This is a genomic window from Collimonas sp. OK607, from assembly GCF_900111995.1.
Taxonomy (GTDB): Bacteria; Pseudomonadota; Gammaproteobacteria; order Burkholderiales; family Burkholderiaceae_D; genus Collimonas.
This window is the reverse complement of sequence record NZ_FOKF01000020.1, coordinates 1-98,418: the sequence shown is the minus strand read 5'-3', so window position 1 is coordinate 98,418 and position 98,418 is coordinate 1. Positions and strand designations below refer to the sequence as shown.

Sequence of the window (98,418 nt, the reverse complement as noted above, 5' to 3'; positions counted from 1 at the left end):
ATTCGGCATGACTTGCTCGATGAGCCGGAAAGGTAACTGCTGGGACAATGCCCCTACGGAGAGCTGGTTTAACAGTTTCAAGAATGAACGCTACCATGGCCTGCGTTACGCTACGCATGCCGACATGAAGGCTGCCAGCTTCGAATACATCGAAGTCTTTTATAATCGCAAACGGCAGCATTCGACGCTTGGATATCGCTCACCAATCCAGCACCTCGAACAATGGGCCAGTGAGCAAAATCAGGAAAAGCGGGCTGCATAAAATCCACCTGATGGAAGACGAAATATCGAGGGAACCTCATAATCGCCATTCCCGTGGATCGGATTTGGATTTATCTGTTGCGGTTATTTGATGCGCTGCTTCTCCAATTTGCGCGCCAGCGTACGCCTGTGCATTCCCAGGCGCCGCGCGGTTTCAGAAATATTGAAACCGGTTTCCACCAGCACCTCGTGAATGCGCTCCCATTCGAGGGTCTTGATCGAGGTCGAACGATTGCTCAACTCAATCTCGCCAACCCCGGCTACATGGCCGAAAGCAGCCTCGATATCGTCGGTATTGGACGGTTTGGCCAGATATTGGCAAGCGCCAAGCTTGATGGCTTCTACCGCCGTGTTGATGCTGGCGAAGCCGGTCAGCACCACGATCAACATGGCGGGATCATGCTTATGCAGCATCTGGACGCAAGCTAATCCCGAAGTGCTGTCGTTCAATTTGAGATCGACTACTGCATAGCCCGGCGAATGCTGGCGCAGCAGCGCGGCGGCCTCGCCCAGATTCGTCGCCAGCAACACGGTGTAGTCGCGACGTTCGAATGAGCGGCCGAGCGTACGGGCGAAGGTAGCGTCGTCTTCGATGATCAACAATAGACGATCAGTCGCCATGCGGTGTTTCCTCTTCAAGGCTTATCGCTGCCAGAGGCAGGGTAAGCCGGACCAGCGCCCCGCCCTGCTGCCGATTGCGGGCCGTCACGGTGCCGCCCAGTTTGCGGGCGACATTGACGACGAAAAACAGGCCCAGGCCACTGCCGGGACGCCCTTTGCTCGACTGATAGGGTTTGCCTATCTGGGCCAGCATCGCGGGCGCAAAACCGGGGCCGGTGTCGGTCACCACCAGGGTCAGCGCATCGGCTTCCCGGGTCGCTTCCAGGCTTACCCATTGCGGCGATGCTTCGAGCGCATTGTCGAGTACGTTGCAGATCATCTGCTTGAGGGCGGAATCGAACGCCACGGGCATATCTTGCTCTATCCGGTTTTCATAGGCGAACGAAACAATCGGCCGGGTGGCGCACCACTCTTTGGCCAGATCGTTCAAAAAAGTGCTGATAGTGGTTTTCACGGACGATTCGCCACGCGCCTCGCCGGCCGACAGCAGGATGCCGCTGACGATACTCTTGCAGCGCTGCAGCTGGGCCTGCATTTCACCGATCTCTTCCAGCAATTCGCTATTCTTGCTGAATTCCGGCATGCGCCGCCAGTCGCCCAGGATTACGGACAAGGTGGCCAGCGGGGTGCCGAGTTCATGTGCCGCGCCCGAAGCCAGCAGACCCATGCGCACTATGTGGTCTTCCTCCGCCGCACGCTGGCGCAAATCGGCCAGTTGGGCATCCCCGGCCCGCAGGTTGCGGCCGATGCGGGTAATGAAGAACACCAGCAAAGACGCGTTCAGCACAAAGCAAATCAGCAAGCCCTCGACGTACAGGCTGGACAAGGCATTGCCGTGTTCGGGCGGCAGCGCCAAAGGGTCGGAAAACAGCGACAAACCGGCCAGGCAGGCGCTGGTGATGGCAACGATGATCCAGGTCGACCAGGTTTCCAGCAATACGGCGCTGAGAATCACTTGCAGCAGATAGAGGAAGGCGAAAGGATTGCTGGTTCCTCCGCTCAAAGACAGCTGTGCGGTCAGGATGCCGACGTCGACCAGCAGCGCCAGGAACAATTCGCCATTGCTAGCCACCCGCCGTTCATGCCAGCGCAGATGGCTGGCGATATTGAACGCTACCAGGCAGGCCAGCACCTTCAGCATATCCGGCAGCGGCAGCTGAATGCCGAAACCGAGAATGACGATAGCAATGGTCGTAATCTGTCCGACCACGGCGATCCAGCGCAGCTGGATCAATTGCAGCATATTCTTGTGACCGGCACTATTCTCAACACCGGCTGCCTCTGTCCAGCGATGTTTCAGGTCTTCTGTATTCGCAAGAATATCAATTTTACTTGCCATCTTCACTTTCACGGTCGTTACCATCGGCATTGGCGGCGCTGCGCCGCGAACGCCGCTCTTCGCGACCAACCCAAAAACAGGCGGCCGCCACCATCAAGGCAAGAGCATACCAAGTGAGAGCATAAACCAGATGATTATTGTGAAAGGCAATTACCGTTAAACCGCCGACTGGATACGCTTGTTCCTTAGAGCCGGCGGCGGCTTTAGTTGCGCCGGTTGCATCCGCATCAACGAAATAAGGTGCAGTCTCAGTCGGTTTCAGGCCGCGCGCCGCTGCGATGGCTTGCACATCGCGCGAAAACCAGCGGTCAGCGGCAGGATCATTGTGGCGCAGGAAGCCGCCGCCCGGCTCGCTCATGCGTAGGAGACCGGTCACTACCGCGACGTTGTTGTCCGTAGTGTCATGGGAATCGTTTTCCTTGGCGGGAATGAAACCGCGATTGACCAGCACCACGCTGCCGTCTGCGCTGCGGAGCGGTGTCAGCAGCCAGAAGCCGCTGCCAAGTTCGGTAACAGCCTGGACCCGCGCTGTGAGTGGATAGAGGAATGTGCCGGTGAGCCGGACGCGTCGATATTCATCGGCGTCGGCATTGATTTGCGGCCAGCGTTCGGGGCCGGGAGCGGCAACGGCTGGCGCGTGTACTCTTTGTTCGACCCGCTCGATGAGGTCGAGCTTCCATTGCAGGCGTTTGATCTGCCAGGTGCCTAGTGCGACAAAACCGGCAAACATCAGACCGCCACAGATGGCCAGCAACAGCAGCACGGTTCTGGAGCGGGAGAGAGGCCGGGGCGCAGCAGTTGCGGCGCCCTTGCCGTCCGTCACAGTGCCGTGCTGCGGCTGTTTCATTGCATTTTCATGTTTGGCATGTTGTGCATGTCTTCCATGCTGTGGGTGCCATGCGTGCTCGGCATGTTGGACATGTTCTGCATCGACTCCGGAACCACTTCCGTCGAGTCAGGCATCATGCCCGGCATCATGTTGTGGTTCAGGTGATACATCACCCACAACGAGCCGCTCAGCATGATGAACAGCAGCATGATCGTGAAGATCAGCGCCAGCATCGACCAGCCACCTTCGGATTTGGTGTTCATGTGCAGGAAGTACACCATATGCACAACGATCTGCACCGCAGCGAAGCCAAGCAGAACCAGTCCCATGGTGCTGGACTTGTCGATGACTTTACCCATCACCAGCCAGAAAGGAATGGCCGTCAGGATCAATGCCAGTATGAAACCGGTGGTGTAGCTTTTCAGGCTGCCGTGATCGGCGTGCGTGTGACCGTGATGGCCGTCGTGACCATGGCCGACTACGCGGGCCGGGTGTTCTTGATGTCCGCCGCTCATGGCAAAACTCCCATCAGATAGACAAAGGTGAAGACGCCGATCCAGACCACGTCCAGAAAGTGCCAGAACATGGACAGGCACATCAGGCGCCGGCCGTTCTCAGGGGTAAGTCCATGGCGCTTGACCTGGAACATCAGCGTGATCAGCCAGACGATGCCGAAGGTGACGTGCAAGCCGTGGGTTGCCACCAGGGCGAAGAACGATGTCAGGAAGCCGCTGCGTTGCGGTCCTGCGCCTTCATGGATCAGGTGGGCAAACTCATACAGTTCGAGGGCTATAAAGCAGGCGCCGAGGATGCCGGTAACCGCCAGCCAGGCCAAGGTAGCGCCTTGGCGTTTGCGCTGCATCTCCAGCATGGCGAAACCATAGGTAATCGACGACAGCAGCAGGAACGCCGTGTTGACTGCCACCAGCGGCAGGTCGAACAGCTCAGCGCCGGTCGGGCCGCCTGCATAGTTACGGCCGATGACAGCGTAAGTCGCAAACAGACAGGCGAAGACCAGGCAATCGCTCATCAGGTAAAGCCAGAAGCCGAGCAAGGTGCCGTTTTCCGGGTGATGCTCGCGCACGAAGAAGCGCTCGCTCAACGAACGGGAGTTAGCGTTAGCGCCCATGGCGCCGGCGGAAGTTTGTGTTATCTCAGACATGGCTACCCAGCAAGCGTGTGCGTTCACCCTCGGTGCGGACGACGTCGTCCGCCGGGATGTAGTAATCGCGGTTGTAGTTGAAGGTGTGGATGATTACGGCGGCCAGCATTGTCGCAAAGCCGAGGCCAGCCACCAGCCACATTTGCCAGATCAGGGCGAACCCGCAAGCCGCGGCAAGCCCGGCGATGATGATGCCGGCAGCGGTATTCTTCGGCATGTGGATGGGGGTAAAGCCATCTTGCGGCCGGGTGTATCCCTGGCTCTTCATGTCGTGCCAGGCGTCATTGTCGTACACCTTCGGTGTGAACGCGAAGTTGTAGTCTGGCGGCGGCGACGAAGTCGACCATTCCAGTGTGCGCCCACCCCATGGGTCACCGGTGGTATCGCGCAGCGCTTCACGATTACGATAACTGACGACCAGCTGCACCACGAACGAAGCGATGCCGAGGGCAATCAATACCGCGCCAAACGCTGCGATCTGGAACCAGATCTGCAATGACGGATCTTCGAAGTGGCCCAGGCGGCGTGTCACGCCCATCAGACCGAGCACATATAGCGGCATGAAGGCGAAGTAGAAACCGATGGTCCAGAACCAGAAGCTGCACTTGCCCCAGAAATCATCCAGCTTGTAGCCGAACGCTTTCGGGAACCAGAAATTGATACCAGCAAACATGCCGAACAGCACACCGCCGATGATCACATTATGGAAGTGAGCGATCAGGAACAGGCTGTTGTGCAAGACGAAGTCGGCTGGCGGCACCGCCAGCAGCACGCCGGTCATGCCACCGATGACGAAGGTGATCATGAAGCCGATAGTCCACAGCATTGGCACTTCGAAGCGGATGCGGCCGCGATACATGGTGAACAGCCAGTTGAAAATCTTGGCGCCGGTCGGGATCGAAATGATCATCGTCGTGATGCCGAAGAAGGAGTTGACGCTGGCGCCGGACCCCATGGTGAAGAAGTGATGCAGCCACACCAGGTAGGACAGGATGGTGATCACCACGGTGGCGTAGACCATCGAGGTATAACCGAACAGGCGTTTGCTGCTGAACGTCGAAACGATTTCCGAAAAAATACCGAACGCCGGCAGGATCAGGATGTAAACCTCCGGGTGGCCCCAGATCCAGATCAGGTTGACGTACATCATGGCGTTGCCGCCCATGTCATTGGTAAAGAAATTAGTGCCGACGACGCGATCCAGCGCCAACATGCCGAGCACCGCGGTCAATACCGGGAAAGCCGCCACGATCAGCACGTTGGTGCACAAGGCGGTCCAGGTGAATACCGGCATTTTCATCATGTTCATGCCTGGCGCGCGCATCTTGACGATGGTCACGATCAGGTTGACGCCGGATAGCAGCGTCCCTACCCCGGCAATCTGCAGCGCCCATATATAGTAGTCGACCCCCACATCCGGACTGGCAAGAATGCCCGACAGCGGCGGATAAGCCAGCCAGCCGGTACGCGCAAATTCACCAACGAACAAGGAAGCCATGACCAGGCCGCCACCAAAGGCTGTCATCCAGAAACTGAAGTTATTCAGGAATGGGAACGCAACGTCGCGCGCACCGATCTGCAGCGGCACAACGTAGTTCATCAGGCCGGTAACCAATGGCATAGCGACGAAGAAAATCATGATCACGCCGTGCGCGGTGAAAATCTGGTCGTAGTGATGCGGCGGCAGGAAGCCGGCCGAATCGCCGAAGGCGAACGCTTGCTGGGCGCGCATCATCAATGCATCGGCGAAACCGCGCAGCAGCATCACCAGGCCGAGTATGCAATACATGATACCGATCTTCTTGTGGTCGATACTGGTAAACCAGTCGCGCCATAAAGTGCCCCACAGGCGGAAATGGGTCAGCGCCCAAAGCACTGCAATACCGCCGATGGCTACCATGGCAAAGGTCGCCAGCAGGATCGGTTCGTGATAGGGAATCGCTTCCCAGGTGAGACGGCCGAAGATCAGCTTGGTCAGATCAATATTGTCTAGCATCGTTACTTTCCGGTGAAAAAGGGAAACGCGGCGCGCATCGTAAATCCAGTACATTCGGCAGCTGCTGCAGCGCCGCCGCAAGCAGAACCGAGCGCTGCCTGCTCATGTTGCAAGCATTTATTCATTGTGTTTCTTCATGCCATGGCCACCTTCGGTAGCCATCATTTTTTCCATGCACATCTGGCCTGGCTCGATGCAGCGATTGAGAATGGCGTGATACAGGCTCGGATCAACCGCGCCGTAGTAGCGCACGGGTTCCTTCTCGCTTGGCTTCTCGAGTTGCAGGTAATCGGCCCGATCCAGTTTGCGGCTTGCGGCCTTGGTGGTTTGAACCCAGTGCTCGAAATTCTCCGGTGTCATGCCGTGGAATTTGAACTTCATGTCCGAGAACCCGGCGCCGCTGTAGTTGGCAGAAAAACCATCGTACTCGCCCGGCCGGTTGATCACCGCGTTCAGGGAGGTCTGCATACCCGGCATGGCATAGATCTGGCCGGCCAGTGCGGGAATGAAGAAGGAATTCATAATGGCCGATGAGGTGATCTTGAAGCGGATCGGCATGTCGATCGGCGCCGCCAGTTCATTGACGGTGGCGATACCTTGTTCCGGATAGATGAACAGCCACTTCCAATCCAGCGCCACTACTTCTACCGTGAGCGTCTTGGTGTCTGCGGGAATCGGGCGATCCGCATCCAGGCGCGATATCGGCCGGTACGGGTCAAGAGTGTGGGTACTGATCCAGGTCAGCAGGCCGAGAGCGATGATGATGAGCAGCGGTGCGCCCCAGATCACCAGCTCCAGCTGGGTCGAGTGATCCCAGTCCGGTTCGTAACGTGCCGCAGTGTTATTTTTGCGGTAGCGCCAGGCGAACCATATAGTCAGCGCAATCACCGGAACGATGATCAGCAACATCAAAATGGTAGAGACAACGATGAGGCGGCCCTGCTGCGAGGCGATGTCGCCCGATGGATTCATCACCACAGTGTTGCAACCAGTCAACAAAATGAGGGGAAGGAGGAGCAATCCACGCCGAAATATGTGAGAAACCATAGGGGAAAAGTACCGTCAAAGCTATCAGATCGTGCTAATGTATCATTGACTGGTATGCGTTGGCGATTGGACGTTTTGTCCTACCCTTGCCAGTGTAGGGCTTCGTGAGTAATGAAGCTTAAAAGCTTAAAAGTTCCATTATTTGCAAGTGCTGCACTTCATCATCGGGAAGGGTTCGACACGGCCAGTTGGCGTGCCATTAATAGAAACCTAATAAGAGACAATATTATGATGACGAGCACCCATAGCCATAATGGCGAAGTTTCCGCTAATTTCTCGTCGCATTCGACCATCAGTGATGCGCAAAATGCCAAATCGGATCATTCAAAAATCGCCCCGGGCGAGATCGCTATCGGCGTAGTTATTGGCCGCGCATCTGAATATTTCGACTTTTTCGTCTATGCCATGGCCTCGGTGCTGGTGTTTCCCTCTGTTTTCTTCCCGTTCGAACAGCAACTGGAAGGCACGCTTTACTCCTTTGCGATTTTCTCCTTTGCCTTTCTGGCAAGGCCTTTCGGCACCGTGCTGTTCATGGCGATCCAACAACGGCTAGGGCGTGAGGTCAAATTGACTGCGGCGCTATTCATTCTGGGTATTTCCACGGCCGGCATCGCCTTCCTGCCGACTTTCCAACACCTCGGCTTCGCCTCGATCATCCTGCTGTCGCTGTTGCGCATCGGTCAGGGAATTGCATTGGGCGGCTCCTGGGATGGCCTGCCCTCGCTGCTGGCGCTGAATGCACCGCAAAACAAGCGCGGCTGGTACGCCATGCTGGGCCAGCTGGGTGCGCCGGTAGGTTTCATGATCGCCGGCGGCCTGTTCGCCTATCTGATATCGAACCTGACCACGGAAGACTTCCTCGACTGGGGCTGGCGCTATCCGTTTTACGTGGCGTTTGCTATCAACGTCGTAGCGCTGTTCGCCCGCTTGCGCCTGGTGTCGACGCCGGAATACGCCCATCTGCTCGATGAGCGTGAACTGGAACCGACCAATGCGCTTGAAATGACGCGTTCGCAAGGCCGCAATGTCATCATCGGCGCCCTGGCCGCCTTGGCCAGCTACGCACTGTTCCATCTGGTCACAGTGTTTCCGTTGTCATGGATCAGCTTGTATTCGATGCGCTCGGTGAGTGACTTCCTGATCATCCAGGTCATTGGCGCGGGGCTCATGGCGCTCGGCGTGATCGCCTCGGGCTTGATTGCCGACCGTTTCGGACGTCGCACCACCCTTGGCACCTGTGCTTTGCTGATCGCGGTGCTGAGCGCCTTTGTGCCGACCTTGATGAATGGCGGCGAGTTTGGTCAAAACGTATTCATCCTGCTGGGTTTCAGCTTGCTCGGACTTTCCTATGGCCAGGCTGCCGGCGCTGTCACCGCCAACTTCCCCGCGAAGTATCGCTATACCGGCGCCGCCCTCACCTCCGATCTGTCCTGGCTGGTGGGTGCGGGTTTTGCTCCGCTGGTGGCGCTTGGCCTTTCTGCGCATTTCGGCCTGGCTTATGTCAGCTTTTACCTGCTGTCAGGAGCGGCTTGCTCAATGGCTGCGCTCAGCCTTAATCGCGCTTTGGAAATCCGCGACTAGTCGACGATACATACGACATCAATCCAGCATCATGAAGCGGGCCGGTGCCTAGGCACTGGCCCGTCAAGGTTTCGACCGCCAACGGCCGAAATCAATGTCAACGCGTCGGCATTCGCAGTTGTCCAGCGCAATACCCCCCCCTTAGCATCAACGGCGATATTTCACATAGTACAAGTCTGGTGGGATTTGACGGGAACAGGACAGGACAACAACCGAATTATGACAAAGATATGATCAAGCGACCCACTTTGGCAGCACTGTCAAAGCGCCAAGAGCGAATACAACGATGCCGCCTAACTTGACAGTTAAGCGTAATTCGAACTTTTCAAACTTAGCGTCAATGCGCGCCTCCATTGCTTGCATATCTTTACGCACATCATCAATGTCACGCTTTACGTCGTCAACATCATGTTTGGTCGCAACATCAGCCACCTCATGCGATTCACGAACAGCATCAGAAAGTGCTTCGGCCTGCAAAAAAGGGACTCCTGCAGCCTCGAGCGTCTTTACGAATTTCAAGGTATCAAATGTCACGGTTGCCATGCTACCTCCTGTCCTGACGATTTTAACAGGCTACCTGACATGACCTGACGAAGTCTATAAGGCACTAACCTAACTTACACGGGGAATGGACACGCTGTCGTGGCCACCTGGAGTCTACGCACCGACCCGCTTCGGTTTCGACGGCAGGCCACCGAGATCGATGTGGCTCGAAGCAATCATCAGCGAATACCACGCTTTCGGCGCCGGTGAAGCATTTCGCTCGGCATCCCCGAGCAAACGAATATTGCGCTGAAAATCTCGAATCATCTCTTCCAGGCGGATCAGCGAAGCATCCGACAGCCTGACCATCTCAGCCCCCCAAGGCAGACCCGGCCGGACAGGGGTTGACTTGGCATGTTCAGCCATGATCCACTGAGCGACCTGATTGCGCATCGGACCATCCTTGCGCCATTCAACATCGCGCACGGTCAGCAGGCGCACCTCGTTACCTGGCAACAGATCAATCAGACGCAGCTTATCCAGCCGGGCCAGGTAACCGACCAATGCCGACTGTTCCAGGCCCTGTTCCCGCCAAAGCCCGTCACTGGATGGGCAGCATTGTGGCGCAACGTGGCACGGACGGCTTTGTCATCACGCCAGTGCATTTGCCGCACGGATTCGAGGATTTCGTCGACCTGGTGGTGCCGGAACTGCAAAAACGCGGAGAATTCCGGCTGGATTACCAAGGCGACACCCTGCGCAGTTATCTGCAAGGCTGACACGGCTTACAGTACAGTTCTGCTCGCATACTTCACTCAATTCACCTGCCTTGGGCAGGTGAATATCGCAAATTCCCCTCCTTTGGCACGAAATCCACGCGCGCTTCTAATCGCGTCAATTGTTGTCAATTTTTGAATAGTATTAGCAATTTTCATGGCTTTATCCATTAAAAACAAACCGGCATGATGTATCCACTGCCCGGCAAACTGATATCCAGGAGCACAAGGGTGGTTTAGGCAACATTCAACAACACTCAACCAACTTCAAGGAGCAGCAAATGAACAACCAAAAAGTAGCCATCGTTACCGGATCTTCACGTGGCATCGGTGCAGCAGTCGCACAACGCCTGGCCGACGACGGCTTTGCCGTGATCATCAACTATTCCGGTAGCGCAGCCGCCGCCGAAACGCTGGCCCGACAGCTAGTGCAACAAGGCGGCCAGGCATTGGCAGTACAAGCCGATGTCAGCGACCCGGCAGCGGTGCATGCCCTGTTTGATGCCGCAGAACGGGCGTTCGGCGGCATCGACGTGCTGGTCAACAATGCCGGCATCATGGTCAATGCACTCATCGGTGAAACCGATGACGCCAGTTTCGACCGCCAGATCGCCATCAACCTCAAAGGTAGTTTCAACACGCTGCGCGAAGCAGCCAAGCGGCTGCGCCACGGTGGCCGGATCATCAATTTTTCGTCAAGCGTAGTCGGTATGCTGCAACCAACTTATGGCGTGTACGCCGCCACCAAGGCAGCAGTGGAAGCCATGACCAGCGTTCTTGCCAAGGAACTGCGCGGCAAAAACATCACCGTCAACGCCGTAGCGCCAGGCCCGACTGCAACCGATCTGTTCCTCAACGGTAAACCGCAAGAACTGGTCGACCGCCTGTCCAGGCTTGCACCACTTGAGCGCCTGGGCCAGCCGCAGGACATCGCCGCTACTGTCGCCTTCCTGGCTGGCGCCGACGGCAGCTGGATCAACGGCCAGATCCTGCGCGCCAACGGCGGCATTATCTGATCGAGCAGAGCGCAATCAACAATTAGCAAATTCATTTTTCGATATCTACGAAAGGAATACATCATGAAGCAAGTCATCGTCATTACCGGCGCCTCCAGCGGTTTCGGCGCACTCGCCGCCCGTGCCCTTGCCCGCGCCGGCCACACTGTTTATGCCAGCATGCGTGAAACTCAGGGGCGCAACGCGCCGCAAGTCACCGAGGTTGCGCGTTATGCCGCAGAACACGGGGTAGATCTGCGCACCGTCGAGCTTGACGTCGCCGCCAATGATTCGGTCGATGCCGGCGTCGCGAGGATCATCGCCGACTGCGGTCGCCTTGATGTGGTGATCCACAACGCCGGCCACATGTCCTTTGGTCCGGCCGAAGCGTTTACGCCTGAACAATTTGCACAGCTTTACAACATCAACGTACTCAGCACGCAAAGAGTCAATCGCGCCGCCCTGCCGCAATTGCGCAAGCAAGGCAAGGGCTTGGTCATGTGGATATCCTCAAGCAGCGCGCGCGGCGGCACACCACCCTATCTGTCCCCGTACTTCGCGGCCAAGGCAGCCATGGATTCACTTGCGGTTTCCTATGCCGGGGAACTGGCGCGCTGGGGCATAGAAACCTCGATCATCGTGCCAGGTGCGTTCACCAAGGGCACCAACCACTTCGCCCATTCCGGCGCACCGGCCGACCAGGCCCGTGCCGCTGAATATGACGATGGCCCATACGCCGGCGTGCCGCAGCAGGCGCTGCAAGGATTGGCAGCGCTGGAGCCGGCTGATGCTGATGTGGCTACGGTTGCCGATGCCATTGTCGAAGTGATCGGCATGCCCTTTGGCAGCCGCCCGTTCAGGACCCATATCGATCCCTCGCAAGATGGTTGCGAGATCGTCAACGGCGTCGCGGATCGGGTGCGCAGTGAGATGTTCCGTCGTATCGGACTGGACGATTTATTGCATCCGAAAATTAACGTGGGAGTAAACGCGCAGGCAAACGCATAGGTGAACCCACAAGCGGCACATTGCGCTCTACATACGCCACAAGCTTCGTCACGCTCGTGGCGATATCTTCGCCGGCCGCGTCGATAGCGAGTTCAGGAGTATCCCACTTCCGTCAGCACCTGTTCAAGCGCCATGGCTATCGAGGATTTGCCTGACGCAGATAATCCCGTCAGCCACATGACCGCTCCGCGGTGGCCATAATGCGCCGCACGTTGCGATGCATTCAAGGCATGCGGTACCGCAGCCAGAGGGATTTGCAGAAGACCACAAAAAATCTCGTGGGCTTACAGATCTGCAGTCCGCACAGGCAATGTATGCCCGCCTTGAACAACTACGGATAATCAAGATGGAAATGGCTCACGCCATGCCGGCAATTCGTTGAGTCGCTCATGCCAGCGCCGGACTGCGGGGAAATCGGCCAGCGGCAAGTGCGCCTTGTCGGCATAAGGCAAAGTGATAGCCACCGCGAAATCAGCAACAGTCAAGCTGTCGCCTACCAGAAATTTCCGATCGCTCAGATGGGTATTGAGTACACCGGCATAGGTCCTGAAATATTTCGTAGCTTCCTCCAGCTCGGCTGCGTCAGCTGGGGGGATGCCAAAGAGAGGTTTGATGATGTATTCAAAATACAGCACGGAAGCGTGGCGAGTGAAATGCTGGTCATTCCAGCCGAGCCAGCGTATGACATCGATCTGACGTCCATCGTGGGGCCACAAGTCGGCCTTCGCTACATCCGACAAATAACACATAATAGCGTTAGACTCCCACAGCGTCTTATCCCCATCTTGCAGCACAGGGACTTTGCCGTTCGGATTCATGGCCAGGAATTCCGGTGTCTTGTTTTCTCTTTTACCAAGGTCGACGCGGACAAACTCCACCGGCAATTGCAAATAACGGGCGACTGCACAGGCTTTTCTCGGGTTCAGGGTTTCACAATAGAACAGCTTCATATACGTCTCCTTGATAGCGATTAGCTAAGTAGAATGGTGGACGACGGCCCGCGGTACAGTGATCGGCCAGCCTCGCTTTAAATACACTTACATTACGTAGTCGAACCATAGACATCGTAATCGACAGCTATCAAATTTTTATTTCCAGACGCCTGCATCTTAGCGGCCCGAGAAAGCACTCAAATCCCATGTTTGTGGCAAATACAATGTCCCCAGCGATACAGGTGCATATTGTGCAGCAGATCCTTGGTCGCCGTCGGCACGCCGCTAAGCAGTATCTCCTTGGCGGTCAGGCCGAACACCGCCAGGCTGATCGAAGGCGCCAGCGAAACCACTGCATGCCAGGTTCGCTTCGGTATGAATAAAGCATCGCCCTCTTCTACTCGCGCATACAGCCCTTTGGCTTGTTCCAGCGCGCGCAGCTGTTCCGGGTGCTGGTCGAAACGTGCGATGTTGATCGTGCTCAAAGTGGCGCCCCAGTCGTATTTTTTTGACGGCTTCATGAACGCTTCTTCCGACGGCGGGAACATGACAAATTCCTTGACGCCACGCGCCTGGCAAAACCAGTTATTGGGAACGTCGCGGTGCAATCCGGTGTGGGTGTTAGCCGGCCCCATGAATACCGATTCCCAGGTCCAGCGCCATCCGGGCCACAAGCTGCGAATATCGAAATCGCTACGCAGCTGCGGAAAATCTTCCAGGATGCTCCACTGCGCCAGGTAATTACGATGCGGCGTAAACGACTGCATGTGGGCCCAGTTGAGAAGAAACTCCTCGCCTGGCTGCAATTGCCGGCGACGTTGGTTCGGCAGCAAGCCAACCTCTTCGCTGACCGGCTGTGTCGCCAGTGCGGCCAGCTCTAGCAGATACGGCGCAATCGGCAGCAACGGGCGTTCCTGCGTTTCGCCCTGCTCCACCAGGCCGTTCTGGAATTTACGGGTCGGTTCCGAGCCGTCCTTATTGCGCAGCTGAGCCATCTTTTCGAACGTCCAGTTCTGCTGTGCCGGCCAGTTTCGTAATGCACCTTTTACCAGCAAAGGGCTGGTCCGAGGACCGAAGCCGCCAACCTGTTCCAGCTGCAACGCATCAATTTCTTCAACTTGTGTGAATGAGGGACCTGGTATCTGTTTCATATCTTTGTTGTGTACGGCATTCGCCGCTTAAAAACGTTACCATAAAACGTTGCCATACCTCAATTGTAATTGACTACGACAAACTGCCAGCGACAAATCTCATGAGTTGTCAGGCGCATCGCCGAAGCGCAGAAATTCCGGTTCCGGCGATGGCATGATGGATCACTTATCGTGACTGTTTGGCCGCGAGGATATCGATTCGTTCGATAGCCGGTGGCTGCGAGAGTAGTTCCGCTGCCCTTGCCATCAAGGCCGCGGCGACTCGCCCCGTGAGATGCGCTTGCCGCCCGGCGTCATCTGGAAAGGTGTCGAAAATGCCATACGATAGTGGCCCCAGTTTGATGGCATACCAGGTAGTCGTTGCCGGCTCCTGTTGTACAACTGCCAAACCGTCGCGAAGGAAAGCCTCGACATCCATCTCTTTGCCCGGCTTGACTTCCAGTCGAACGAATAAACCTACCTTAACCATGATCGATCTCCTTTTGAGATACAAAAATGTCCGGCAAATTTATGGGTTACAAGATCGATTCGTCGGACATGTCTTCCCTGCGGATGTTCAGTCTAGCCACGCGACGGCACAATGCAATGTCAACGCTGTCAGACCCGCACCAGCAATTTACCTATGTTCTTTCCCTCAAAAAGACTGTTCAGCGCCTCTGGCAGTTGCTCGAAGCCATCCATATACGTCTCCTGGAACACGATCTCGCCGTTTTTCACCCACGGCGCCACGATAGCCAGCATCTCATCCATCCGATTGGTGAAATCACGCGCAAGGATGCCCTGGATGGTTGCCCGTTGAAATAGCATGTGCTGCAAAAAGCGCGGCCCCAGATCAGGCGTATCCAGCCCACCGTCGTACTGGCTGATCGCGCCGCAGATGATGATGCGGGCACGCCGCTTGATCAGTGGAATGACGGCGTCGGTAATCACCCCGCCCACATTATCAAAGTAAATATCGACGCCACCGGTAGCCGCTTGAATTGCCGCGCTCAGCGCTGCCGGCGTGGTATGTGCGCGATAGTCGACCGCGCCATCGAGCTTCAGCGTCTCGGTAAGGAATTTGCATTTTTCAGGGCCGCCGGCGATACCGATAACCCGGCATCCTGCCCGCTTGCCGAACTGCGCAACCAACGAGCCGACCGCACCGGCAGCTCCCGACACCAGCAAGGTATCGCCAGGACGTGGGCGGCCGGCTTCGGTCAGGCCGAACCAGGCTGTCCGCCCCGGCATGCCAAGCACGCCCAGCGCAGTCGATACCGGTGCAGCACCCGGATCAAGTTTGGTCAGCTCGCTGTGATGGCAGCGGGCGTAGAGTTGCCAGCCACTGTAAGCCGAGACCCAATCGCCCGGCTGAAACAGAGGACTGGCGGAAGCTACCACCTCGCCCACCACACCGGCGCGCTGGACGATGCCCAGCGGATGCGGCACGTCGTAGGTATTGCGCTCGTGCTGCTGGATACGGATATACGGATCGACGCTGACGATCCGGGCTCGCAGGATCACTTCGTTAGCGGACAGATTGCCGTCAAGTTCGGTTTCACGCAGTTCGTAGTGTTCGTTGCTGACACGTCCTTCCGGACGTCTGACGTAAAACCATTGCCGATTCTGGTAGATGTTTTGCATGTTAGAAGCTCAGTTGCCTTTTGGACTGCCAGTGTAGCCAAATTGTGATGACTGCGTCGAACTGGCTCATACCCGCGCGTTGCATTTAAGATAATATTCTCACAAAGAACCTGGTAGTTATTGCTCATCAGCATGCTCTGAAATTTTTACAATCCGGACCTGCCGCCGTGGTGTATAACTAATAGATATCATGACGTGCGTGAAGAGTTGGAGCCGGCGAGTGTGGTGCTCGCCCGGAAATCATCATGAGGGGAATGCTATGCCAAAGTACGTAATTGAGCGTGAAATTCCAGGGGCCGGGAAATTATCATCGCAAGAACTCCGAGCCATTTCGCAGAAGTCGTGCAGCGTGCTAAACACGATGGGACCACAGATTCAGTGGCTCCAAAGTTATGTTACCGGCGACAAGGTCTACTGCGTCTACATCGCGCCAAATGAAGAGCTGATTCGGGAACATGCACAGCAAGGGGGCTTCCCTGCAAACCGTGTCTCCGAAGTCACCACGATAATTGACCCGACTACGGCAGAGTAGTACCGCCCAATAAGGCGTTCCACCGATGTCCCTTCTTCGGCTTCGCTCCGGCGGGGCCGGGGCCGAGCCTGCGCGTTAGCGTGCCTGATACCCGGAAACATCACAAACTTCACAAACGCGGCACGACACCGGCGCGGCGTTGTATCCTCTCAGCATGGATTCCCTGATCGCCGCCTCCGCGCGGGCCCTCGCCGCTGGCGATGCGCTCGGCGCCCTCAAACGAGTCGCCCTGCGCGACGATCCGCCTGCGTTGGCCTTGCGCGGCATTGCCATGGCCCAGCTCGGCGAACATCCGCGCGCCCGCGAACTTCTTCGACGCGCCGCCCGTGGCTTCGGCGCCCACGAAGAGCTGGCGCGCGCGCGCTGTGTCGTCGCCGAGGCTGAAGTGGCGCTGGCCGTGCGTGATCTCAACAGTTCACCACGCTCTTTGGCGGCGGCCTTGGCCACGCTGGAGGCGCACGCTGACCATGCCAACGCGCTGCAGGCACGGTTGATCGCGGCGCGCAGGCTTTTGCTGCTTGGCCGACTCGACCAGGCCGAAGCGGTATTGGCACTACTCAATACACATGGCCTGCCGCCTTCGCTGGCGGCGGTGGCCGAACTGGCAGCGGCGGAGCTGGCGTTGCGCTCGCTGCGTATCGAACTTGCACGGACCGCGCTCGCCCGTGCGCAAGAGGCAGCCGGTCGCGCACGTGTACCAGCGCTCCTGGCCGAAGTGGCGGAGGCACAGAGCGCGCTCGATCGCCCTGCCGCCCGGCGCCTCTTTGCCGGCGGTGAACAGGTGCTGCGTCTCGACGAGGTCGCAACGCTCCTGGCCTCCGACACGTTGGTAGTCGACGCTTGCCGTCGCGGCTTGGGCGTCGGCGCCGCGTGGCGGCCGCTGGCGCGCCGGCCGGTACTGTTCGCTTTGGCGCGCGCACTCGCCGAGGCGTGGCCTGGCGATGTCGATCGGGAAGCCTTGATCGCGTGTGCGTTTCACACCCGCCTCCCCAACGAGTCGCATCGGGCGCGGCTACGGGTCGAGATCGGCCGCCTGCGCGCGCTCGTCACGGAGCTGGCGCATATCGACGCCACTGCCCGAGGTTTCGTCCTCAGGCCGCACGGCGAGCGTGCTGTTGCCGTGCTGGCGCCACCCGTCGACGGCGATCAGGCATCGCTGGCGGCGTTGCTTGCCGATGGCGCGGCCTGGTCGACCTCGGCCCTTGCACTGGCCCTGGGGGCAAGTCAGCGCACCGTCCAGCGCGCGCTGGTCGAACTTGAGGCCGCCGGACGGGTACGTTCGATCGGGCAGGCGCGGACGCGTCGCTGGCTGTCGCCGCCGCTGGCAGGATTCACGACAATCTTGTTACTCCCAGCTTCACTCCAGATGGAATAGAGTTCACTTACGGCGCCAATCCGAAGCGCGCCACAAGGAGCCCGCAATGACCAGCAAGACCAGTAACGCTAGCAACCCCGGCAACACTAGCAAAGACAAACCCCAGGCAACAACGCGCACAGCCGAGATCGTGCGCGAATATGGCCCCTTCCCGGGCGTCGACAGTGTGGCCGGCGTGACGCACGACGGCCAACGCGTCTGGGCCGCCACCGGGGCCAGGCTGATCGCCTTCGATCCCGCCAGCGGCGAGCCCACGCGCACACTCGAGTGCCCCTGCGACGCCGGCACCGCCTTCGACGGCACCTACCTTTACCAGATCGCCGAGAAGCGCATCGACAAGATCGATCCCGCCAACGGCAACGTACTGGCATCCATCCCCGCGCCCGGCCACGGCAACGACTCGGGGCTCACCTGGGCCGAGGGCAGTCTCTGGGTGGGCCAGCACCGCGACCGCAAGATCCACCAGATCGATCCGGCGACCGGCACAATCATCCGCACCATCGAGTCCAACCGTTTCGTCACCGGTGTGACCTGGGTCGACGGCGAGCTGTGGCACGGAACATGGGAAGGCGACGAGAGCGAAATACGCCACATCGATCCGGACAGCGGTGCTGTACTCGATCGACTGGAGATGCCGCCGGGCACATTCGTCAGCGGACTCGAGTCCGATGGCGCAGATCTCTTTTACTGTGGCGGCGGCGGGAGTGGAAAAGTTCGCGCCGTAAGACGCCCGAAAACGGTCAGATCCTGATCGCTGATCGTATACCGCCCGGCCACCAGCGCGGCTGGACCGGCGCATTGAAAAATCCAGAACGGCTCTTCGAGCCAAGGAGAACATCATGAATACCTCCGTTGCCAAAACACGTCCCTTGCCCTTGAACCACCCCGTCGTCTCCAGCGATCGCTGGCTGAGCGCGCGCAAGACCTTGCTGGCGCGCGAAAAGGAACTGACGCACCTGCATGACCAGATTGCCCGCGAACGCCGCGAACTACCGTGGGAACGCGTCGAGAAGAACTACGTTTTCGACACACCCGAAGGCCGGCGCACGCTCTCCGAGCTGTTCGAAGGCCGCCGCCAGCTGCTGGTGCAGCACTTCATGTTCGGCCCGGGATGGGAGCAAGGTTGCCCGAGCTGCTCTTTCATGGCGGACCACAGCGACGGCATGAACGTACACCTGGCGCATCGCGACATTACGCTGGTGGCCATTTCGCACGCACCGCTGGTCGATATCGAACGTTTTCGCCAACGCATGGGCTGGCAGTTCGGGTGGGTGTCTTCGCATGACAGCGATTTCAACCAGGATTTCCACGTCAGCTTCACGCCGGAAGAAATGGCCAAGGGCGAGGTCTACTACAACTACGGCATGCAGTCCTTCCCTGCAGAAGAGGCGCCCGGTATCAGCGTGTTCTACAAGGATGACGCGGGCGAGATCTTCCACACTTACTCGACCTACGGCCGTGGCGTGGAGGTCATGATAGGCGCATACAACCTGATAGACCTCACGCCCAAGGGTCGCGACGAGAACGACGTGCCCAACAAAATGGAATGGGTGCGCCACCACGACCGCTACGATACGGACTCGATCGGGAAGCCGGCATCGACAGCTGGTTCATGCTGCGATGCGCACGTCTGAAGCGCGGACTACCTGAGCGCGGAGCACATCATGTTGAGCCTTTGGCCATGGCTGGCGGTGGCAGGGATCGGCGCCCTTCACGGGTTGAATCCTGCAACCGGCTGGATGTTTGCCGCCGCCTGGGGCGTCCGGTCGCGCGATCGGTCGCGGGCGCTGCGAGCCTTGGTGCCGATCGGGATCGGGCACGCTGCGTCGGTCTTGCTAGTGGCCGCCGCAGTAGCGCTTGGCCTGACGATGGATCGCATCGTGTTTCAGGCCTTGGCGGGCGTGTTGCTTATCGTCGTGGTGGTGTATCACCTGTCGGGCCGCAAAGACAAGCGGTCTCGGACGCCGGCAGGCCATGCCGGGCTGGCGCTCTGGTCTTTCATGATGTCCACCGGACACGGCGCCGGATTGATGCTGGTGCCGGCGCTTATCCCGATTTGCATGGGAGACGCGCCAGCCCGCGACATCACGGCATCCGGCTCGCTGACGCTGGCACTCGCAGCCGTGGGCGTTCATACAGCGGCGATGCTCGTAGTTACCGGCGCGATCGCCTCGGGGGTTTGTCGCGGCTTCGACGGCGGTGCCCGCTTGCTTCAAATCCTCAGGCGGAAGCCTCCTGCGGTGCCTCGCTGAACAACACTTTACCCCATGGAAAAGCCGCATGGTACGTCTGTTCGAATGCCTCGATCTGCGGCAGCAGCTGCATCGTCGCGCCCACCATATCGAGCCCTTCAACGATCATCTTTTTATGTCGCGCACCAAGCACAAAGCCGAATACATGCGAGGCGCAGCGGATCTCCATCTTTTCCAGATCGATATCCAGGCGTTTATCGATTGCCAGGTCTTGCAGCAGCAGTGCGATTTTTTCTGGTTCCAGCACGATCAATAGCAAACGATTATTCAGGGCATTGCTGAAGAATATTTCGCCGAAACTGGGTGCAATGACCGCCCCGACGCCCAATTGCTGCAACCCCCATACCGCATGTTCGCGACTGGAGCCACAACCGAAATTAGGGCCGCCGATGAGAATGTTTGCATTCTTGTATTCAGCGCGATTCAGTACAAAATCAGGTTTTGGCCGACCATCAGGATCAAACCGCAAGTCAAACAGGACACCCTTGTCCAGCCCTTCCCTGGTGATGATTCTCAGGAATTGCTTGGGCATGATCTGATCGGTATCCAGGTTGTCGATCAGCAGCGGCGCTGCGATGCCGGTTATGTGTGTCATGCGGGTCTTGTCATCCATGCAGATTCTCCAGTGTGCGGCTATCGCTGATGCATCCGCTTATCGCAGCTGCCGCGGCCATGGCGGGACTCATCAAATGGGTGCGCCCGCCTCTGCCTTGGCGCCCTTCGAAATTGCGGTTGGTGGTTGAAGCACAGCGTTCGCCTGGCGCCAGGACATCGTCATTCATCGCCAGGCACATGGAGCATCCAGGCTGGCGCCATTCAAAACCGGCGTCGGTGAAAATTTTCGCCAAACCTTCCTGTTCGGCCTGCCGCCGCACCTCCCCGGAGCCGGGAACTACCATCGCCCTGACCGTTCGCGCGACATGACGGCCGTTGATCATCGACGCCGCGATACGCAGATCCTCGATGCGGCCATTGGTACACGATCCTATGAAAACCCGGTCGATCGGCAAGCCAAGCAAAGTCTCTCCGGCGGTCAGCCCCATATATTGCAAGGCTTGCGAAATAGTGGTGCTGGCATGCTCATCGGCTGCCGATGCGGGATCTGGGATCATTGCGGTGACTGCCATCGCCTGATCGGGGCTGGTGCCCCAGGTCACGAACGGGGCGACTTCCGAGGCCGAGAACACATGTTCGACATCAAAGACTGCATCGGCGTCGGAATAGAGCTCCCTCCAATCCCCGAGCGCTTGCTTGAATTCTTCCGGATCCAGATTGCCTGCACGCTGCCTGATATAGTCGAAAGTGATTTGATCAGGCTGGATCAACGCCGCCCTGGCTCCCGCCTCCACCGCCATATTGCATAAAGTCATCCGCGCCTCGGCCGACAACGTTGCAATCGTCGAACCCGAAAATTCCACCGCATACCCGCGCGCGCCCTGTGCGCCTATGCGGGCGATGATCAGCAAGATCAGGTCCTTGACCGAGGTACCGGCGGGAAGCACACCGTCGACCTTGATATGCATGTCTTGCGCCAGCCGGTAAACCAGCGTCTGCGTGGCCAAGATGTGTTCCACCTCAGAGGTGCCGACGCCAAATCCCAAGGCGCCCAGCGCGCCATACGTGGTAGTGTGGCTATCCCCGCACAGCACCACCATGCCCGGACGGATCCAGCCATGCTCGGGCGCAATGATGTGTTCGATGCCTTGCTGTTCGTGGTTGGTATCGAACAGTTTGATGCCGAAATCGCTGCAATTGCGCTTCAGGTTGCTCGCCTGTAGCGCCGACGCGGGATCGATAATCACACGGCTGGCGACGCTGACCGGATGGGTCGGGATTATGTGCGAGACTACTGCCAACTGTTGTTGCGGCCGCAAGACTTTACGATTCTTCTCGCGCAGGCCGCTGAATGCTTGCGGGCTCGTGTATTCGTTCATGATATGCAGGTCGACGTACAACAGCACATGCTGTTCATCGAGCCGGGTGACGGTGTGCGAATCCACCAGTTTCCTGTAAAGCGTACGCTGCAAGACATTGCTATCCATGGTGTGCCTCGCCCGCTCAGACTGTGAAAAATGGAACAACTTCAGCCAGCAAGGCATCCGGCGCTTCCTCGGGGATGTAGTGGCCGCAGGCCAGCGCCTTGCCGCTTAGCTTGCCGGCCAGATGCTGCCATTCTTGCAGTGGCTTAAAACACTTTTCGATGACGCCCTGCGCACCCCACAGAACCAGGGTTTCGCACTGTATCTTGCGGCCCGCTGCCAGATCCTGGCGTTCATGTTCCAGATCGATGCCGGCGCTGGCGCGATAGTCCTCGCAGATGCCGTGGACGGTGGCCGGATCGCTGAGGCAACGCAGATACTCGGCGTAGGCTTGCTGCGTGAACGGTGCCAGGCCGGCACTGCGGCCGCCTATCGTATGCTTCAGGTATTCCTCGGGATGCGAGCCGATCAGCAGTTCGGGGAAAGGCGCCGGCCGGATCAGGAAGAACCAATGGAAATAGGCGGTGGCGAATGCCATGTCGGTCTGTTCGTACATGGCCAATGTCGGTGCGATATCCAGCAATACCAGCTTGCTCACCGCATGCGGATGATCAAGCGCCATGCGATAGGCGACCCGGCCTCCGCGGTCATGCCCCATCAACAGGAATTGCGGAAAACCTAATTGCGCCATCAGGTCGATCTGATCCTGGCCCATGCTTCGTTTGGAATAATTGCTATGGTCCGGCAGTCCCGCCGGTTTGCCGCTGTCGCCGTAGCCACGCAGGTCTGCCGCAATAACAGTGAAGCGGCTGGCCAGCTGCAGCGCCACCTTATGCCATATCACATGCGTTTGCGGATGCCCGTGCAGTAACAACAGTGCCGGGCCACTGCCGCCGCGGATGTAATTGATCTGTGTGCCGTTGACGTCCGCCATGCCGTGTTCGAATCCAGAAAACATTTGTCGACCTCTCGCTTTTTTGCTTACAGCGATTGTATAACCGGCTTCAGAATTTATAATTCATTAGAATTAACTCTATTATTTCTTTAAAGTTAAGAATGAATACGATCTCGGATCTCTCTTTTTTTGCCATCCTGGTCAAAGCCGGCAGTCTGGCGGCGTTGGCGCGCGAACTCGGCGTTACGCCGCCGGCGGTTACCAAGAGACTGGCGAATATAGAACAGCGATTGGGCGTGCGTTTGCTGAATCGGACTACCCGAAGCATGAGCGTCACTCATGAGGGAGAGATATACCTGGCCGATGGCACGCGTATCCTGGCCGAAATCGAAGCGCTGGAACGTACCGTCAGTAACAGCAGGGCAATACCGAAAGGACTGCTGCGCATCAACGCCAGTTTCGGCTTCGGACGCAAACATATCGGCCCGGCCGTTTCGGCATTCAGCAAGCGCTATCCGGAAGTAGAAGTTCAATTGCAGCTTTCCGACCGCCCCTTGAACCTGGCCGACCAGGCCTTCGATATCGGCATCAGGATTGGCGAAATGCCGGATGCCCGCATCATTGCGCGCAAGATCGCCTCCAATCGACGCTTGTTATGCGCGGCGCCAGCCTATCTGATTCAACATGCAGCTCCGCCTTCTCCACGTGACCTTCAAAAACACGCTTGCATCGTGTTGCGGGAAAACGATGCCGCTTACGGCAGCTGGCATTTAAGCAAAGGCAAGCGCCACGAGACCGTCAAGGTACGTGGCACGCTTAGCACTAACGATGGCGAGACTGCGCTGGAATGGGCGCTTGCGGGACACGGCATATTGATGCGCTCGGAGTGGGATGTGGCGCCGTATATCCGATCCGGACGGCTGCGCCAGGTGCTGGACGACTGGACGCTGCCGTCGTCCGATATTTTTGCAGTCTATCCCGAGCGCCTGAACCTGTCTGCCAAGGTCACCGCGTTTGTCGATTTCCTTGCGCAACGCTTCAAATCCCATCTGGCTCAATCGAGAGATTCGGAAAACTCCTGGTGATCGTCAGGAAGGCAATTCCAGCCGCCCGAACTCGCCACCCTGATATGCCTGGAGACGATCATTCATTTGCTCCCGCGTATTCATCACAAACGGGCCATGCTTGACCAGCGGTTCGTTGAGAGCCGGGCCGGACAGGATTACAAAATGTGCAGAGCCGGCTGCCGTCAGCCTGAGCGTTGCCGCTCCGCCGACGCCTGCCGCGCTCGCCTCCGCCAACACCTGGCGCGTGGCATCGCTGTCCGCGCTCAGGGTTAACCGGCCTTGCACGGCATAGACCATGGCGTTCCAGCCGGCCGGCACGACATGTTCAAAGACCGCGCCAGTTTCCAGAAAACCATCCAGCAGCGTGAACGGTTCCGGCAGGACCGCCGGCGAAACCACTCCCTGCGATTCTCCCGCCACCACCCTGACCCGCACGCCGGCAGAGTGGATTTCGGGTATGTCGACGCTATCCACATGCACCGCATACGGATCGATAAGCTTCTTGCCGGCAGGTAGATTGACGAAAATCTGCAAGGCATGCACATGCGGATTCTCGCCTTCCGGCTGCTCGGTATGCACCGCCCCACGGCCGGCAACGAACCAGTGCAGGTCACCCGGGTGAATCGGCCCCTGGTTGCCGAGCGAATCGTAATTCACGTGCGGACTGGTGGAGTCCTCAAACATATAGGTCACCGCCGATATGCCCGCGTGCGGATGCGGATCGAAGGTTGGCGCGGTCATGTGGAAGTGGTCCAGCATGACGACCGGATCAACCAAGCCGTGGAACTCGTTTTCTGCAAAATGTTTGACATGGAAACCATGGCCGATTTCCATGCCATGGCCGACGACGATTTCCGAGATACGCAATGTATTGTTCATGCAAAGCCCTTTGAAAGTAGAAAACTGGCTTGACCTGTTTCTTCGTGGGTGACGGGTTCAAATACCAGATTTGGATGAGATGGATTATGTTCTTGCGACGATCATAGATAAAGGTGCAAAATAACAACTTATCGTTTCATCAGCAGAACGATAAATTTGAACGATGGCGCAATCGACAGCTATATCCCAATGAACCCTCTATCTATCGACCTGAACGACCTCTACCTGTTTGTCCAGGTAGTGGAGCGACACGGCTTTACAGCGGCAGGAGATGCTCTCGGCATTCCGAAATCCCGTATCTCGCGCCGCATCGCACAATTGGAGACGCGGCTAGGCTCACGGCTGCTGCAGCGCACTTCCCGCCGCATGAGCCTGACCGACGCCGGCCAGGAGCTCTATCGGCATTGCGTGGCGATGGTTGCGGAAGCGCATGCCGGCGAAGATGCGGTACGCAAGCGGCTCGACCAGCCAACCGGCGTTGTGCGGGTCAGCCTGCCGGTAGCCATCGCCGACATCGTGCTGGCGCAGTTGCTGCCGCGCTTCATGCAGACCTATCCCAAGGTGTAGCTGATGGTCCAGGCAAGCAATCGCAGCGTCGATCTGATAGAGGAAAATATCGATGTGGTGGTACGTGGTCTCGGCATCGGACAGGAATCGTCGAGCCTGATCCAGGCCAACCTCTGTTCGGTACGCTGGGCGCTGGTGGTGAGCCCGTCTTACCTGACGCAGGCCGGCCCGATCGACAACCTGGAGAGCCTCGCCAAGGCAGATGCCCTGTTTTACGGATCGATCAACGAAACCGAAGCCGCATGGCGCCTGCTGGGACAGAATGATGCACGTCACCACATACCGGTCAGCAGACTCAGATTGCAAACCGATAACTTAGCTATGCTTAAGGAAGCAACCCTGGCCGGCATGGGCGTAGCCGGGTTGCCGTTGTATGCCTGCACCGCCGAACTGGCAGCGGGCAGGTTGAAAGTGGTGCTGCCGGAATGGCGGCCGAGGGCCGGCCACCTGGTGGTGCTGTTTCCGTCACGCCGCGGCCTGGCGCTGGCGGTTCGGGCGTTTGTGGATTTTCTGAAATCGGAATTGCCTGGCTTGCTGGAGTTCAAATGATCGCATGCGCCATCATTTGCAGTCTTGAATGCAATCGTCACCCGCATCTGACGCATTCCACCAGCCGCCTCCCAATGCTTGCAACAATGCGGCCGTGTCGGTAAATCGCGCCGCTTGCGCAACCGTCCGGTCCAGGTCGGTTTGCATCCGCTGGCGCTGAGCATCCAGCAAACTGAGATGGCTGACGCCGCCGGCCTGATACTGGCGCTGTGTGAAAGTCAAACTGTCCTCCGCGTTCACGGCTGCCTGTGTCCTTGCCTGCAAGGCCCGGGCGTCGTTCTCCAGGGCCCGCAAGGAATCCGCCACCTGCTGCAACGCCTGCAATACTGTCTGCTGATAACCTGCTGCTGCGGCATCGTAGGCGGCAATCGCCGAGCGCTTTTTAGCGCGCAGTTCGCCGCCATGGAACAACGGCTGCATCAATTTGATGCCGATGCTCCAGACATTCAGGCTATTGGCAATCTCGGAAATACGCGTCTGCTCCGCCCCCACGCTGCCGGATATGGTGAGTCGCGGATAGAGATTGGCCGTGGCCACCCCGACCTGTGCGCTGGCCTGATGCAGCGTCGCTTCCGCCGCCCGGATGTCGGGGCGCTGGCGCGCCAGTGCCGAGGGCAAGCTCAACGGCAAGGTAGCCGGCAGCGTCAGCGTATTCAAATCCAGCGGCTGCAAATCGACCTGGGCCGGTGCTTTACCCAGGTAAACCGCCAGCTGATGGCTGACCTGCGCCAGTTGCTGCCTGAGGGCAGGTAACGCAGCCTCGCTCTGCGCCACCAACGTGCGCTGGTTTTTCAGATCCCGCCGGGCGATACCGCCGGCGGCAAACCGTTGTTCCATGATGTCGAGCTGCTGAAGCTGCAGTCGCAGCATTTGCTCGCTACTGACAATCTGGGTACGCAGCGAGGCTTGCCTGATGGCTGCGGTCACAACATTGGCTGCAAGCGTCAACCGCACCGCTTGCAATTCATCGGCCTGATTCTGCACTTGCGCCTGCAGACCTTCCAGCATGCGGGTATTAGCGCCGAATGCGTCTACGGTATAGGACACATCAACCGCAGCGTTGTACAGCGTAAACGGCCCGGCCTGCGGCACATTCGGAATGCCGAGAGCCGCTGTATCGATCTGCTGGCGCGTACTACCCAGCTGCAGGTCGACTTGCGGATAACGAGTGACGCCAGTCTGCCCGCTCAGGGTTTCGCGGGCCTGGCGCAAGGTGGCTTTGGCCTGCGCCATCAAAGGACTGTTGGCTAGAGCTTCACGTACAAGTGTATCCAGCTGCGGCGAATGAAACAGCGCCCACCATTGCGCCGGGATATCCATGGCTGGATCAAACCGTTGGGCGACGCCACCCGCACCTGCGCTTGCTACGGTCGCCGTGACCGGAGTGCCCGCCGTGTACTGCTGTACAACTGGCGCTGCAGGCGTTTGGAAATCCGGGCCGACAGCACAGCCGCTCAGCAAGCCAGCAATAATCGGCAGGAACCAAAGCGGCGTCATGTGCACGTGAATCAAATGGGCTCTCATCACAATGTCCTCAATCCAGCGTACGGCGATAAAAGCGTAGTGCAATTCCCATGACGATGACCGTGAACAGCATCAGCGGCCAGACATTAGGCCACAAATCTACCCATCCATTTCCTTTAAGTAGAATGCCGCGTATCAGACGATTGAAATAAGTCAGCGGCAGCAGATTGCCTATGAATTGCGCCCACTTCGGCATGCCTTGGAACGGAAACATGAAGCCCGACAACAGGATGTTAGGCAGGAAATAAAACATCGTCAGCTGCATTGCCTGCAGTTGATTCTGCGCGATCGACGACAGCGTAATGCCAACTGTCAGGCTGGCCGCAATGAACAGCAGCGCTGCCAGATAGATGGCAACCACGCTGCCCGCAAACGGCACATGAAACATGAACCGCGCGCCGAGCAGGATGATGCTGGCCTGGATAAGGCCGATGGCGATATACGGCATGATCTTGCCGGTCATGACTTCTATCGGCGATACCGGCGTCGCCAGCAGGTTTTCCATGGTGCCGCGCTCACGTTCGCGGGTCATCGACAAACCGGTCATCATCACCATCGTCATCGACAGGATGACGCCCATCAGGCCCGGTACGACGTTGTATTGTGTGATGCCTTCCGGGTTATACAGGCGCTGGACCTGCACATCGAAAGCCGGCTTGCCGCCATTGAATTTAGCCAGCGCGCCTTGCAGATCCTTATCGGCCACCGATTGCACCAGTTGCGGCAAGGCCGCCAGCGCCATGCCGGTGGCGGTAGGATCCGTGGCGTCGGCCTCCACCAGCAGCGCCGGCCGTTCGCCACGCAGCAGGTTGCGGGTAAAATCGGCAGGAATATTCAATACGAACAGCACTTTCCCCTGCGCCAGCGCGGTGCGGGCGGCGGCCTCATTCGGCAGCTCGGCGACGATATCGAAATAGTCGGACGCTTTCATGGCGGCGATGAAGGTGCGCGTGAACTCGCTGTGATCGGCGCTGATGATGGCGGTCGGCATGTGTTTCGGATCGCTGTTGATGGCAAAGCCGAACAGCAGCATCTGCATGATGGGGATAACCGTAATCATGCGTACCGTGACGCGATCGCGCATCAGTTGCAGGAACTCCTTGAGGACGATGCTCCACCAACGAGAGAAAGATAAACCCGATAGACCCGAAAACCTGCTCATGACTGGTCTCCGAAGTTATCGGTCGAGCGGTTCATCATGTAAATGAAGACATCTTCCAGGCTGGTGTCGATCAACTCCATGCGTAAATCCTGCCCCTGCGTCATCTGGCGCAGGGTTTTCTCCAACAGCGCGGCGTCTTTGCCGCATACATGCAGGGAAGTGCCGAACACCACCAGTTGATCTACCCCGGGCTGATCATGCAGTCGCCGGGACAAACCGACCAGCTTGTTATCGTGAATATCGCCGTTGCGGCTGTTGTAGATGGCCCAGGTGCTCAAGCCCTGCCCGGCCACCACTTCGGCAGCCGTGCCTTGCACCAGCAACTTGCCATAGGCCAGATACGCCAGCTTGTGGCAACGTTCGGCCTCGTCCATGTAATGGGTGCTGACCAGGACACTGATGCCCTCGGCTGCCAGCCGGTGTAGCTCCTCCCAGAAATCACGCCGTGCCGCAGGATCGACCCCGGCGGTTGGTTCGTCCAGCAACAGCAGTTGCGGCTTATGGAGCATGCTGGCGGCCAGCGCCAAACGCTGTTTCCAGCCACCGGAAAGGGAGCCGGCCAGCTGCTTGGCGCGGCTGCTCAGCCCGAGCTTTTCCAGGCTCTGATCGACCACTTCCCTGCGATTTTCCATTTCGTAGATGCGGGCCACAAAATCCAGGTTCTCGCGGATGCTGAGATCATCCCAATAAGAGAATTTCTGCGTCATGTAACCGACCCGCCGCTTGATCTGGTCGCTTTGCTTGATGATATCGAAGCCGAGACAGGTGCCGTGACCGGAATCAGGCGTCAGCAAGCCGCACATCATGCGGATCGAGGTAGTCTTGCCGCTGCCGTTAGGTCCGAGGAAGCCGAATATCTCGCCACGCCGCACCTGTAGCGAAAGATCCCTCACCACATGCTTGTTGCCGAAGTGTTTGTTGATGCGATCGACATCCACCACCAGCTCGCCGTTGGCATTGTCCGCGCCGGTGCTGCCCGCTGTCATGGCAATCTCACTTCGACCGGTTGCCCCGGGTGCAGTTTGAGCGCATCGGCCGGCGCCGGACGAGCCTCGATCATATAAACCAGTTTGGCACGCGACTGATTGCTGTAAATGATGGGCGGGTTATATTCCGATTCGGTCGAGATATAGGAAATATGCGCCGCTACCTTAGCCTGGCAGCCGTCGCAACTAAGCGTCACGGCCTGGTTCAGCTTAAGCCGGCCGAGCGTGGTTTCCGGCACGAAGAAACGGATTTTCACATTTTCCGGCGGTAGCATGCGCAGCACCGGATTGCCTGCCGCCACCCATTCGCCCTCGCGGTACATCGTATCGAATACCAGGCCGCTGCGGGTTGCCGTCACGGTCTTTTGCGCCAGCTTCCAGTCCGCCTGATCCAACACCGCCTGTGCAGCAGCAACCTGCGCCTGTTGCGCACGGACCTGGGCCTCGCGGTTCGGCAAACGGTCCACCGCCAACTGGCTTTGCCACTGCCTGACCTGTGCCGCCGCAGTCTCGGCTGCGGCGCGTGAATCGTCGAGTTGCTGTTTAGCGATGCCGCCGGCCTGAAACTGGAGTTGATCGCGGCTCAGCTGGAGCGCGGCCTTGGTGGCAGTGGCCTGGGCTTGCAGCAGCTGTGCCCGCGTAACCTCTTGCTCCTGCGGACGCTTGCCGCTCTGGATATCGGCCAGCTGCGCCTGGGCGGCGTTCAACTGGCGTTGCGCCTGGCGCCGGGCAGCGATTTCATCGCCCGATTCCAGCATGAACAATGGCCCGCCCGACGCCACCTGCTGTCCGCGCTGGACCGACAGATGATCGAGACGGCCAGGTTGCGATGAGGCGACGTATACATATTCGCCTTCCACATAGCCCTGCCAATCGTTGTCGTTGTTTTGCGTACACCCTGCCAACGCCAGATAACAGAGAGATGCGGTTACAAGGACTGATGATCGCTGCAAACGCTTACCAAGGCTATACGGCATAGACATGGAATTTTTCCTCGGTTATTCGTCGGTACGCGCAATCGCCGGCAGCGCCAGCCCGTGCAGCAGCAGCGCCTTGATGTGTCGTTTCAGAACTTCTTTGTCCAGCAGCGCCGCCTTGTTCAAGGCCGGCAACAAGGGTCTGTTCTTCAAGGTGCGCGCCATCGCCAGCGGCAACATGGTCAATCCGAGCACCGAGATAAAGATCAGGCTGGGCTCTAGTCCCGGATTGATCGTGCCCGCTTGCTGGCTGCGCCCGATGTTCTCCGCGAACAAGGCAAGCTTGGCCAACGGCACCCGCCGTACCATGCGTTCCCGCAATTCACCGCCATCGCTCAGGACTTCCCGCACCCACAAGGCAGGCATCCACGGCATGGTTTCGGTGGTGGCGATCATGCGCTCGACGATGTCCATGATCATCTGTTCAGTAGATTCACCGCCAGTGATCGGGTCCCAGATGCTGTTGACGAACAGGCAAACCCGCTCGTCAACCACAGCCTCGATCAGTTGGTCGCGGTTATTGAAGTAGTAGTGCACCATGGCCGAAGTAACGCCGGCCTGGCGCGCAACCGCTGCCACGGTGGTCGCCGCGATGCCTTGCGACGAGAACAATAGCGTGGCGGTATCGAGCAGTTTTTCGCGGGTGTCCTGATCGGAAGCCACGGGACGTCCGCGGGTTGGCGTTGGTCGGTCCATGTAATTGAGATTAATCAATGCATTAATTAATTACAAGGACGGATATGTAACGCGAAGGCTCAGGAAATATCTGATAAATTACATTAAAAATGTGATTTATCAGTTTGATTTAAAACTATATTTTAAAAAAAATTCAGATGGATTACCGCCATAAATCATGAAAATTCATGATTATGGCGGTAGCATCCTGGCAAGCTCATCCGGCAATCATCATGCGCGCGGCCCCTCATCGCGCTTCAGCGACTGCGCCAGCTCACCGGCTTTCAGCGACCCCATCAGCGACAGCAAGGTATTGAATGCATTGGTATCGCCACCCCCGCCCATCTGGATCTGTGGCACCAACGGCACCTTGGACGTCTCGAACGCTTCGGCCAGGCGCAGCATCACGGTTTGCATCAGCTGTTTATCGGCGCCCTCTCCTTGCAACGCTTCCGACTTGGCCTTGATCGCCGCAGCTTCGGCTTCACCCACCGACTTGATCGCCGATGCTCGGCCGGAGCCTTCCATTTCCTGCTTGAATTTTTCCGCATGCGCCAGCGCCTCGATCTCCTGGCGCTTCTTTTCGGCCGCTTTCACATTCGCGGAACCCTGGTTTTCCTTGATCGAGATATCCACCAGCGATCCGGTCAGCTCCTTCTGTTTGGCGGCGCGCTGCTCTGCCTCGTTCAGCTCGCGTTCCTTGTCGGCGGCAATCTGCTTTTGCGCGAAAGTCTCCACCTGTTCCCGTGCAATCTGGCGGTCACGCAGTTGGGCCATGATGTTTTCAATCTTGGTGTCGCCCGGTTGCGGCTTGGGCGTGCCGATCAGTACTTCCTGGAATTCCAGCGAGTAAGCCTGGAAGCGTTCCTTCATATCGGCCGATGCGTTGGTCTGTAACTCGCTGCGCGACTGGATCAGTTCAATAAAGGTCTTGGTCTGCGAGACATTCTTGAAATACGAGGAAACCATGGGATCCAGCGTTTGCTCCACCAGTTGCGCCACATTGCCGAAACGCTGCACTACCATCGGCGCCTTGCGGTAATCAATATGCACCACCACCGACAGCGGCAATTGCGGCTCGAAGGCATCCTTGGTAATCAGGGTGATTTCGCGCAGGTTGTTATCGAAACTGGAGCCGCTCTCACCGGATTTCCACATCAGGACGAAGTTGGTGGTGGGAACCAGCTCGATTTTGCCGGCATATGTGTTGAACGCATACTTACCCGGCATCAGCGGATCGCGCCATACACCGCGGCAACCGCTCTCGACCAGCTCGCCGTGGCTGTATTCCTTACCCGACAAATCGGAACCTTTGCGGCCGGTATAAGAAACAACTACCCCCACATAACCCACCGGAATGATGGTTTTCTTGATCAGCTCGACTGTCGCGAACAGGCGGTTGATGTAATACGTTCCCTCCACCAGCACGCGTTCCTGGCGGCCGCGCAAGCCGCTGGCGGCCAGGAATTTTTCCGGCTCCTGGAACGAGTTGTGGCTATCGCCGACGTCCGGCGCCAGCAATTCGTCCTTAGGCAAGCCGGGGCCATCCTGGACGGTGACGATGGCAAGCTGGTCTGAATCATGTGTGCCGGCTACTTCTTTAAGCACTACAGGAGTAAAGCCGCTGCGCTCGTCCAGCACACCGCGCATCTGCTCGTAATATGCCTTCTCCTTGGCGTCCAGCGACAATGAATAAGTGGCCTCTTCCGTCATCACGACAAACAGGGCCGGATTGATGATGTGTGTGCCTTCACGCAAAATTTTGCGTTGCGGGCCTTTCTGGCCGCCGCCTTCAAGGAAAGACCGCACGTCGCGGAAATCTTCCACCTTGGCGTTGTCTGCCAACGTCTGCCCGGCAGGCAGATCGATGCCGTCGCGCGCAAAAACATAGCCGATCTTGCCCTGCGTGACAGAAACCATGGGATGGATATGTACGCGAAACTGGAAAGGCGCAAAGAAATGAAAGCCGCCGCGCCGCAAGTCGGGCTGCAGACCCGCTTCGCCATGCAAGGCCAGCAAGCCAGCCTTCACTGATCCGCTGGAGCTCCACAATTTCTCGACGACGCCGATCCTGTCATTTGGAATGTATCGGATGATTCCCGATACGGAGAAAAATACCGCAAGCAAGATCGCAACTGTAACCAGAATAATTAGCGCCATGGGAAACCATCCCAGGCTTGATAATAGATTAGACATATCGTTTCTTTCTTATTTTTGAACGACTATTTTCCCTGCCGGCGAGCATCCGCCAGCCATCGTGGCATAGGGAGAGTGGCAAAAATACGTTGTCAACACTCTCCGGATTTGGACAACTCAGGGATTTCCGTTGCGGTCCAGCGAAAAGCCGAAATCGCCGTCAATCCAGGTGTCCTTGTCGCGAATAATTGCCTGCGCCGGAAGCGCGGCGGTCTTGACCGAAAACCCCTGCATTTTTTTGACCGCAGTACCGATCGCCATGAACTCGACCAGTCCGCTGCCTATTTCAGCGATATAGGTCTTTACGCCGACGACTTCCTCGGCGCCGAGCGCATCGGCTTCGCTTTTCAAGCGCTCGATCGCAATCTCACGCGCATCATGAATCAATGTAGTCAGATCGCTGATCTCGCCTTTGGTGAACGATTTGAACGCGGCCATAAAGCCGCCCACCACGCCCAGCGAGTAGATCGATGTCGACATCAACAGCTTTACCGGCGCGTAGCCGAGGCTGCTCATTGCCCACAACTCCTCACCGGTCAGATCGCTGGTGACGGGACTGCCGTCCGCGCTGGCCGGAAGCGCGCTGTGGCGAGATGCCGTACCGGCCATCAGCATTTCATGCGTCCCCATCCACGGCAGGATGGTAGTGCGGATGCCGACTACAGCGTTGGCGCCATCGGCCTTGGCCTGACTGACCAGCCGTTCCAGCGCTTTGTGACGCGTGGCATTGAAGATATTGCTGTACTCCGCGATTTCACCGCGCACCAAAGTCTTCAGCGATCCCATGATGCCGCCGCCGACGCCCATCGAATAGGCGATGTTGCCGAATGCATGCTGGATCGGTTCATAACCGGCATCCATATGGCAATACAACTCCTGTGCATCGCCGGCTGTGGTGAAGAAGCGGCCTGATAGTCCGTGCGAATGGACGCATGAACCCACAAACAAAAACTCGGTGCTGCCGCTGAATGATCTCAATTCACTGGAAACCCCTGCTACGCCTGAGGCTCCTGCTTGCATTGCTTCCTTGGTCATGCGTTCGAATGCATTGGCGCGGCCTTCGTGAATCGCCGCAGTCACTTGCGAGATCTCGCCGCCAAGCATGTTTTTCAAACCGGCGCCGATCCCACCAAGAAAGCCCATCGAATTGACGCTGTTGCCTACTACGATTTCACCTGCCGAATAATTCTTTAACGCCAGGCAGAAAATCTCATTCCCGGATAAACCAGTTACTTTAGCCATACGCCATCCTTTTTATCGACAATAAATATCCACCAGTTCATCTTGGATACCAGCGAAAATGAACTGAAGACGAATTGATTCTGAACCTTAATCCGGCAGGCTGCTACTGGTTTCGAAGGGTTACGATTCGAGTGTTTCTTCAGTCATGTCGCCATGAATCACTGATATTCAGGCGCGGTATTTCTGGGACTTTTTCTGGAAAAGACGAAAGTAACGATACGCACAAATAAATCTGGGCCGAAGTTATCTTGATATGGCGAATGACGCCACCTGGGCGTCATTCGCCGTATCGTTAAACCATTTTAGAAATTGACTGCTGACTTGACCGACTGCAGCGCCGCATTGTTCAGGAAAATGTAGAAATTCTGAGCCGCCCCTCCGCCGAGCGCGGGTATTTGAAGCGGCGTTCCATCTTTTATCAGTGTTCCGACATCGATAGCGCCGTTGCTCTGATAGAAAACGCGGTATTGCGGTATAGCTGTGTTCTGAACAGGTGCAGTGGCAACCCAGGCACGGACACCGGCAAGTGTCACGATCTGGCCGTCGCCGATCTGATACGTTACGCCATCGGCAGTACTCACGCGCGGGAAGAATCCTTCGAGAGCCGCAACCGTGGTGGAACAATGAGTCATGTTCGGCCCGGTAGTCGTCGGCGCAGCACAATCGCCGGTAAACAACGTATCGCCGACATACTGCCTCACCACCTTCAGATATGCCGCACCGGATTGCCAACTGGCCTGTTGGTTGTATAGCGAGTTACCGTTGATGGTATTGGTGATGAGCCCAAGCATACTGCCGGTGAAGAGTTCCGCGGGCGAACTGCTGATCAGTCCTGACAGTGCCGTCGTGCTATAGCTAGTGCCAAGAAACGTGCGTACAACGGTTTTGCCATCCGTTGCCAGATAACTTTCCTGGACGTTAGCCCCCGAATAAGTGACCTGGGGCTGATTGGGGAAGGCCTGAACATAAACCGTTCCATTGACCACAATTCTGCTGTTTCCGCTCAACGCCGGCAATGCCAGCGTCTTGGCTGCGGTATTGAAAGCGACGGAAACCGTCTGTGCGCCAGTGGCAGCGCTCTGCGGGATGCTCGAATCGTCCGTATAAAAGTAACTGCCGGGACTGATTGAGAGTACGCCTGAAGACGACGTTGTAAATCCCAGTCTACCAGTCAAATAATGTAAGCCGCCATTTGAGGAAAGCGCCACGCTTTCATAGTTTTTTTGGGCCTCACTCACTGCTGGCGTACTTGGTGCAGGCGTACTGGAAGAACCGCCGCCACCGCAACCTGCCAGCGCGAGAGTTAACAGGGTAACGGTACATGGGTATATCTTCATGAATAACCTTTGCAATTTAAATTTCGATAAATTGAACTACATGGGGCATCAAAAAGATCGATACGGACAGCTCGGTAACAAGTTGCTTTTTTGTCGGCGCCAGCCGGTAGCGTTATCCGGTGTCTCCATAGCACTCCCCGCTTAAGCATTCGTATTGTTTTCTTGATACAGCTGGGGGTGAATACTACACAGCAACATGTCAGCCTGATAATGCAAAAGTGTTACAAAATGTACGGGCGGCAATTATTGATAGTTGCGTTGCCAAGCCACAACACGCATTGATCAGTGTTAGATTTTTGGCACGAAGTGTCGTAGGAATAGCTCCGCAGAAAACGGATGAGCAGACAGTACTGATCGATATGGTGTCGATCGGCATGATCATTCCGGTATTTTTTCCGCGGCGCTGTGGGTGCTGACCATGGTTTGCCAGGTCGGGGGGACGCACGCGTTAGACCGCTGGTCTAGCTGGTCTATATAGCAGAAGGCAAGTATCGCCATATGGCGGCTGAAAATGCGCTGTAACGAACGAGGTGATTTTTACGTCAAATCCTCTGGACAGGTGCTGTTTCTAGGGAGCGGCAACACTTTTATTGGTACTGGAATCCCATCTTTGGTTACAGTTAATTTAAAACCGCCAAGATTAAAAAATCCTGAGGGAGGTTTGACTTCCACGTTATACGTTGCACCGGCCTCGACAGGCATAACCCAATCTTGTTGACTCTCTACGTTGGCGCTTGCGCCTGGTTGCATCACTCCAAACACTATATGAGATCCAGCTGTCACTCTTGCCTGCTGGATCTCACCACTACGATTGTGGCGCGGAATGGATGCGATGAGTCTGCCACCCCTGTTATTCGAAGGCAGTCCCAAAAAGCTGGCGCAATGAAGCGGGGCTCGCAAAAAGAGCCTCGTATCGGTGTAAGGTGCCTCCAACACGATGGTTGCAAGCGGCACGTTGTCTGGAATCTCCGGTACGCCAGGTCGTGGGCCAGACGCTGGCGTTGCGCAGGCGGAGAGGAGAACTAAAGATGCGACAAGAAGTGCGAAACGGGTCGCACGAAGCATAAGGATCCTGTTTAAAAATACGAAATAACCCCCGTCACATCGGAGTACATGGCGATCGAATTGCGGACACAAATGGCGGAGGAAAACCAAATATCCTGCTACTGTCATCGACGTAAGCCGAGACTTCATATAAAGATCTTCAGGTTCTAAAACTATTGGGCAGATTGACAGGCTGAGAGATTTTGTTGCTTGCGGTCAGTGCAGAAATCAAAATCGCTGTCATAGATGAATCCTCTTTTTTTCATGCACACAAACATCTTTGCGCGATCGTTAAGCGAGACCGTGGTTTTATCAAAAGCGTAGGGATTCGGGTAACCCCACCCTTTGGCAAGGCCTTACTGTCCGATCAAGTCGGAACTACTACAGTTAATAGCAGTAAAAAAATAGCCAATAGTAAAAAAATCTAGATAAATTTCGTACTATTTTTACTTTCATTTTTGTGAGAAAGATGTTTGACGGTTTAAGAGTTTATTAACGGCTTCTGATGCACTAACCTGCATTACCAACGGCTACAATCCCAGCCCTCGTTCAAATCAATCCGAGGACTGGTTTGAAATATTCGTTAATGAATAAAAATGCTTCGAAGCTCAGTTCATGGTCATCGTTAAAAACGATATAGACTCCGTCTGATAGAAACTCGACCTTAGGCACCAAACCATTGAGTCGACGAATGACTTCATCCGGCCCATATCCTAGAGCGCGCTGACAAAGTTCATTATCCCAATACACTGCCGGACTCAACACATAGATGTTATTCCGTCCATCAAGATCAATGGTTTTATCCGCAAGCAAACAGTTATAGGTCAGATTATTCAGAACAGCGTTTCCCTGCGCATCAAACGCAGTTGAACCGTCATCAGACGGTACATAACCGCCACAATATGCGGAGTAGTACTCCCCGTAGGCCAAGAAAGCACGATATCCGCGAAACGCATCTATAACCCTCGGAAAGTGCTCATGCACGATCTCCTTGTAATTTAATGCTCTGTTTGAAACCTTAAAACCAAAACGTAAATAATCGTCAAATCGACCGTTATCCTGATAATTGAAACGCTCGCCACGAAATATGTAATCGCCCGCAAATTTCAATCCTCGGATCGGCAATTTGACCCCATAGGTTGCGGCCAACCCGTCACCACAATCAGGAGCGGAAGGTAACTCCAAGCCAGCAAACCCTAGCGGTGGGCCGATCTGTGACATCCGCTCCAGCACTTGCTCATGGCGTTTCTCAATGCTTACGGCCTGGACTGCTCTTGCCGCGATCCATAACCTAATGTCAGGCGTTTTCATTAATTTCTCACTCGTACGGTACCCGAATTATCGAGCGTAATGCCGCCTCGGACTCGCTCGCCGAAACTGCCGCTTTGCCGCTCAATATAAATCACGCTGGTATCCGCTTCCGCACCCGGTTCGATGCGTGTGGCGGCTGCCTGGCTCGGCAGGCGTTTCATTTGCTCGACGCCCTGCTCCAGATCGCGAATATTCAGGATGTCACCCGGCCCCAATGACGGAATGCCAGGGAACGCATTGCGCCAGGTTCCCCAGCTATCATCCGCCGCCTGCTTGGCATCGCCGGCCTTGACCATGCGTACTTCGTTAATGCGACCGACATGCAAGGCAAGTTCCAAAGTACCGTTGTGCAGATTTTGTTGCGGCAAGCTGACGCGCGTGGTGGCGTAGCCAAGCTCGATCAGTTTGGCATCCAGTGTCGAGGCAATCCGGCGCAACCCCTCAACACCGACGCAGCGATTCAGGAATGGCAAAGCGGCATCCTGCAACTAGCTAAAGCGCCCAATACTCTTCCCGCTCAGGGTCACTTCGCGAATCACGAAACATGGCGACTCAACCGGCAGATCGATAGAAATCTTGGTGGAAGTGGGAGGACTCAGGACGTCGGCCTTGGGCTGCAGCTGCATTTGCTGCTCGCGCGTGCGTTCTTCTTGCCGGCGCAGTCCCTCCGAGGCATCTCGCTCGGTTACGGCTGTTTGTGCTATCCCATTCTGCATGGTCGCAGCTAACAAGATAGTTAAACCGATCCCCTTTGCAAAACACAATAAACGACCATCACCTTTGTCCGCGAAGGTGTTTTTCGACATCTGTTGCTTTCTATATATTTTCCCTTGCGGAAATTATAGATAGAAAACCAAGCTTTATAATTGAAAATGTGTCTGAATTGTATCTTTTTACAATAATTAACATACTCCCTTGCAATTAGTTGCTGAATAACAACGCACTTGTCGGCCAACACTAATGTCTACAAGCAGTAAACATCTGGACTACCTTTTGGATATCATCACAAATGCAATCAGGCCGCCCCGACCTGTCGCACTACACCGAACTACCTATCGGAATAACGACGCGTGACAAATTACAAACCTCCAGCGCAGAGTCGCGGCCGCACCGCCGCCATGCCCTTCATCATGCTGACCGTATTAATCGACATGATTTCAATCGGGCTGATCGTTCCGGTGCTACCGGCGCTGGTCGGGAACTTCACCGGTTCGCAAGCCGACCAGGCATTCTGGTACGGCGCAATCGCCTTTGCGTTCGGCATCGCCAACTTTTTCGGCTCACCGATTCTCGGTGCGCTGTCCGATCAATACGGCCGGCGACCGGTGCTGTTATTGGGGTTCTGCGGCCTGGCGTTGAATTTTTTTGCGACTGCTTTTTCCACTGCACTGTGGATGCTGATTGTGGTGCGCCTGGTCGGCGGTGCGATGCAGTCTAACGCTGCTGTTTGCAATGCTTATGTGGCCGATATCACCGCGCCGGAGCAGCGCGCCAAACGTTTCGGCATGATCGGTGCGATGTTCGGCGTCGGTTTTATCGTCGGGCCGGTGATGGGCGGTTTGCTGGGTGCGATCAATTTGCGATTGCCATTTATCGTTGCCGGCAGTCTGGCGTTGCTTAATCTGATGTACGGCTATTTCGTCCTGCCGGAGTCGCTGCCGCTTGACCGCCGTCGCGCATTTGGCTGGAAGGCCGCCAACCCGCTGACTTCACTGCGTGCACTATCGCGCTTGAAAGCAGTCGGTCCGCTGGTGGCGGTGATTGCCTGTAACGGTCTGGCGCAATTCGTGTTGTATACCACCTGGGTGCTGTACACCACGTTCAAGTTTGGCTGGGGGCCGCAGGAAAACGGCCAGTCGCTGGCGGCGGTAGGTATCATGTCGGTGATTGTGCAAGGCTTGTTGCTGGGGCCGTTGTTGAAGCGTTTCAGTCCGCAACGGCTAGCAGTTATCGGACTGCTTTCCTCTACCGCGGCCTACCTCTTGTGGGGTGCTGCCAGCCAGTCATGGATGATGTATGCGGTTATTTTCGCAAATGTATTCGGCGCTACCGTGAACGCATCGATTCAGAGCATCATGTCGGGCGCTGTGGATTCGCACAGCCAGGGCCAGACACTGGGAGCGGTCAGTTCGCTCAATAGCCTGATGGCAGTGATCGCACCGGTCATTGGCGCGCCGCTGCTGGGAATGGTGTCGCATTTGCCGAAGGGCGACTGGCGGATTGGCGCGCCGTTTTATTTTTGCGCAGCCTTGCAATTGGCAGCACTGGTGCTGGCGTTCCTGCATTTCCGGCGTCAACGGCGCCAGCGTACGGAGCTTGTGCCTGCCAACAGCAAACAGGAGATGGAAGATATGCTGTAAGCGCCCTAGCGGCGCTTACAAGCGTTGTTACCGACTAAACTGAGCCGTGGCCGGAGCCTGCAACGCCAGACTCTGACCGGATGCCCGTGCTGAAAGACGGCTTAGCGGGATTTCAACCCAACGATAGAAAATCGCACCTGCGGCCAGGCTGGCAGCCCAGGCCAGTACCATGCCGCCCGCCTGCAACAGCGGCCGTGCCGGCACGAATTTGACGAAGGCGGCGTTGACGATCAGGCAGACCGGGAAATGCACCAGGAAGATCGAGTAAGAGATCCGTCCGAAAGCACGGACCCAGGCAAAACGCTGGCGCGACAGCAATATACCGCGTCGGCTTACCAGCACCAGTACGCAAGCCACCATCAGTGCGACTGCGATACGGCTGCGGAAATCGATGGCCAATGCGTACAAGGTCGGCAACAGTATTGCCGCCATCAGTAGCGCTACCACTGCCGGCCGACGACCCAGGTCACGGGCCCACCAGGCAATCGCCCCCAAGCCATAACTGCCAAAGAAATATGGCGCCCAGGCGTCCCAGGAGGCATCGCGATTGAAGTACAGCAGCGATACGCTAACGCCGATCACCACCAGCACTGGCGCCAGCCACGGCATGGCGTGACGCTTGGCAACGCCGCCGCTCAGCCACAGCAGCATGGTCAGCAACGCGTATAGCTGGAAGTCGATGGCGACATACCAGGCTCCGGCCGAGATCGATTCATACCCTAATATTGAATGCAGCAACAGCGCGTGGGCGGCCAGTTGCATTGCGGTCGGCATTGCCGAGATGGAGTAATGCGTCATCCACAATCCGGCCCAGGCTGAAGCGCCGACTGCCAGCACGGTCGCCACCAGGAACGGCGGCACCAGCTTCATGTAGCGACGCCACATGACGCGCAGAGGATCGGAAACGGTTGAAGTGCCTTGCGGTGAGAGTGACTTGGCCGCCAGGAAACCACCGACCACCAGGAACACCTGGACCGCGATGCGGGCGTAATCGTCCAGCCAGCCGATCAGCGTCGGTGCGATCGGACGGACGTGATCAGACATCGGGCCGTAGAACGCCAGATGGTGCAAGACAATCAATTGCGCAGCGATGACCTTTAACAGGTCGATAAAACCGAATTGAAAATTGGAACTGCGGTCTGGTGCTTTGAATGAGGCTGAAGGCAGCGATGAAGCGCTCATTGTGACATCCATCTTAAAAAAGATGCCAATGATAAAGATTCATGCGCGCTTGTCCAGTGGAATAATGTTTTGTAACATCTCCCACTTTCAACAACTTGTTGTCGGAAAAATATGATTTATCCGGCCCGGCCTTATGCCTTGCCTGCAGCCAGCTGATATTTCTTGATTTTGTCGTACAGGGTTTTCTTGGGAAGGCCCAGTCGATCCGCTGCGATGGCCACATTGCCGTTACTCGAATTCAACATTTCCGAGATCAACATGCGCTCATAGCTATCCATTTGCTGTGGCAGCGGCACACTGGTAGCGCCATCGCCCTGACCTGCAAGATCGGCTACCCCCTCCGCCACTCCAAGCACCAGCCGGTCGGCGAAATTGCGCAACTCGCGTACATTGCCTGGCCAGTCGCGGGTTTGCCATTGCGCCATTTGCGCCAGCGTCCATTGCGGCAACGGCCGCTGATAACGAATAGCCGCGCCCTGGATGAAATGGGCCAGCAACAACGGAATATCTTCGCGCCGCTCGTTCAGGCGCGGCAGGTCGATGCTGACCACGCCAATGCGGTAGTACAAATCCTCGCGAAAACTGCCCTGCGCACTCATCTGCAGCAGATTGGCCTTGCTGGCGGCGATGATGCGGCAATCGATGGCAATCGCTTCATTGCCGCCGAGCCGCTCCAGCCTGCGTTCTTGCAGCACGCGCAGCAATTTGACCTGCAGCGCCAAAGGCATGCTTTCAATTTCATCGAGAAATACCGTGCCGCCTTTGGCATATTCCAGTTTGCCGATGCGTCTTTTCTGGGCACTGGTGAAGGCCCCGGCCTCATGGCCGAAAATCTCGCTTTCGAATATTGTTTCCGGTAATGCGCCGCAATTGATAGCGACAAACGGGCCTGTGCGGCCGCTGGCGACATGCAGCTGACGCGCCACCACTTCCTTGCCGCTGCCGGTCTGGCCGTTGATCAGGATATCGACCATGCTCGGCCCGACGCTGCGGATCATGGTTCGGACGCGCTCGATTGCGCTCGACTGGCCGATCAGGCTCGGCATATCCGGATGCGCCACCCAGGCGGCTTTCAGACGCCGATTCTCAATAATCAGGCTACGCTTTTCCTGGGCCCGGTGAGCTGCCTCCATCAGGCGTTCAGCGGCAAACGGCTTTTCGATGAAGTCGTAGGCGCCGGCGCGCATCGCATCCACCGCCATGCTGACATCGCCATGGCCGGTGACGACAATCACCGGCAGATCGGGATCCAACGTTGCAACTTGCGTCAACAGCTCCAGGCCGGAGCGGCCGGGCAAGCGCACGTCAGTGACGATCACGCCGCCAAATCCGGAAGTCAGCCACGACTGCGCCTGCTCTACGCTATCGCAGGCGTGGACGATGAAACCACCCAGTTCCAGCGTCTGGGCGATCGCCTCTCGCACCGCTTGTTCGTCCTCGATCAGTATTGCTTCCAGTGTCGCCACCGTTACCTCCATCAAGATTCCACCGATGATTCGACCGATTCGAGCAAAGGAAAATACAACACGAATTCGGCGCCGCCATCTTTATGATTATTCGCCGTCAGACGGCCGTTCATCGCCTGCACGATGGAAGATGAAATAGCCAGGCCCAGCCCCAGGCCCTTGCCGGACGGTTTGGTAGTAAAAAACGGCTCGAACAGATGCAAAGCGACCTGCGCCGGAATGCCGGGCCCGGAGTCGCGGATCCGGATCACCGCCTCGCCTGCTTCACATTCCAGCAGCAGCGAGACGTTTTTTTGTTCGGCATTATCCACCGCGTCCAGCGCGTTGCGCAACAGGTTGATCAGCACCTGCTCGGTCCGCACCGAATCGCCAACCACCTGGGCCGGGTGGCGGATATCGATTTGCAGTTTGGCGTCATGCGTCTGGAATTCATTGTTCAATAACAATGCCGCCGCCTCTATGGATTTCGGCAAATCTATGACAGCCACCGTCTCATGGCTTTTCCTGGAAAAACCGTTGAGTTGCCCGACTATCTTGCCCATACGGGCGCTGGCATTGCTGATGTGACTTAGATTTTCAGTAGCTTTATCAGCTTGCCCGCGGGTCAGGAAAGTCATGGCATTGTCGGCAAAAGCACGGATCGCTGCCAGCGGCTGGTTCAACTCGTGGGCAATGCCAGCCGCCATTTGTCCCAGCATGGCCAGCTTGCCAGCCTGGATCAGCGTGTTCTGGGTTGAACGCAGCAAGTGCTCGGTTTCTTTCAATTTGGCGTACTTGGCTTCCAGCGTTTGATTCGCCACCCGCAGTTCCTGGGTTCGTTGGGCGATGGTCCGATCCAGGTATTCGGCCGATACTAACCGCTCCTCCAGCCGCCGCCGGCGTTGATATAGCGCCCACAAGGAGATTCCGGCAATCGCCAGTAATAACACTGCGGCCAACGTCCACAGCATGGCGATACGGGCAATCCGCGCTTGCGAAGGAAATAACATGAGCTGCCATCCGAGGCGGCCGACGCCACGTGTCACGTGCTGGCCGAATTCCGCCCTTTGCAGCTTCGGCAGCGACGCCACCGGCGTAATCGCCTGATCCGCGTACTGATGGGTGCCGGTCAGGTCTTGCTGTATCGCGCCATTCAGCGGATACAGGCTGTGGTATTTCCAGGCTGGGCGATTACTCAAGAACACCACCCCGCTGCTGTCGACCAGCGTAATCGGCTCTTCGCTGCTGCTCCAGGTATGCTCGAACTCGGTCAGGTCTATCTTGACTACCATCACGCCTACTGCGGCCTTTGCCCCCGTTGCACCCTTTGTGCCGTTCGTACCGTTTTCTGCCGCACTGGCATAGACAGGCTGGGCGATGAAGTAACCGGGCACATTGGTAGCATTGCCGATGCCGTAAAAACGCCCGGCATTACCTTTGATCGCTTCGCGGAAATAAGGGCGGAAACCGAAATCCCGGCCGACAAAGCTGGTCGGCGTATCCCAGTTGCTGGAAGCCAGCGTCAGGCCTTTACGATCCAGCACGTAAATCGCCACCACCTTCGATTGCCGCTGAATCAATTGCAATGTCTGGTTCAGGCGTTGAATATTGCGCTGATCGTCCGGCTGCGCCAGCGCATGCAACACATCCGTTTGGAAACCAAGGGCAAACGGCAGCGTCTCGAATTTCTGCAATACGGATTCGAGGTCGAGCGCAATGATTTGCAACTGCCGTTCGCTGGCTTCACCGATATCGCCGCTGGCCTTTCTGCTGGCCATGACGTAGGTGCTCAACACCACTGCAATGACGCAGGCGATCGCCAGCACAGTCCATAGCAGCGGTTTTCTTGCAGTCATAACGTCGGCCGGCCTCTAACGTGCAGCGGCAACCTGGGCATCCGAGGTGTATTTCGACGCTTCAAGCGGAACGTCTTTGAGAAGACCTTCCTTCTCCGGGTCACGCATCTTGTAGGCCACGACGAATGCCAATGCGCACATCGCCGACACGTACCAGTAGAAAGTGGATTCCGTACCCGCCTTCTTCAGTTCGAGCGCGACATACTCTGCTGTCCCGCCGAACAAAGCATTCCCCACTGCGTATGACAAACCTACACCCAATGCGCGCACTTCCGTCGGAAACATTTCTGCCTTGATCAAACCGCTGATGGACGTATAAAAACTCACGATCGCCAATGCCAGGATGATCAAACCGAACGCGGCATAAGGATCCGTCACATCTTTGAGAGCATGCAAAATCGGTACAGTCGCCACAGCTGCCAGCGCACCGAACCAGAGCATTGACGTACGACGGCCGATCTTGTCGGAGAGCGCGCCGAACAACGGTTGCATCAACATGTAGACAAGGAGAGCCACAGTCATCACGGTACTGGCGGTTTTCGCGCTCATGCCGGCAGTGTTCACCAGGTATTTTTGCATGTAGGTGGTGAAGGTATAGAAAATCAGGGAGCCGCCGGCAGTGAAACCAACCACCGTCAGAAATGCTCTCTTATGCTTCATCAAGCCGGCCAAGGTGCCTGCATCCTTGTTCTTGCGCGTCTCCGCAGTCGAGGTTTCGCTCAGCGATTTACGTAAATAAAGTGCAACCAAGGCTGCTATCGCACCTAAAACGAAAGGAATACGCCAGCCCCAGGCGTGCAATTGTTCGGTCGTCAGGAGTTGCTGCAAGATGACCAGCGCCAGCACTGCCAGCAATTGGCCGCCGATCAGGGTCACGTACTGGAACGAAGCAAAAAAGCCGCGCCGCCCTTCCAGCGCGACTTCACTCATGTAGGTGGCGCTGGTCCCGTATTCGCCGCCCACCGATAAACCCTGGAACAGGCGCGCCAGCAGCAACAGTGCCGGCGCCGCGTAACCGATACTGGCAAATGTCGGCAGGCAGGCGATCATCAACGAGCCGCCGCACATCATCAGCACCGAGATCATCATTGCGGTGCGCCGGCCGCGTTTATCTGCAATCCGTCCAAATAACCAGCCGCCGACCGGCCGCATGAAAAAGCCAACTGCAAATATGGCTGCGGTATTGGCTAATTGCGTGGTTGGACTCCCGCTAGGGAAAAACATCGGCGCAAAATAAATCGAACAAAACGAGTAAATGTAGAAATCGAACCACTCGACCAGATTGCCGGACGAGGCGCCGACGATGGCAAAGATGCGTTTTCGGGTGTCGGCGGCGGCATGAGTAGCCTGGTCGGACGGATGAAGAGCGGACATGGATATCTCCTGATTTTAGTGTTTTTTATACAATCCCGGCAATCACCGTGCATCTGTAGCTTGTATGCAAGTTACATCATGCCATTCAGATGGCATAAGTGGCAAAGGGGATTAGCTGACGATGGTTATAGCCGGACGGAATGCAAGGCGACCGGTTTGAAGCGGGAAAGCACGGCTGTTTTGCGGCGCATTTTTGTCTCCAGTTGGTTATATTTTTATGAGAGACATTGCAGACTTCGTGCCAGCGCAGGAAAGAAATCTAAGTGCTTGATTTACTGGGGATAATCATATGGCAAAGATGATTCCCTGGCGATTTTTGCGCGGAAATCCGGAATCATGCTGCGGGAGATTGCGGATTTCCGCTCAGCGACTTCGCTATGAGATGGCATATGCCGCGGGGCAGACGGCACTATTGCGCTACCATCTGCCCTGCAACAAATAATGAAACACCAAGGAAACCGGAAAATGAATCAAGAAGAACGCATGGTCGATATCGAAATCAAGCTTACCCAGCAAGATGACATGCTGGACGAGTTGAACAAGCTGGTGTATCGGCAACAGTTAAAGATTGAGCAACTTGAAACCTTGTGCGCGGCTTTGGCGCGGCGCATCAAAGATACTGCCGATAACAATAATGCGGGCCAGCCCGTCAATGACCGGCCGCCGCATTACTGATTACGCAATAGTGACGATTGCGGTCAGAGCGCTTCGGTCCGGCTCTCCAGCCACTGCCTGGCTTCGCCTCTGACATGCGGCGACAAGCGTTTCCTGACCTCGGCATGATAAGCATTAAGCCAGTCGATCTCGTCGCTACGCAGCAAACCGAGATCCAGGCAACGGCTATCGATCGGGCATAAGGTCAGCGTCTCGAACCGCAGATACTCGCCGAATTCGCTGATCTCCGCTGGCTGGTTCAGCACCAGGTTTTCAATCCGCACACCCCAGTGGCCGGGACGATAGATACCCGGCTCGATCGAGGTAATCATACCCGGCTCCATCGCTGTATGCGGATCCGGCGCGGCGCTGCCGGAAATGACTTGCGGGCCTTCATGCACATTCAGGAAGTAGCCGACGCCATGACCGGTGCCGTGGCCGTAGTCGATACCGGCAGCCCAGATCGGCGCCCGCGCAATGGCGTCCAGCAAGGGCGATTTGATAGAACGCGGGAACTGCGCCGAAGAGAGTGCAATCACGCCTTTCAACACCAGCGTGCAATCACGTTTTTGCGCTGCCGACGGCTGGCCGATCGCCACCATACGCGTAATGTCGGTGGTGCCGCCCACGTATTGGCCGCCGGAGTCGATCAGCAGCAAACCGTCACCGCTGATGGTGGCGTGGGATTCAGCGCTAGCCTTGTAATGCGGCATGGCGCCGTTGGTATTGAAGCCGGCAATAGTGGCAAAACTCGGGCTGACAAAACCCGGGCGGCGCGCCCGCGCTGCCGTGATATGCGTATCGACCATCACTTCGGTAACGGTTTCCTTATCCACAGCCTGCTCCAGCCAGGCAAAGAATTCGCAAAGCGCGGCGCCGTCCTGCTCCATCGCAGCCCGCACATGCGTTATCTCGTCGACGCTTTTACGCGACTTGGCAAACGTGGTGGGATTGATTGCTTCGACCACTTTGACGGCTCCCGGAACGGTGCCTGGCACGGCTTGCCGCAAGCCCAGCGTGACGCGGCGCGGATCGAGCAGCAAGGTGGCGCCGGCAGGCAAGGCCGCCAACGATTGGGATGCCTGCTCATAGGGCGCCAGCGTGACGTTGTCCTGGCTGAGAAGATCGCGCAAGGCCGGTGGCACTTTGCCGTCGGCGACGAACAACGTGCTTTGTTTCGGTCCGATCAGTGCGTGGGCCACGAACACCGGATTGTAATTGACGTCGGCGCCACGCAAATTGAACAGGTAGGCAATATCGTCCAGCGTGGAAATGAAGTGCCATTGTGCGCCGTGCTGTTGCATCGCCTGGCGTAACTGTTCCAGCTTGGCGGCACGCGACAGCGGCGCATGCGATGCTTCGTGCTGATACACCTCAGCCATCGGCAAGCCCGGCCGTTCGCTCCAGATTTCACCCAGCACGTCGAGATCGGTGCGCAATTTACTGCCGCCTTTGGTCAACGCCTGTTCCAGTGCACGGGCCGTGGCCAGTCCCAACACGGCGCCGTCGACAGCCAATGTCTGGCCAGCGGACAGATTGGCACCCAGCCAGTCCAGATGCAACAAACTGCTGCCAGTCGGTGTTTTCATCAGCACGATTTCAGTGCCCGCAAGTTCCGCCTCCGCCTGCGACCAATAACGGCTGTCAGCCCACAGGCCGGCGAAGTCGGCGGTAATGATCAGATTGGCGACGGAACCGGTGAATCCCGACATCCATTCGCGGCCCTTCCAGCGCCCCGGCAAATATTCGGATAAATGCGGATCGGCCGAAGGAATCAGGCAGGCGTCAACGTTGTGATTTTGCATTGCGGTGCGCAATTGTTGAATGCGCTGAGCGGCGGTATTCTGGGAAAAAGTTCTGGCGTTCATAGAGGTCGGTGTAGGATAAACAATACGAGACGATTTGGATGGACTAATTCGGGTAGATTTAGTCGCTTACCGTTAAGCCCACAAGCATACCACCGCGAGGCAAAAAGCGGTGCTTTGCATCGGCCGCCACTGACAATCAAAAAAACGAGTAAGCTCACACGTCACAGCAGCTGCAAAAATCTGATCATCATAATTTCTCTTAGAGGAAATCGTCATGACCCGCAAAACACCCATTGAGCGCTACCGCAATATCGGCATCAGCGCCCATATCGACGCCGGCAAGACCACCACCACCGAGCGTATCCTGTTTTATTCCGGCGTCAGCCACAAGATCGGCGAAGTGCACGACGGCACCGCCACCATGGACTGGATGGAACAGGAGCAGGAACGCGGCATCACAATCACCTCGGCCGCCACGACCTGCTTCTGGCAAGGCATGGCCGGCAATTATCCGATCCATCGGATCAATATCATCGACACCCCGGGTCACGTCGACTTTACGATTGAAGTCGAACGGTCGATGCGGGTGCTGGACGGTGCCTGCATGGTCTACGATGCCGTCGGCGGAGTCCAGCCGCAATCCGAAACCGTCTGGCGCCAGGCCAACAAATATACCGTGCCGCGGCTGGCGTTCGTCAACAAGATGGATCGGGTCGGTGCCGATTTCTTCCGCGTGCACCAGCAAATCCGCGACCGGCTCAAGGGTAATCCGGTGCTGGTGCAGATTCCGGTCGGCGCCGAAGATAATTTCCACGGCGTGGTCGACCTGATCAAGATGAAGGCCATCATGTGGGACGACGCCAGCCAGGGCGTCAAGTTCGAATACATCGAGATTCCAGCGGCGTTGCAAGCCAGCGCCCAGGAGTGGCGCGGCCGCATGATAGAAGCGGCCGCCGACGCCAGCGACGCCATGATGAAAAAATACCTGGATGGCGCCGATATCAGCGAAGATGAAATCAAGGCGGCCCTGCGCCAACGCACCATCGCCGGCGAGATCGTGCCGATGCTGTGCGGCAGCGCCTTCAAGAATCGCGGCGTGCAGGCATTGCTGGACGCCGTGATCGATTTCTTGCCGGCGCCGACCGATATTGCGCCGGTCAAAGGCCATGATCAGGACGACCTGATTGTCGAAAGGCGCGCCAGCGACGATGAAAAATTCTCCGCCCTCACCTTCAAGATCATGACCGATCCGTTTGTCGGCCACCTGAGCTACTTCCGGGTTTATTCGGGCGTACTGATTTCCGGCGATACGGTGTTCAATCCGAATAAAGGCAAAAAAGAAAGAATCGGCCGCGTATTGCAAATGCATGCCAACCACCGCACCGAAATCAGCGAAGTATACGCTGGCGACATCGCCGCCGCGGTCGGCCTCAAGGAAGCCAGCACCGGCGATACCCTGTGCGATCCTGGCAGCATCATTACGCTGGAAAAAATGGTATTCCCGGATACCGTGATCTCGCAGGCGGTGGAGCCCAAGACCAAGGTCGACCAGGAAAAAATGGGCGTTGCGCTTAGCCGCCTGGCCGAGGAAGATCCGTCGTTCCGGGTAAAAACCGATGACGAGTCGGGCCAGACCATCATTTCCGGCATGGGCGAGTTGCATCTGGAAGTATTGGTGGAACGCATGCGGCGCGAGTTCGGCGTCGATGCCACGGTCGGCAAACCGCAGGTGGCCTTCCGTGAAACCATACGCAAAATCTGCGAATCCAGCGAAGGTAAATTCATCAAGCAATCGGGAGGCCGCGGGCAATACGGCCACGTAGTGTTGAAACTGGAACCGCAGGCGCCCGGCAAAGGTTTCGAATTCGTCGATGCCATCAAGGGCGGCACCGTGCCGCGCGAATATATTCCAGCGGTCGAAAAAGGCGTGCGCGAAACCCTGGCTACCGGCGTCCTGGCGGGTTATCCGGTGGTCGACGTCAAGGTCACCCTGTTTTTCGGTTCATCACACGACGTCGATTCCAACGAAAATGCGTATCGGATGGCGGCTTCGATGGCCTTCAAGGACGGCTGCCGCAAAGCCAGCCCGGCTCTGCTGGAGCCGATGATGGCGGTGGAAGTCGAGATGCCGGAAGAAAAAATGGGCGATGTCATCGGCGACCTGTCGTCGCGGCGCGGCATGATCCAGAGCATGGACGACATCCCGGGCGGGGTCGGCAAGATTGTCCGGGCGGAGGTACCGCTGGCCGAAATGTTCGGCTACTCCACCACGCTACGTTCGCTGACCCAGGGACGGGCGACCTATACGATGGAATTCAAACACTATGCGGAAGCCCCCGCCAATGTGACCGATGCGGTGGTGAACTCCAAGCATGTAGCGTCGAAACATTGATGTCAAGGCAACCGTAGGGTGGGCACGAATGCCCACGCGTGACCGCGATAACCGGAGTGCGGAACCTCGTGGTACGGAAATAGGTATGTACGTGAAGTGAGTTCACGCGTGGGCACAAAGGCGTGCCCACCCTACGATGCCAGTATTTAATTTACGGCCGGGCCCTACAACTCGTTTTCGTCCAGATCGTGTTCCAGACCGTCAACCGGCAACAGGTGGCCCAGTTTCGCGGCCTTGGTATCGAGGTAACGGGTATTGAATGGATTGCGATTCAGAATCAACGGGATCCTCTCGACCACGGTGACGCCGATTTTCTGCAAAGCCGCCACCTTGCGCGGATTATTGGTCATCAGGCGCAAGGCCGTGATATCCAGATGTTCAAGCATGGTTTCGCAAATGCTGTAGTCACGCAAATCGGCGGCAAAGCCCAATTGCTGGTTGGCTTCCACCGTGTCGGCGCCACCGTCTTGAATATGATACGCACGAATCTTGTTGATCAAGCCGATGCCGCGACCCTCTTGGCGCAAATACAGAATGGCGCCACGCCCTTCCGTAGCGATTCTTTGCAGGGCGCCTTCCAGCTGCGCGCCGCAATCGCAACGCTGGCTGAACAAGGCATCGCCGGTCAGGCATTCGGAATGGACGCGCGCCAGCACTGGCTCGCCGTCGTTGACTTCGCCCAAAGTCAGGGCAAGATGTTCTTTGCCGGTGGCGTGTTCGATAAAAGCATGCAACTGGAAGGTAGCCCACGGCGTCGGCAGCGCGCAGGAAGTCACGTACTCCAGTTTTTGATCAGTCAAGGCGGCAGGTAAACTGCTTTTATTGTTAGTGGTGCTCATTTGATAAATTTTCGGTGAATAAAAGGCATGTAATTACATAAATGACATGCCTGTAACGTGCGTTTCAGCGCGTTTTAGTTTTAGCATCGTTTAATTCAACCGTCATTTTACGAGCATTCGAAAAAATACGTGTGACGCGTCTGAACTCTGACCTAAAATCTGGTGAAGATGATGCACCATGCAAACTATCTGCCGGTTATTACTAGCCGTGATGCAGATTATTGTTAGAATCTCATCTACTCAATTTTTAAGTGTTTATGCGCGAAGTCCCCGACCTGATTGCCTGCGAAGGATGCGATGCGCTGTATCGCAAGGTGCAGCTACGTCGCGGGGAGATTGCCCACTGCCCGCGTTGCGGCACTGAACTGGAACGTGATCCCGGCCGGCAGCGTGAGCGGATTTTGCCGCTGACCGTGGCCAGCCTGATCATGTTTGTGCTTGCCAACGGCTTCCCGATCGTCGAAATCGAGTTGCAAGGCTTGAGCAGCCGTACCACCTTGTTCGGCGCCGTGATGTCGCTGAGCGCCGAGGGCATGTCGCTGGTGGCTCTGCTGGTGCTTGCCACCACCATCCTGTTTCCGCTGTTACAGCTGCTGTTCCTGTTTTATCTGCTGGTCTCGCTGACAAAGCAGCGCCGCCCGCCCGGCTTTAGCTGGTTGGTACGCGCCATGCAAAGCCTGCGGCCCTGGGGCATGGTTGAAGTGTTCCTGCTGGGTGTGCTGGTGGCGATAGTCAAGCTGTCGAACATGGCGACCGTGATCCCCGGCGTTGCCCTATGGGCGTTCGGGGTGCTGACGGTATTGCTGACCGCAGTGATTTCCTTCAATCCCCGGTATTTCTGGCAAATGGCTTATTCGGAGCACAACCAGGAAGGCTCCGCATGAGCGCCGACACCGCCACCGTCACAGCTTCCGTGCCCGCCGCCGACGAAGACCTGGCGGTACAGACAGCTGCGGGGCTCGGCATGATGTCCTGCCATCATTGCGGTACGGTCTGGCAAGAAGTCCGCGAACATGAACACTGCGAACGCTGCAGCACCGCACTGCATCAGCGCAAGCCGGATAGCATCGGGCGCAGCTGGGCTTTCCTGATTGCTGCGTGCATCATGTACATCCCCGCCAACCTGATGCCGGTGATGATTACCAAGACCTTGCTTGGCGTGCAGGAAGACACGATCATGAGCGGCGTCATCTATTTCTGGGTGTCCGGCGCCTGGGAACTGGCTGCGATCATTTTCATTGCCAGCTTCCTGGTGCCGCTGTTCAAACTGGCGTCATTGATTTTACTGACGTGGACGGCGCAAAAACGCAGCCGCTGGCGCCGCCTGGAGCGCGCCAAATTGTATCGGCTGGTGGAGATCATCGGCCGCTGGTCGATGCTGGACGTATTCGTGGTATCGCTGCTGGCCGGCCTGGTGCAGATTGAGGGATTCGCCAGGATTACCGCTGGCTTTGGCGTGCTGGCGTTTGCTTCCGTGGTGGTATTGACGATGCTGGCCGCGCTCAGCTTCGATCCGCGCCTGAGCTGGGACAGCAGCGATCATGATATTGATAAGACTAAAAGCAAAAGTAACGAAAGTACAAGATGAGTGATGAAAACGGACTGCCTCCCACGTTGCCGCCTTTGCCGGAACCCAAGTTGAGCCGCAAACGCGATTGGCTACCTTCCCTGATCTGGTTGATCCCGATTGTCGCCGCGGTGGTCGGTTTGACGCTGGTGGTCAAGATCCTGGTCGAACGCGGGCCATCCATCACCATCACTTTCCACACGGCGGAAGGCTTGGAGGCTGGAAAAACCAAGGTCAAATACAAGGATGTCGATATCGGGCTGGTGCAGACCATCACCCTGAGCAAAGATCGTTCGCACGTCCTGGCTAATGTACAGCTATCGAAAGAAGCTGAAAGCTTCACTTCCGCCGATACGCGCTTTTGGGTAGTCCGGCCACGGGTAGCAGCTTCCGGCGTTTCGGGTCTGGGAACCTTGCTGTCGGGCGCGTATATCGGCGCCGACGCCGGCACCTCCGAGGAAACAAAACACGCGTTTACCGGGCTGGAAGTACAGCCGATTGTCACACACGACGCCTCGGGCAAGCAATACATGCTGCATGCCGCCGACATCGGCTCGCTGGATATCGGCTCGCCGATCTATTTCCGCCGGATCAAAGTCGGCCAGCTGGCCGCTTACGATCTGGATGCCGACGGCAAAGGCGTCACCTTGCGCATTTTCATCGATGCGCCTTACGACAAATTCATCGGCGTCAACACCCGCTTCTGGCACGCCAGCGGTTTCGACATGCAGATCAATGCCAGCGGCTTCAAGCTGCGTACGCAATCGCTGGCAACCGTGGTGCTGGGCGGCATAGCGTTCCAGTCGCCGGATGACGACCTGGGCATGAAGGCCAAGGAAAACACTACCTTCGACCTGGCGACAGACCAGGAAACCGCCATGAAACAACCCGACGGCCCCTCTGAAACCGTGGTGCTGTATTTCAACCAGTCTCTGCGCGGCTTGACGCCTGGCACCACCGTCGATTTCCGCGGCGTAGTCCTGGGTGAAGTGAAATCGATCGGCCTGGAATACGATACCAAACGCCGCGAATTCAGTATGCCGGTGGCCGTGCAGATTTATCCGCAACGGCTGGGACGCAAGTACGCGGAAGACGACACGCATACAAGCTATACCCCCAAACAGCGTCTGCAATACATGGTCAGCCGTGGTTTGCGGGCGCAACTGCGGACCGGCAACCTGTTGACCGGCCAGCTGTATATCGCGCTTGATTTTTTCCCGAAAGCGCCGCCGGTCACCCTTGATACCTCAACCTCTGTGATTGAGTTGCCCACCATCCCGAACAGCCTGGATGAAATCCAGTCGCAGCTCGCTGAAATCGCCAAAAACCTGAGCAAAGTGCCGTTCGACAAGATAGCTGCCGATTTGCAGACAACGCTGGGCACTTTGAACCGTACCTTGCTCAATGCAGAGCAACTGACCAAAAGCTTGAATAACGATGTCGCACCGGAAATCAAGGCTGCAATGAAAGATGTCCGCACCACGCTGGACAACGCTAACCGCACCCTGTCCGACAATGCGCCGTTGCAACAAGACATCCGCCAGACCTTGCAGGAACTGACACGCTCGGCTGCATCGGTACGGGTCTTGACCGATTACCTGGAACGCCATCCGGAAGCACTGATCCGGGGCAAGCAAGAGGAAAATAAATAATGACATCGATCTTATCGGCGCGTTTCAGCGCTATCGCCGTTGCACTGCTGCTGGCCGGCTGCGCTTCTCCCCCGACGCGCTTTTATACGCTCTCGGCGCCGGCCCTAACCGTACCTGCGCCGGCAATCCAGAATACGCGAACATTCATCGACGTCGCGCCGGTCACCTTGCCGGAACGCCTGGCGCGGCCGCAGCTGGTAGTCAGAAGCGCCGGCAGCGCTTCCAGCGCGCGGATCGACATCCTGGAACAGGAGCGCTGGTCGGCGCCGTTCAACAATGAATTGCGGGATGCATTGGCTAGCGCCATCGCCAATCGGCTGGGCGCGATCGACGTCAGCCGCAGCGGCCGGCCGACAGATCAACCTGTCTATCGGATTGCTGTTGAGTTGCGTGAATTTGACGCCGTACCTGGGGAAAAGGTACAAGCCACCTACGGCTGGACCATCACCCGCTCCGACAGTAACCGTAGCAGCGCTTGCCAGTTAAGCGTAACCGAAGCGGTGATGCCGGGTATCGATGCCTTGGTGCTCGGCGTGCAGCGCACGGTTGCCGATGCGGCCGATGGTATCGCTGCAAATGTCACGGCATTCAAGGCCAATATGACATCGAGCTGCAAAACCTGACGAATTTTAGGTCTGACGTAACCAGTAATACGAGAAAATCGATCTTGATTGCGACCAGCAATCTCGAATGCTAGCGTCCGCGCCTGGCCTGTTCAAAGAGCGCGAAATCATTCTCGCGAAACTGAACAACCTCGATATTTCCTACAGGTTGGCGATCTATAAATTAAGATCCGCAAGCGGTGCCACGCGTAAAGTGGCTCCGTCAAAAAAAATCAGATTGGCACTATATGATAGTGCCGCAATACCCGTAATATTGATTTTTAGTTAACATATAAACTTCGTTCATATCAATACTTGCGGGATTGCAATGGAAAACATCAGCTTCAAGAATGTCGGTATGGATCAGCGCAAAAATGCCGTGATTTGCCGTGACGCGGGCATTGCTTGTGATTTCTATGCATCACAAACGCAAAACTCAGAAATCTGAGCTGCGATGCAAATCGAATTAGCTCAAGTAGCGATTGTAGATGGCGCACTCGCCATCAATTTAGCGACGGTTCTGGAAAAAATATCACAACGCTGTATCGGCACGCAGCTCATGGTATTTCCAGAAACTGTTTTCAGTGGGTTCCCGGACGCAGATAATGTGGCCGTATTGGCGCAAGCCGTCAGCGGCGAAATGATCGCTCAAGTTTGCGCAGCAGCACGGCAGTATGAAATCGCGGTTGCACTCGGCTTCGCTGAAGTGAGCGACGATCAATTTTTCAATGCGAGTGTATTGATCGATGCTGCAGGTGAAATTGTCTTGCATCACCGCAAAGTACATTTGTGGTCGGCCGATACCGGCATTTTCAGCCCCGGCGATTGTTTTACAACTGCGCAGTGGAACGGCCGTCAGATTGGATTATTAATCTGTTTCGATATTGAATTTCCGGAGTCGGCACGCGCGCTCGCCAGTTTGGGTGCAGAACTGATTATCGTCAGCGATGGTCTGATGCATCCCCATGGCGTGGTGCACCAACGCGCGCTGACCGCACGCTCCATGGAGAATCAAGTGTTCTCGATTCTTGTAAATCGCTGCGAAACGGATGCCGCCGGCGAATCGTTTGCCGGTGGCAGCATGGTGATCAATCCCTATGGCGATATCGTTTTGCAAGCAAATAACGGTGCTTCCACCCTGACGGCGCAATTGGATTTCTCGGCAGTGCACGAAAGTCGGAAAGAATATTGTTATCTCGATCAACGTCAGGTGAAGCTGGCGATGGAAGAAGTAGACATCGGCAATCAGCACACTCAAGCCCAGCGCATAAAAAAATCATAACGACGCACAGCAAGGCCGGGTGCGATCGAATCAGAATAAACCAGGAGAAGACATGACAGCGAATACCCAGGCCATTGACGCGGGTGCAGCAGCACGCCACAATTCTATTGAAGCGCATTCGATAGATTACATTCCCGACGATGAACGCACATCAAAGGTGCGAGATCAGGGCCCATTCTGGTTCTTGGGTAACTTTCATTTTTTCACGGTATCCATCGGCTTTATCGGCCCGTCAATGGGATTAACGGCTGGGTGGAGTGCACTTGCAGGTGGCTTGGGAATTTTGTTTGGCACCTTGTTCATGGCACTTCACGGTTCACAAGGACCGCAATTGGGCTTGCCGCAAATGATTCAGTCACGCGCACAATTTGGCTATCGCGGTGTGGTGCTGGCTCTGCTCGGAACTTTGCTGGTGTTTGTCGGCTTCAATGTCGTCAATGGCGCGTTGCTGGGTAGTGGTTTGCAGAGTTTGTTTGGCTGGCAAAGCAGCGTGGTCGCCATTGTTGCGACTGTCATTGCAGCGGTGCTGGCGATATATGGACATGACCTGTTGCACAAGGTGTTCAAGTACTCATTCATGATCAGCGTACCGGTGTATGCCGTGCTGACGCTGGCGGCGTTGCTGGGATTTGCAAACAATTCCGATGCCACCACAACGGATATTGTAAGCCACGGTGCCAACACCGCGGCTTTCGGCTGGGTCGCGTTCCTGACGCAATTTGCTGCAGGTGCAAGCTACAATATTTCATACGCCCCGTATGTCTCCGATTACTCGCGCTATTTACCTCGTAAAACACGTTCATCGGCTTTAATTACAGCAATTGCCGGTGGCGCTTCATTTTCCGGCATTTGGATGATTGCTTTGGGTGCATGGTTAGCAACCCGCCTGGGTGGCACGGATGCATTGGTTGCGTTGTATCAGGCGGGCACTAACGTGTTGCCCGGCTTTGGTTATCTGGTGGTAATCACATCGGTAATTTCGCTGGTATCAGTAATGGGGTTAAACGCCTACAGCGGTGTATTAACGGTGTTGACTGGCGTTGATTCGATCCGCAAAATTCACCCGACGCGTGGCACGCGAATCACCACCACGATCGCGATTGCCGCTATCTGGTTGGCATTCACTCTGGCGTTAAGCGGCGAAGCGTTGCACTTGCTTGAAGGATTCCTGGCAATCATGCTGTACTTTTTGGTACCTTGGACTGCAGTCAATCTTGTGGACTATTTCTTTGTGCGCCGTGGTCATTATGCAATTACGCATTTCTTTACGCCCGATGGCATTTATGGTGCATGGGAATGGCGCGGGATAGGGGCGTACCTGATCGGCTTTGTCGCAATGATTCCTTTTATTATTGCAGGAGATTTTTATGAAGGCCCAATTGCCAAAGCCTTAGGTGGAATTGACATAGGCTGGCTGATTGGTTTGATCGTCTCTGGCGGCGCTTATTATTTATTCGCACGCTCACTTGATTTAAAAGCGGAGCAGCCGTTTATTGCGCAAAGTGAAAAGGATTTGAAACTTAAATAGATGCGTTGCACGGTATCGAAGGAAGTGCAAATATCCTTGGACCTCCTTCGCTACACGCCATGAGTTTTTTTGTAAACTCAGGATAATGTGCAATGTTATTGGCGCTAGTGCGGTTGCAGTAGCGCCACAAGAGCGACAATCAAATAATCACTGGCTTCAGATCATCCCACCTGGTAATCGGCCCTTCATTGCCAGCAAAATCTCCTCCGCCAAAGACAACAGCAACTTTATTTACAGCATTTATGCTGGTGGTAAGGGCACCTTCCACCCACCCCGCAACCCAGGATATATCATCACCGGCGAGCACCATGGGATGGGGATTTCCCTCTTTGACGCCTGTCATGAATTGTGAAAAAAGAATACGCTGGTAATCGTATTGACCCGGCAGGTTCATCTTAAATGCCCCCAGGTATAGCGGTTCATTTTCCCAATTAATCTCCACTTCTCCAGTATTTCCTGATATCGCATAGTCTGCGAGATCAACTTTGGGATAAATGTCTTTCAGAACTTGACGACACATGTTTGCATGCACCAGTAATCCATTTTCATTTTCTCGATCGCCCAGGAATTTCAGGGAATCGTCGTTCCAGGTATAGGAGAGGAAAATGCCGGAACCCCTGTCAGCCCCCTGGTTATCAGCATAATCCACCAAATAGGTTCCACGGGTGAGGCGATCGGATAGCGTGATACTCATCTTCTGCTTGCCATCCAGAGGGTCGCGCTCTTTCCAGAACGCTTCTCTGGTAGCCATGAAAATTTTTGCCGATTGCATGTAGTGGGTGTATTCGATCGCTTCCCAAGTGCTGTGCTCGAAAAGAGCGGTGGTCTGCTTATATTGTTCAGGAGTTCCGTAATGACGAAATTTGTCGAGAATCCTGACATGCGGGGTGTAGATGACCGCGTCAAAGATAATATCCTGTTGTCTACCGTTGGTGGTATCGGTAATGGAAACTGTCAGTGTGTTGTCTACTGTGCCCCGTTGGCCATGTTAAATTACCCCGCCCTTGGCCAGGTCAAATTACCCCAGGCAGGACATGACAGATTGTAGATTAATCGTTCTTGGTGCTGTCGGTTTTTATAGTTTCTTGTGCAGTCAAACCAGTCAAACGGCTGGCAGCTTCTTTCAGTCGATAGCTCTTCCCCTCAAATTCAAGCAGATGCGCGCGATGCATGAGACGGTCCAGGATGGTGGTGGCCATGGTGTTATCGTGGAGGTATTTCCCCCAGTCCTGCACGACGCGGTTGGAGGTGACCACGATGCTGCGTCTGAGCTTGTAACGCTGGTGCACCAGCGATTGCAACATCTCGCTGGCGGCGTCGCTGATGCGGCGGGCCAGGAATAGATCGTCAAGAACCAGCAGGTCAGCGTCGAGCAACGTGCGCAGCTGTTTGCGCTGCTCGGCATCGTTGCCCAGCGCATACTTGGCAAACGCGCTGTCGGCCTCCAGGTAGCGGACATTGAGTCCCTGCAGCGTGGCCTGATAGGCAATCGCCTTGGCGACATGACTCTTGCCCGTTCCAGGTTTGCCGATGATGAGTCCGTTCTGCCCTTCGGTGATGAACTTGAGCGTGTGCAGCTCGAAGCAGGCGGCGCGCGGCAGCTTCGGGTTGAAGCGCCAGTCCAGATCGGCCAGAGTGAGGCGTTCGTCCAGGCCACTTTGCTGGTAGCGTCGATCCATCAGACGGGAACGGCGCCGGTCCAGCTCGTCTTGCAGAATCAGCGAGAAGGTGTCGAGGAAGGGTTCCTGGTTGGCTTGCGCCTGCAGGATGCGGGTTTCCAGTGTGGCGCGGATGCCGGACAGGCGCAAAGCGCATAATGCTCGTTCGATTTCGCTCATGGTCATGATGGGGATGGTTCCTTAGTGGGTGGTAAAGCGGCGCTGTTCTGGGCGCCGAGGGTGAACAGGTCGGCGTAGTCGTCGCCGTCCCGGATCAGGGGATGCTGCTGCGTCAAATCCAACTCGCCCTGAACCGGCGCGTCGATTTCCGCCAACGCAGCGACAAGTAAGCGCTCGGTCAGGATCTGGATCGATTTATAGCTACACACGTTCTCGCGCAAGGCTTGGGCGCAGGCCTGATCTATCAGGCGGCGCGGGTAACGTTTGACCAGGTTGACGATGCCCCACAGCTTGCGCTGGCCGACTCGACCTTCTTTGTCGAACCATTGCTGACATAGTCGCAGGGTGTCTGGACCGATATCTTCGGCCTGGGCCAGGATGCGGCGTGTCTCGCGTGAAGGATTAAAGGGCCGTTCATCGTCAGGCAGGAGCACGCTGCCTGGGCGCTGGGCGCGCGGATGGGTACGCAGCACAGCATGGGTGTGGCGGTTGCGAATCTCAATATGATGCTCGAACAGTCGCACCAATACGCGGCTGCCGATCATGGCCGGACGCGCCGCGTAGCTGCTGTGGTCGATCCGTATGCAGGTGTCGTCGGCGACCGTGCGCTCGCACTCCGTGAAATACTGGAAGCCTTGCAGCGGCAACGGTTTCAGGTGGGTACGTTCTTCCTGGAACATGGCCTCGACCTGCCGCCTGACACTGCCGTGGATACGCAGCGCAGCCCACTTGGTTTCCCACCGTTCGAGGAAGGCATTCTGTTCTTCGATCGATTCGAAGCGCCGGCCTTTGAGCGCGGTGCTCTGGGTATGCTGGATAGCATTCTCGACGGTGCCCTTGCGGTTCGGATCTCGCACCCGCGCCGGGTCGGCCACCACGCCATAGTGGGCGAGCATGGCGCTGTAGACCGGGTTCAGTTCCGGCTCGTACAGATCAGGCTTGATGACGCCTTCCCGGAGATTGTCGAGGACCACATAACTAGGGCATCCGCCGAAGTAGCGCCAGGCCTCTTCGTGCAGTCGTGCCCAGGTTTCCTGGCTGGATTTCCACACGACCCGGCGAAAGCAGCGCCGGGAGTACCGCAGGGTCATCACGAATAGTCGAGGGCGTCGATATTGGTCGCTGCCTGGCACGCGCGTCATGGCGCCTTCGCCGTAGTCGACCTGTACCTCTTCGCCGGGCGCGAACTCAAGCCGATCGAACTGTTCCGGTTCGCGCGCCACCAGCGTGCCGGCAAAGCGTTTGACGCTGTTGTAGGCGGCAGTAAAGCCGAACTGGTCAACCAGGTCTTGGTAAATCGCCGTGTAGTTGCGGCGCAGGCGTAGCTGGGCCTCGATGAAGGCTCGGTGTGGCTCGCACGCCGACACCGGTCCACTGGAAATAGTCGGTGGCCGGGGTGGGGTAATTTGCGGGTCTGAGCCGGTGGCCACCCCGGGGTAATTTGAAACGTCAGCGTCAGTACGTTGCGCCAGACTGCGAATGGTCTTGCGATTGACGCCGGTGATGCGCTCAATTTCGCGCTGGCTCTTGCCGGCCGCAAGCAATGTGATGACTGTAGTTTGTAGATGCTGCTTCAAGACGTACACTCCGAACTCCCTCGACTATCGAGGGAAGAAGATAACGTCCTGCCAACAGGATGTTCACGATGAACGCTGACCGGGCCTTACGGCAATGTCAGCTACTCACGGGGTGGGGTAATTTAACCTGGCCAGAAGTGGGGTAATTTGACCGGCCAACGGGGCTGTGTTGCGCTGAAGATGACGTACTTCTTTTTGAGTAACGCTTGGATTATCACTAAAATATATTCCAAGAATTGCCTCACTCAAATCGTTAACAGTGGCATCAATGGTGATCGGATCGGAAGCGTCACCCAGCTCACGCGGCGATTTATTCATTAAACCTTGCGGCAACGTTTCTGCTCCGTCGTACATCAATTGATGATCTACGTCCAGACCGGTGTAAAGTACGCGCAACACCTCCAAAAAAACATTCGGATAGTCGGTATTCCATCCGCCGGTACCGAAGCCAATTTGGCCAAAAAGATTGATTTTTTTGGTATCCCATTTTGCCACTTCAACCAAAGCGGAATGGAAACTGAGGTTATCCCATTTGTGCGCAACCAGTAGCGCATCACAGATTCTTTTGATTTCTTCCCAGTCCGTATTGCCAGCTAGTAGTGCTCTCTGAAATTCGTCGTAATTTATCGGATCTTCATTAAGAAAGCCGTCTGGACCAAACAGGTCATCCTCCAGATCAAGATACTCTTTTGGTGGTGGAAAAGGATTAGATATACCCTCACCACGGTTTTCGTAATAGGTTATTTTGCCTTCATAATCAACCACTGTGCTGACTGCCGATTCGCTACCTGGATTCGGAAACGGCGCAGAGTTTGACAGCATCCCAAGCTTGCTGAAATAGTGCATCCCGGTTTTACCGGACGCGGGGAAGCGCATCGCACCTAGCTCTGCAAGACTTTGGTTACTAACATTGCCCAGACGATGAGAATTTAGACGGCCGCCGATACGATCCGATGCTTCAACCACCACAGGATGTAAACCCATCCGCAACAGTTCATAGGCAGCCGCCATGCCAGAAGCGCCGGCGCCAACGACCAGTACCTTTTTACCTTTGCCTGCGGCTGGTATCTCGAAAAGGGCTGTACCTTTGCTCTTGGCGGTTTCCAGAAAATTGCCATAATCAAAGGGGAAATCTGGTATGAGAGCGGTGATATCAACACCGCGTGTTTTTGGTGTGTAACGATTGCGTGAGGGAATTGCAGACATCGCGAATCTCCTGAATAGGTGACAAATAATTGGCGCCTCATAGAAGCGTAATTTGCCATATTTAATTTGGCGCTGAAGTCTTGCTAAGCGGAGTTAGCTAGTTTGACAGAGAGATTTTTTAACAAGCCATCGCGCCAGAGCTAAGGAATAGCTCCATACGTAGATTGCTGTAAAATGTAATCATTGTGTCAAGTAGGAGCGGATTTTAAGGCTGGACTTAACCCCACGCCGAAACTGAGTTACCTCGAAATTAGCATCCATGAAATAGCAATCAGAGTAGCTAACATCAAACCAACAACAAACGAACAACAAACGCGAACGCTATGTACTCAGTAGTCCAAGAAGAAGTGCGTAAAAAAAGGCCAGGGTGATTTTCGCGGTTTTGCGAAAATCACCCTGCCCCTATTTCATCGCCGAAGCGGACTGTTGCCGCCGAAAAAAACAAATCCGGAAAGAGCGTTAGAACCGTTCGTAACCTAGCAGATAACGCCATTCGCCGACCGCCAGGCTAGCCATCGGCAGGCGGCCGATGCGGATGCGTTTGCTGGCGACCACCTGCAATCCGACCTGTTCGCACATGTGCACGATCAGGCCACGCGGCGGTGCTTTGAGAGCGAAACGCAAGCGTTTTTCATTTTGCCAGCTGACCTTGATCGGCGGCAGCGGCTTGCGGTTGAAGCTCAGGCCGTGATTCAGCAGCTTGAGGCCGTCAGGAATGATATCGCCAGCCACTTCGACAATGAATTCATGCTCGATCTTGGCGGCATCGTCAACCAGTTTGCGGGTAATCCGCCAATCCTGAGTGAAAACCAGCAAACCGCTGGCCAGGGTTTCCAACGGTTCGATCAGGTTCAGATTGGCCAGGTGGTGCTTCAGGAAACGTAATTCGGCGCGGTCGTCGGTGGCGCGCTTCTCTGGCACAATCAACTGTGACGCCAACTCGCTCAGCGCCGGACCGGCATACAGATCGAGGCCAGCCGGTTTATGAAACAGGATGGTCACCGGGTCTTGCGGCTCCAGTGTCGCGCCCGCCATCAGTTCGACCTGTTGCTGCGGCCCGATGCGTACCCCTGGCTCCTCAACCACTTTGCCATCGACCTTGACCCAACCGCCCTCGATATATTGTTCTGCTTCACTGCGGGAGCAGGAAATCAGGTTGGCGAGATGTTTTGCAAGGCGGATGGATTCGGTCATGTATGAGATCTGTAAACTAGAGAACTGCGCAGAGGAACTGCGAGAAAATCGCGGATGGCTATTGTAACCGCCTGCAGCCTGACTTATTGGTCAAACTTATTTACGATACAGTTCAGGCCGCGACTTGTTGCGCTGTTCGTAAATCGTCTTGGCATCTTCGCGCGCGCGCTCCAGCGTACGCATGGCGGGATCGTCGTCATGCAAGGTAAAAAAATCCGCTGCTTGCGCCCGCATCACGTATTTGATCGCGGCTTCATCTTTCAGATCGTATAACTCGACCATCAAGGTGGTGACTTCGTCCAGGTATTCTTCGTAGGTCATGATTTCACTCCGGTGTTTCTTGCCCCGCTCACCTTCATCCACGGTGTTACAGGAAGAGCTTGGCGAGCGTATTTTGCACCAAATAGGGCGAAGGACCAAGCAATCAGGACGAATGGACCTTCACCGGCGGCTTCAGCGCGACAAATCGTTGCCATAATCTGGCAGCTTCAGATTTATTGTGTTTTCGACCATCATCCATCAGCTCGCGAGCCAGATTGCAGGATTCGGCCAGTCCCGGCGCCATTTCGGGATGCGAATCGGCAATCTGTTGCAGCAGTCTGTCGGCCACGCTGCGATCATTAGCGGCACCCAAATCATCTTGCAGGTCGCCTAGAGCGGTGACATAGGCATGGCTACGTTTAGGCGGCAAATATACTTCAAAAAATTCTGTGGCATAGCGTATTTTTTTGGCGGCGATCCTGATCCGATGGCGCCTGGCGGCATCATGCTGTTTGATGCGACGGCCACGCTTCAACAACTTTCTCTGCAAGCCTGCCAGTTTCTTGACTGCGAATTTCTTCAAAGGCGAGGATAGCGCTGCAATCTGTTCCGTGCCCAGTCCCTCACGCCACCGCCGCCCCTCGATCCAACTTCCAAGCATCAATAACAATCGTGTATAAGCACGAGATTCGACCGCAGTTGCGGCGACATTGCGATGCCGGCCTGCCTCGCTGAAGGCAAGCTGCCGCAAATTATCCAGCTGCGCCGGGTTCGGGCAGCGCCTTACCGCATCGGCCAGCGTGGCGACTGCCAGCACTTCCCAGTCACGTGCCGGCCCCAGTGTGCCTCCCAACCAGTCGAGCTGATTCGATATTTCCGGCGGAACCGGAATGATTTTTTTGAACAGGCCGAGCACTGCGCGCAAGCGCCGCAATCCGACCCGCATCTGATGCAGGTTTTCCGGATCGACGCCATGCACTACGCCATCTTCGTTACCTTGCATATGTGCCAGGCAGTTGCCGAGCAAAATCTGGAATCCCTGCTCCACCGTCAACTCGGAAGACAAAGCGACTGGCTGCGCTTTCACGACGGCAGGTGCCTGCGGCGAATGCAGGCCATAGCCGCGCTCGGCCTTGCTAGCATTGGCGGCGCGTAATGGCACCGTATGTTGCAATCCGAGCGCCAATTCAAACAGGCTCGCCGCCGCGCCGGACTTAAGCTCCAGTTCGATTTCACTGATCGGCAAACTGCTGTCGCCATGGAGGATTTCACCCTGATCCAGGGCCAGTTCCACCTCGTCGCCTGCCAGTGACCGCAGCAGCCAGATGGTGCGCTGAAATTGCGTAGTGAATATCGGTTGCAAACGGTCGGCAAGGCCCGGGGCAGACAACAACTGGGCCACCGGAGTGCCAGACGGCAACAGCCCCTGCAAGGCAGGCAAATCGGGCGCCGCTCCGCCGATATCCGACTCCCATTCCGGCCGTTGATGCAAGCCCGCGGTAGCCTGGCCGCCGCTCTTACACGTCTGGACCCAGCGTGCTCCTACTTTGCGCACCCGCAACGCAGTGTGATTTTTCTGCAGATACAGATCGGGCGTATCGAAGTAAATGCTGATTAGCTGCCGCGATTGCGGTTTGCCTATCGCATAGTGCTTTAACAAGGGATGACGTTTGAAGCTGCTGACATCACTTGGATTCAGCAATAGTTTTAGTTCGATTTCCATAGCTCAAGCATACTTCCAAGCGGCATGTTCGATCAATTATTGTTTTATTGCTCTAATGCGAGTGGTATCGGACGCAGTTTTAAAAGTTGCTCGCCCTATCTGATTGAATAGACCCTACAATATTCACTTGCAAAAAAATACAGCAACGATAAGGAAAGCACTATGGAAATTCGACGGGCAACCCCGGAAGACTACGAAAAAATCATCGCGTTGCAACTGGAAAACACGGCAGATAATCTAAGTGAAGAAGAACGACTGCAAGGTTTTATCGTCTCGGCCATGGACACACAAAAGGTGGCCGCTATCAATCAGGCCCTGGGTATCCTGGTCGCCATGGACGGCGAACGGCTTGCCGGTTTCCTGTGCATGGCGCCATCTGATGCGCCACCCCCACGCCACCCGGTAGTTGATGCAATGCTCCAGACATTTCCAGAACAGCAGTTTGGCGGTAAAACTTTGCAGCAGCAACGCGTTTTTGTCTATGGTCCGGTGTGTGTCGGCAAAGCGTGGCGGGGCCAGGGAATTGCGAAAAAGCTGTTCGTCGCAGTAAAGGAATTTACCCGTCCGAGCTACGAAGTCGGTGCAGCGTTTGTCGACGACCGTAATCCCCACTCGCTGGCGGTTCACGTCGAAGGTTTGAAAATGACGGCCTTGACCCCGTTCAAGCATGAGCAAAACAGGTATCAGCTAGTGGTATTTTCTACTGCCGGGTAGTCTCTGGCAAATTTAGTGTGTATTCGAAAAAACCGTATAAATATCGGTATTTATACGGTTCTTGTATGCTTCATTGGTACGCTGATTAAAGTGTTCAGAGCTTCATGAAAAGATTAAACAAAAAATATTTTACGTTCGTATTTGCAGCGCTAATGTCGGTATTGATGTCTGGTGTCCTATCATTTTTCATCGTTTTTTATGAAGATGGATTTTCAAGCGGCTTTTTAATGAAATTCCTGGGTGCCTGGCAATTCTCATTTCCTTTTTCTTTTATTGTGGCGCAATTCGTGACGCCTCTGGTTCGGAAATTCACACAGATAATCGTAGAATCAGACTAGGCAATCCAGGCGTTTTTGTTGCACTGTACTGCTCGTGCTGCCGGCACATCAGCAACGTACGGCAACCAGTATGCTGGCTTTAACCCTCTCAATCAGCAACGCGTCCATCGAACCGCGCCACCAGCGCATGGCAAATGTCTTATGGCGAGGATGGCCGACAATAATCAGGTCGATCCCCAGTACATCAGACAATGCACCGATAACCTCGACCGGCTCGCCCAGCTGAAGATGGGGCACCACGTTCAATCCGGCAGCTGCCATCAACGCGCGCCCGCGCTCCAGCTCCTGTTCCATCATTTCCCGTTCGGTAGTGAATGCGATATCCGGCGCATAGCCGCCAGCCATACCATGCGGAGAAAGCTGAACCACCGCCAGCAAATGGACTTCCGTCGAAGGCGGCGGATTCATATGGATACATTCGTGCAGAGCTGACTGACTTTCCGGCGTGCCGTTATAGGCCACCAAAATTTTCTTGTACATGCCATCCTCCTGACGCTACCTGTGCATCACATACAGGTATTGTGCGCCATTTGCAGACAGATGTATTGCAACGATCAGTTGGCAGCAATCCCCGAATTCAAACGGTCTTGACGAACAAGGCGATCAGCTTGCGTGTAAAACCCGTGTAAGGCGGATAGAACATTTTGGCGAGCATGATGCGATTGCGCACCACCGCCCTCTCGTGCGAAAACGCCAGGAAACCATGATGGCCGTGGGCACTGCCGATGCCGGAATTGTTGACGCCACCGAAAGGCAGGTTGCCGTGCAAGAACTGCACCACACAATGGTTGATACAAGCGCCGCCCGAGGTTGTCTGTTGCATGACCTTGGCGATATTTTCCTGCTTGCGGCTCCAGACGTACAGAGCCAGCGGCTTCGGTTCGGCGTTGATGCGGGCGATCACCGTATCCAGTTGCTCATAGCTGATAATCGGCAACAACGGCCCGAAGATCTCTTCGCTCATGATTTTCGCTTCATCCGGAATGCCGTCCAGCAAGGTTGGCGCGATGTAGCGCTGGACTTCATCCACCACGCCGCCGGTGACTATCCGTGCACCGCGCGCCGTGGCGTCATCCAGCAGGGTTTTGACGCGCGCGGTATGGCGCTGATTGACGATACGCGCCAGGCTGGTACTGTCGATTTGCTGCGCGCCTTTGCCATAGGCACTCTCCAGCGCCGTCACGCAATGGCCCAGAAAAGCCTCCTTGACGCTAGCGTGGACGTAAATGTGATCAGGCGCGATGCAGGTCTGACCATTGTTGGTGAATTTTGCCCACAGAATATTTTGCGCAGCCGCTTGCAGATCGGCGGTCTCATCGACAATCGTAGGCGATTTGCCGCCCAGCTCCAGCGTGACGCTGGTCAGATTTTTGGCCGCCGCCGCCATCACGATCTTGCCGACCGCCGGCGAGCCGGTGAAAAAGATATGATCGAAAGGCAAGTCCAGCAATGCCTGCGCGATCGGCGCGTCGCCTTCGAACAACGCCACTTCATTCTCGTCAAATACCGCACGGATGATCTTGCCGATGACGGCTGAAGCGTGCGGCGTCATTTCCGACGGCTTGATGATCACGGTATTGCCTGCCGCCAGCGCCGAAACCAGCGGCCCCAGGCTCAGGTTCACCGGGTAGTTCCATGGCGCCACGATCAAAACCCTGCCCTTGGGTTCGTATTGGGTATAAGCCGATGTACCGACCATCATGCGCGAAGGCCAGACTTTCTTCGGCTTCATCCAGCCACCCAATTTACGGATGGCGTCGTTGGCCTCGGCGATCACCGGCAGGATTTCGGTCAGTTCAACTTCGGCGGCAGGTTTGCCAAAATCGGCAAAACCGCAGGCAATCACCTCATCCCGATGTGCCAGCAGCGCGCTCTTCAATTTCTTGATTTTCAGCAGGCGCTCAGCCTTGCTCGACTGCCGCAGACGCAAAGCAGTAGCTGCCTGAGCAATGAATACGCGCTGGATCTCCTGGCGGGTCTGATCAAACCCGGTCTCGACTGAGGTCATCAATGTGTTCATGGCTTGCCTTTGACAATGTCATTTATATCCAGCAATTAAAGCACATCGCGTATTGCCACAGACCGGCGTTTACTCGAAGGTTTCCTCAACTTCTGCGGCAGCGCCATAAATTGGCACATTGACAAGGATACGCAGCTATTGGAAAAGTGGCCGGAATCCAGGATTTACGGCAAACGGATTTCGCTCACCTCATGCACATCCGGCACCGCCTTCAACTTGACCAGGATGGCGTCGAATTCGCTGGGCAACATACGCAATAACGCCACCGTAACCTCTTCGATCTCAGCATCACTGGCATTCTGCTCGACGACGAATTGTTCGATTTGCGCAGTGCCCTTGTCCAGCAACTGGCCGAACATCTGGAAAGTCATGGCGCCCCGCCGCACCACCAGACGCACTTCACGGCGCTGCCGGGCGATGAAGAAACGTTTTTCCAAGGGTTTGAGACCGGCCAGGATGATCAAGATGATCAACGTCGCCGCAGCTGCGGCAATATACAAACCGCCACCTACAGCCAACCCGACTGCAGCTACCGACCATAAACTGGCTGCCGTGGTCAGGCCGCGAATCACCTCGCCGCGCAGCAGGATCGAACCGGCTCCGAGAAAACCGATACCGGAGACGACTTGCGCCGCCATTCGCGACGGATCAAGCGCAAATCCCGGCTTGCCCACCACATCCTGGAAACCGTATGCCGATACGATCATCACCAGCGCCGAACCGACGCATACCAGCATGTGTGTACGTAAACCAGCCGCCCACGACAAACGCTCACGGTCGAAGCCGATGACGCTACCTAAGGCGGCGGCGATCAACAGCCGGATAATCATCTCTACCTGATCCAAATTACTGCTCCTTTCAGAAATAATATTTACGACGGATATTGACTGCGGTCTATGCCAGATCCAGGGTATTGCTCAAATCGCCAAGCGGTGCCTGGCCGTTTTCCTTGAACGCTTCATCGCGCGCAACCAATGCATCCAGCTTGCGCAATCCGTGCAGGCGGGTAATGAAACGCATGATGGAAGTCGTGTCGTAGACGGTATGATCGACGAAACCTTTCTTGGCATACGGCGAGATGACAGTGGCAGGTATCCTTGAGCCCGGCCCCCAGCGGTCGCCCTTCGGCGGCGCTACATGGTCCCACCAGCCGCCGTTCTCATCATGCGTGATGATCACCACCATGTCTTGCCATTGCGGCCCGCGTTGCAGATGCGCGATGACATTGGCAATGTGACGGTCGCCGGACTCGACGTCGGCATAACCCGCATGCAGGTTCAGGTTACCCTGCGGCTTATAGAAACTGACCTGCGGCAAGCGCCCTGCATCTACCTCCGCCAGGAATTTATTGGTGTTCGGATCGTCGCCTGTCCCGGCATCTTTCAAATGCGCCTCGCGTAATGCGGTTCCGGGGGCGAAACTCTTGAAATAGTTGAAGGGCTGATGATGATATTGGAAATTGGGCACCGCATCGCTGTTTGCCGTACCGTCCAGCGCCGCTTGCCATGCGCCGGAGTACCAGGCCCAGCTGACACCCTTTTCCGATAGCCGGTCGCCAATGGTCGGATAGGTTTGCGGCGGCAGCACCATCGGATCGCCGGCGTCCGCATAAGCGGCATCGCCACCTTGCGGCGGTTTGACAAAACTTGGCTGATACGGCGGCGCCATCGTATTGACGGCATAACCGTCCGGCGTGATGGCGCGGTCGCGCAGGAATTTTGGCGGCCCATCGATCGCCGAAGCTGGATTCTTGTCATCCAGCTTCAAGCGCGTGCCTTTCGGATCGTCCCCTTCCACGGTCGACACATTGTGCCGGGCCGGACTGTTGTGGACGTCTGGATAGAAAGGCGTCTGCCCGGAAATCAGGAAGATATGGTTGAGATAAGAGCCGCCGAAAGCCGACATGAAAAAATTGTCGCACAAGGTATATTGCTCGGCCAGTTTCCATAGGCGCAGCTTGCTGGCGGTCTCGCCATAGTGTCCCATGGTCAGCGCTCCGGAATCGGCCCAGGCGACAAACTGATCGTTTTTGCCGCCATTGATCTGCATCTGGTTTTGGTAAAACTTGTGCCACAAATCGCGCGTGATCACTCCCTGCGGCAACGGCTTTCCTTGCTGGTCACTCAACTTGAACGGGGCGTTCGGCAGACCCGTAATCTGCCCCTCTGCGATCACGTAGCGCTGGCCGTTGACTTGCTGCGCCTGCGGCACCAGCCCGCCCCAGATCTTGGGCAACTGCGCCAGCGGGGTCTTGCCGTCGCGATCCAGCTGCGTGTAGCGTCCCTGCTGCATCGCCTCCGCCAACGGTCTTTGTACACCCGGGAAATTCCCGTACAAATTGTTGAAGCTACGATTCTCGGCGTAGATCACCACCACATGCTTGATGGCAGACCGTAATTGCTGATCCAGCAGCTTTTCCCGGGTTGCATCCGCTATTTGCTGGTTGCCATCGCTGGCGCAGTCGGATAACGCCAGGCTGGCGCCTACTGCAACTACGCTACCCAGGAAGCGGCGCCGCGTGAAGCCCGCGGTTTCGTCGTCATGTGCCTCTGTTAATTCCGGCTTTTCATTTTCATTTTCATTCATGGCTTGTCATGTTGGCAGCGAGCGTTAATTTTAAAGTGTTCATCTTTTACCAGAGGCTTGTCAATCCGGGCGCGCCGTTCTCAGTGTGACGAATTCTTCCGCTGAGGTCGGGTGGATACCGATGGTGTCGTCGAATACACGCTTGGTTGCGCCGGCACGCAGAGCCACGGCAATGCCCTGGATGATTTCGCCAGCATCCGGACCCACCATGTGGCAGCCGAGCACTTTGTCGCTATCGGCATCGACCACCAGCTTCATCATGGTTTTTTCGTGGTAGTCGCCAAGACTCAGCTTCATCGGCCGGAACCCGGTCTCGAAGATTTTCAGCTTGTGCCCGGCCTTTTGCGCTTGCTCTTCTGTCAGGCCGACCGTACCGATGTTGGGCAAGCTGAATACCGCGGTCGGAATCAGCTGATAGTCCACCGGACGATACTCCTCGGGACGGAACAAGCGCCGCGCCACGGCCATGCCTTCGGCCAGCGCCACCGGAGTGAGTTGCACTTTACCGATGACATCGCCCAAGGCCAGGATGCTTGGTTCCGAGCTGCGGTATTCCTGATCGACTTTGATAAACCCTTTAGCGTCCAGCGCCACGTCGACATTCTCCAGGCCCAGGCCGTCCAGCATCGGCCGCCTGCCGGTGGCGTAGAACACGCAGTCGGTATCGAGCACCCGGCCACCTTTCAGGGTTACCTTCAAACTGCCGTCGGCCAGCTTGGCTATGCTGGCGATATCGGCATTGAATTGCAGGTCTACGCCCTTTTTCTGGAATTCGTCATTGAGATGCTGGCGCACGCCATGGTCGAAACCGCGCAGGAACAGATCGCCGCGATACAGCAAGCTGGTCTGCGCACCGAGGCCGTGGAAAATCGAAGCGAATTCGACCGCAATATACCCGCCGCCGATCACCAGTACGCGGCGCGGCAATTCCTTTAGGAAAAAAGCTTCATTGGAGGTAATCGCAAATTCTTTGCCCGGAATGTCCGGCACCTGCGGCCAGCTGCCGGTAGCTATCAGGATGTTAGCTGCGCTTATGCGCTGGCCGTTAATCTCAACAGTGTGCTTGTCGAGCAATCTGGCGTGGCCTTCGTGCAGGGCAACGCCACTGTTGAGCAACAAGCCGCGATAGACCTCGTTGAGCCGATGGATCTCACGATTCTTGTTAGCGATCAGCGTGGTCCAGTCGAATTGCGGCTTGCCAACGCTCCAGCCAAAACTGGATGCGACGTCGAAATCGTCGCTGAAATGGGCGCCGTAGACCAGGAATTTCTTCGGCACGCAGCCGACATTGACGCAAGTGCCTCCCAGGTAACGACTTTCCGCCACTGCCACGCGGGCGCCGAATCCGGCCGAAAAACGCGCAGCGCGCACACCGCCGGAACCGGCTCCGATCACAAACAGGTCGACATCGAAAGACATAGGCATTCTCCATGGCCTTGAGCAGGCCGAAGCACTCGCTCAAAGCGGCGAGCAATGCCAAATCTTACGCCATCGTCTGCTCATAGGTGAAACTGGAAGATTTCAGGGCGGTGATCACGATATGTTTTGCGCCATGCATTTCAACGTCCTTATTCTCGTTCAAGAAAATATCGCCTTTGAAATTTTCCGCGGTGATCCATAACAGGCCGCTCAGGCACTTGATTCTCTCACCTTGCTTCAAGGCTTTCTGAATCGAAATGGTCTGATCCTCGGCAAGGTAGACGACGTCGTGGGTATGTTCACGGGTCAGCAGGTGGCCTATGTTTTCTGATTTCATGGTTTTGCCTCGGTATGTTGGTGTCAATCGAGTCAAACGTTGATTGCCGGTACGTACGCTTACTATCATTTATTCCAGCAATCATTACAATCCACGGAATCAGAACAACACTTGTGCCACCCAGGCACAAATAAAAGTCATTTATCGTTTAACTGTGCAAAGCAGCAAGTTTTACCTCAAAATACGCAGGCTCTCCCTGAACGGGTTTCCTAACAATCCTTTGTGTGCCTCGGGTGCCAAATATGCCAAATCTTAATTTACTGCTCGGTTTTGCACTGGTCGCGTTCGGCATGGTGCTGACGCCTGGCCCGAACATGGTTTATCTGATTTCGCGTTCGATTTGCCAAGGTCCTAAAGCCGGCTTCGTGTCGCTGGCCGGAGTGGCAACCGGTTTTGTGTTTTACATGCTGTGTGCGGCGTTCGGGATCACCGCCCTGCTATTTGCGATACCTCTGGCATATGATGTACTGCGCTTCGGCGGCGCCGCCTACTTGCTTTACCTTGCATGGCAAGCGGTAAAGCCCGGTGGCCGTTCACCGTTTGCTGTGCGCGACCTGCCCGCCGACAGCAACCGCAAGCTATTCCTGATGGGCTTGTTCACCAATCTGCTCAACCCCAAGGTCGCCCTGCTGTATCTGGCCTTGTTGCCGCAATTTATCGATCCGAACGGCGCCAGCATCCTGGTGCAGTCGCTGGTACTTGGCGTGATCCAGATTGTGGTCAGCATCACGGTCAACTCGATGGTCACGCTGGCCGCCGGTTCGATTGCCGGCGTACTGGGCAGCCGGCCCAGCTGGCTGCTGATCCAGCGCTGGCTGATGGGCACTGTCCTCGCAGGCCTGGCTGTAAGGATTGCACTGCAGGCAAAAAAATAAGCAGGCCGGGAGCCGCGATTATTGGCTAACATGCAAGCTGCCCATGAGATTCGGAGTTTTCTGAATGCCGCATTTGCCGTTTGCCCTGATTTCGATTGTCGTTCTGCTGTTGCATGCCGCCGGCGTCATCGCCGCAATCCATGCCCTGATGCACACCCGCACCCCACAGGGCGCGGTAGCCTGGGTGTTCGGGCTGGTGCTGCTGCCTTACTTTACCCTGCTGCCCTATCTGTTCCTGGGCAGTAAGCGCTTCTCCGGTTATACCGAACTGCATCACTCGCGGCTGGCGCGCCTGCGCCAGCTGGACGATCCGGTTCAGCTAGCCCTGTCTGCCGAATACCCGCCGCATGTCGGGGCGCAGCGTTATCAAGCCATCAGCAAAATGCTCGGCGTACCGTTCCTGAGCGGCCATCGTTTGCGCCTGCTGGTCAATGGCGCCGCCAGTTTTGAAGCAATGTTCGCTGCGATCGCCGGCGCTGAACATTATGTGCTGGTGCAATTCTTCGTCATCCACGACGATGAACTTGGCCGCCGGCTGCAAGCCGCGCTGCTAGAACGTGCCGCCGCCGGCGTCAACGTACATGTACTCTACGACGGCGTCGGCAGCCACGACCTGCCCGCCACATATAGCGCGATCCTACGTGCCGGTGGTGTCCATATCCATCGCTTCGCCACTCGCCGCTGGCGCAACCGTTTCCAGCTGAACTTCCGCAATCATCGCAAGGTAGTAGTGGTGGACGGCTGGCGCGGCTTTGTCGGCGGCCTGAATGTCGGCGACGAATACCTTGGCCGCAAGCCGCCCCTGGCGCCATGGCGCGATACCCACATGGAATTGCAAGGGCCGGCGGTCGCCGATTTGCAGCTGGCCTTCGATGAAAACTGGCAATGGATCACCGGCCAGCCGCTGACTTTGCTGGCGCCACGCGTCAGCGGCGGCGAGGCCACCAGCCTGATCGCAGCGACCGGACCAGCCGACGCCCAGGAGACCTGTTCGCTATTTTTCGTGCAGGCGATACACGCCGCCTGTCACCGGTTATGGCTGACCACGCCCTACCTGGTGCCAGACTCTGCGGTCATGGCTGCCTTGCAGCTGGCGGTGTTCCGCGGGGTCGATGTGCGCATCCTGATCCCGGCCATTCCGGATCATCGCACCGTCTTCCTGGCATCGACCTTGTACGCGCATGAATCGGTACGTGCCGGCATACGCGTATTTCGCTATCAGCCGGGGTTTACACATCAAAAAGTGCTTCTGGTTGATGACGACACGGCAGCGGTCGGTAGCATGAACCTGGATAACCGTTCACTTCGCCTTAATTTCGAAATCACCGCATTGAATATCGATACGGCATTCGCTGCGGAAGTCGAACAGATGCTGGTAGCGGATTTCGAGCAAGCGGTCGAAATTGATGTAAGTGACTATAGCCGGTTGCACTATTTGTACCGGGTGCTGATTCATGTCGCGCGCCTGCTTAGCCCTGTGCTGTAAAGTCAGACAAATCAAATTAATTACTTAAAAGGCAACTAAATATTTGATTTGGGCTCACGTTTACGTGACTGTATTTATATACAGTAGTGGTATCCTATGGCCGTATTAAATATCACTATTCCTTGACTTCATGCCTTCGCCAATTCGTCGTATCGCACATCTGGATATGGACGCTTTCTACGCGTCGGTGGAGCTGCTGCGCTACCCGGAGCTGCGCGGCCAGGCGGTGGTGATCGGCGGCGGCTCCCGGCACAAGCCGGAACCTGGCGAAGACGGTCAACTCGTCTATTCCAAACTGCGCGACTATGTCGGCCGCGGTGTCGTGACCACCTCCACTTACGAGGCGCGCGCCTTGGGTGTGTTTTCCGCCATGGGCATGATGAAGGCTGCCAAACTGGCACCTGACGCGATTCTGCTGCCGACTGACTTCGAGTCTTACCGTCATTACTCCCGGCTGTTCAAAGCTGCAGTGGCCGGGATCGCACCGTTGATAGAAGATCGCGGCATCGATGAAATCTATATCGACCTGAGCCAGCACCAGGACGAGGTCCGGATACTGGCGCAACGGATCAAGGATGCCGTTCGCGAGGCCACGGGATTGTCGTGTTCTATCGGCGTCGCACCCAACAAACTGCTGGCCAAGATCAGCTCGGAACTTGACAAGCCGAATGGCCTCACCGTCATCACCGAGGCCGATATCCAGTCGCGCATCTGGCCGCTGGCGGCACGTAAGGTCAACGGCATCGGCCCCAAGACTGCCGAAAAATTGACGGCTCTCGGGCTGCATACCATCGGTGAATTGGCCGCCGCCGATCCGGCCGTGCTGCAAGAAAATTTCGGGCGCACCTATAGCGAATGGCTGATGCGTACCGCCATCGGCCTGGACGATCGTCCGGTGGTGACCAGCTCGGAAACCAAATCGATCAGCCGCGAATCGACTTTTGAAAGAGATCTCCACGCCAGGCTGGACCGCGACACGCTCACCCCCATGTTCACGGACCTGTGCGTACGGCTTGCCGGCGACCTGCAAAGAAAAGGCTATGTTGCGCGCACGATAGGGATCAAATTGCGCTTCTCCGACTTCCGCATCGTCACCCGGGATCTGACATTACCCAATGCGACGGACGACGCCGCCGCGATCCGGCAAGCGGCCGGCGAATGCCTGCGCCGGGTCGCATTGGACAAGCGTTTGAGGTTGCTTGGTGTCAGGGCTACGGCGCTTTCCAGAAAAGACCTTGCCGCAAACACTCCGGCATTGACTCAGGGAGAATTGTTCGGCGGCGAGTAGCTTCCCACTGCCACCGAACGTGTCACCCTCTGTTGCCTGTCCTACTGACGCAATTCTTGCGTATCAAGCAAAGTACGCTGCATCTTCACCAATACATCTTCCGTGGCACGCTTTCCTGCCAGCGCGAAATCCTTCCTGAATTCGCTAAATTCTGCATGCCCTTCTCCCACCGCTTTTTTGGAGAAAAGCAGATTGCCGTTAGCGTCGCTAACATCGCAAGTCATGTCGACGCTGAACTGGGTAGGGGGCCAGGTCAATGCACTTGATGACGACGAGTTCGTGAGTAAATCAGGAGTGATAACGTAGTCGATCTTATTCTTTTCGATCGCATCTTTATCGTTTTTCGCGTTCAGTTTGGTGACGCTGGAAAAAGTACTCGACAGCATCTTGTAGAAAGCCAGTTCGATATCGCGGTAAGGGCTGTAGGTTATCTTGTCTCCACCGCCGCCGGGAGTCGTTACTTCCTTGCTACGCATTGCGTCGGGGATGTAATAGCCCACATTTTTGTTGATAGGCTGACTGGTTGTACTCAATCCAATTTTGCTTACGTCAGGATTGATGGTCAGCGGATGGGCGCAAGCAGCCAACGCGAGGACGATAGAGACGGCACTGATCAGTTTTATGATTTTCATTTTTTATTGTGTTCGTTTAATTGCACGCAGGCAGGTTGAAATTATTTCAGAGCGTTAAGAAAAGCATTGTCCGCATATAGCGACGCCAACAGTTTCTGCACAAGGTTCGAATACTCTTGAACCGCGCGTGGAATGGCGATAGCGCCGGCAAACGACGATGGCCACTCCTGATGGGCCGATTTCACCTGGTCATATAGAATCTGCCCGCTTTTCTTTACAATAAAACGCGCTTCTATTTCTCCCGTACCGGTATTGAAACCAGAGGCGTCCAGATCATTTTTCAGCAACGTGCCCGACACTTCTACATCTGCGTTCGGCGCAAATTTATCGGCCAGCGACAATTCTTGCTTGATCGCTTCTGCCACGTATTTCGAGTAGGAACTCTGGTAAGGAGAACTCATCGAACTCCCGCGCAGCGATATCGGATTGACGTTTCCCCGGCCCTGGCCGGAAGCGAATTCCCCGACCTTCGCCGTGTAATTGCCTGCATCTTTTAGTTTTTGTACGTTATCAATCGATGCAGAATACTGCGGCGCCATGAGCGAGCAGCCAGTGGTCAGAACGGCTGCGGATAAAGATAGAAGTAAGGCGCGAAAACAATGCATTTTGAAACACTCCCCTTGCGTTAAAAAAAACTGCCATGTTATTTTTATCCCCGACAACGATGCGCATGACTACGCAAACAAACGGCCAGAGAAAATCTGGCCGCTGCGCTTACTCGGTTACCTGGGTATCTTTTACCGGGGAGGCCATGCTTAAAAAGAGCGGCCTTTTACCGGTATTCCTTGCAAAACTTATTCTTATGTACTTTGCAGCTCCCTACAGATTCACATTGCCCATGCCCGGACTGAAGGAACAGGATGTTGCCATGCGAAACATATTGCAAAATAGTAACAAGTTTTTAAAGCCTTAGCAAAATAAATATTTTCCATGGCGTTTGAGTGGGAACTCTTGCCGCATGCCGGGAATACAACTGCAAATGAGAATACCGGGGATTGGCAGATTGTTTGACTGGATACCGGCGCCAAATCACTTTCCGCCGACTACCTCTATGCAGTACAAACCCCAGGGACAAAGCGTGAAGCGTTGGTCCAACGGTTTTTGCGCCTGCTCGGCGATACGATCGGCGTCATAGATCGCGAAGATGGGACCGAACCCGCCGATCGCCATCGGCTTGCCATCGATATGGGTTGCCAGGATATAGCCGTACTTCCGCAGTTGCGAAAAACTCAACTGCGGCATATAGCCGTCGACCGAATGAAACACAATCTGCGTCTCCGGCGCTTTGCTGGCGCCCAGCATGTCCAGCACATCTGCCAGGCGTGGGCCGCGCAGCTGATGCTGCTTGCTGTCGTACTCCATGGTCGGATTGATGGTTACCGCTGGCAGCTTGGCTAGTGCGGCAAGGTCGAAGGCAAACGCGCTGCTGAACTTCACGTTCTGCTTATGCATCATCTGGTCGATCACCGGATCTGTCGGACCGCGATTGCTGCGCTCAATTGCACCGGTAATTGTTAATACTGTCGGTGCTGCGGTTTGGGACGTGCCTTTGGCAGCGGCTCTCAAATCAGGCGATACCGCAAGCATTCCCATGGCACCCGCAATCGAAGCGGTGGCAGTCGACAGAAACTGGCGTTTTTTCATTCAATGCTCCGTAACAAAGATGGTCTGCCGAATGCAGACCGGGTGAATGCCGAACGAGTGAATGCTACATCAAGTTACGAATGAACAACACCATCGTTGTCAACCGAATATCCCCCACGGCGTTTATAAGAAATCCCGCTGTCAACCGGGATTGTGAAACCCAATCAACGGAAGGAATCAATATGAAAAAGCTATTTGGTATCGCCGCTCTCCTCTTCGCATTGACACCATTCGCACAAGCCCAGAACTCGGGCGACCCTTTGGCCGGACATCCCGACGCCCGCAACGACCGCCAGATGGAAACCCACCCGGGCGACTATAAGCACGGGCCTGCCAAGCATCACCGCAAGGCTCCAAAGAAGCACCATCACGCAGAAGAACACAAAGACGAAATGAAAAAATAATTTGCGGCAGAAACACTGGCTCGCGCTGCGTTCTGCGCAGCTGGGTCAGTGCTTGATCGCTGCAGTTACCTCCATCATGAACGCGGTAGCGCCACCCAGCGACCAGCCGCCATCCACCGGCAACACCACGCCCGAAATATAACTGGCCAGCGGTGAAGCGAGGAATATGGCGGCATTGGCAATGTCGCGCGGCGTTCCCTCCCTTCGCAAAGGCACGGTGGAAGCAATCCTCGCTTTCAGCGCAGGAGTCGGCGCCAGCCGTTCCATGCCTTCCGTACCGCCAATCGGCCCCGGCACAATCGAATTGACACGCACGCCCTGCTCGCCCCACTCCATCGCCAGGACTCGCGTCAGCATATCGACACCAGCCTTTGCCGCACACACATGCGCCTGCAACTCCATCGGAAGGAATGCCTGGGGCGCCGAGATATTGATGATCGTTGCACCTGGTTTGGTAAGGTAGGGATAGGACGCACGCAGCACGTGGAATGAACCTAGCAGGTCGATGTCGACCACCGACTTGAAGCCATTTGGCGACATGCCGAGTGCCGTTGCCGGAAAATTTCCAGCCGCACCGGACACCAGCACGTCTATCTGGCCGAATGCCTGACTCGCACCGGAGAATGCCGCGGCAACCGCATCGGAATTGCGCACATCCGCACAGAAACCGGCAACCTTGCCTCCGTGTGCCGACAATGCGGATACCGCTGCATCAACCTTGTCTTGCGAACGGCTGGCGACTGCCACTCTCGCACCCTGTTCCGCGAAAGCGTGAGCAATGCCCAGGTTGATACCACTGGTGCCGCCGAAAACGAACACTGTCTTGCCGTTGAAATCGAATGGATTGATCATGTCGACGCTCCTGGACGGTTGTACATACTCGCTCTGCTGACTAACGAACAATGTACGCCAAAACGCCCGGGGCCACTTATTTTCCGCTTACAGGTCGTACCAGATAACCCATCCCCGCCGCGATCAATAGCAGGATAGTGGCCGTCAACATCGCAATTTTGACGCCGACAATCGCATCCCCGCCGAAACTGTCGCTGACCAGCGCACCAAACACAGCCACCCCGAACGCGCCGCCGACCTGCCTGGCGGTATTGAGTACTGCGGATGCGGTCCCGGCCCGAGCCTTTTCGACACTGGATAATATCGAGGTCGTCATGGCCGGTACGGCTAGTCCCATGCCGGCCGGGATCAGCACGAAACCCGGCAGCATCTGCAAGAAGCTGGCATCTGTCGCAATCCCGACAGATCCGAGTAAACCGTACCCCAAGGCGCCGATGAAGCCGCCCAGCACCATCGGCAAACGTATGCCGGCACGCCCGATCAGCCAGCCGCTGACCAGGTTCGAAAGAATGAACGTGCCAGTCAACGGCAAAAACGCCAGTCCTGCTTGCATCGGATTGTAGCCCTGCACTTTTTGCAGATAAAAACTGATCACGAAAATCACGCCGTAGTAGGAAAAATTCACAAACACCCCAAACAGGACGGCTGCGGTGAAACTGGTCTGGTGAAAAAAATTCAAAGGCAGCATCGGATGCACCACCTTCTTTTCTACCATGATGAATGCAACACCGGCGACCAGCGCCAGGCAGAATCCGGACAATACCAGCGGGTGCCCAAAGCCTGAGGGGTGAAGCTCGATCACCGCGCCAACCAGTCCGGTCAGCGCAAAAATAGCCAGTATCTGCCCCAGGAAATCGAAGGAATGTGTGTGTTGTTTGGCTGCCATGGCTGGCACCACACGCATGGTCAGTATGAAACCCAGAATGCAAATCGGAATATTCACCCAAAAAATACTGCGCCATCCGGCGACGGCTAACAATAAACCGCCTAGCACCGGGCCGGCGGCAATCGAGACTCCGCCGGCCGCGGTCCACAGTCCGATCGCTTTGGCCAGTAATTTCTTGTCGTGAGCACAGGCACCGTTCAGGATCGCCAAAGAACTGGGCACCAGCAACGCCGCGCCGATTCCCTGGATTGCCCGGGCGATATTCAGAAAGGTGGCATTGGGTGACAACCCGCAGGCGGCCGAAGCCAGGGCAAACAACAGAAAACCTGCCAGGAACAACCGCTTGGAACCGAATTTGTCGCTCAAGGCACCGGCCGATAATAGAAACACGGCAAAACCGAGAGTGTAGGCATCCACCACCCACTGCAAGGCCGAGACGCGCGCGTTCAAATCGGCGCCGATCTGTGGCAATGCAACGTTGACGATGGTGATATCCAGCTGCACGATGATAAAAGCGAAACTGCTGGCCGCGATGGTCCAGCCGACTGCCGGCGTTGGCACTTCCGCAACGGCGGCGGCGTTGTCCAATACTTGTACCGGTTGGGGAGATGTCATTGCAGCGACTCCATTGCATAAGTGAGCAAGTTCCGATTCTGAGCCAGTTGCGGCCGCTTGTCACACTACAACAGTACGGTTACCATCAAACTATGAACGACGAACCCGATCTCAGCCGACTCGCCCGCACCATCGGCGATCCGACGCGTATCCGCATGCTGTCGCTGCTGATGGAAGGCCGCGCCCTGACCGCCAAAGAGCTGGCATACGGCACCGAAATCAAGCCCGCAACCGCGACCGCGCATTTGCGCCAGCTGCTGGACGACAAGCTGCTCGACATGACCACCCAAGGCCGGCACAAGTATTTTCGCCTGGCTTCGCCGGAGGTGGCGCGCCTGATCGAATCGTTGATGGTGTTCGCGCCGAAACGCAAGCGTATCGGCCCGGCTACCGGCAACGACGCCATCTGCACCGCACGCTTTTGCTACGATCACCTGGCAGGGAAACTCGGCACCCGGTTGACCGAGGTGCTGATTGAACGCGGATTGCTGAATGCCGACGACGGGGTGTTTTCATTGTCGGCGCAGGGCGAAACCTGGTTCAACGGCCTTGGTATCAATACTGCGGAATTGCAGAAGAGCCGCCGCCAGTTCGCTTATCCTTGCCTCGATTGGAGCGAACGCAGGGATCATCTGGCCGGCGCCCTGGGAGCAACGCTGGCGAAGCGCATGATCGAGCTCGGCTGGCTGACCAGGACCAAGAATTCACGCGTAGTTGGCATCACGCCTGAAGGCCGCACGGCCTTGGCGGAACAGTTCGGAATCGCGCTGCACCAAGAGTAAGCAGCGCGGCAAACCAATGTAAAACTTAAGGAAAAATCCATGCATCAAGGTGTGTTCTTCGCATTGCTGGCGGCGGCGTTGTTTGGCGCCAGCACACCTTTTTCCAAGCTGCTGGTGGGGCAAGTCTCACCGGTCATGCTAGCCGGCCTGCTGTATCTCGGCAGCGGCCTTGGCTTGTCGCTCTGGTACGGGTTACGACGTGCGCTTGCAGGTAATCAAGCTGGCGTTGGCGGATTGTCCAAAGCTGACTTGCCCTGGCTCGGCGCAGCGATTTTAAGCGGCGGGATCTGCGGACCGATACTTCTGATGCTAGGCCTCTCGGTCACTCCGGCCTCCAGTGCTTCCTTACTGTTGAATATGGAAGGCGTCCTGACGGCGGCCCTTGCATGGTTTGTTTTCAAGGAAAATTTCGATCGCCGGATTGTACTGGGCATGTTCGTCATCGTACTGGCCGGGGTTCTGCTGTCATGGCAGCAAGTACCGGAGTTTGGCGTTCCATGGGGGCCTTTGGCGATTCTTGCGGCCTGCCTGTGCTGGGCAATCGACAATAATCTGACGCGCAGAATCTCCGCCAGCGATGCGGTCCAGATCGCCGCGCTCAAAGGCTTGGTCGCGGGTGTCGTCAACCTGAGCCTGGCCTTGCTGCTGGGTGCGCAATTGCCTGCGATCACCAGTATCGGCGCCGCAGCGCTCATCGGTTTTTGCGGGTACGGCGTCAGCCTGGTGCTATTCGTTTTGGCGTTGCGCCACTTGGGCAGCGCCAGGACCGGCGCCTATTTTTCGGCAGCCCCATTCATCGGCGCCGCAATTTCCCTGCTGGTGTTGCAAGACACGGTGGACGGCTTGTTCTGGCTGGCCGCAGGACTGATGGGAGTCGGCATCTGGCTGCACCTGACTGAACGCCACCAGCATCCGCACACGCATGAAGAAACCGAGCATGCGCACAGCCACCGGCACGCACCGCATGACCCCCACCACCAGCACCAGCACGACTTCGACTGGGACGGCAGCGAACCGCACAGCCACCCTCACCGCCACCTGCCCATCAGCCATAGCCACGCGCATTACCCGGACATACATCACCGGCATAGCCATTGAGCTTATGTGCCGCGCTTATGCGCTACGGCTCGCCAATTCGCCAGATCCCTTACTTGGGTTGCGACACGACCCGTAAATACGGTTTCAATGTCTTGAATCCCTGCGGGTATTTCTTTTTAGCGTCCTCATCGGAAACCGAGGTGGGAATGATGACGTCCTCACCGGGCTTCCAATTGACCGGCGTCGCCACGGTGTGCTTTGCGTTCAGCTGAATCGAATCCAGCAAACGCAGCACCTCATCGAAATTGCGGCCCGAACTCATCGGATAGACCAGCATCGCCTTGACCTTCTTGTCCGGTCCGACGATGAATACCGAGCGCACGGTAGCGTTGTCAGCCGCGCTGCGCTGCCCGCCGCTGGCGTTGGGATGAATCATGTCGTAGAGTTTCGCCACCGTCAGATCGGCATCGCCGATCATCGGATAGTTGACCGCGCTGCCTTGCGTCTCCTCGATATCCTTGGCCCAGGCATTGTGGTCGCTGACTGGATCCACACTCAGCCCCATGATCTTGGTGTTGCGTTTGTCGAACTCAGGTTTCAGGCGAGCCATGTAACCTAGCTCGGTAGTACAAACAGGGGTGAAATCTTTCGGGTGGGAAAACAGGATAGCCCACTGATCCCCGATCCACTCATGAAAGTTGATCTTCCCTTCAGTGGTTTCGGCAGTAAAATCGGGCGCTACGTCACCTATGCGAATTGTCATTTTCAGCCTCCGTTATGTGTGATGGGCTTGCCAAACTCTGTGTGCAGAGCCTCAACTGAGCAGCCTGGAACAACCATTCTAGTCAATCGGCCTGGTTTTTACAGACTTCTCTAAATAGTTGCTAGTGGAAACCAAATAGTTCTTGACCTTCCTACAGGGGCAACCCTGACAATGCGCTCGCTTGACAACAAATGTCGTTGCTACGTACTATAAATAAAGCAAAAATTACAAACAATGAAACTTTCCCGCCCGTCCCGCCTGATCGCCGCACTTATCGTGCTGGTCAGCATGCTGTTCATGCAGCTTGCTGTGGCGGGTTACGCCTGCCCGAGTTTCAACATAGGGCAAATCGACGAATCGGTGTCGATGTACGTGGATAGTGACCAGGCGATGAGCGATTGCGCGGGTGTGGACAAGGAGCAACCCAGTCTCTGCCACGCCAATGACCAGGCGGGTAATCAATCTCTGGACAGGCCATCTGCGCCACATGTGCAGCCCTTTATGGCTGCAGCATTAACACTGGTATTCCAGAATATCGAGATCGTCGACCATTCCAGCGACGTCCAGCCCAACCACGTTCTTCTGGCGCGCTCCACCGCGCCGCCGCTATCCATACGCAACTGCTGTTTCCGCATTTAACTCCCCAGATCGCCTAGTCCGCCATCGTCGCGCCATGTGCACGTCCGATGTTGTCTATTGCTATCTGGAGGTTTCATGTCATCCCTGCTGTCATTTCCGCATGTTGCGCACTATCCGGTGCGCAATGCGGTTCTTCGTTTTTTCCTGAAATCCAGCCTCGTTGCGCTAACCGGGTCGCTGATGCTGGTGGCCAATACCTACGCGGTTGAAGCACCATTGACCCTAGCCGAGGCTCAGCGTCGCGCCGTAGAGCGTTCGCGTCAACTTACAGCACAAGATTTTTCTGTCGCTGCTTCACGCGATATGGCGGTCGCCGCAGGCCAGTTGCCTGATCCGGTATTGAAGGTCGGCATCGACAACTTGCCGGTCACAGGCCGTGACCGTGGCAATCTCAACGACGATTTCATGACCATGCGCCGGGTGGGCGTGATGCAGGAAATCACGCGCTCTGACAAACGCCGGCTGCGTTCCAGCCGCTTCGAGCTTGAAGCGCAAAAGACCCTGGCCGAGAAGGCCGTGGCAACCGCCGCCATCGAGCGCGATACTGCCTTGGCCTGGCTCGACCGCTATTACGCGGATGCGATGGCGGCAGTCATCGCGGAACAAGGCGACCAGGCCAAACTCGAAATGCAATCGGCCGAAGGTGCATACCGAGCCGGCCGTGGCAATCAGGCTGACGTTTTCGCGGCACAGACCGCACAGGCGGCGTTTGACGATCGCGCCAGCGAAATCCGGCGTCGTGTGCGCAGTGCCAATACCATGCTGGCCCGCTGGATCGGCAACGTCTCTGATCTTTCCTTGGCCGACAAACCCGCTACCGACACCATCCGGCTTGATCCCGCAACACTCGACAGCGATCTTGCCCATCATCCGGAAATTGCCGTCCTGACCAAAAAGGTCGATGCGGCCGAGACCGAAGCAAAACTGGCGAAAGCCAACGAAAAAGCCGACTGGACCGTGGAAATGGCGTTCCAGCAACGTGGTGCAACTTATTCCAACATGGTGTCCGTCGGCCTGTCGATCCCGCTTCAGTGGGATCGCAAGAACCGCCAGGACCGTGAACTCACTTCCAGGCTGGCGCTGGTGGAACAGGCCAAGGCCGAGCGCGAAGACATGCTGCGCGCGCATGTAGCCGAAACACGCACCATGATCGATGAATGGCAAAACGACCGCGAGCGGTATGCCCGTTATGAACGTGAACTGATCCCGCTGGCCAATCAACGCACGCTGGCCGCGATCACAGCTTACCGCGGCGGCAAAGCCAGTCTGGCCGAGGTGCTTACGGCGCGTCGCAATGTGATTGACGTCCGCATCCAGGCATTGCAACTGGCGACCGAAACCGACCGTCTGTGGGCGCAACTCAATTTTCTCTTTCCCGCCGACGATGTAGCAATGCGTTCGGGGATGAACAAGGACTCGCAATGAAGAACAAGAAACTATTCGTGGCCGCTACTATTGCCGCTGTCCTCGGAACCAGCGGCTACGGCCTGTATCGGGCTGGCATGAATCACGGCCAGAAGATGACAACGTCAACCCGGACCAACGAACCGGAAGCCGGCGACTCCGGCAAAAAAGTGCTGTATTGGCACGACCCGATGGTGCCCGCCCAAAAATTCGACAAGCCAGGCAAGTCGCCGTTCATGGATATGGAATTGGTCCCGGTCTATGCCACCGATGCTGACGATGCCGGCGACGACAGTAAGGTCAATATCAGTTCGCGCGTGCAGCAAAATCTCGGCATTCGTACCGTTGAAGTGACCAGGGGTGATATGGCTTCGGCGGTTGTTGCCGTCGGCAGCGTGGCGTACAACGAACGCGATGTCGCCCTGGTGCAGGCACGCAGCAATGGATTTGTCGAACGGCTGTATGTACGCGCCCCGCTAGACCCGGTGCGCAAGGGACAAGCTTTGGCCGAACTGTATGTGCCGGAGTGGGTGGCGGCGCAGGAAGAATATCTGTCAGTCAGGCACATGCAGGGAAACGGCACGGAAAGCTTGCTTGACGGCGCGCGCCAGCGCATGCGTCTGGCCGGCATGACGGATGACCAGATACACCTGGTGGAATCGAGTGGCAAGGTGCAAGCCCGCATGACCGTTTTCGCTCCCATCGGCGGCGTGGCCTCTGAACTGGCCGTGCGTGAAGGCATGACCGTGATGGCTGGTGCACCGATGTTCAAAATCAACGGCGTCGGCACGGTTTGGATCAATGCGGATGTGCCGGAGAATCTGGCGGCACAGGTACGTCCGGGAAATACGGTCGAAGCGCGCACGCCGGCACTGCAGGGAACGGTATTTAAAGGCAAGGTCAGCGCGATACTGCCGGATGTGAACCCTGCAACCCGCACGCTCAAGGCGCGCATCGAATTAGCCAATCCGTCCGGCCAGCTGGTGCCGGGTATGTTTGCAACGATTAATTTTTCATCCGCCGCGCGCAAGGATATTTTGCTGGTGCCGACCGAAGCCGTGATTCAGACCGGAACCCGCAGTGTCGTCATGGTGGCGCAAGGTAACGGCAAGTTTATTCCGGCCGATGTCGAAATTGGCGCTGAAGCCAACGGCCAGACCGAAATCCGCAGGGGATTGGATGCCGGACAAGAGGTCGTCGTCTCCGGCCAGTTCCTGATCGATTCCGAAGCCAGTCTGAAGGGTACCGAAAAACGGATGGAAGGCATGACCACCCCACCGGGAGCTGCGCAATGATCGCCAAGCTGATCCGCTGGTCCATAGCCAACCGCTTCCTGGTGCTGCTAGCGACGCTGCTCGTGACCGCCTGGGGTATCTGGTCGCTGGCGCGCACGCCGCTGGACGCCATTCCGGATTTATCGGATGTGCAAGTCATTATCCGCACCAGCTATCCCGGCCAGGCGCCGCAGATAGTCGAGAACCAGGTCACGTATCCGCTGACCACCACTATGCTGTCGGTGCCGGGAGCGAAGATCGTGCGCGGCTACTCGTTCTTTGGCGATTCCTTTGTCTATATCCTGTTCGAAGATGGCACCGACCCGTATTGGGCACGTTCTCGGGTACTTGAATACCTGAACCAGGTACAGTCGCGCCTGCCGCCGCAAGCTAAAACCGCGCTCGGACCGGATGCTACCGGCGTCGGCTGGGTCTACGAATATGCGCTGGTCGATCATAGCGGCAAGATGGATCTGTCGCAGTTGCGCGCCTTGCAGGACTGGTTTCTCAAGTACGAGTTGAAAGCCGTGCCGAATGTTTCGGAGGTCGCCAGTATCGGCGGCATGGTGCGTCAATATCAGATCGTGCTGGATCCGGACAAGATGCGCGCCTATGACATCCCGCACGGCAAGATCATCGACGCGGTGCAAAAAGCCAACCAGGAAACCGGTGGTTCCGTGCTGGAACTGGGCGAGGCCGAATACATGGTGCGCGCATCCGGGTATCTGAAATCGCTGGACGACTTCCGCAAGATTCCGTTGATGACGACCGACGCCGGCGTATCGGTGCGGCTGGGCGATGTCGCCCGCGTCCAGGTGGGACCGGAAATGCGGCGCGGAATTGCCGAGCTGAACGGTGAAGGCGAAGTCGCCGGCGGTGTAATCATCATGCGCTCCGGTAAAAACGCACTGGAAACCATCGATGCAGTGAAAGCCAAGCTGAAGATATTGAAAGCGAGCTTGCCACCCGGTGTCGAGATCGTTCCTACCTATGACCGCTCGAACCTGATCAAGCGCGCTGTCACCAACCTGAAAGAAAAGCTGATCGAGGAATTCGTCGTGGTCGCCGTGGTGTGCGCCATCTTCCTGTTCCACATCCGCTCGGCGCTGGTCGCCATCATCACGCTACCGATCGGCATCCTGATTGCCTTTATCGTGATGTACTACCAGGGAGTCAACGCCAACATCATGTCGCTGGGCGGGATTGCGATTGCGGTCGGCGCCATGGTCGATGCCGCCGTGGTGATGATCGAAAACGCCCACAAGCATATCGAAGCCTGGAACCACGCCCATCCTGGTGAAAAACTGAAAGGCAATGACCATTGGCGCGTAATCGGCGACGCCGCGGCCGAGGTGGGGCCGGCGCTGTTCTTCTCGCTGTTGATCATTGTGCTCTCGTTCATTCCGGTGTTTACGCTGGAAGCCCAGGAAGGACGGCTGTTCTCGCCGCTGGCTTTTACCAAAACCTATGCCATGGCGGCCGCTGCAGGGTTGGCAGTGACGCTGATTCCGGTCTTGATGGGTTATTTGATTCGTGGCCGGATTCCGGATGAGCAAAAAAATCCGCTCAATCGCTTCCTGATCGCGCTGTATCGTCCTTTGCTCGATTTAGTGCTGAGATTCCCGAAAGTCACCGTGCTGGCCGCAGCGTTGGTGGCCACTTTAACGATCTGGCCCATGACGCAGCTCGGCGGCGAATTCATGCCACCGCTGGATGAAGGCGACGTCTTATATATGCCGTCCGCTCTGCCTGGGTTGTCGGCCGGTAAGGTGCAACAATTGTTGCAGCAGACTGATCGGTTGATTAAAACTGTGCCCGAAGTGCAAAGCGTGTTCGGCAAAGCTGGCCGCGCCGAGAGCGCCACCGATCCGGCGCCGCTGGAAATGTTTGAAACCATGATCCAGTTCAAGCCGCACGACCAGTGGCGCCCCGGCATGACACCCGAAAAGCTGATCCAGGAACTGGACCGTATCGTCAAGGTACCCGGACTCTCGAACATCTGGGTCCCGCCGATACGCAACCGGATCGACATGCTGGCCACCGGCATCAAAAGCCCGGTCGGTATCAAGGTCGCAGGGGTCAGCCTGCAGGAAATCGATCGCATTACCGGTAATATCGAACGCGCCGTCAAGCATGTACCCGGTGTGTCGTCTGCCCTCGCCGAGCGTTTGAACGGCGGCCGATATATCGATGTAGACATCGACCGCGATGCAGCGGCCCGCTACGGCATGAATATTTCTGACGTGCAAAGCGTTGTATCGGCAGCGATCGGTGGTGACAACATCGGCGAAACCGTTGAGGGATTGCAGCGTTTCCCCATTAATGTCCGGTATCCACGCGAGGTACGCGACTCGGTCGAGAAATTACGCCAGCTGCCTGTGTTGACGGAGCGCGGCGCCCAGATCCACTTAGGCGACGTCGCGGCGATTCGCATCAACGACGGCCCGCCGATGCTCAAAAGCGAAAATGCACGTTTATCGGGTTGGGTTTATGTCGATATCCGTGATCGCGACCTGAGCTCCACCGTCCACGACATGCAGCAAGTCGTGGCGAAGGAAGTCAAGTTGCCGGCGGGTTACTCCATCGCCTGGTCGGGACAGTTCGAGTATCTGGAACGCGCCACCGCCAAACTCAAGATCGTGGTCCCCGCTACCTTGCTGATAATTTTTATCCTGCTCTACCTGACCTTCAAGCGCTTCGACGAAGCGGCATTGATCATGGCCACGTTGCCATTTGCGCTAGCAGGCGGAATCTGGCTGTTGTGGCTGCTCGACTATCACCTGTCGGTCGCCGGCGGCGTCGGCTTCATTGCACTGGCCGGCGTATCGGCGGAATTCGGCGTGATCATGCTGCTGTATTTAAAACAAGCCTGGGAAGAACGGCTGGCCAGCGGTAAAGGCAGCGAAGCCGACCTGCTCGACGCGATACGCGAAGGCGCGGTATTGCGAGTACGTCCCAAGGCGATGACGGTAGCCGTCATTATCGCCGGCCTGGTGCCGATCATGCTGGGCACCGGTACCGGATCGGAAGTCATGCAGCGCATTGCCGCACCGATGGTGGGCGGGATGATCACTGCGCCGTTGCTATCGATGTTTGTAGTCCCGGCGGTATATCTGCTGTTACGCCGGCGTCAGATTGTTAATCGCCATTGAAATCACAATAAACGCGCATGAATGCAGACGCGGCACCTAGCCGTTCGGTATCTATCTAACGGACGTGTGCAATCTGTTTCGGGTCACCACTCTCAACTTGAAAAAGGAAATAAGCATGAAACCGATCGCAATCCTCTCCTTGCTTCTGGCACTGTCCGCATCCGGAGCAGCACTCGCGCAATCTACCGGCACGAAAAACATGGATATGAAAGGTATGGACATGAAGACCATGCCGATGGACAACATGAGTTCCAGCGCCGCTGCCAAGGTAGCCACCCATCAGGCGACCGGTGTGGTGAAGGCCGTTGATATGACCACAGGCACGGTGACGCTGGCGCACGGACCTGTCAAGAGTTTGAATTGGCCGGCCATGACGATGACCTTCGTTGTGAAGGACAAGATGTTCTTCGATAAACTCGCAGTCGACAAGAAAGTGACCATCGATTTCGCCAAACAAGGCACGGATTATGTTGTTAGCAGTGTGAAGTAATTGTATCCAGGGATGGACGCCCTGTTCCGATTCATGGGCGCCGTCCCGATGTGTTTGTACTAGCTCAAACTTGATTTGACAGTCAGTGCCAGATCAAGTCCACGGATGCCCGTTTATGACCGGCCGGAATCGACCGAGGCTGTGTGAAAACGCATCCAGTTAGTAAACTATTTCTCGATACAAGCATCAAATCGACATCGCATATTTGATCGAGGCTTCGATGAAACGCTTTGTCCAGGGAACGAATCGCACGCAGAGCATCCTGCTACCAGAGCAGCTCGAAGATTACGTCAGTGAAGATAACCCTGTCAGAGTCATCGATGTCTTTGTCGACTCGCTTGATCTTGGATCGCTGGGTTTCAGCGGCGCGAAGCCAGCGCAAACCGGACGGCCGTCTTATCATCCTAGCGTGCTGCTGAAGATTTATATCTACGGGTACCTCAACCGAGTCCAATCGAGCCGGCGCCTGGAACGCGAGGCACAACGCAACATCGAGGTCATGTGGCTGACGAGTCGCCTGACGCCGGACTTCAAGACCATTGCAGACTTCCGCAAGAACAACGGGCCAGCGATCAGCAAGGTCTGTCGTCAATTTGTTCTGATGTGTCGCAATCTCGACCTGTTTGCCAATACCGATATCGCCATCGATGGCAGCAAGTTCAAGGCGGTCAACAATCGCGATAAGAACTTTACCGACAGGAAGCTTCAGGCACGAATCGAGCAACTCGAAGCCAACATTGCACGCTACCTCGAGGAGCTTGATCGTGCCGACCGCCAGCCGGAGTTAGTGCCTGAGGCCCGCGTCTCGCATCTGAAGGAAAAAATTGCCTCCATCTTAAGTGAGCAGCGGCCTCCGCCCCCAAGCGGACGTCGTGCTGCACGGCTAACGTAGCTTTCTTTCAGTCTGTTCACTTTCGCGCGTGATCTCACGATAAATAAACACTGAGGCAGCAAACCAATGTGCGACCACATTGAGAGAACTCCCGGATGAAGCACAGTGTTTCCTGGACAGTTAAACCACAGCAGCGCTGAACGACTCGGGCCGTTGCGCAAGCAGATGAGACAGCCGTTGAAGACCCGCCTGTAAGCGTCCACGGTCCTTGATGCTACCCAAAGAGATCCGAATTGCATTCACTGATCCGCTGCCAGTTGCGAATGCCTCCGCCGGCGTGACTGCGATGCCCTCGCTGTCGGCTGCACGCGCAAACTGTGAGGAGTTCCAATACGCCGGCAACTCGAGCCATACATGCAGGCCGTCTCCGGCGCCGCTGTACCGCCCCGCCAGAATATCCCGAGCCATCCAGTGGCGCAGGCGCGCCTCGTTGCGTACGCCTTCCATCAATCCGTCGGCCGAACCGTCGAGGATCCACTGAGTGGCCAGTGCGCCCGTCAGAGGAGCGACCATCAGCGCAAATGATCTTAGCGCGACCAGGAAACGTTCGCGTTCGTGCGGGGCGCGTATTAGCACGAAGGCGACACGCAAGCCGGGCGTCAGGCATTTCGACAGGGTTGAGATGTAGTACACCTGTTCCAGGGCAAACGTGGCGATAGGTGGTGGCGGGGCATCGGCAAGAAGCCAGTAGGGATCGTCCTCGACGATGCGTACATTGCAGCGCTTCGCGATGCTGGCGAGCTCCTTGCGCCGGCGTTCCGGAATGGTGATGGCGGTCGGGTTCTGTAATGTCGGATTGAGGTAGACCAGCGCAGGCTTGTGCTGGCGGCACGCTTCCTCAAGCATCTCAGGCACCATCCCGTGCTTGTCCGCTTCCACCGCAATGATGTGCCGGCCGAATTGGGTCGCTGCGGCACGCAAGCCGGGATAACTCATTGGTTCTGCCAGGATGACATCGCCAGGCTCCGTCAGCGCAAGGATCAATGCGGCGATCGCCGCTTGCGCACCCGGACAGACAACAACCTGTAGAGAATCCAGATGTCCAAACATCGGTTCGAGCCACTTGGCTCCAGCCTTACGGTCGGAGTCGCTTCCCCCGGCCAAGTGGTAAGTCATCAGCAATTCATTATCTGCCCTCATCAGTACTTGAGACAAACCTTGTTTCAACATGTCGTCGAAGTCCACGCCATCCGGCGGTGGCGGGGTATTCATGCTCAGGTCGAGAATCGAGGTCAATTCGACTTTCGGCGCCGCGACATAAGTGCCTCGAGCGCCGCGGCCCTCCAACAAGTTGCGGCGTCTGGCTTCGTCGTATGCGCGCGTGATCGTCGTCAGGTCGACGTCCAGCTGTGCTGCCAACTGGCGCTGCGGAGGCAGACGGTCACCCGGTTTCAGCGATCCTTCTACCATCGCCGCCTGCAACGCATCCGCAATCTGCAAAAAACGTGGCCCGCCGTGAACGGCCAATCGCGGCAACCAGATTGGCAAATTTTCATCTTGTATGTTTTTCAACTGGGACATTTTGTCTCAATGTATGGAAATTGCTTTTAAGTAGTATGTCTCAGGACGTGCAGCAACACCATCCTTGCATGGCAGTCGTTGACGTTTTCTCCTCTCTCATCTGCATTCGGCAAATCACTCCGCTGGATGCCATTCTTATTTCATAGGTAGATGTAATGAAAGATTCAAGCAGGATGCCTGAGGGGATGGTTTGAACAAAAAATGAAGCTGCTGAAGCAGCGTTTTAAGGTAGTTCTCCTCACGATAGATGGTGTCAAGTAATAGCCTGGAAATACTCAAAATGATGGATTGGATCCCTATAGTCTTCGTTACGTTCAAGGTTCTCGTGCTCGGCACGGGCATGTTCTTCGCCATCAAGTGGCATTACGATCAAGGGAAGAAGGAGAAGAAGAAGCGCGCGGTGCTACGCGCGGGCGGCAAGGTGGCCGCAGTCTTCGTGCTATCGCTCCTGGGCCTGGGGCTCGTCACCTTCGTCCTTGCCAGGATGCTCGGTTTGGACTTGACCTTCCCATGATGGCAAAGAATAGTCGGCCGATATCCAGTGATGCGCCTATCTGCCAAGAAAATAAACAATACTAAATCCAAGAAATAGTATTCCCGTTACAAGTTGCAAGAGCCGTAGAACTTGTTTGATTTCGCCGATGTGATGGCCATCTCGTAGTATAAGATTTTGGAGCACTGGCGATTTTTGAACGGCTGTCGAGAACACAAACGCGGATATAAGCGCAATTAGTTCAAAAGGACCGGGACCATCATGAGGACCATTGTGAGACGACATGCCAAACAGAAAAAGTGCATTCCAAATCACCAAAAATGCCAGTATCGCGCTCCAGCGAAATGCAAATCCCGAAGGTCTCTGACTAGCTATTCCTTGCGGAAGGAAACCGAATTTCTCGAAGCTTGCGAGGACTTTTTTTCGTCCACCCACGCACCAAAACACTACTTGACGAGGATAGTCCGGACGATTGTGATTGATTCGAATGCCGCTAGCCAAAAGTGGTATCGCTCCATAAGGCTCAATTGAAATGACCTGTTCAGGGGTAAATTCATATTTTCCGAAAGTCGAGAGAAAAATATGTTCGGAAGATATTGTTAACTTCGCCAACGGCCATGAAGCATTCACCCATCCCACCATCGAGCCACCAGTATAAGAAATTTTCTCCACTAACTAATCTCCTCATTTAACGTCAACGGTCCGCGCCGAAATTTGATTACCATCGCGCCATAAAAATATTGCCAAAGAAATATTAAATAGGCGTAACCTCGACCGTCGACTTTTAGCTGTGGATTCAACCGGTGGATGCAACACGTCACAGATGAGCCCAAGCTTTGCGCATGCCAGCAAAGTGAATAATGCCAAATGCCAGACAGATGCCAGAGCTGACTAGCCAGAACAACAGGCTATTGCCAGGAAAAATCGGCATGAGTACGACAAATGCTAGACCGCGTACAAGATAGAGTGCAGTGATGGCGCACAACGCAACACGTAGCAGCGGGAGCTTGCGAATGACACCAGCGCCTGAAAGCGCATACAGCGCCCAAATGAACAGAACCACCACAACGGCTGAGGTGACTGCAGTCGGATACCAATGTCCGGCCGAAGCCATTTGTGCCATGGGCTCACCTGCGCCGAGGAAGCGGTACCATGAAGCGCCGAAAAAAATGCAACCGAGATGCGCCAACGCTGCAACACAGCTCAAGGCTGCGCCGGCAATGAAAAATCGATTTGGCGAAAGCTGCATAGTTGATTGAGGCCTAACTAGATATGTCCATAACAGGCTCATAACGAAGTAACTTCGAATCGACAAAGTAATTTCCGTAGTACTCCCTTGGCCTCTCATTGGGATTTGAAGAAAAATCAATGTAAGGTGTCGAGCAGTGCGGGCAGCGGAACGGATTTGTGTATCTATAACGCGTGCCATCTGGTGCTACTGGCAGCGCCGCTTCCAACGCTGCAAGCTCTAATGGATTAGGTACGGCCAGGGCAGCGGGACACCCCGAAACTTGGTCATCTACCGTAATAGTGTACTTACCAGAGTCCGAGTAAAAATATCCTGAATTACTAAATCCAGCGTGGTATGAGCGTATCTGAAATGATTTCTTGCAGTGGTCACACTCGCAGGAAAGGATAACGTTCCCACTTGTCACCGTGCCGCTGAAATGGAGTCCCCGTGCAAAGAGACCTTTCCCATACAAACTTTCATTCTTTATCTCCGCTCCGGAAAGGAAGAACGGCTGAAATCTGATGCCAATGGCATCGCCTCTGCCAAAGGCTTCGGAGTCATATTTCTCTGACTGGGTAATCACACAATCCGACTGGCATGCTAAATTGGGATGAGCCCGAACCGAAAAGTGAAACCAACCGCTATGCAGTCCGGCCCCGTGCAAATGGCTAATGCCTTGTGCGTCTACGAACTCAATGGTTCCATTTTGCTCGATTTTCGCCGACGGGTTCTTCTCACATGGAACGTCACCCAAAAATACTCGACATAGCTCCTTTCCGTCAGCTTTCACGATGAGCAGCGGAGATTCCTTCTTTTTGAATATAGAGAACATATTTCCTTTGCGACTACGTACCAGTTTTTTAGATAAGCCTATCAATTTTAGAGCGGGCGCGAAAGGCAGTAACCTGAAACCTGCGGCGAGTTCAAAGAACCGATTATTTGGCACACCGCAAATCCACTCACCGACCAAGGGTCTGGCTTTCCTCACTTACAAATCTACTTGAATTAGAATTCCGTGTCGCGGTGGGCTCGGCAACAGCTCGATACATCAACTGCTGAACTCCGGGAACGTATAACCCGGATGCAAATAGCAAGTCGCGCCACACGCCGCCACCATCGGCTTGAAAGCATGGCGTCAACAGTCGACTCAACGCTTGATAGGTGCGCACGGTGCGCAGGCGCTTCTTGGAAAACAGAACCGAGCCCGAGGCGGCACCATGTTGGTCGACCAGGGTGGCCAGCGCCAAGGCATCTTGTACGGCCAGCGTGGCGCCTAATCCCAGTTGTGGACTCATCGCGTGGGCGGCGTCTCCAAGAATGCAAACAGGCGGTTTAGCCAGCCGTGTCGGGTGCGCATGATAATAGGTTGCGAACGTCAGTTGGTCGTGCGATGTAATCTGGTTCACGACGGGCGCAGCTTCGGGCCACAATTCGAGCAGTTCGTTTTTCCAGCTATTCAAAGCAGTCGCTTTCCACCCTGCGTAGGCATCGCGCGGCAAGCTCCAAAAGAGCGACAGCCTCACCTTGCCATCTCCGCGCTCGGTCGGCATGAGTCCAAACATTTTTCGGGTGGTTCGATATCGTTGTTCCAGGATGCGCTCGCCACCCCATTCCTCGACGTCAAACATACCCCACAGGGCACCTAATGCCGTTCAGTTAAGACTGGACGGCATTTTTATTTTGGGCTTGTAAACGTTCGGGCCAGCTGTTAACCTGCGTGTCGATGCTCGATGACACTCTCCATTTCCTTGCAAACCACCTCGAAGCGCCTGACTGGCGTCGGCTAGGAGAGCATTTGCCTGTCGAATGGATTGAACAGGCCGTGCAGCGCACCGACGCAACGAGCATCCGCCATCGCCGCCTGCCTGCCGAGCAAGTGGTCTGGCTCATGGTGGCATTGGCGCTATATCGTCACAAGTCCATCAGTGAAGTGCTCGATGATCTCGGCTT

General features: G+C 56.2%; 96 protein-coding genes and 2 pseudogenes. 38 read left to right on the top strand and 60 right to left on the bottom strand.

The genetic code is table 11. The annotated features are described in order from the left end of the window. The coding region (locus BM029_RS15065; RefSeq protein ID WP_139217257.1) for an IS3 family transposase at positions 1–262 on the top strand (262 nt) is incomplete at its 5' end. Between the two features lie 83 nt (positions 263–345). Here the strand turns inward: BM029_RS15065 and BM029_RS15060 are convergent. The 7 genes from BM029_RS15060 to cyoA form a co-directional block, all read right to left on the bottom strand. Beyond that, positions 346–882 carry a response regulator transcription factor gene (locus tag BM029_RS15060; protein ID WP_092437334.1) on the bottom strand — a complete coding sequence of 179 codons (537 nt, stop codon included), beginning with the start codon at positions 880–882 and terminating at the stop codon, positions 346–348. Further along, positions 872–2,221: an ATP-binding protein gene (locus BM029_RS15055; RefSeq protein WP_170851093.1), complete on the bottom strand. Its 1,350-nt coding sequence runs from the start codon at positions 2,219–2,221 to the stop codon at positions 872–874. Before BM029_RS15055 ends, BM029_RS15060 begins: the two co-directional genes overlap by 11 nt. Further along, positions 2,211–3,068: an SURF1 family protein gene (locus tag BM029_RS15050; RefSeq protein WP_092437356.1), complete on the bottom strand. Its 858-nt coding sequence runs from the start codon at positions 3,066–3,068 to the stop codon at positions 2,211–2,213. Before BM029_RS15050 ends, BM029_RS15055 begins: the two co-directional genes overlap by 11 nt. Next, the gene (gene cyoD / locus BM029_RS15045; RefSeq protein ID WP_092437332.1) at positions 3,065–3,565 is read right to left on the bottom strand and encodes a cytochrome o ubiquinol oxidase subunit IV; all 501 of its coding nucleotides are present in this window, start codon (positions 3,563–3,565) and stop codon (positions 3,065–3,067) included. Before cyoD ends, BM029_RS15050 begins: the two co-directional genes overlap by 4 nt. Next, positions 3,562–4,179: a cytochrome o ubiquinol oxidase subunit III gene (gene cyoC / locus BM029_RS15040; RefSeq protein WP_244545067.1), complete on the bottom strand. Its 618-nt coding sequence runs from the start codon at positions 4,177–4,179 to the stop codon at positions 3,562–3,564. The genes cyoD and cyoC overlap by 4 nt, the downstream gene beginning before the upstream one ends. A 25-nt stretch (positions 4,180–4,204) precedes the next feature. After that, the gene (cyoB, locus tag BM029_RS15035; protein ID WP_092437328.1) at positions 4,205–6,208 is read right to left on the bottom strand and encodes a cytochrome o ubiquinol oxidase subunit I; all 2,004 of its coding nucleotides are present in this window, start codon (positions 6,206–6,208) and stop codon (positions 4,205–4,207) included. Between the two features lie 117 nt (positions 6,209–6,325). Then, complete coding sequence (cyoA, locus tag BM029_RS15030) at positions 6,326–7,255, bottom strand: ubiquinol oxidase subunit II (RefSeq protein WP_092437326.1); 930 nt, start codon at positions 7,253–7,255, stop codon at positions 6,326–6,328. Between the two features lie 231 nt (positions 7,256–7,486). On the opposite strand from cyoA, the gene BM029_RS15025 reads away from it, so the two are divergent. Beyond that, positions 7,487–8,836 carry an MFS transporter gene (locus tag BM029_RS15025; protein WP_092437352.1) on the top strand — a complete coding sequence of 450 codons (1,350 nt, stop codon included), beginning with the start codon at positions 7,487–7,489 and terminating at the stop codon, positions 8,834–8,836. A 234-nt stretch (positions 8,837–9,070) separates the two neighbouring features. Here the strand turns inward: BM029_RS15025 and BM029_RS15020 are convergent, their stop codons facing one another. Continuing rightward, a complete protein-coding gene (locus BM029_RS15020; protein ID WP_092437324.1) occupies positions 9,071–9,379 on the bottom strand; it encodes a CCDC90 family protein in 309 nt (102 codons plus the stop codon). Between the two features lie 114 nt (positions 9,380–9,493). After that, a complete protein-coding gene (locus BM029_RS15015; RefSeq protein WP_092437322.1) occupies positions 9,494–9,883 on the bottom strand; it encodes a hypothetical protein in 390 nt (129 codons plus the stop codon). A gap of 41 nt (positions 9,884–9,924) precedes the next feature. Here BM029_RS15015 and BM029_RS15010 point away from each other — a divergent pair. The 3 genes and pseudogenes from BM029_RS15010 to BM029_RS15000 all read left to right on the top strand — a co-directional run. Then, positions 9,925–10,098, top strand: a pseudogene (locus tag BM029_RS15010) (LLM class flavin-dependent oxidoreductase); the annotation flags it as partial. Positions 10,099–10,376: 278 nt separating this feature from the next. Then, positions 10,377–11,111, top strand: a complete 735-nt coding sequence (locus tag BM029_RS15005) for an SDR family oxidoreductase (RefSeq protein WP_092437318.1) — start codon at positions 10,377–10,379, stop codon at positions 11,109–11,111. A gap of 63 nt (positions 11,112–11,174) precedes the next feature. Then, positions 11,175–12,098, top strand: a complete 924-nt coding sequence (locus tag BM029_RS15000) for an SDR family oxidoreductase (protein WP_092437316.1) — start codon at positions 11,175–11,177, stop codon at positions 12,096–12,098. Positions 12,099–12,190: 92 nt separating this feature from the next. Here the strand turns inward: BM029_RS15000 and BM029_RS25930 are convergent, their stop codons facing one another. From BM029_RS25930 to BM029_RS14975, 5 genes are all read right to left on the bottom strand, one after another. Further along, positions 12,191–12,277 carry an adenylyl-sulfate kinase gene (locus tag BM029_RS25930; RefSeq protein ID WP_092437350.1) on the bottom strand — a complete coding sequence of 29 codons (87 nt, stop codon included), beginning with the start codon at positions 12,275–12,277 and terminating at the stop codon, positions 12,191–12,193. Positions 12,278–12,439: 162 nt separating this feature from the next. Then, positions 12,440–13,048: a glutathione S-transferase family protein gene (locus BM029_RS14990; protein ID WP_170851092.1), complete on the bottom strand. Its 609-nt coding sequence runs from the start codon at positions 13,046–13,048 to the stop codon at positions 12,440–12,442. Positions 13,049–13,227: 179 nt separating this feature from the next. Further along, on the bottom strand, positions 13,228–14,181 hold the full coding sequence (locus BM029_RS14985; protein WP_092437312.1) for a cupin-like domain-containing protein: 954 nt from the start codon (positions 14,179–14,181) through the stop codon (positions 13,228–13,230). A 166-nt stretch (positions 14,182–14,347) separates the two neighbouring features. Then, positions 14,348–14,650, bottom strand: coding sequence for a putative quinol monooxygenase (locus tag BM029_RS14980; protein ID WP_092437310.1), 303 nt, complete (start codon positions 14,648–14,650; stop codon positions 14,348–14,350). A gap of 128 nt (positions 14,651–14,778) precedes the next feature. Then, positions 14,779–15,804 (bottom strand): NADP-dependent oxidoreductase, encoded by a 1,026-nt coding sequence (locus tag BM029_RS14975; protein ID WP_092437309.1) that lies wholly within the window; start codon positions 15,802–15,804, stop codon positions 14,779–14,781. A 190-nt stretch (positions 15,805–15,994) separates the two neighbouring features. On the opposite strand from BM029_RS14975, the gene BM029_RS14970 reads away from it, so the two are divergent. From BM029_RS14970 to BM029_RS14950, 5 genes are all read left to right on the top strand, one after another. Then, on the top strand, positions 15,995–16,336 hold the full coding sequence (locus BM029_RS14970; RefSeq protein WP_371329124.1) for a DUF4242 domain-containing protein: 342 nt from the start codon (positions 15,995–15,997) through the stop codon (positions 16,334–16,336). 154 nt (positions 16,337–16,490) lie between these two features. Further along, positions 16,491–17,711 (top strand): helix-turn-helix domain-containing protein, encoded by a 1,221-nt coding sequence (locus BM029_RS14965; RefSeq protein WP_092437305.1) that lies wholly within the window; start codon positions 16,491–16,493, stop codon positions 17,709–17,711. Positions 17,712–17,757: 46 nt separating this feature from the next. Continuing rightward, positions 17,758–18,462, top strand: a complete 705-nt coding sequence (locus BM029_RS14960; protein ID WP_092437303.1) for a glutaminyl-peptide cyclotransferase — start codon at positions 17,758–17,760, stop codon at positions 18,460–18,462. 88 nt (positions 18,463–18,550) lie between these two features. Beyond that, positions 18,551–19,345, top strand: a complete 795-nt coding sequence (locus BM029_RS14955; RefSeq protein WP_092437301.1) for a DUF899 domain-containing protein — start codon at positions 18,551–18,553, stop codon at positions 19,343–19,345. 30 nt (positions 19,346–19,375) lie between these two features. After that, complete coding sequence (locus tag BM029_RS14950) at positions 19,376–19,963, top strand: hypothetical protein (protein WP_092437299.1); 588 nt, start codon at positions 19,376–19,378, stop codon at positions 19,961–19,963. On the opposite strand, the gene leuD is transcribed toward BM029_RS14950, so the two are convergent. Genes leuD through BM029_RS14935 form a run of 3 tightly spaced genes read right to left on the bottom strand, consistent with a single transcriptional unit; the run spans position 19,932 to position 22,900 of the window. Next, a complete protein-coding gene (gene leuD, locus BM029_RS14945) occupies positions 19,932–20,576 on the bottom strand; it encodes a 3-isopropylmalate dehydratase small subunit (protein ID WP_092437297.1) in 645 nt (214 codons plus the stop codon). The genes BM029_RS14950 and leuD overlap by 32 nt on opposite strands. Continuing rightward, a complete protein-coding gene (gene leuC / locus BM029_RS14940; protein ID WP_092437295.1) occupies positions 20,569–22,005 on the bottom strand; it encodes a 3-isopropylmalate dehydratase large subunit in 1,437 nt (478 codons plus the stop codon). Before leuC ends, leuD begins: the two co-directional genes overlap by 8 nt. 16 nt (positions 22,006–22,021) lie before the next feature. Further along, the gene (locus tag BM029_RS14935) at positions 22,022–22,900 is read right to left on the bottom strand and encodes an alpha/beta fold hydrolase (protein ID WP_092437293.1); all 879 of its coding nucleotides are present in this window, start codon (positions 22,898–22,900) and stop codon (positions 22,022–22,024) included. A gap of 98 nt (positions 22,901–22,998) precedes the next feature. On the opposite strand from BM029_RS14935, the gene BM029_RS14930 reads away from it, so the two are divergent. Further along, entirely contained in the window at positions 22,999–23,922 is a 924-nt protein-coding gene (locus tag BM029_RS14930; protein WP_092437291.1) for a LysR substrate-binding domain-containing protein, read from the top strand. Positions 23,923–23,925: 3 nt separating this feature from the next. On the opposite strand, the gene BM029_RS14925 is transcribed toward BM029_RS14930, so the two are convergent. Then, entirely contained in the window at positions 23,926–24,783 is an 858-nt protein-coding gene (locus BM029_RS14925) for a pirin family protein (protein ID WP_092437290.1), read from the bottom strand. A 189-nt stretch (positions 24,784–24,972) separates the two neighbouring features. Between BM029_RS14925 and BM029_RS26300 the strand changes: the two genes are divergently transcribed. After that, complete coding sequence (locus BM029_RS26300) at positions 24,973–25,350, top strand: LysR family transcriptional regulator (protein ID WP_244545065.1); 378 nt, start codon at positions 24,973–24,975, stop codon at positions 25,348–25,350. Between the two features lie 3 nt (positions 25,351–25,353). Continuing rightward, positions 25,354–25,899 carry a LysR substrate-binding domain-containing protein gene (locus BM029_RS26295; protein ID WP_244545064.1) on the top strand — a complete coding sequence of 182 codons (546 nt, stop codon included), beginning with the start codon at positions 25,354–25,356 and terminating at the stop codon, positions 25,897–25,899. Positions 25,900–25,911: 12 nt separating this feature from the next. On the opposite strand, the gene BM029_RS14915 is transcribed toward BM029_RS26295, so the two are convergent. From BM029_RS14915 to BM029_RS14865, 12 genes are all read right to left on the bottom strand, one after another. Further along, positions 25,912–27,423: an efflux transporter outer membrane subunit gene (locus tag BM029_RS14915; RefSeq protein WP_092437288.1), complete on the bottom strand. Its 1,512-nt coding sequence runs from the start codon at positions 27,421–27,423 to the stop codon at positions 25,912–25,914. A gap of 10 nt (positions 27,424–27,433) precedes the next feature. Beyond that, the gene (locus tag BM029_RS14910; RefSeq protein ID WP_092437286.1) at positions 27,434–28,585 is read right to left on the bottom strand and encodes an ABC transporter permease; all 1,152 of its coding nucleotides are present in this window, start codon (positions 28,583–28,585) and stop codon (positions 27,434–27,436) included. Next, complete coding sequence (locus BM029_RS14905; protein WP_092437284.1) at positions 28,582–29,571, bottom strand: ABC transporter ATP-binding protein; 990 nt, start codon at positions 29,569–29,571, stop codon at positions 28,582–28,584. The genes BM029_RS14910 and BM029_RS14905 overlap by 4 nt, the downstream gene beginning before the upstream one ends. Beyond that, positions 29,568–30,548, bottom strand: a complete 981-nt coding sequence (locus BM029_RS14900) for an HlyD family secretion protein (RefSeq protein ID WP_092437348.1) — start codon at positions 30,546–30,548, stop codon at positions 29,568–29,570. The genes BM029_RS14905 and BM029_RS14900 overlap by 4 nt, the downstream gene beginning before the upstream one ends. A gap of 21 nt (positions 30,549–30,569) precedes the next feature. Next, positions 30,570–31,211, bottom strand: coding sequence for a TetR/AcrR family transcriptional regulator (locus tag BM029_RS14895; RefSeq protein WP_244545063.1), 642 nt, complete (start codon positions 31,209–31,211; stop codon positions 30,570–30,572). 243 nt (positions 31,212–31,454) lie between these two features. Continuing rightward, positions 31,455–33,383, bottom strand: a complete 1,929-nt coding sequence (locus BM029_RS14890; protein ID WP_092437280.1) for an SPFH domain-containing protein — start codon at positions 33,381–33,383, stop codon at positions 31,455–31,457. Positions 33,384–33,536: 153 nt separating this feature from the next. Continuing rightward, positions 33,537–34,661 (bottom strand): heavy metal-binding domain-containing protein, encoded by a 1,125-nt coding sequence (locus BM029_RS14885; RefSeq protein ID WP_092437278.1) that lies wholly within the window; start codon positions 34,659–34,661, stop codon positions 33,537–33,539. 302 nt (positions 34,662–34,963) lie between these two features. Continuing rightward, positions 34,964–35,998 carry a hypothetical protein gene (locus BM029_RS14880; RefSeq protein WP_092437276.1) on the bottom strand — a complete coding sequence of 345 codons (1,035 nt, stop codon included), beginning with the start codon at positions 35,996–35,998 and terminating at the stop codon, positions 34,964–34,966. A 537-nt stretch (positions 35,999–36,535) separates the two neighbouring features. Further along, positions 36,536–37,063 carry a hypothetical protein gene (locus tag BM029_RS25640; protein WP_139217256.1) on the bottom strand — a complete coding sequence of 176 codons (528 nt, stop codon included), beginning with the start codon at positions 37,061–37,063 and terminating at the stop codon, positions 36,536–36,538. A gap of 528 nt (positions 37,064–37,591) precedes the next feature. Continuing rightward, positions 37,592–38,353, bottom strand: coding sequence for a hypothetical protein (locus BM029_RS14875; protein WP_092437274.1), 762 nt, complete (start codon positions 38,351–38,353; stop codon positions 37,592–37,594). Continuing rightward, on the bottom strand, positions 38,353–38,826 hold the full coding sequence (locus BM029_RS14870) for a POTRA domain-containing protein (protein ID WP_170851090.1): 474 nt from the start codon (positions 38,824–38,826) through the stop codon (positions 38,353–38,355). The genes BM029_RS14875 and BM029_RS14870 overlap by 1 nt, the downstream gene beginning before the upstream one ends. Positions 38,827–38,841: 15 nt before the next feature. After that, complete coding sequence (locus BM029_RS14865; protein WP_092437270.1) at positions 38,842–39,159, bottom strand: hypothetical protein; 318 nt, start codon at positions 39,157–39,159, stop codon at positions 38,842–38,844. A 264-nt stretch (positions 39,160–39,423) separates the two neighbouring features. On the opposite strand from BM029_RS14865, the gene BM029_RS14860 reads away from it, so the two are divergent. Next, positions 39,424–40,713 (top strand): TCR/Tet family MFS transporter, encoded by a 1,290-nt coding sequence (locus tag BM029_RS14860; protein WP_244545062.1) that lies wholly within the window; start codon positions 39,424–39,426, stop codon positions 40,711–40,713. Positions 40,714–40,740: 27 nt separating this feature from the next. Here BM029_RS14860 and BM029_RS14855 read toward each other — a convergent pair whose 3' ends face one another. The 4 genes from BM029_RS14855 to BM029_RS14840 form a co-directional block, all read right to left on the bottom strand. After that, positions 40,741–41,895 carry an acyltransferase family protein gene (locus tag BM029_RS14855; protein WP_244545061.1) on the bottom strand — a complete coding sequence of 385 codons (1,155 nt, stop codon included), beginning with the start codon at positions 41,893–41,895 and terminating at the stop codon, positions 40,741–40,743. Positions 41,896–42,026: 131 nt separating this feature from the next. Continuing rightward, positions 42,027–43,373, bottom strand: coding sequence for a sigma-54-dependent transcriptional regulator (locus tag BM029_RS14850; RefSeq protein WP_092437264.1), 1,347 nt, complete (start codon positions 43,371–43,373; stop codon positions 42,027–42,029). Further along, the gene (locus tag BM029_RS14845) at positions 43,373–45,196 is read right to left on the bottom strand and encodes a sensor histidine kinase (RefSeq protein WP_092437262.1); all 1,824 of its coding nucleotides are present in this window, start codon (positions 45,194–45,196) and stop codon (positions 43,373–43,375) included. Before BM029_RS14845 ends, BM029_RS14850 begins: the two co-directional genes overlap by 1 nt. A 15-nt stretch (positions 45,197–45,211) precedes the next feature. Continuing rightward, a complete protein-coding gene (locus BM029_RS14840; protein WP_092437260.1) occupies positions 45,212–46,570 on the bottom strand; it encodes an MFS family transporter in 1,359 nt (452 codons plus the stop codon). A 465-nt stretch (positions 46,571–47,035) separates the two neighbouring features. Here BM029_RS14840 and BM029_RS14835 point away from each other — a divergent pair, with 465 nt between their 5' ends. After that, on the top strand, positions 47,036–47,245 hold the full coding sequence (locus BM029_RS14835) for a SlyX family protein (protein WP_092411860.1): 210 nt from the start codon (positions 47,036–47,038) through the stop codon (positions 47,243–47,245). A 23-nt stretch (positions 47,246–47,268) separates the two neighbouring features. Here BM029_RS14835 and BM029_RS14830 read toward each other — a convergent pair whose 3' ends face one another. After that, positions 47,269–49,092 (bottom strand): aminopeptidase P family protein, encoded by a 1,824-nt coding sequence (locus tag BM029_RS14830; protein ID WP_092437258.1) that lies wholly within the window; start codon positions 49,090–49,092, stop codon positions 47,269–47,271. A gap of 214 nt (positions 49,093–49,306) precedes the next feature. Here BM029_RS14830 and fusA point away from each other — a divergent pair, with 214 nt between their 5' ends. Beyond that, a complete protein-coding gene (gene fusA / locus BM029_RS14825; protein WP_092437256.1) occupies positions 49,307–51,424 on the top strand; it encodes an elongation factor G in 2,118 nt (705 codons plus the stop codon). A 164-nt stretch (positions 51,425–51,588) separates the two neighbouring features. Here fusA and ribA read toward each other — a convergent pair whose 3' ends face one another. After that, entirely contained in the window at positions 51,589–52,263 is a 675-nt protein-coding gene (gene ribA, locus BM029_RS14820) for a GTP cyclohydrolase II (RefSeq protein WP_092411863.1), read from the bottom strand. Positions 52,264–52,520: 257 nt separating this feature from the next. Between ribA and BM029_RS14815 the strand changes: the two genes are divergently transcribed. From BM029_RS14815 to BM029_RS14785, 6 genes are all read left to right on the top strand, one after another. After that, positions 52,521–53,147 carry a paraquat-inducible protein A gene (locus BM029_RS14815; protein ID WP_092437346.1) on the top strand — a complete coding sequence of 209 codons (627 nt, stop codon included), beginning with the start codon at positions 52,521–52,523 and terminating at the stop codon, positions 53,145–53,147. After that, positions 53,144–53,851 (top strand): paraquat-inducible protein A, encoded by a 708-nt coding sequence (locus tag BM029_RS14810; RefSeq protein WP_092437254.1) that lies wholly within the window; start codon positions 53,144–53,146, stop codon positions 53,849–53,851. The genes BM029_RS14815 and BM029_RS14810 overlap by 4 nt, the downstream gene beginning before the upstream one ends. Further along, positions 53,848–55,482 (top strand): PqiB family protein, encoded by a 1,635-nt coding sequence (locus BM029_RS14805; RefSeq protein ID WP_092437252.1) that lies wholly within the window; start codon positions 53,848–53,850, stop codon positions 55,480–55,482. Before BM029_RS14810 ends, BM029_RS14805 begins: the two co-directional genes overlap by 4 nt. Next, positions 55,482–56,105, top strand: coding sequence for a PqiC family protein (locus tag BM029_RS14800; protein WP_092437250.1), 624 nt, complete (start codon positions 55,482–55,484; stop codon positions 56,103–56,105). Before BM029_RS14805 ends, BM029_RS14800 begins: the two co-directional genes overlap by 1 nt. Positions 56,106–56,538: 433 nt before the next feature. Continuing rightward, positions 56,539–57,366, top strand: coding sequence for a carbon-nitrogen hydrolase family protein (locus BM029_RS14790; protein WP_092437246.1), 828 nt, complete (start codon positions 56,539–56,541; stop codon positions 57,364–57,366). A 52-nt stretch (positions 57,367–57,418) separates the two neighbouring features. Continuing rightward, positions 57,419–58,894, top strand: coding sequence for a purine-cytosine permease family protein (locus tag BM029_RS14785; protein ID WP_092437244.1), 1,476 nt, complete (start codon positions 57,419–57,421; stop codon positions 58,892–58,894). 139 nt (positions 58,895–59,033) lie between these two features. On the opposite strand, the gene BM029_RS14780 is transcribed toward BM029_RS14785, so the two are convergent. From BM029_RS14780 to BM029_RS14750, 7 genes are all read right to left on the bottom strand, one after another. Next, positions 59,034–59,840 carry a flavin monoamine oxidase family protein gene (locus BM029_RS14780; protein ID WP_256381610.1) on the bottom strand — a complete coding sequence of 269 codons (807 nt, stop codon included), beginning with the start codon at positions 59,838–59,840 and terminating at the stop codon, positions 59,034–59,036. Positions 59,841–59,943: 103 nt separating this feature from the next. Beyond that, positions 59,944–60,738, bottom strand: coding sequence for an IS21-like element helper ATPase IstB (gene istB / locus BM029_RS14775; RefSeq protein WP_092437240.1), 795 nt, complete (start codon positions 60,736–60,738; stop codon positions 59,944–59,946). Further along, positions 60,735–62,318, bottom strand: a complete 1,584-nt coding sequence (istA, locus tag BM029_RS14770; RefSeq protein ID WP_092437238.1) for an IS21 family transposase — start codon at positions 62,316–62,318, stop codon at positions 60,735–60,737. The genes istB and istA overlap by 4 nt, the downstream gene beginning before the upstream one ends. 96 nt (positions 62,319–62,414) lie before the next feature. Beyond that, a complete protein-coding gene (locus BM029_RS14765; RefSeq protein WP_092437236.1) occupies positions 62,415–63,515 on the bottom strand; it encodes an FAD-dependent oxidoreductase in 1,101 nt (366 codons plus the stop codon). Positions 63,516–63,974: 459 nt separating this feature from the next. Next, the gene (locus BM029_RS14760) at positions 63,975–64,709 is read right to left on the bottom strand and encodes an rRNA pseudouridine synthase (RefSeq protein ID WP_092437234.1); all 735 of its coding nucleotides are present in this window, start codon (positions 64,707–64,709) and stop codon (positions 63,975–63,977) included. Positions 64,710–64,805: 96 nt separating this feature from the next. Beyond that, positions 64,806–65,030 carry a hypothetical protein gene (locus tag BM029_RS14755; RefSeq protein WP_092411871.1) on the bottom strand — a complete coding sequence of 75 codons (225 nt, stop codon included), beginning with the start codon at positions 65,028–65,030 and terminating at the stop codon, positions 64,806–64,808. Positions 65,031–65,133: 103 nt separating this feature from the next. After that, the gene (locus BM029_RS14750; RefSeq protein WP_092437232.1) at positions 65,134–66,693 is read right to left on the bottom strand and encodes a CYTH and CHAD domain-containing protein; all 1,560 of its coding nucleotides are present in this window, start codon (positions 66,691–66,693) and stop codon (positions 65,134–65,136) included. A 162-nt stretch (positions 66,694–66,855) separates the two neighbouring features. On the opposite strand from BM029_RS14750, the gene BM029_RS14745 reads away from it, so the two are divergent. Together BM029_RS14745 and BM029_RS26620 are read left to right on the top strand one after the other, a co-directional pair. Further along, positions 66,856–67,407, top strand: a complete 552-nt coding sequence (locus BM029_RS14745) for a GNAT family N-acetyltransferase (protein ID WP_092437230.1) — start codon at positions 66,856–66,858, stop codon at positions 67,405–67,407. A gap of 104 nt (positions 67,408–67,511) precedes the next feature. Further along, a complete protein-coding gene (locus BM029_RS26620; protein WP_092437228.1) occupies positions 67,512–67,745 on the top strand; it encodes a DUF2798 domain-containing protein in 234 nt (77 codons plus the stop codon). Between the two features lie 48 nt (positions 67,746–67,793). On the opposite strand, the gene BM029_RS14735 is transcribed toward BM029_RS26620, so the two are convergent. From BM029_RS14735 to BM029_RS14710, 6 genes are all read right to left on the bottom strand, one after another. Next, a complete protein-coding gene (locus tag BM029_RS14735) occupies positions 67,794–68,225 on the bottom strand; it encodes a universal stress protein (RefSeq protein ID WP_092437226.1) in 432 nt (143 codons plus the stop codon). A gap of 97 nt (positions 68,226–68,322) precedes the next feature. Continuing rightward, positions 68,323–69,765 carry an aldehyde dehydrogenase family protein gene (locus BM029_RS14730; RefSeq protein WP_092437224.1) on the bottom strand — a complete coding sequence of 481 codons (1,443 nt, stop codon included), beginning with the start codon at positions 69,763–69,765 and terminating at the stop codon, positions 68,323–68,325. A 164-nt stretch (positions 69,766–69,929) separates the two neighbouring features. Next, complete coding sequence (locus tag BM029_RS14725; RefSeq protein ID WP_092437344.1) at positions 69,930–70,595, bottom strand: MgtC/SapB family protein; 666 nt, start codon at positions 70,593–70,595, stop codon at positions 69,930–69,932. Positions 70,596–70,659: 64 nt separating this feature from the next. Then, positions 70,660–72,351 carry an acid phosphatase gene (locus BM029_RS14720; RefSeq protein WP_092437222.1) on the bottom strand — a complete coding sequence of 564 codons (1,692 nt, stop codon included), beginning with the start codon at positions 72,349–72,351 and terminating at the stop codon, positions 70,660–70,662. A 60-nt stretch (positions 72,352–72,411) separates the two neighbouring features. Then, on the bottom strand, positions 72,412–73,770 hold the full coding sequence (gorA, locus tag BM029_RS14715) for a glutathione-disulfide reductase (RefSeq protein ID WP_092437220.1): 1,359 nt from the start codon (positions 73,768–73,770) through the stop codon (positions 72,412–72,414). Positions 73,771–73,834: 64 nt separating this feature from the next. Then, on the bottom strand, positions 73,835–74,107 hold the full coding sequence (locus tag BM029_RS14710) for a DUF2917 domain-containing protein (protein WP_170851089.1): 273 nt from the start codon (positions 74,105–74,107) through the stop codon (positions 73,835–73,837). A 242-nt stretch (positions 74,108–74,349) separates the two neighbouring features. On the opposite strand from BM029_RS14710, the gene BM029_RS14705 reads away from it, so the two are divergent. The 3 genes from BM029_RS14705 to dinB all read left to right on the top strand — a co-directional run bounded on the left by BM029_RS14705 (position 74,350) and on the right by dinB (position 77,756). After that, entirely contained in the window at positions 74,350–74,982 is a 633-nt protein-coding gene (locus BM029_RS14705; RefSeq protein ID WP_092437217.1) for a LysE family translocator, read from the top strand. Between the two features lie 64 nt (positions 74,983–75,046). Continuing rightward, positions 75,047–76,468, top strand: a complete 1,422-nt coding sequence (gene cls, locus BM029_RS14700; protein WP_170851088.1) for a cardiolipin synthase — start codon at positions 75,047–75,049, stop codon at positions 76,466–76,468. Between the two features lie 130 nt (positions 76,469–76,598). Continuing rightward, positions 76,599–77,756 (top strand): DNA polymerase IV, encoded by a 1,158-nt coding sequence (gene dinB / locus BM029_RS14695; protein WP_092437215.1) that lies wholly within the window; start codon positions 76,599–76,601, stop codon positions 77,754–77,756. 41 nt (positions 77,757–77,797) lie between these two features. Here dinB and BM029_RS14690 read toward each other — a convergent pair whose 3' ends face one another. The 3 genes from BM029_RS14690 to BM029_RS14675 form a co-directional block, all read right to left on the bottom strand. After that, a complete protein-coding gene (locus BM029_RS14690) occupies positions 77,798–78,388 on the bottom strand; it encodes a YajG family lipoprotein (RefSeq protein WP_092437214.1) in 591 nt (196 codons plus the stop codon). Positions 78,389–78,429: 41 nt separating this feature from the next. Further along, positions 78,430–79,050, bottom strand: coding sequence for a hypothetical protein (locus BM029_RS14685; RefSeq protein WP_244545060.1), 621 nt, complete (start codon positions 79,048–79,050; stop codon positions 78,430–78,432). 367 nt (positions 79,051–79,417) lie between these two features. Beyond that, a complete protein-coding gene (locus BM029_RS14675) occupies positions 79,418–80,032 on the bottom strand; it encodes a putative pterin-binding protein (protein WP_092437208.1) in 615 nt (204 codons plus the stop codon). 80 nt (positions 80,033–80,112) lie between these two features. Between BM029_RS14675 and BM029_RS14670 the strand changes: the two genes are divergently transcribed. After that, positions 80,113–80,436 (top strand): hypothetical protein, encoded by a 324-nt coding sequence (locus tag BM029_RS14670; RefSeq protein WP_139217255.1) that lies wholly within the window; start codon positions 80,113–80,115, stop codon positions 80,434–80,436. A gap of 45 nt (positions 80,437–80,481) precedes the next feature. On the opposite strand, the gene BM029_RS14665 is transcribed toward BM029_RS14670, so the two are convergent. Together BM029_RS14665 and BM029_RS14660 are read right to left on the bottom strand one after the other, a co-directional pair. Next, positions 80,482–81,288 carry an SDR family oxidoreductase gene (locus BM029_RS14665; protein ID WP_092437204.1) on the bottom strand — a complete coding sequence of 269 codons (807 nt, stop codon included), beginning with the start codon at positions 81,286–81,288 and terminating at the stop codon, positions 80,482–80,484. A 76-nt stretch (positions 81,289–81,364) separates the two neighbouring features. Further along, positions 81,365–82,789: an MFS transporter gene (locus BM029_RS14660; RefSeq protein WP_092437202.1), complete on the bottom strand. Its 1,425-nt coding sequence runs from the start codon at positions 82,787–82,789 to the stop codon at positions 81,365–81,367. A gap of 92 nt (positions 82,790–82,881) precedes the next feature. Here BM029_RS14660 and BM029_RS14655 point away from each other — a divergent pair, with 92 nt between their 5' ends. Both BM029_RS14655 and BM029_RS14650 read left to right on the top strand, forming a co-directional pair. Then, the gene (locus tag BM029_RS14655; protein WP_244545059.1) at positions 82,882–83,571 is read left to right on the top strand and encodes an ArsR/SmtB family transcription factor; all 690 of its coding nucleotides are present in this window, start codon (positions 82,882–82,884) and stop codon (positions 83,569–83,571) included. A gap of 39 nt (positions 83,572–83,610) precedes the next feature. Further along, a complete protein-coding gene (locus BM029_RS14650) occupies positions 83,611–84,669 on the top strand; it encodes a DMT family transporter (protein ID WP_092437196.1) in 1,059 nt (352 codons plus the stop codon). A gap of 49 nt (positions 84,670–84,718) precedes the next feature. Here the strand turns inward: BM029_RS14650 and BM029_RS14645 are convergent, their stop codons facing one another. Beyond that, entirely contained in the window at positions 84,719–85,372 is a 654-nt protein-coding gene (locus BM029_RS14645; RefSeq protein WP_092437194.1) for a peroxiredoxin, read from the bottom strand. Positions 85,373–85,606: 234 nt separating this feature from the next. Between BM029_RS14645 and BM029_RS14640 the strand changes: the two genes are divergently transcribed. From BM029_RS14640 to BM029_RS14615, 6 genes and pseudogenes are all read left to right on the top strand, one after another. After that, the gene (locus BM029_RS14640; protein ID WP_092437192.1) at positions 85,607–86,011 is read left to right on the top strand and encodes a hypothetical protein; all 405 of its coding nucleotides are present in this window, start codon (positions 85,607–85,609) and stop codon (positions 86,009–86,011) included. A 75-nt stretch (positions 86,012–86,086) separates the two neighbouring features. Beyond that, positions 86,087–87,436 (top strand): TolC family protein, encoded by a 1,350-nt coding sequence (locus tag BM029_RS14635; protein WP_244545058.1) that lies wholly within the window; start codon positions 86,087–86,089, stop codon positions 87,434–87,436. Further along, positions 87,433–88,710 carry an efflux RND transporter periplasmic adaptor subunit gene (locus BM029_RS14630; RefSeq protein WP_092437190.1) on the top strand — a complete coding sequence of 426 codons (1,278 nt, stop codon included), beginning with the start codon at positions 87,433–87,435 and terminating at the stop codon, positions 88,708–88,710. Before BM029_RS14635 ends, BM029_RS14630 begins: the two co-directional genes overlap by 4 nt. Next, on the top strand, positions 88,707–91,841 hold the full coding sequence (locus tag BM029_RS14625; RefSeq protein ID WP_092437188.1) for an efflux RND transporter permease subunit: 3,135 nt from the start codon (positions 88,707–88,709) through the stop codon (positions 91,839–91,841). The genes BM029_RS14630 and BM029_RS14625 overlap by 4 nt, the downstream gene beginning before the upstream one ends. Before the next feature lie 115 nt (positions 91,842–91,956). Beyond that, positions 91,957–92,331, top strand: a complete 375-nt coding sequence (locus BM029_RS14620) for a copper-binding protein (protein WP_092437186.1) — start codon at positions 91,957–91,959, stop codon at positions 92,329–92,331. Between the two features lie 220 nt (positions 92,332–92,551). Then, positions 92,552–93,181, top strand: a pseudogene (locus BM029_RS14615) (transposase); the annotation flags it as partial. Between the two features lie 162 nt (positions 93,182–93,343). On the opposite strand, the gene BM029_RS14610 reads toward BM029_RS14615, so the two are convergent. Continuing rightward, positions 93,344–94,744, bottom strand: a complete 1,401-nt coding sequence (locus BM029_RS14610; protein WP_170851087.1) for an aminotransferase-like domain-containing protein — start codon at positions 94,742–94,744, stop codon at positions 93,344–93,346. A gap of 280 nt (positions 94,745–95,024) precedes the next feature. On the opposite strand from BM029_RS14610, the gene BM029_RS14605 reads away from it, so the two are divergent. Then, on the top strand, positions 95,025–95,258 hold the full coding sequence (locus BM029_RS14605) for a hypothetical protein (RefSeq protein WP_092437184.1): 234 nt from the start codon (positions 95,025–95,027) through the stop codon (positions 95,256–95,258). Positions 95,259–95,294: 36 nt separating this feature from the next. On the opposite strand, the gene BM029_RS14600 is transcribed toward BM029_RS14605, so the two are convergent. The 4 genes from BM029_RS14600 to BM029_RS14585 form a co-directional block, all read right to left on the bottom strand. Beyond that, on the bottom strand, positions 95,295–95,909 hold the full coding sequence (locus BM029_RS14600; RefSeq protein ID WP_139217254.1) for a hypothetical protein: 615 nt from the start codon (positions 95,907–95,909) through the stop codon (positions 95,295–95,297). Positions 95,910–96,054: 145 nt separating this feature from the next. Further along, positions 96,055–96,360, bottom strand: a complete 306-nt coding sequence (locus BM029_RS14595) for a hypothetical protein (RefSeq protein WP_244545057.1) — start codon at positions 96,358–96,360, stop codon at positions 96,055–96,057. A 139-nt stretch (positions 96,361–96,499) separates the two neighbouring features. Next, positions 96,500–97,438 carry a hypothetical protein gene (locus tag BM029_RS14590; RefSeq protein WP_211482483.1) on the bottom strand — a complete coding sequence of 313 codons (939 nt, stop codon included), beginning with the start codon at positions 97,436–97,438 and terminating at the stop codon, positions 96,500–96,502. Then, positions 97,428–98,096 (bottom strand): FAD-dependent monooxygenase, encoded by a 669-nt coding sequence (locus BM029_RS14585; RefSeq protein ID WP_139217253.1) that lies wholly within the window; start codon positions 98,094–98,096, stop codon positions 97,428–97,430. Before BM029_RS14585 ends, BM029_RS14590 begins: the two co-directional genes overlap by 11 nt. Positions 98,097–98,191: 95 nt before the next feature. On the opposite strand from BM029_RS14585, the gene BM029_RS14580 reads away from it, so the two are divergent. Beyond that, positions 98,192–98,418, top strand: a 227-nt coding sequence (locus tag BM029_RS14580; protein WP_170851086.1) for a transposase domain-containing protein, incomplete at its 3' end; no start/stop codon positions are given.

Coding starts and splice junctions, on each gene's coding strand:
- BM029_RS15060 (WP_092437334.1), bottom strand. CDS start 882: ATGGCGACTGATCGTCTATTGTTGATCATCGAAGACGACGCTACCTTC.
- BM029_RS15055 (WP_170851093.1), bottom strand. CDS start 2,221: ATGGCAAGTAAAATTGATATTCTTGCGAATACAGAAGACCTGAAACAT.
- BM029_RS15050 (WP_092437356.1), bottom strand. CDS start 3,068: ATGAAACAGCCGCAGCACGGCACTGTGACGGACGGCAAGGGCGCCGCA.
- cyoD (WP_092437332.1), bottom strand. CDS start 3,565: ATGAGCGGCGGACATCAAGAACACCCGGCCCGCGTAGTCGGCCATGGT.
- cyoC (WP_244545067.1), bottom strand. CDS start 4,179: ATGGGCGCTAACGCTAACTCCCGTTCGTTGAGCGAGCGCTTCTTCGTG.
- cyoB (WP_092437328.1), bottom strand. CDS start 6,208: ATGCTAGACAATATTGATCTGACCAAGCTGATCTTCGGCCGTCTCACC.
- cyoA (WP_092437326.1), bottom strand. CDS start 7,255: ATGGTTTCTCACATATTTCGGCGTGGATTGCTCCTCCTTCCCCTCATT.
- BM029_RS15025 (WP_092437352.1), top strand. CDS start 7,487: ATGACGAGCACCCATAGCCATAATGGCGAAGTTTCCGCTAATTTCTCG.
- BM029_RS15020 (WP_092437324.1), bottom strand. CDS start 9,379: ATGGCAACCGTGACATTTGATACCTTGAAATTCGTAAAGACGCTCGAG.
- BM029_RS15005 (WP_092437318.1), top strand. CDS start 10,377: ATGAACAACCAAAAAGTAGCCATCGTTACCGGATCTTCACGTGGCATC.
- BM029_RS15000 (WP_092437316.1), top strand. CDS start 11,175: ATGAAGCAAGTCATCGTCATTACCGGCGCCTCCAGCGGTTTCGGCGCA.
- BM029_RS25930 (WP_092437350.1), bottom strand. CDS start 12,277: ATGTGGCTGACGGGATTATCTGCGTCAGGCAAATCCTCGATAGCCATG.
- BM029_RS14990 (WP_170851092.1), bottom strand. CDS start 13,048: ATGAAGCTGTTCTATTGTGAAACCCTGAACCCGAGAAAAGCCTGTGCA.
- BM029_RS14985 (WP_092437312.1), bottom strand. CDS start 14,181: ATGAAACAGATACCAGGTCCCTCATTCACACAAGTTGAAGAAATTGAT.
- BM029_RS14980 (WP_092437310.1), bottom strand. CDS start 14,650: ATGGTTAAGGTAGGTTTATTCGTTCGACTGGAAGTCAAGCCGGGCAAA.
- BM029_RS14975 (WP_092437309.1), bottom strand. CDS start 15,804: ATGCAAAACATCTACCAGAATCGGCAATGGTTTTACGTCAGACGTCCG.
- BM029_RS14970 (WP_371329124.1), top strand. CDS start 15,995: ATGACGTGCGTGAAGAGTTGGAGCCGGCGAGTGTGGTGCTCGCCCGGA.
- BM029_RS14965 (WP_092437305.1), top strand. CDS start 16,491: ATGGATTCCCTGATCGCCGCCTCCGCGCGGGCCCTCGCCGCTGGCGAT.
- BM029_RS14960 (WP_092437303.1), top strand. CDS start 17,758: ATGACCAGCAAGACCAGTAACGCTAGCAACCCCGGCAACACTAGCAAA.
- BM029_RS14955 (WP_092437301.1), top strand. CDS start 18,551: ATGAATACCTCCGTTGCCAAAACACGTCCCTTGCCCTTGAACCACCCC.
- BM029_RS14950 (WP_092437299.1), top strand. CDS start 19,376: ATGTTGAGCCTTTGGCCATGGCTGGCGGTGGCAGGGATCGGCGCCCTT.
- leuD (WP_092437297.1), bottom strand. CDS start 20,576: ATGGATGACAAGACCCGCATGACACACATAACCGGCATCGCAGCGCCG.
- leuC (WP_092437295.1), bottom strand. CDS start 22,005: ATGGATAGCAATGTCTTGCAGCGTACGCTTTACAGGAAACTGGTGGAT.
- BM029_RS14935 (WP_092437293.1), bottom strand. CDS start 22,900: ATGTTTTCTGGATTCGAACACGGCATGGCGGACGTCAACGGCACACAG.
- BM029_RS14930 (WP_092437291.1), top strand. CDS start 22,999: ATGAATACGATCTCGGATCTCTCTTTTTTTGCCATCCTGGTCAAAGCC.
- BM029_RS14925 (WP_092437290.1), bottom strand. CDS start 24,783: ATGAACAATACATTGCGTATCTCGGAAATCGTCGTCGGCCATGGCATG.
- BM029_RS26300 (WP_244545065.1), top strand. CDS start 24,973: ATGAACCCTCTATCTATCGACCTGAACGACCTCTACCTGTTTGTCCAG.
- BM029_RS26295 (WP_244545064.1), top strand. CDS start 25,354: ATGGTCCAGGCAAGCAATCGCAGCGTCGATCTGATAGAGGAAAATATC.
- BM029_RS14915 (WP_092437288.1), bottom strand. CDS start 27,423: ATGAGAGCCCATTTGATTCACGTGCACATGACGCCGCTTTGGTTCCTG.
- BM029_RS14910 (WP_092437286.1), bottom strand. CDS start 28,585: ATGAGCAGGTTTTCGGGTCTATCGGGTTTATCTTTCTCTCGTTGGTGG.
- BM029_RS14905 (WP_092437284.1), bottom strand. CDS start 29,571: ATGACAGCGGGCAGCACCGGCGCGGACAATGCCAACGGCGAGCTGGTG.
- BM029_RS14900 (WP_092437348.1), bottom strand. CDS start 30,548: ATGCCGTATAGCCTTGGTAAGCGTTTGCAGCGATCATCAGTCCTTGTA.
- BM029_RS14890 (WP_092437280.1), bottom strand. CDS start 33,383: ATGGCGCTAATTATTCTGGTTACAGTTGCGATCTTGCTTGCGGTATTT.
- BM029_RS14885 (WP_092437278.1), bottom strand. CDS start 34,661: ATGGCTAAAGTAACTGGTTTATCCGGGAATGAGATTTTCTGCCTGGCG.
- BM029_RS14880 (WP_092437276.1), bottom strand. CDS start 35,998: ATGAAGATATACCCATGTACCGTTACCCTGTTAACTCTCGCGCTGGCA.
- BM029_RS25640 (WP_139217256.1), bottom strand. CDS start 37,063: ATGCTTCGTGCGACCCGTTTCGCACTTCTTGTCGCATCTTTAGTTCTC.
- BM029_RS14875 (WP_092437274.1), bottom strand. CDS start 38,353: ATGAAAACGCCTGACATTAGGTTATGGATCGCGGCAAGAGCAGTCCAG.
- BM029_RS14865 (WP_092437270.1), bottom strand. CDS start 39,159: ATGTCGAAAAACACCTTCGCGGACAAAGGTGATGGTCGTTTATTGTGT.
- BM029_RS14855 (WP_244545061.1), bottom strand. CDS start 41,895: ATGAGCGCTTCATCGCTGCCTTCAGCCTCATTCAAAGCACCAGACCGC.
- BM029_RS14850 (WP_092437264.1), bottom strand. CDS start 43,373: ATGGAGGTAACGGTGGCGACACTGGAAGCAATACTGATCGAGGACGAA.
- BM029_RS14845 (WP_092437262.1), bottom strand. CDS start 45,196: ATGACTGCAAGAAAACCGCTGCTATGGACTGTGCTGGCGATCGCCTGC.
- BM029_RS14840 (WP_092437260.1), bottom strand. CDS start 46,570: ATGTCCGCTCTTCATCCGTCCGACCAGGCTACTCATGCCGCCGCCGAC.
- BM029_RS14835 (WP_092411860.1), top strand. CDS start 47,036: ATGAATCAAGAAGAACGCATGGTCGATATCGAAATCAAGCTTACCCAG.
- BM029_RS14830 (WP_092437258.1), bottom strand. CDS start 49,092: ATGAACGCCAGAACTTTTTCCCAGAATACCGCCGCTCAGCGCATTCAA.
- fusA (WP_092437256.1), top strand. CDS start 49,307: ATGACCCGCAAAACACCCATTGAGCGCTACCGCAATATCGGCATCAGC.
- ribA (WP_092411863.1), bottom strand. CDS start 52,263: ATGAGCACCACTAACAATAAAAGCAGTTTACCTGCCGCCTTGACTGAT.
- BM029_RS14815 (WP_092437346.1), top strand. CDS start 52,521: ATGCGCGAAGTCCCCGACCTGATTGCCTGCGAAGGATGCGATGCGCTG.
- BM029_RS14810 (WP_092437254.1), top strand. CDS start 53,144: ATGAGCGCCGACACCGCCACCGTCACAGCTTCCGTGCCCGCCGCCGAC.
- BM029_RS14805 (WP_092437252.1), top strand. CDS start 53,848: ATGAGTGATGAAAACGGACTGCCTCCCACGTTGCCGCCTTTGCCGGAA.
- BM029_RS14800 (WP_092437250.1), top strand. CDS start 55,482: ATGACATCGATCTTATCGGCGCGTTTCAGCGCTATCGCCGTTGCACTG.
- BM029_RS14790 (WP_092437246.1), top strand. CDS start 56,539: ATGCAAATCGAATTAGCTCAAGTAGCGATTGTAGATGGCGCACTCGCC.
- BM029_RS14785 (WP_092437244.1), top strand. CDS start 57,419: ATGACAGCGAATACCCAGGCCATTGACGCGGGTGCAGCAGCACGCCAC.
- istB (WP_092437240.1), bottom strand. CDS start 60,738: ATGACCATGAGCGAAATCGAACGAGCATTATGCGCTTTGCGCCTGTCC.
- BM029_RS14765 (WP_092437236.1), bottom strand. CDS start 63,515: ATGTCTGCAATTCCCTCACGCAATCGTTACACACCAAAAACACGCGGT.
- BM029_RS14760 (WP_092437234.1), bottom strand. CDS start 64,709: ATGACCGAATCCATCCGCCTTGCAAAACATCTCGCCAACCTGATTTCC.
- BM029_RS14755 (WP_092411871.1), bottom strand. CDS start 65,030: ATGACCTACGAAGAATACCTGGACGAAGTCACCACCTTGATGGTCGAG.
- BM029_RS14750 (WP_092437232.1), bottom strand. CDS start 66,693: ATGGAAATCGAACTAAAACTATTGCTGAATCCAAGTGATGTCAGCAGC.
- BM029_RS14745 (WP_092437230.1), top strand. CDS start 66,856: ATGGAAATTCGACGGGCAACCCCGGAAGACTACGAAAAAATCATCGCG.
- BM029_RS26620 (WP_092437228.1), top strand. CDS start 67,512: ATGAAAAGATTAAACAAAAAATATTTTACGTTCGTATTTGCAGCGCTA.
- BM029_RS14735 (WP_092437226.1), bottom strand. CDS start 68,225: ATGTACAAGAAAATTTTGGTGGCCTATAACGGCACGCCGGAAAGTCAG.
- BM029_RS14730 (WP_092437224.1), bottom strand. CDS start 69,765: ATGAACACATTGATGACCTCAGTCGAGACCGGGTTTGATCAGACCCGC.
- BM029_RS14725 (WP_092437344.1), bottom strand. CDS start 70,595: ATGATTATCCGGCTGTTGATCGCCGCCGCCTTAGGTAGCGTCATCGGC.
- BM029_RS14720 (WP_092437222.1), bottom strand. CDS start 72,351: ATGAATGAAAATGAAAATGAAAAGCCGGAATTAACAGAGGCACATGAC.
- gorA (WP_092437220.1), bottom strand. CDS start 73,770: ATGTCTTTCGATGTCGACCTGTTTGTGATCGGAGCCGGTTCCGGCGGT.
- BM029_RS14710 (WP_170851089.1), bottom strand. CDS start 74,107: ATGAAATCAGAAAACATAGGCCACCTGCTGACCCGTGAACATACCCAC.
- BM029_RS14705 (WP_092437217.1), top strand. CDS start 74,350: ATGCCAAATCTTAATTTACTGCTCGGTTTTGCACTGGTCGCGTTCGGC.
- cls (WP_170851088.1), top strand. CDS start 75,047: ATGCCGCATTTGCCGTTTGCCCTGATTTCGATTGTCGTTCTGCTGTTG.
- dinB (WP_092437215.1), top strand. CDS start 76,599: ATGCCTTCGCCAATTCGTCGTATCGCACATCTGGATATGGACGCTTTC.
- BM029_RS14690 (WP_092437214.1), bottom strand. CDS start 78,388: ATGAAAATCATAAAACTGATCAGTGCCGTCTCTATCGTCCTCGCGTTG.
- BM029_RS14675 (WP_092437208.1), bottom strand. CDS start 80,032: ATGAAAAAACGCCAGTTTCTGTCGACTGCCACCGCTTCGATTGCGGGT.
- BM029_RS14670 (WP_139217255.1), top strand. CDS start 80,113: ATGAACAACACCATCGTTGTCAACCGAATATCCCCCACGGCGTTTATA.
- BM029_RS14665 (WP_092437204.1), bottom strand. CDS start 81,288: ATGATCAATCCATTCGATTTCAACGGCAAGACAGTGTTCGTTTTCGGC.
- BM029_RS14660 (WP_092437202.1), bottom strand. CDS start 82,789: ATGACATCTCCCCAACCGGTACAAGTATTGGACAACGCCGCCGCCGTT.
- BM029_RS14655 (WP_244545059.1), top strand. CDS start 82,882: ATGAACGACGAACCCGATCTCAGCCGACTCGCCCGCACCATCGGCGAT.
- BM029_RS14650 (WP_092437196.1), top strand. CDS start 83,611: ATGCATCAAGGTGTGTTCTTCGCATTGCTGGCGGCGGCGTTGTTTGGC.
- BM029_RS14645 (WP_092437194.1), bottom strand. CDS start 85,372: ATGACAATTCGCATAGGTGACGTAGCGCCCGATTTTACTGCCGAAACC.
- BM029_RS14640 (WP_092437192.1), top strand. CDS start 85,607: ATGAAACTTTCCCGCCCGTCCCGCCTGATCGCCGCACTTATCGTGCTG.
- BM029_RS14635 (WP_244545058.1), top strand. CDS start 86,087: ATGTCATCCCTGCTGTCATTTCCGCATGTTGCGCACTATCCGGTGCGC.
- BM029_RS14630 (WP_092437190.1), top strand. CDS start 87,433: ATGAAGAACAAGAAACTATTCGTGGCCGCTACTATTGCCGCTGTCCTC.
- BM029_RS14625 (WP_092437188.1), top strand. CDS start 88,707: ATGATCGCCAAGCTGATCCGCTGGTCCATAGCCAACCGCTTCCTGGTG.
- BM029_RS14620 (WP_092437186.1), top strand. CDS start 91,957: ATGAAACCGATCGCAATCCTCTCCTTGCTTCTGGCACTGTCCGCATCC.
- BM029_RS14610 (WP_170851087.1), bottom strand. CDS start 94,744: ATGTCCCAGTTGAAAAACATACAAGATGAAAATTTGCCAATCTGGTTG.
- BM029_RS14605 (WP_092437184.1), top strand. CDS start 95,025: ATGATGGATTGGATCCCTATAGTCTTCGTTACGTTCAAGGTTCTCGTG.
- BM029_RS14595 (WP_244545057.1), bottom strand. CDS start 96,360: ATGGCACAAATGGCTTCGGCCGGACATTGGTATCCGACTGCAGTCACC.
- BM029_RS14585 (WP_139217253.1), bottom strand. CDS start 98,096: ATGTTTGACGTCGAGGAATGGGGTGGCGAGCGCATCCTGGAACAACGA.